General features: G+C 46.5%; 119 protein-coding genes, 1 pseudogene, 7 riboswitches and 1 other annotated feature (1 of these 128 cut by a window edge). Of the genes and pseudogenes, 35 read left to right on the top strand and 85 right to left on the bottom strand.

Annotated elements, in window-relative coordinates; translation table 11 throughout:
- Nucleotides 1-353, bottom strand: partial view of a LacI family DNA-binding transcriptional regulator gene (locus AC1RRX_RS05910; protein ID WP_015417354.1) — the 5' portion only. 613 nt of this gene lie to the left of the window's left edge; the window shows 353 of its 966 coding nt (coding positions 1-353); it begins with the start codon at nucleotides 351-353; its stop codon lies off the left edge, out of view.
- 98 nt (nucleotides 354-451) lie between these two features.
- Between AC1RRX_RS05910 and AC1RRX_RS05905 the strand changes: the two genes are divergently transcribed.
- Complete coding sequence (locus AC1RRX_RS05905) at nucleotides 452-577, top strand: hypothetical protein (RefSeq protein ID WP_255764256.1); 126 nt, start codon at nucleotides 452-454, stop codon at nucleotides 575-577.
- A gap of 57 nt (nucleotides 578-634) precedes the next feature.
- On the opposite strand, the gene AC1RRX_RS05900 is transcribed toward AC1RRX_RS05905, so the two are convergent.
- The 6 genes from AC1RRX_RS05900 to ykzS form a co-directional block, all read right to left on the bottom strand.
- On the bottom strand, nucleotides 635-1,729 hold the full coding sequence (locus AC1RRX_RS05900) for a M24 family metallopeptidase (protein ID WP_144463983.1): 1,095 nt from the start codon (nucleotides 1,727-1,729) through the stop codon (nucleotides 635-637).
- Between the two features lie 113 nt (nucleotides 1,730-1,842).
- On the bottom strand, nucleotides 1,843-3,756 hold the full coding sequence (locus AC1RRX_RS05895) for a heavy metal translocating P-type ATPase (protein WP_007409595.1): 1,914 nt from the start codon (nucleotides 3,754-3,756) through the stop codon (nucleotides 1,843-1,845).
- Between the two features lie 242 nt (nucleotides 3,757-3,998).
- On the bottom strand, nucleotides 3,999-4,493 hold the full coding sequence (stoA, locus tag AC1RRX_RS05890; RefSeq protein ID WP_007409594.1) for an endospore biogenesis thiol-disulfide oxidoreductase StoA: 495 nt from the start codon (nucleotides 4,491-4,493) through the stop codon (nucleotides 3,999-4,001).
- 62 nt (nucleotides 4,494-4,555) lie between these two features.
- Nucleotides 4,556-5,896 (bottom strand): polysaccharide biosynthesis protein, encoded by a 1,341-nt coding sequence (locus AC1RRX_RS05885; RefSeq protein WP_007409593.1) that lies wholly within the window; start codon nucleotides 5,894-5,896, stop codon nucleotides 4,556-4,558.
- A 115-nt stretch (nucleotides 5,897-6,011) separates the two neighbouring features.
- Entirely contained in the window at nucleotides 6,012-6,635 is a 624-nt protein-coding gene (locus tag AC1RRX_RS05880; protein WP_007409592.1) for a cell wall hydrolase, read from the bottom strand.
- A gap of 275 nt (nucleotides 6,636-6,910) precedes the next feature.
- Nucleotides 6,911-7,105 (bottom strand): protein YkzS, encoded by a 195-nt coding sequence (gene ykzS / locus AC1RRX_RS05875; protein ID WP_007409591.1) that lies wholly within the window; start codon nucleotides 7,103-7,105, stop codon nucleotides 6,911-6,913.
- A gap of 163 nt (nucleotides 7,106-7,268) precedes the next feature.
- Between ykzS and AC1RRX_RS05870 the strand changes: the two genes are divergently transcribed.
- Nucleotides 7,269-7,454, top strand: coding sequence for a YkvS family protein (locus AC1RRX_RS05870; RefSeq protein WP_003154669.1), 186 nt, complete (start codon nucleotides 7,269-7,271; stop codon nucleotides 7,452-7,454).
- A gap of 72 nt (nucleotides 7,455-7,526) precedes the next feature.
- On the opposite strand, the gene AC1RRX_RS05865 is transcribed toward AC1RRX_RS05870, so the two are convergent.
- The 6 genes and pseudogenes from AC1RRX_RS05865 to AC1RRX_RS05840 all read right to left on the bottom strand — a co-directional run bounded on the left by AC1RRX_RS05865 (nucleotide 7,527) and on the right by AC1RRX_RS05840 (nucleotide 12,082).
- Nucleotides 7,527-7,802: a DUF3219 family protein gene (locus AC1RRX_RS05865; RefSeq protein WP_007409590.1), complete on the bottom strand. Its 276-nt coding sequence runs from the start codon at nucleotides 7,800-7,802 to the stop codon at nucleotides 7,527-7,529.
- A 415-nt stretch (nucleotides 7,803-8,217) separates the two neighbouring features.
- On the bottom strand, nucleotides 8,218-9,153 hold the full coding sequence (locus AC1RRX_RS05860; RefSeq protein WP_020955733.1) for a glycosyl hydrolase family 18 protein: 936 nt from the start codon (nucleotides 9,151-9,153) through the stop codon (nucleotides 8,218-8,220).
- 96 nt (nucleotides 9,154-9,249) lie between these two features.
- Entirely contained in the window at nucleotides 9,250-9,477 is a 228-nt protein-coding gene (locus tag AC1RRX_RS05855; RefSeq protein ID WP_122503874.1) for a LysM peptidoglycan-binding domain-containing protein, read from the bottom strand.
- Between the two features lie 15 nt (nucleotides 9,478-9,492).
- Nucleotides 9,493-10,692: a spore protein YkvP gene (gene ykvP, locus AC1RRX_RS05850; protein ID WP_032871328.1), complete on the bottom strand. Its 1,200-nt coding sequence runs from the start codon at nucleotides 10,690-10,692 to the stop codon at nucleotides 9,493-9,495.
- A gap of 317 nt (nucleotides 10,693-11,009) precedes the next feature.
- Nucleotides 11,010-11,222, bottom strand: a pseudogene (locus AC1RRX_RS05845) (tunnelling fold family protein); the annotation flags it as partial.
- 113 nt (nucleotides 11,223-11,335) lie between these two features.
- Nucleotides 11,336-12,082 (bottom strand): SDR family NAD(P)-dependent oxidoreductase, encoded by a 747-nt coding sequence (locus AC1RRX_RS05840; protein ID WP_122503872.1) that lies wholly within the window; start codon nucleotides 12,080-12,082, stop codon nucleotides 11,336-11,338.
- A 168-nt stretch (nucleotides 12,083-12,250) separates the two neighbouring features.
- Here AC1RRX_RS05840 and AC1RRX_RS05835 point away from each other — a divergent pair, with 168 nt between their 5' ends.
- Complete coding sequence (locus tag AC1RRX_RS05835) at nucleotides 12,251-12,607, top strand: winged helix-turn-helix transcriptional regulator (RefSeq protein WP_015417346.1); 357 nt, start codon at nucleotides 12,251-12,253, stop codon at nucleotides 12,605-12,607.
- Nucleotides 12,604-12,846, top strand: coding sequence for a hypothetical protein (locus AC1RRX_RS05830; RefSeq protein WP_122503871.1), 243 nt, complete (start codon nucleotides 12,604-12,606; stop codon nucleotides 12,844-12,846). The genes AC1RRX_RS05835 and AC1RRX_RS05830 overlap by 4 nt, the downstream gene beginning before the upstream one ends.
- Before the next feature lie 188 nt (nucleotides 12,847-13,034).
- On the opposite strand, the gene queF is transcribed toward AC1RRX_RS05830, so the two are convergent.
- The 6 genes from queF to AC1RRX_RS05800 form a co-directional block, all read right to left on the bottom strand.
- The gene (queF, locus tag AC1RRX_RS05825; protein WP_003154673.1) at nucleotides 13,035-13,529 is read right to left on the bottom strand and encodes a preQ(1) synthase; all 495 of its coding nucleotides are present in this window, start codon (nucleotides 13,527-13,529) and stop codon (nucleotides 13,035-13,037) included.
- Nucleotides 13,530-13,546: 17 nt separating this feature from the next.
- A complete protein-coding gene (queE, locus tag AC1RRX_RS05820; protein WP_015239741.1) occupies nucleotides 13,547-14,278 on the bottom strand; it encodes a 7-carboxy-7-deazaguanine synthase QueE in 732 nt (243 codons plus the stop codon).
- Nucleotides 14,271-14,711, bottom strand: a complete 441-nt coding sequence (gene queD, locus AC1RRX_RS05815) for a 6-carboxytetrahydropterin synthase QueD (RefSeq protein WP_007611020.1) — start codon at nucleotides 14,709-14,711, stop codon at nucleotides 14,271-14,273. The genes queE and queD overlap by 8 nt, the downstream gene beginning before the upstream one ends.
- Nucleotides 14,712-15,371 (bottom strand): 7-cyano-7-deazaguanine synthase QueC, encoded by a 660-nt coding sequence (gene queC, locus AC1RRX_RS05810; RefSeq protein WP_003154679.1) that lies wholly within the window; start codon nucleotides 15,369-15,371, stop codon nucleotides 14,712-14,714.
- A 97-nt stretch (nucleotides 15,372-15,468) separates the two neighbouring features.
- A riboswitch (PreQ1 riboswitch) is annotated at nucleotides 15,469-15,513 on the bottom strand.
- 108 nt (nucleotides 15,514-15,621) lie between these two features.
- Nucleotides 15,622-16,743 carry a hypothetical protein gene (locus tag AC1RRX_RS05805; RefSeq protein ID WP_144463984.1) on the bottom strand — a complete coding sequence of 374 codons (1,122 nt, stop codon included), beginning with the start codon at nucleotides 16,741-16,743 and terminating at the stop codon, nucleotides 15,622-15,624.
- Nucleotides 16,744-16,840: 97 nt separating this feature from the next.
- Nucleotides 16,841-17,878 (bottom strand): YkvI family membrane protein, encoded by a 1,038-nt coding sequence (locus tag AC1RRX_RS05800; protein ID WP_020953988.1) that lies wholly within the window; start codon nucleotides 17,876-17,878, stop codon nucleotides 16,841-16,843.
- A 401-nt stretch (nucleotides 17,879-18,279) separates the two neighbouring features.
- Here AC1RRX_RS05800 and clpE point away from each other — a divergent pair, with 401 nt between their 5' ends.
- The 3 genes from clpE (at nucleotide 18,280) to motB (ending at nucleotide 22,118) form a co-directional block, all read left to right on the top strand.
- Nucleotides 18,280-20,376: an ATP-dependent protease ATP-binding subunit ClpE gene (gene clpE / locus AC1RRX_RS05795; protein WP_032866084.1), complete on the top strand. Its 2,097-nt coding sequence runs from the start codon at nucleotides 18,280-18,282 to the stop codon at nucleotides 20,374-20,376.
- Between the two features lie 169 nt (nucleotides 20,377-20,545).
- A complete protein-coding gene (gene motA, locus AC1RRX_RS05790; RefSeq protein ID WP_007408461.1) occupies nucleotides 20,546-21,361 on the top strand; it encodes a flagellar motor stator protein MotA in 816 nt (271 codons plus the stop codon).
- Entirely contained in the window at nucleotides 21,333-22,118 is a 786-nt protein-coding gene (gene motB, locus AC1RRX_RS05785) for a flagellar motor protein MotB (RefSeq protein WP_144463985.1), read from the top strand. Before motA ends, motB begins: the two co-directional genes overlap by 29 nt.
- Nucleotides 22,119-22,153: 35 nt before the next feature.
- On the opposite strand, the gene mhqR is transcribed toward motB, so the two are convergent.
- On the bottom strand, nucleotides 22,154-22,600 hold the full coding sequence (mhqR, locus tag AC1RRX_RS05780; protein WP_007408463.1) for a MarR family transcriptional regulator MhqR: 447 nt from the start codon (nucleotides 22,598-22,600) through the stop codon (nucleotides 22,154-22,156).
- Nucleotides 22,601-22,798: 198 nt separating this feature from the next.
- On the opposite strand from mhqR, the gene kinD reads away from it, so the two are divergent.
- The gene (kinD, locus tag AC1RRX_RS05775; protein ID WP_046559543.1) at nucleotides 22,799-24,316 is read left to right on the top strand and encodes a sporulation kinase KinD; all 1,518 of its coding nucleotides are present in this window, start codon (nucleotides 22,799-22,801) and stop codon (nucleotides 24,314-24,316) included.
- 209 nt (nucleotides 24,317-24,525) lie between these two features.
- On the opposite strand, the gene spo0E is transcribed toward kinD, so the two are convergent.
- The 6 genes from spo0E to AC1RRX_RS05745 form a co-directional block, all read right to left on the bottom strand.
- Nucleotides 24,526-24,786, bottom strand: coding sequence for an aspartyl-phosphate phosphatase Spo0E (gene spo0E / locus AC1RRX_RS05770; protein WP_007408464.1), 261 nt, complete (start codon nucleotides 24,784-24,786; stop codon nucleotides 24,526-24,528).
- 280 nt (nucleotides 24,787-25,066) lie between these two features.
- Nucleotides 25,067-25,603: a 1,2-dihydroxy-3-keto-5-methylthiopentene dioxygenase gene (locus AC1RRX_RS05765; protein WP_007408465.1), complete on the bottom strand. Its 537-nt coding sequence runs from the start codon at nucleotides 25,601-25,603 to the stop codon at nucleotides 25,067-25,069.
- 15 nt (nucleotides 25,604-25,618) lie between these two features.
- Nucleotides 25,619-26,248: a methylthioribulose 1-phosphate dehydratase gene (locus AC1RRX_RS05760; protein ID WP_012117414.1), complete on the bottom strand. Its 630-nt coding sequence runs from the start codon at nucleotides 26,246-26,248 to the stop codon at nucleotides 25,619-25,621.
- Nucleotides 26,206-26,910, bottom strand: a complete 705-nt coding sequence (gene mtnX, locus AC1RRX_RS05755; protein ID WP_007408467.1) for a 2-hydroxy-3-keto-5-methylthiopentenyl-1-phosphate phosphatase — start codon at nucleotides 26,908-26,910, stop codon at nucleotides 26,206-26,208. Before mtnX ends, AC1RRX_RS05760 begins: the two co-directional genes overlap by 43 nt.
- Nucleotides 26,907-28,121: a 2,3-diketo-5-methylthiopentyl-1-phosphate enolase gene (gene mtnW, locus AC1RRX_RS05750; RefSeq protein ID WP_015239734.1), complete on the bottom strand. Its 1,215-nt coding sequence runs from the start codon at nucleotides 28,119-28,121 to the stop codon at nucleotides 26,907-26,909. The genes mtnX and mtnW overlap by 4 nt, the downstream gene beginning before the upstream one ends.
- A gap of 81 nt (nucleotides 28,122-28,202) precedes the next feature.
- Nucleotides 28,203-28,302: riboswitch (SAM riboswitch) on the bottom strand.
- Between the two features lie 36 nt (nucleotides 28,303-28,338).
- Entirely contained in the window at nucleotides 28,339-29,535 is a 1,197-nt protein-coding gene (locus AC1RRX_RS05745; protein ID WP_032871316.1) for a pyridoxal phosphate-dependent aminotransferase, read from the bottom strand.
- A 91-nt stretch (nucleotides 29,536-29,626) separates the two neighbouring features.
- On the opposite strand from AC1RRX_RS05745, the gene AC1RRX_RS05740 reads away from it, so the two are divergent.
- The 3 genes from AC1RRX_RS05740 (at nucleotide 29,627) to mtnA (ending at nucleotide 33,016) form a co-directional block, all read left to right on the top strand.
- Complete coding sequence (locus tag AC1RRX_RS05740; RefSeq protein ID WP_144463986.1) at nucleotides 29,627-30,406, top strand: carbon-nitrogen family hydrolase; 780 nt, start codon at nucleotides 29,627-29,629, stop codon at nucleotides 30,404-30,406.
- A gap of 92 nt (nucleotides 30,407-30,498) precedes the next feature.
- Nucleotides 30,499-30,653: riboswitch (SAM riboswitch) on the top strand.
- Between the two features lie 110 nt (nucleotides 30,654-30,763).
- Nucleotides 30,764-31,948 carry an S-methyl-5-thioribose kinase gene (gene mtnK / locus AC1RRX_RS05735; protein WP_144463987.1) on the top strand — a complete coding sequence of 395 codons (1,185 nt, stop codon included), beginning with the start codon at nucleotides 30,764-30,766 and terminating at the stop codon, nucleotides 31,946-31,948.
- Between the two features lie 6 nt (nucleotides 31,949-31,954).
- On the top strand, nucleotides 31,955-33,016 hold the full coding sequence (gene mtnA, locus AC1RRX_RS05730; RefSeq protein WP_015239731.1) for an S-methyl-5-thioribose-1-phosphate isomerase: 1,062 nt from the start codon (nucleotides 31,955-31,957) through the stop codon (nucleotides 33,014-33,016).
- 241 nt (nucleotides 33,017-33,257) lie between these two features.
- Here the strand turns inward: mtnA and AC1RRX_RS05725 are convergent, their stop codons facing one another.
- Complete coding sequence (locus AC1RRX_RS05725; RefSeq protein WP_007408473.1) at nucleotides 33,258-33,755, bottom strand: methylated-DNA--[protein]-cysteine S-methyltransferase; 498 nt, start codon at nucleotides 33,753-33,755, stop codon at nucleotides 33,258-33,260.
- Nucleotides 33,752-35,971 (bottom strand): PAS domain-containing sensor histidine kinase, encoded by a 2,220-nt coding sequence (locus tag AC1RRX_RS05720; RefSeq protein WP_014417571.1) that lies wholly within the window; start codon nucleotides 35,969-35,971, stop codon nucleotides 33,752-33,754. The genes AC1RRX_RS05725 and AC1RRX_RS05720 overlap by 4 nt, the downstream gene beginning before the upstream one ends.
- A gap of 255 nt (nucleotides 35,972-36,226) precedes the next feature.
- Here AC1RRX_RS05720 and AC1RRX_RS05715 point away from each other — a divergent pair, with 255 nt between their 5' ends.
- On the top strand, nucleotides 36,227-37,249 hold the full coding sequence (locus tag AC1RRX_RS05715; protein WP_144463988.1) for an acyltransferase family protein: 1,023 nt from the start codon (nucleotides 36,227-36,229) through the stop codon (nucleotides 37,247-37,249).
- Between the two features lie 41 nt (nucleotides 37,250-37,290).
- Here AC1RRX_RS05715 and AC1RRX_RS05710 read toward each other — a convergent pair whose 3' ends face one another.
- The 4 genes from AC1RRX_RS05710 to htpX all read right to left on the bottom strand — a co-directional run bounded on the left by AC1RRX_RS05710 (nucleotide 37,291) and on the right by htpX (nucleotide 40,636).
- Nucleotides 37,291-37,461, bottom strand: a complete 171-nt coding sequence (locus tag AC1RRX_RS05710) for a protein YkzE (protein ID WP_007610936.1) — start codon at nucleotides 37,459-37,461, stop codon at nucleotides 37,291-37,293.
- A 1-nt stretch (nucleotide 37,462) separates the two neighbouring features.
- A complete protein-coding gene (locus AC1RRX_RS05705; protein WP_144463989.1) occupies nucleotides 37,463-38,137 on the bottom strand; it encodes a DUF421 domain-containing protein in 675 nt (224 codons plus the stop codon).
- 94 nt (nucleotides 38,138-38,231) lie between these two features.
- Nucleotides 38,232-39,584 (bottom strand): TrkH family potassium uptake protein, encoded by a 1,353-nt coding sequence (locus AC1RRX_RS05700; RefSeq protein WP_007408478.1) that lies wholly within the window; start codon nucleotides 39,582-39,584, stop codon nucleotides 38,232-38,234.
- Between the two features lie 158 nt (nucleotides 39,585-39,742).
- Nucleotides 39,743-40,636, bottom strand: coding sequence for a protease HtpX (gene htpX / locus AC1RRX_RS05695; protein ID WP_007407207.1), 894 nt, complete (start codon nucleotides 40,634-40,636; stop codon nucleotides 39,743-39,745).
- Between the two features lie 148 nt (nucleotides 40,637-40,784).
- On the opposite strand from htpX, the gene htpK reads away from it, so the two are divergent.
- Both htpK and AC1RRX_RS05685 read left to right on the top strand, forming a co-directional pair.
- Nucleotides 40,785-41,486, top strand: a complete 702-nt coding sequence (gene htpK / locus AC1RRX_RS05690; protein WP_007407208.1) for a transcriptional regulator HtpK — start codon at nucleotides 40,785-40,787, stop codon at nucleotides 41,484-41,486.
- 135 nt (nucleotides 41,487-41,621) lie between these two features.
- Nucleotides 41,622-41,816, top strand: coding sequence for an alpha/beta-type small acid-soluble spore protein (locus AC1RRX_RS05685; protein ID WP_003154717.1), 195 nt, complete (start codon nucleotides 41,622-41,624; stop codon nucleotides 41,814-41,816).
- A gap of 6 nt (nucleotides 41,817-41,822) precedes the next feature.
- Here the strand turns inward: AC1RRX_RS05685 and AC1RRX_RS05680 are convergent, their stop codons facing one another.
- The 4 genes from AC1RRX_RS05680 to AC1RRX_RS05665 form a co-directional block, all read right to left on the bottom strand.
- Nucleotides 41,823-42,992, bottom strand: a complete 1,170-nt coding sequence (locus tag AC1RRX_RS05680; protein ID WP_014417566.1) for an anti-sigma factor domain-containing protein — start codon at nucleotides 42,990-42,992, stop codon at nucleotides 41,823-41,825.
- Nucleotides 42,989-43,744 (bottom strand): RNA polymerase sigma factor SigI, encoded by a 756-nt coding sequence (gene sigI, locus AC1RRX_RS05675; protein WP_003154719.1) that lies wholly within the window; start codon nucleotides 43,742-43,744, stop codon nucleotides 42,989-42,991. The genes AC1RRX_RS05680 and sigI overlap by 4 nt, the downstream gene beginning before the upstream one ends.
- Before the next feature lie 276 nt (nucleotides 43,745-44,020).
- Complete coding sequence (locus tag AC1RRX_RS05670) at nucleotides 44,021-44,803, bottom strand: TerC family protein (protein WP_020955719.1); 783 nt, start codon at nucleotides 44,801-44,803, stop codon at nucleotides 44,021-44,023.
- Between the two features lie 245 nt (nucleotides 44,804-45,048).
- The gene (locus AC1RRX_RS05665) at nucleotides 45,049-45,684 is read right to left on the bottom strand and encodes a DedA family protein (protein ID WP_369878818.1); all 636 of its coding nucleotides are present in this window, start codon (nucleotides 45,682-45,684) and stop codon (nucleotides 45,049-45,051) included.
- A 533-nt stretch (nucleotides 45,685-46,217) separates the two neighbouring features.
- Between AC1RRX_RS05665 and ku the strand changes: the two genes are divergently transcribed.
- Nucleotides 46,218-47,099, top strand: coding sequence for a non-homologous end joining protein Ku (gene ku / locus AC1RRX_RS05660; RefSeq protein ID WP_042635143.1), 882 nt, complete (start codon nucleotides 46,218-46,220; stop codon nucleotides 47,097-47,099).
- 2 nt (nucleotides 47,100-47,101) lie between these two features.
- Nucleotides 47,102-48,937, top strand: a complete 1,836-nt coding sequence (locus AC1RRX_RS05655; RefSeq protein ID WP_144463990.1) for a DNA ligase D — start codon at nucleotides 47,102-47,104, stop codon at nucleotides 48,935-48,937.
- 9 nt (nucleotides 48,938-48,946) lie between these two features.
- On the opposite strand, the gene AC1RRX_RS05650 is transcribed toward AC1RRX_RS05655, so the two are convergent.
- The 4 genes from AC1RRX_RS05650 to AC1RRX_RS05635 all read right to left on the bottom strand — a co-directional run bounded on the left by AC1RRX_RS05650 (nucleotide 48,947) and on the right by AC1RRX_RS05635 (nucleotide 50,713).
- Nucleotides 48,947-49,501 (bottom strand): YkoP family protein, encoded by a 555-nt coding sequence (locus AC1RRX_RS05650; protein ID WP_015417328.1) that lies wholly within the window; start codon nucleotides 49,499-49,501, stop codon nucleotides 48,947-48,949.
- Nucleotides 49,502-49,680: 179 nt separating this feature from the next.
- A complete protein-coding gene (locus tag AC1RRX_RS05645) occupies nucleotides 49,681-50,145 on the bottom strand; it encodes a MarR family winged helix-turn-helix transcriptional regulator (RefSeq protein ID WP_007610911.1) in 465 nt (154 codons plus the stop codon).
- A gap of 141 nt (nucleotides 50,146-50,286) precedes the next feature.
- Nucleotides 50,287-50,469 carry a Fur-regulated basic protein FbpA gene (gene fbpA / locus AC1RRX_RS05640; protein ID WP_144463991.1) on the bottom strand — a complete coding sequence of 61 codons (183 nt, stop codon included), beginning with the start codon at nucleotides 50,467-50,469 and terminating at the stop codon, nucleotides 50,287-50,289.
- Between the two features lie 88 nt (nucleotides 50,470-50,557).
- A complete protein-coding gene (locus AC1RRX_RS05635) occupies nucleotides 50,558-50,713 on the bottom strand; it encodes a hypothetical protein (protein WP_003154733.1) in 156 nt (51 codons plus the stop codon).
- Between the two features lie 193 nt (nucleotides 50,714-50,906).
- Here AC1RRX_RS05635 and AC1RRX_RS05630 point away from each other — a divergent pair, with 193 nt between their 5' ends.
- Nucleotides 50,907-51,239 carry a MerR family transcriptional regulator gene (locus AC1RRX_RS05630; protein ID WP_003154734.1) on the top strand — a complete coding sequence of 111 codons (333 nt, stop codon included), beginning with the start codon at nucleotides 50,907-50,909 and terminating at the stop codon, nucleotides 51,237-51,239.
- A gap of 35 nt (nucleotides 51,240-51,274) precedes the next feature.
- Here AC1RRX_RS05630 and mgtE read toward each other — a convergent pair whose 3' ends face one another.
- The 3 genes from mgtE to AC1RRX_RS05615 all read right to left on the bottom strand — a co-directional run bounded on the left by mgtE (nucleotide 51,275) and on the right by AC1RRX_RS05615 (nucleotide 54,625).
- On the bottom strand, nucleotides 51,275-52,630 hold the full coding sequence (mgtE, locus tag AC1RRX_RS05625; protein WP_007407216.1) for a magnesium transporter: 1,356 nt from the start codon (nucleotides 52,628-52,630) through the stop codon (nucleotides 51,275-51,277).
- A gap of 234 nt (nucleotides 52,631-52,864) precedes the next feature.
- Nucleotides 52,865-53,030, bottom strand: a riboswitch (M-box (ykoK) riboswitch).
- A gap of 106 nt (nucleotides 53,031-53,136) precedes the next feature.
- Nucleotides 53,137-53,274 carry a transcriptional regulator SplA domain-containing protein gene (locus AC1RRX_RS05620; protein WP_003154740.1) on the bottom strand — a complete coding sequence of 46 codons (138 nt, stop codon included), beginning with the start codon at nucleotides 53,272-53,274 and terminating at the stop codon, nucleotides 53,137-53,139.
- Between the two features lie 88 nt (nucleotides 53,275-53,362).
- Nucleotides 53,363-54,625 carry a glycoside hydrolase family 18 protein gene (locus AC1RRX_RS05615; protein ID WP_007407217.1) on the bottom strand — a complete coding sequence of 421 codons (1,263 nt, stop codon included), beginning with the start codon at nucleotides 54,623-54,625 and terminating at the stop codon, nucleotides 53,363-53,365.
- Between the two features lie 148 nt (nucleotides 54,626-54,773).
- A riboswitch (TPP riboswitch) is annotated at nucleotides 54,774-54,887 on the top strand.
- A gap of 182 nt (nucleotides 54,888-55,069) precedes the next feature.
- On the opposite strand from AC1RRX_RS05615, the gene AC1RRX_RS05610 reads away from it, so the two are divergent.
- From AC1RRX_RS05610 to thiX, 3 genes are read left to right on the top strand one after another with little or no spacing between them, the layout of a single operon-like run.
- Nucleotides 55,070-55,669 (top strand): ECF transporter S component, encoded by a 600-nt coding sequence (locus AC1RRX_RS05610; RefSeq protein WP_007407218.1) that lies wholly within the window; start codon nucleotides 55,070-55,072, stop codon nucleotides 55,667-55,669.
- A complete protein-coding gene (locus AC1RRX_RS05605) occupies nucleotides 55,656-57,293 on the top strand; it encodes an ABC transporter ATP-binding protein (RefSeq protein ID WP_144463992.1) in 1,638 nt (545 codons plus the stop codon). Before AC1RRX_RS05610 ends, AC1RRX_RS05605 begins: the two co-directional genes overlap by 14 nt.
- Complete coding sequence (gene thiX, locus AC1RRX_RS05600) at nucleotides 57,268-58,029, top strand: HMP/thiamine ABC transporter permease ThiX (protein WP_136803335.1); 762 nt, start codon at nucleotides 57,268-57,270, stop codon at nucleotides 58,027-58,029. The genes AC1RRX_RS05605 and thiX overlap by 26 nt, the downstream gene beginning before the upstream one ends.
- Before the next feature lie 45 nt (nucleotides 58,030-58,074).
- Here the strand turns inward: thiX and AC1RRX_RS05595 are convergent, their stop codons facing one another.
- The gene (locus AC1RRX_RS05595; protein WP_007407221.1) at nucleotides 58,075-58,908 is read right to left on the bottom strand and encodes an STAS domain-containing protein; all 834 of its coding nucleotides are present in this window, start codon (nucleotides 58,906-58,908) and stop codon (nucleotides 58,075-58,077) included.
- 219 nt (nucleotides 58,909-59,127) lie between these two features.
- Here AC1RRX_RS05595 and AC1RRX_RS05590 point away from each other — a divergent pair, with 219 nt between their 5' ends.
- Together AC1RRX_RS05590 and metE are read left to right on the top strand one after the other, a co-directional pair.
- A complete protein-coding gene (locus AC1RRX_RS05590) occupies nucleotides 59,128-60,087 on the top strand; it encodes a S8 family peptidase (RefSeq protein ID WP_007407222.1) in 960 nt (319 codons plus the stop codon).
- 139 nt (nucleotides 60,088-60,226) lie between these two features.
- Nucleotides 60,227-60,381, top strand: a riboswitch (SAM riboswitch).
- Nucleotides 60,382-60,464: 83 nt separating this feature from the next.
- Nucleotides 60,465-62,753 carry a 5-methyltetrahydropteroyltriglutamate--homocysteine S-methyltransferase gene (gene metE, locus AC1RRX_RS05585; RefSeq protein ID WP_144463993.1) on the top strand — a complete coding sequence of 763 codons (2,289 nt, stop codon included), beginning with the start codon at nucleotides 60,465-60,467 and terminating at the stop codon, nucleotides 62,751-62,753.
- Nucleotides 62,754-62,801: 48 nt separating this feature from the next.
- Here metE and yeiL read toward each other — a convergent pair whose 3' ends face one another.
- Nucleotides 62,802-63,473 (bottom strand): transcriptional regulator YeiL, encoded by a 672-nt coding sequence (gene yeiL, locus AC1RRX_RS05580; protein WP_042635136.1) that lies wholly within the window; start codon nucleotides 63,471-63,473, stop codon nucleotides 62,802-62,804.
- Nucleotides 63,474-63,554: 81 nt separating this feature from the next.
- Between yeiL and AC1RRX_RS05575 the strand changes: the two genes are divergently transcribed.
- The gene (locus tag AC1RRX_RS05575) at nucleotides 63,555-64,739 is read left to right on the top strand and encodes an MFS transporter (RefSeq protein WP_144463994.1); all 1,185 of its coding nucleotides are present in this window, start codon (nucleotides 63,555-63,557) and stop codon (nucleotides 64,737-64,739) included.
- Nucleotides 64,740-65,010: 271 nt separating this feature from the next.
- Nucleotides 65,011-66,102, top strand: coding sequence for a BclA C-terminal domain-containing protein (locus tag AC1RRX_RS05570; RefSeq protein ID WP_144463995.1), 1,092 nt, complete (start codon nucleotides 65,011-65,013; stop codon nucleotides 66,100-66,102).
- A 20-nt stretch (nucleotides 66,103-66,122) separates the two neighbouring features.
- Here AC1RRX_RS05570 and AC1RRX_RS05565 read toward each other — a convergent pair whose 3' ends face one another.
- The 4 genes from AC1RRX_RS05565 to ohrB all read right to left on the bottom strand — a co-directional run bounded on the left by AC1RRX_RS05565 (nucleotide 66,123) and on the right by ohrB (nucleotide 68,872).
- Nucleotides 66,123-67,250, bottom strand: a complete 1,128-nt coding sequence (locus AC1RRX_RS05565) for a glycosyltransferase (protein WP_144463996.1) — start codon at nucleotides 67,248-67,250, stop codon at nucleotides 66,123-66,125.
- 4 nt (nucleotides 67,251-67,254) lie between these two features.
- On the bottom strand, nucleotides 67,255-67,716 hold the full coding sequence (locus AC1RRX_RS05560) for a hypothetical protein (RefSeq protein WP_080129844.1): 462 nt from the start codon (nucleotides 67,714-67,716) through the stop codon (nucleotides 67,255-67,257).
- Nucleotides 67,717-67,736: 20 nt separating this feature from the next.
- The gene (locus tag AC1RRX_RS05555) at nucleotides 67,737-68,321 is read right to left on the bottom strand and encodes an alpha-helical endospore appendage domain-containing protein (protein ID WP_032871298.1); all 585 of its coding nucleotides are present in this window, start codon (nucleotides 68,319-68,321) and stop codon (nucleotides 67,737-67,739) included.
- Between the two features lie 140 nt (nucleotides 68,322-68,461).
- A complete protein-coding gene (ohrB, locus tag AC1RRX_RS05550; protein WP_003154758.1) occupies nucleotides 68,462-68,872 on the bottom strand; it encodes an organic hydroperoxide resistance protein OhrB in 411 nt (136 codons plus the stop codon).
- 73 nt (nucleotides 68,873-68,945) lie between these two features.
- Between ohrB and AC1RRX_RS05545 the strand changes: the two genes are divergently transcribed.
- Nucleotides 68,946-69,455, top strand: a complete 510-nt coding sequence (locus tag AC1RRX_RS05545) for a MarR family winged helix-turn-helix transcriptional regulator (protein ID WP_012117386.1) — start codon at nucleotides 68,946-68,948, stop codon at nucleotides 69,453-69,455.
- A 27-nt stretch (nucleotides 69,456-69,482) separates the two neighbouring features.
- Here the strand turns inward: AC1RRX_RS05545 and AC1RRX_RS05540 are convergent, their stop codons facing one another.
- The 8 genes from AC1RRX_RS05540 to AC1RRX_RS05505 form a co-directional block, all read right to left on the bottom strand.
- On the bottom strand, nucleotides 69,483-69,908 hold the full coding sequence (locus AC1RRX_RS05540; protein ID WP_007610880.1) for an organic hydroperoxide resistance protein: 426 nt from the start codon (nucleotides 69,906-69,908) through the stop codon (nucleotides 69,483-69,485).
- Nucleotides 69,909-70,021: 113 nt separating this feature from the next.
- Nucleotides 70,022-71,269: a glutamate-5-semialdehyde dehydrogenase gene (gene proA / locus AC1RRX_RS05535; protein ID WP_012117384.1), complete on the bottom strand. Its 1,248-nt coding sequence runs from the start codon at nucleotides 71,267-71,269 to the stop codon at nucleotides 70,022-70,024.
- A complete protein-coding gene (gene proB / locus AC1RRX_RS05530; RefSeq protein ID WP_007407233.1) occupies nucleotides 71,266-72,378 on the bottom strand; it encodes a glutamate 5-kinase in 1,113 nt (370 codons plus the stop codon). The genes proA and proB overlap by 4 nt, the downstream gene beginning before the upstream one ends.
- 69 nt (nucleotides 72,379-72,447) lie before the next feature.
- Nucleotides 72,448-72,661: a binding site (T-box leader), on the bottom strand.
- A gap of 86 nt (nucleotides 72,662-72,747) precedes the next feature.
- The gene (gene purU / locus AC1RRX_RS05525) at nucleotides 72,748-73,650 is read right to left on the bottom strand and encodes a formyltetrahydrofolate deformylase (protein ID WP_007407234.1); all 903 of its coding nucleotides are present in this window, start codon (nucleotides 73,648-73,650) and stop codon (nucleotides 72,748-72,750) included.
- 74 nt (nucleotides 73,651-73,724) lie between these two features.
- On the bottom strand, nucleotides 73,725-74,039 hold the full coding sequence (locus AC1RRX_RS05520; RefSeq protein WP_007407235.1) for a DMT family transporter: 315 nt from the start codon (nucleotides 74,037-74,039) through the stop codon (nucleotides 73,725-73,727).
- Nucleotides 74,039-74,377, bottom strand: coding sequence for a DMT family transporter (locus tag AC1RRX_RS05515; protein ID WP_015239709.1), 339 nt, complete (start codon nucleotides 74,375-74,377; stop codon nucleotides 74,039-74,041). Before AC1RRX_RS05515 ends, AC1RRX_RS05520 begins: the two co-directional genes overlap by 1 nt.
- 66 nt (nucleotides 74,378-74,443) lie before the next feature.
- A riboswitch (guanidine-I (ykkC/yxkD leader) is annotated at nucleotides 74,444-74,552 on the bottom strand.
- A 12-nt stretch (nucleotides 74,553-74,564) separates the two neighbouring features.
- Entirely contained in the window at nucleotides 74,565-75,110 is a 546-nt protein-coding gene (locus tag AC1RRX_RS05510) for a GNAT family N-acetyltransferase (protein WP_021493807.1), read from the bottom strand.
- 99 nt (nucleotides 75,111-75,209) lie between these two features.
- Nucleotides 75,210-75,728, bottom strand: coding sequence for an acyl-CoA thioesterase (locus AC1RRX_RS05505; RefSeq protein ID WP_003154772.1), 519 nt, complete (start codon nucleotides 75,726-75,728; stop codon nucleotides 75,210-75,212).
- A gap of 189 nt (nucleotides 75,729-75,917) precedes the next feature.
- On the opposite strand from AC1RRX_RS05505, the gene AC1RRX_RS05500 reads away from it, so the two are divergent.
- Both AC1RRX_RS05500 and AC1RRX_RS05495 read left to right on the top strand, forming a co-directional pair.
- Nucleotides 75,918-76,778, top strand: a complete 861-nt coding sequence (locus AC1RRX_RS05500; protein WP_015239707.1) for a dimethylarginine dimethylaminohydrolase family protein — start codon at nucleotides 75,918-75,920, stop codon at nucleotides 76,776-76,778.
- 70 nt (nucleotides 76,779-76,848) lie between these two features.
- Nucleotides 76,849-77,898 carry a lactonase family protein gene (locus tag AC1RRX_RS05495; RefSeq protein WP_144463997.1) on the top strand — a complete coding sequence of 350 codons (1,050 nt, stop codon included), beginning with the start codon at nucleotides 76,849-76,851 and terminating at the stop codon, nucleotides 77,896-77,898.
- A 27-nt stretch (nucleotides 77,899-77,925) separates the two neighbouring features.
- Here the strand turns inward: AC1RRX_RS05495 and AC1RRX_RS05490 are convergent, their stop codons facing one another.
- The 10 genes from AC1RRX_RS05490 to AC1RRX_RS05445 form a co-directional block, all read right to left on the bottom strand.
- The gene (locus AC1RRX_RS05490) at nucleotides 77,926-78,897 is read right to left on the bottom strand and encodes an ABC transporter ATP-binding protein (protein WP_144463998.1); all 972 of its coding nucleotides are present in this window, start codon (nucleotides 78,895-78,897) and stop codon (nucleotides 77,926-77,928) included.
- 3 nt (nucleotides 78,898-78,900) lie between these two features.
- Nucleotides 78,901-79,800: a C40 family peptidase gene (locus tag AC1RRX_RS05485; protein WP_144463999.1), complete on the bottom strand. Its 900-nt coding sequence runs from the start codon at nucleotides 79,798-79,800 to the stop codon at nucleotides 78,901-78,903.
- The gene (locus AC1RRX_RS05480; protein ID WP_258566464.1) at nucleotides 79,797-80,864 is read right to left on the bottom strand and encodes a dipeptide epimerase; all 1,068 of its coding nucleotides are present in this window, start codon (nucleotides 80,862-80,864) and stop codon (nucleotides 79,797-79,799) included. The genes AC1RRX_RS05485 and AC1RRX_RS05480 overlap by 4 nt, the downstream gene beginning before the upstream one ends.
- 36 nt (nucleotides 80,865-80,900) lie before the next feature.
- Entirely contained in the window at nucleotides 80,901-81,836 is a 936-nt protein-coding gene (locus tag AC1RRX_RS05475; RefSeq protein WP_144464000.1) for a S66 peptidase family protein, read from the bottom strand.
- Nucleotides 81,837-81,923: 87 nt separating this feature from the next.
- Nucleotides 81,924-83,543, bottom strand: coding sequence for a peptide ABC transporter substrate-binding protein (locus AC1RRX_RS05470; RefSeq protein WP_144464001.1), 1,620 nt, complete (start codon nucleotides 83,541-83,543; stop codon nucleotides 81,924-81,926).
- Nucleotides 83,540-84,568, bottom strand: a complete 1,029-nt coding sequence (locus AC1RRX_RS05465; protein ID WP_144464002.1) for an ABC transporter ATP-binding protein — start codon at nucleotides 84,566-84,568, stop codon at nucleotides 83,540-83,542. Before AC1RRX_RS05465 ends, AC1RRX_RS05470 begins: the two co-directional genes overlap by 4 nt.
- A gap of 5 nt (nucleotides 84,569-84,573) precedes the next feature.
- Nucleotides 84,574-85,521 (bottom strand): ABC transporter permease, encoded by a 948-nt coding sequence (locus AC1RRX_RS05460; RefSeq protein ID WP_003154782.1) that lies wholly within the window; start codon nucleotides 85,519-85,521, stop codon nucleotides 84,574-84,576.
- Nucleotides 85,522-85,526: 5 nt separating this feature from the next.
- Complete coding sequence (locus AC1RRX_RS05455; protein ID WP_007610853.1) at nucleotides 85,527-86,453, bottom strand: ABC transporter permease; 927 nt, start codon at nucleotides 86,451-86,453, stop codon at nucleotides 85,527-85,529.
- Nucleotides 86,454-86,467: 14 nt separating this feature from the next.
- On the bottom strand, nucleotides 86,468-87,292 hold the full coding sequence (dppA, locus tag AC1RRX_RS05450) for a D-aminopeptidase DppA (RefSeq protein WP_007407248.1): 825 nt from the start codon (nucleotides 87,290-87,292) through the stop codon (nucleotides 86,468-86,470).
- 155 nt (nucleotides 87,293-87,447) lie between these two features.
- A complete protein-coding gene (locus AC1RRX_RS05445; protein ID WP_144464003.1) occupies nucleotides 87,448-89,007 on the bottom strand; it encodes an MFS transporter in 1,560 nt (519 codons plus the stop codon).
- Between the two features lie 286 nt (nucleotides 89,008-89,293).
- Here AC1RRX_RS05445 and htrA point away from each other — a divergent pair, with 286 nt between their 5' ends.
- Nucleotides 89,294-90,643, top strand: coding sequence for a serine protease HtrA (gene htrA, locus AC1RRX_RS05440; RefSeq protein WP_186302950.1), 1,350 nt, complete (start codon nucleotides 89,294-89,296; stop codon nucleotides 90,641-90,643).
- 99 nt (nucleotides 90,644-90,742) lie between these two features.
- Nucleotides 90,743-90,919: a hypothetical protein gene (locus AC1RRX_RS05435; RefSeq protein WP_014417532.1), complete on the top strand. Its 177-nt coding sequence runs from the start codon at nucleotides 90,743-90,745 to the stop codon at nucleotides 90,917-90,919.
- An 85-nt stretch (nucleotides 90,920-91,004) separates the two neighbouring features.
- On the opposite strand, the gene AC1RRX_RS05430 is transcribed toward AC1RRX_RS05435, so the two are convergent.
- From AC1RRX_RS05430 to AC1RRX_RS05420, 3 genes are all read right to left on the bottom strand, one after another.
- A complete protein-coding gene (locus tag AC1RRX_RS05430) occupies nucleotides 91,005-91,976 on the bottom strand; it encodes a glycosyltransferase family 2 protein (RefSeq protein WP_012117371.1) in 972 nt (323 codons plus the stop codon).
- A gap of 11 nt (nucleotides 91,977-91,987) precedes the next feature.
- Entirely contained in the window at nucleotides 91,988-94,120 is a 2,133-nt protein-coding gene (locus AC1RRX_RS05425; protein WP_144464005.1) for a glycosyltransferase family 39 protein, read from the bottom strand.
- A gap of 182 nt (nucleotides 94,121-94,302) precedes the next feature.
- The gene (locus tag AC1RRX_RS05420; RefSeq protein WP_144464006.1) at nucleotides 94,303-95,253 is read right to left on the bottom strand and encodes a ring-cleaving dioxygenase; all 951 of its coding nucleotides are present in this window, start codon (nucleotides 95,251-95,253) and stop codon (nucleotides 94,303-94,305) included.
- Between the two features lie 323 nt (nucleotides 95,254-95,576).
- Here AC1RRX_RS05420 and AC1RRX_RS05415 point away from each other — a divergent pair, with 323 nt between their 5' ends.
- From AC1RRX_RS05415 to AC1RRX_RS05390, 6 genes are all read left to right on the top strand, one after another.
- Complete coding sequence (locus AC1RRX_RS05415) at nucleotides 95,577-96,893, top strand: APC family permease (RefSeq protein ID WP_007407254.1); 1,317 nt, start codon at nucleotides 95,577-95,579, stop codon at nucleotides 96,891-96,893.
- Between the two features lie 285 nt (nucleotides 96,894-97,178).
- A complete protein-coding gene (locus tag AC1RRX_RS05410) occupies nucleotides 97,179-97,796 on the top strand; it encodes a DUF47 domain-containing protein (RefSeq protein ID WP_003154804.1) in 618 nt (205 codons plus the stop codon).
- A gap of 12 nt (nucleotides 97,797-97,808) precedes the next feature.
- Nucleotides 97,809-98,807 (top strand): inorganic phosphate transporter, encoded by a 999-nt coding sequence (locus AC1RRX_RS05405; protein ID WP_020955696.1) that lies wholly within the window; start codon nucleotides 97,809-97,811, stop codon nucleotides 98,805-98,807.
- A gap of 104 nt (nucleotides 98,808-98,911) precedes the next feature.
- Nucleotides 98,912-99,658 (top strand): type II toxin-antitoxin system SpoIISA family toxin, encoded by a 747-nt coding sequence (locus AC1RRX_RS05400; protein WP_094032372.1) that lies wholly within the window; start codon nucleotides 98,912-98,914, stop codon nucleotides 99,656-99,658.
- Complete coding sequence (locus AC1RRX_RS05395; protein WP_003154807.1) at nucleotides 99,659-99,829, top strand: type II toxin-antitoxin system SpoIISB family antitoxin; 171 nt, start codon at nucleotides 99,659-99,661, stop codon at nucleotides 99,827-99,829.
- A gap of 97 nt (nucleotides 99,830-99,926) precedes the next feature.
- The gene (locus tag AC1RRX_RS05390) at nucleotides 99,927-100,052 is read left to right on the top strand and encodes a hypothetical protein (RefSeq protein ID WP_023356844.1); all 126 of its coding nucleotides are present in this window, start codon (nucleotides 99,927-99,929) and stop codon (nucleotides 100,050-100,052) included.
- Nucleotides 100,053-100,085: 33 nt separating this feature from the next.
- On the opposite strand, the gene AC1RRX_RS05385 is transcribed toward AC1RRX_RS05390, so the two are convergent.
- From AC1RRX_RS05385 to AC1RRX_RS05315, 15 genes are all read right to left on the bottom strand, one after another.
- Nucleotides 100,086-100,964, bottom strand: a complete 879-nt coding sequence (locus tag AC1RRX_RS05385; protein WP_095352203.1) for an N-acetylmuramoyl-L-alanine amidase — start codon at nucleotides 100,962-100,964, stop codon at nucleotides 100,086-100,088.
- A 13-nt stretch (nucleotides 100,965-100,977) separates the two neighbouring features.
- A complete protein-coding gene (locus tag AC1RRX_RS05380; protein ID WP_144464007.1) occupies nucleotides 100,978-101,241 on the bottom strand; it encodes a phage holin in 264 nt (87 codons plus the stop codon).
- Nucleotides 101,242-101,254: 13 nt separating this feature from the next.
- On the bottom strand, nucleotides 101,255-101,518 hold the full coding sequence (locus AC1RRX_RS05375) for a hemolysin XhlA family protein (protein WP_031378810.1): 264 nt from the start codon (nucleotides 101,516-101,518) through the stop codon (nucleotides 101,255-101,257).
- 51 nt (nucleotides 101,519-101,569) lie between these two features.
- Complete coding sequence (locus AC1RRX_RS05370) at nucleotides 101,570-102,331, bottom strand: phage portal protein (RefSeq protein WP_144464008.1); 762 nt, start codon at nucleotides 102,329-102,331, stop codon at nucleotides 101,570-101,572.
- Nucleotides 102,332-102,387: 56 nt separating this feature from the next.
- Nucleotides 102,388-102,585, bottom strand: coding sequence for an XkdX family protein (locus AC1RRX_RS05365; RefSeq protein ID WP_007610833.1), 198 nt, complete (start codon nucleotides 102,583-102,585; stop codon nucleotides 102,388-102,390).
- A 4-nt stretch (nucleotides 102,586-102,589) separates the two neighbouring features.
- A complete protein-coding gene (locus AC1RRX_RS05360) occupies nucleotides 102,590-102,961 on the bottom strand; it encodes a YomQ N-terminal domain-containing protein (protein WP_007407260.1) in 372 nt (123 codons plus the stop codon).
- Nucleotides 102,962-102,973: 12 nt separating this feature from the next.
- A complete protein-coding gene (locus AC1RRX_RS05355; protein WP_144464009.1) occupies nucleotides 102,974-104,596 on the bottom strand; it encodes a pyocin knob domain-containing protein in 1,623 nt (540 codons plus the stop codon).
- 2 nt (nucleotides 104,597-104,598) lie between these two features.
- Nucleotides 104,599-104,871, bottom strand: coding sequence for a hypothetical protein (locus tag AC1RRX_RS05350; protein ID WP_003154822.1), 273 nt, complete (start codon nucleotides 104,869-104,871; stop codon nucleotides 104,599-104,601).
- Entirely contained in the window at nucleotides 104,868-105,446 is a 579-nt protein-coding gene (locus tag AC1RRX_RS05345; RefSeq protein ID WP_007407262.1) for a YmfQ family protein, read from the bottom strand. The genes AC1RRX_RS05350 and AC1RRX_RS05345 overlap by 4 nt, the downstream gene beginning before the upstream one ends.
- The gene (locus AC1RRX_RS05340; protein ID WP_032871285.1) at nucleotides 105,430-106,476 is read right to left on the bottom strand and encodes a baseplate J/gp47 family protein; all 1,047 of its coding nucleotides are present in this window, start codon (nucleotides 106,474-106,476) and stop codon (nucleotides 105,430-105,432) included. The genes AC1RRX_RS05345 and AC1RRX_RS05340 overlap by 17 nt, the downstream gene beginning before the upstream one ends.
- Nucleotides 106,469-106,894 (bottom strand): DUF2634 domain-containing protein, encoded by a 426-nt coding sequence (locus tag AC1RRX_RS05335; protein WP_020955689.1) that lies wholly within the window; start codon nucleotides 106,892-106,894, stop codon nucleotides 106,469-106,471. The genes AC1RRX_RS05340 and AC1RRX_RS05335 overlap by 8 nt, the downstream gene beginning before the upstream one ends.
- Before the next feature lie 103 nt (nucleotides 106,895-106,997).
- Complete coding sequence (locus AC1RRX_RS05330; RefSeq protein WP_007610818.1) at nucleotides 106,998-107,264, bottom strand: DUF2577 family protein; 267 nt, start codon at nucleotides 107,262-107,264, stop codon at nucleotides 106,998-107,000.
- The gene (locus AC1RRX_RS05325; RefSeq protein WP_144464010.1) at nucleotides 107,264-108,241 is read right to left on the bottom strand and encodes an XkdQ/YqbQ family protein; all 978 of its coding nucleotides are present in this window, start codon (nucleotides 108,239-108,241) and stop codon (nucleotides 107,264-107,266) included. The genes AC1RRX_RS05330 and AC1RRX_RS05325 overlap by 1 nt, the downstream gene beginning before the upstream one ends.
- Before the next feature lie 13 nt (nucleotides 108,242-108,254).
- Complete coding sequence (locus AC1RRX_RS05320; RefSeq protein WP_007407266.1) at nucleotides 108,255-108,914, bottom strand: LysM peptidoglycan-binding domain-containing protein; 660 nt, start codon at nucleotides 108,912-108,914, stop codon at nucleotides 108,255-108,257.
- Nucleotides 108,907-112,596: transglycosylase SLT domain-containing protein (locus tag AC1RRX_RS05315; protein WP_492870896.1), on the bottom strand; the 3,690-nt coding region annotated here is incomplete at its 5' end. The genes AC1RRX_RS05320 and AC1RRX_RS05315, both read right to left, overlap by 8 nt.

Raw genomic sequence — 112,596 nt, 5'->3', positions numbered from 1 at the left:
CCGTCCACTTGGCGCTCCTGTAACTGTGATAAGGCAAAACGTTCTTTTTGCTGCTGATAATCTGTCTGGTATAAAGAAAGATGCACGCCTGACGCTTCGGCAGCCTCGGCAATACCTGCAACAAGGTCTGCAAAATACGGAAGATTCACCGACGGAAGCACAACGCCGATCATATCGGAAAAACCTTTTGATAAATGCACAGCATGAATGTTGCGCGTATATCCGAGCGATTGCATCGCTTTTTTCACTCTTTCTCTTTTGTCCTTACTTACATAAGGATGATCGTTTAATACTCTTGATACCGTTGTAACGGAAACCCCGGCAGCGCCGGCAATGTCTCTGATCGTAGCCATGGCGTCCCCCTTTCTTTTTTTCCCTTGATCTGGAATGCGTTTCATACAGTAAGCTAGAAACAGAAACAGCCTATTCGTTTGAAAGGAGAAGAACAGCGATGGGGATTCTTTGCTTAATCGGTTTGTGTCTCGCCATACTCGGCGGCAGTTACCTTGCCATGCGGCCCCTGAATGAAAAGCATGACATCAAACCATTTCAGCATTTTGATGATTTTTTCATTTAAAAGGTGATAAAAAAGGACGCTGCGTTTCAGAACCGTCCTTTTTTATCACAAAGCTTTTTATTTCAGAATCGTTAATTCTTTCGGATACTGCGTTAATGCTTCGGCGCCGTCTTTTGTGACGAACACATCGTCTTCAATGCGCACGCCGCCGACATCCGGCACGTAAATCCCCGGTTCTATCGTGTACACCATGCCTTCTTTGAGGAGTGTGTCGTTCGCGCTGCTCATTGATGGATATTCGTGAACCGAAATCCCGAGTCCGTGGCCGAGGCGGTGCGGGAAATAGTCTCCGTATCCGGCTTTTTCAATAATGCCGCGGGCTTTTAAATCAAGATCGCTGATTCTGACGCCGGGTTTGCTTAATTGAAGCGCCGCCTGTTCAGCTTTAAGCACCGTTTCGTAAATCTCTTCCTGTTTCGGGCTGATTGATTGGTATGCGAATGTTCTCGTGATGTCTGAACAGTAGCCGTCAAGAATAACGCCCAGATCAAACAGAACGAAATCGCCTTTTTTCAACCGGTCTGCACCCGGATTCCCATGGGGCTGGCCTGATTTTTCCCCGAACAGCACCATCGTTGAAAATGACATGCCCTGCACGCCTTTTTTCTTCAGCTCAAACTCAATCTGCGCGAGTACTTCGGTTTCACTCACACCCTCTTTGAGCGCCGCGACACCGACTTGAACTCCGTAATCCGCAAGTTTTGCCGCTTCCCTGAGAATGCTGATTTCCTTCTCATCTTTCACGAGACGGAATTGGTTGAGCGTTTCTTCTGCCGAAACAAATGCCGCGCCCCCTGAAGCTTGTTTGAGCTGTTCTGAGCGGGAAAGAGAGATCGAATCCTTTTCAACCGCGATGGAATCAAGCGGCACATTTCGTTTTGTGAGCTCGGCTTTGATCAGCTCCCACGGGTCTTCGTGATCGCCGTAGCCGATAATACCATGCTTCCACCCGGCGCTGCGGGCTTGTCCGGCTTCCATTCCCGGACAAACGAAAAACGGCTCCTGTTCCTGAAACAGGAACAATCCCATTAACCGCTCATGCGGATCCGTGTAAAAATCAGTTAAATAAAATACGTTTTCCTTTGTATGTATAAACGCCGCATCATGCCCTTCTTTTTTCAGCCAAGATGAAACACGTTCTAATCTGTTCATTTTTTGCTTTTCCTCCTTACCAAAGTGACTCTTTATTCATTCTATCAGTTTTCCGGCGTTTATGCTGTGAACGAACATTTAAAAAACAGCCGCCCGATGTGCGGCTGTCATGTTTATTTTAATAATCTCAGTCCGTTCAGAATGACCAGAATCGTGCTCCCCTCATGCCCGATCACGCCAAACGGCAGTTCCATCACCTGCAGAAAGTTGGCGCAGATCAAAAGGCAGATGACCGAGAGCGAGAAAACAATATTCTGCTTAATAATCCGGTTCATTTTCCTTGAGAGTCTGCACATTTTCACAAGCTTGTGAAGATCATTTTTCATAAGGACTAAGTCAGCCGTTTCAAGGGCCACGTCCGTCCCCCCGCCCATCGCAATACCGACGTCAGCGGTTTTCAGAGCGGGCGCGTCATTAATGCCGTCCCCCACCATGGCGATTGTGCCGTACGTTTCTTTCAGCTTCTTCACTTCTTTTGCCTTTTGGTCCGGCAGACAATCGGCAACAACCGTCGTCATGCCCGCCTCTTTTGCAATGGCAGCCGCAGTTTCAGACTGATCGCCGGTGAGCATGGCTGTTTTAATGCCCAGTGATTCAAGCTCAGCCATCACGGCTTTGGCTTCAGGTCGGATTTGATCCTTTAAGGCAAAGCAGCCCGCAATCCGGTCATCTTTTTTAACAAAGACCAGTGTAAAACCTTTATCCTTTAATTCTTTTCCCGATGTTTGCAAAAAAGCATCTGCCGCATCTTCACCTGCAAACCCCGCTTTTCCGACCATCCATTTGACGCCTTCTATTTCAGCCTGAACACCGAATCCGGACGTCTCGTCAATCGATAGATGTCCTGCGGGCGCGGCGCCCCGGCTTTCGGCAAATTCAGCTATCGCTTTTGCAAGCGGGTGGCTTGATTGCTTTTCCATGGCATACACCGCCTGCATGATCTCATCTTCACTCACATGTTCCGCAGCTTGAAATGCCGCGACTGCCGGCTGTCCCTTAGTGACCGTGCCGGTTTTGTCAAATGCGATCATCCGTACGCTTCCCAGCTGCTCTAAAAACACACTTCCTTTAACCAATAATCCGTTGCGGGCCCCATTTGAGATAAGGGAAAGCGCAGCGGGCATAATAGAAGCGACAAGTGCGCACGGGGAGGCGACCACCATAAACACCATCGCCCTGTAAAAGGTTTCACTCCAGCTCCAGCCTAAAGCGAAATGAGGAATGAATAAAAGCAAAGCCACGGCTAACAGCACGCCTTTGACATAGACACTTTCGAACCGCTCAATAAATGCCTGAGCCGGTGACACGCTGTTTTGGGCTGATTCCACCAGCCGGATGATTTTTCTGAATAAAGACTGTTCATTTGTTTTCGTCACACGGACCGTTAAGGAGCCGTTTCCGTTTACCGTTCCTGTAAACACAGAATCTCCGGCTGTTTTTTCCGCCGGCATCGCTTCACCCGTAAGCGCCGATTCATCGAGGCTCGTCACGCCAGACTCAATGATCCCGTCTGCTGCTACGCGTTCGCCCGGCTTAATGACGATCATGTCACCGATCTTAAGTTCAGCAGCCGGCACCCGCTTTTCCCGTCCGTCCGCAAGCAGTGTCGCTTCCTCCGGTTCCAGTTTCATTAAAGATGTTAAATCACGGCTGCTTTTATTCATCGTATATGTTTCGAGCGCGCCGCTTAACGAAAAAATAAAGATAAGAACAGCGCCTTCAGCCCAATAACCGATCAGGGCGGAGCCGACAGCCGCAAAAATCATCAGCAGTTCCACATTTAACGCCTTCGTCTCAATGGTATCCTCAATTCCCTCTTTCGCTTTTGCAAATCCCCCGATCAGGAAGGCAAGGATATACAAAGTGACGGACAGGCCTTTTGTTTCGGTAAAAAACCAGGCCGCAAGAATAAGGACGCCGGATACGAGCGCCGCAATGAGTTCTGCATGCTGGAGCCACTTTTTTCCGGCCCGCTCTTCTTGTATGTGCTGTTGTGAATGGGTTTGTGTCATCACTTGTTCATTCATTATGAATTCTCCTCTCTAATTGAGAACGCAAATCATCTTCAATTCCCCGATAAAAGCAAAACAGCCGCCTGACAGGCAGCATTTTCACAGTGTTATCGCAGTGTTTTCTTTATTATAGCATGCCGGCGGAAGATTTCAATTATAATTGTTTTAATTTCTTTTTGATAATAATTATCATTAGCGTTTCTTCAGCTGTTCATTATATGCAAAAAAGGTGCGGGAGGAATTCCTCCCGCACCTTTTTATTTCTCTGACCATTCTTTTAATTGTGAGGCGGTCATCGGACCGACGATCTTTTTTTCGATTTCTCCTTTTTCATTCAGCAGAAATGACGTGGGAATCGTCATGACATCGTATTCCTTCATAAGCTCGCCTTTCGTGTCAAGAACAATCGGGAAAGTGAGATGGTGCTGACTGACAAAGTTTTGAACGGTATTTTTGTTTCGCTCGGCATTCATCAAATTTACCGTTACAAGGCTTACATCATCGGACTGATGCTGTTCATAATACGTTTGGAACTGAGGCAGTTCTTTTTTGCACGGCGGACACCACGATGTCCAAAAATGCAAAATCGTTTTCTGCCCTTTATTCGGAATCGATATCTCGTCTCCTTCAATCGTCTTCATCAGAAACACGGCGGGAACTGCCTGTTTTTCTGATGAGGCTTTTGCTTCAGGCATCCAGACGGCGGCAGCTATCAAAAGGACTGCACATACAATTAGGCGGTTTTTATGCATATGATCTTCCTTTCACGCGTTTCGGATAGCTTGCCCTTCCTTATTGAAATGTATCAGCCTTTTCAGCTTTCGATCCGGGGCGCTGTTCTTCCGCCGCCCGTCAAAAACACGGAGACACCGAGGTCTTTGCAGATCGTCGCGTAATGTAAACTTGTCAGAAGAATCATGCCGGTATTCATGCCGAGTATAATGCCGAGCATTTGCAATTCCGGCATAGAACCGAGCACATACATCATCGAAAGCCCCACAATGCTGCTCCATACGTTATGATAAAACGCCGTTTTCACGTGGCCGATACCGATCAGACAGGCCTGAAGCGGCATCACAAACAGATGAAAAAGAAAAAACGGCCACAAAAGCTGCAAATAATACTGCGCTTCCGGAGACTGAAAAAACAAATGGGTCAGCGGGCCCGCGAACTGAAACATGACCCAGACTGCCGGAATGCCGTAGCCGAATGTAATAAAAATCGCTTGTCTCAGCCGTTTCAGCACAATATCATATTGGGACAGCGCATACGCTTCTGAAATGCTGGGAATCATGACGACCATCAGCGAATGGGCGATAAATGCGGGAAACGAACCGATTGTCATCGCAACACCGGCAAGCATGCCGTATTGATCAATCGCGGCTGTCCCGGCTGCCCCGGACGCCAGCAGCGCTCCTTTCACTAAAAAGGGTTCAATGGCGTTCGTCACCGCATGAAATATACGAAGTCCCGTTGTCGGGATCGATACGGCCAGGAGGCGTTTCCGCACGTCTTTCCCGCGAAGATGAATGTGCTGATGGCCGGAAAGCGCCCTCCTCGCCAAAATAAACTGCGTATACAAGTAAACGAACACCACGACATCGCTTGCGACCAGCACAAATAATGAAATGAGCACGGCCATATCAATTTCAAAAGAGTACCATTGAAAAAAGATAAACAGACAAAGCACTTGAATGATTTTTTTCATGACATTCGCAACCGCGATTTTTCCCATTTGCTGCACACCCATAAAATAACCTCTGGCGATGGATGTAAAAGCGACGACTGGAATCAGCCCGATGACAATCCCTTTAATAAACGGGTGATACGTATCGAATACAGGAATGAACGGCAGCGCGATGCTTGCGGCCGCGGTTGAAAACGCGGTAAAAACGGCGGTCATTCTGAAGGCATGCCGGAGCATGCTTTCATGCAGCTTCTGATTGGATTCCGCGATGAATTTTGAAATGGAGATCGGAAGCTCCAGACTGGCGATGACGATAATTAAAAAAATGGTGGGCAGAATGCTCATGTAAAGTCCCATCCCATGCTCGCCAAGCTCCCGCGCCAGTATCATATTCACGACAAATTCCAGACATTCCGCGAAAAAGGCGGCGATGGATAAAAGAATGATCCCTTTCACAAATCGATTCATGGTGTCTCTCCTTGTCTCTCGTTCTTCCATCATCATATGAGACAAGTTCTGAAAATATTTTCGATTTCTCAAAATTGAAAAAAGCATAGCCGGGATATTTTTGATCCCGCTATGCTTACATCGCAAATACGTGTCTGCCGATCCGTTCGATAATTTTTCGGGAACGGATCCAGTGGTCAGATGCCGTTTTCGGATTGTAGAAAAACAACGCGTTCGTTTCTCTTCCCGGATGGTCAAGCGCCTCATTTGCGGCGGCGATGGAATCCTTATCCGGCTTTTGATTAATGCTTCCGTTTGCTACCGGTTCAAATGCATTCCTTTGATAGATCACGCCCCGAATGGTATCCGGGAAGCCGTTTTTTTCAGTGCGGTTCAGCACTACGCTGGCTACCGCAACCTTCCCTTTATAAGATTCACCTTTCGCTTCTGCGTGAACGAGACGTGACAGAAGTTGTCTGTCAGCGCGGGAATACGTTTTTTTCGGCGGCTGATAAGCCGTCTCTTCCGGTTTTGCCTTCTTCTCTTGGTGAGATGACAGCTTTATCGGTTGGATAGAATGCTTATGATCCGTTTTTGAAAGCTTCGGAACCGAGCTTTTTTTATTTAAATCAGCAACCAGTGTGCTGGGTTCTTGCTTTGGCTTCTTCGCAAAAGTAAACAGAGCTTCTGTATGTTCAATTTTTGATGCAGGCATAAAACATAGAAAAAAGACAGCCAAGGCAGCAAATTTTGTCGTCATACGATTTCCTCCTTAAATACTTCACTACCTTAACAAGAGCTGTGCGCAAATTCACGGTTAAAGATTTTCCAGTGCTCCCAATCAGCTTTTATGATGGAAGAAGTTCGTTAACAGCCTTGTTATTGGCAGGAAAACAGCCGTCATTTTCACAACATTAACCAAATAGCAGTAAAAGTATCCATCGGAGGGATTTTACATTTTGTTTACATCTGTTACAGCAAGATGAAATGAGAAACCAAAAAACAAAAAAAAGACTCCTCAAGTGCGAGGAGCCGTCAGCTTCTTGGCTGTTCTAAATACTGAAATACAACATCTCCGCCCTGCTGTGCAATACCGCGGAAATGCTTAAAATCTTCCTGCTTCGATAAAACTGCTCGAAATGCAAGAAAATGTTCTTTCTGCACCCTGAATTCTTTGATTTCCCCGGTGCGCATTTGGTTGATACATTCTGAAATTTCCTCAGGCAGCAACGAACACAGCCTCCTTTTCTCGGCTTTTTCCCGAAAAACAATATACCATCTTTCCCCCGCCGGGACAATGATTGAGCGGGCTGATACCCATATCGCTTTACTTCTTAAAGAAAATACTGCAAAATATTTTCAAACAGGATTTATGATAAAGGAGAGGAAGCTCGTGAAAATTGCTAAGGTTGGAAACGTCATTGAATTTAAAAACGGATTAACCGGTATTGTTGAAAAAGTAAATGAAAACTCCGTCATCGTTGATGTAACCATCATGGATAATTATCGTGACCTTGAATTAGATTCCCTCACTGTCGTCAACCATAAGAATTATAAAATCATCAGAGACTCCTATTAAACCCCCCGAACAATCCGAACCATTTACATATCCCGCACAAAAGCTGCCGCCCGGCAGCTTTTTCAAATGAATTCAGATCTCGGTCATTTCTACAAAAAAATCACCTGTCTCATCTTTATTGTAAAGATTAGTGACGGATGTATAGTAGTTGGTTATTTTACCGCGGAATTCAAGCCCGCGCTCGGGCGCCTTGATGTCAAATGTTTTTTCATACAAAAGGACGGCAATATCATGATACGTTTCAGAGGTCACCTTCAATATAAATGAAATCATGCGGCCGTTTTCACCCGCACTTTCTTTACAATCATACATTTTCAGTCTTACACCGTTTAACTCTAACGGCTCCATTACGAACACTCCTTCTTTTTACAGGACATGCTATCATGCTGACCATTCCTTTACAATTGATCCGCTCCGAATGAGAAAAAACAGCGCAGGCCTTTACAAACATACGTTCCCTATTTTATAATGAAACAGACGAGCTGCCATCCAGCATCCCGTCTTTTCATTAGAAAGCGGCGAGTGGAATTCCCCCCGGATTCGCTCGTCTTTTTTATGTAAAACCCCCTCATTTCTGAGGAGAAACTATATGGTCGATTATCAACAAGTCATGGTTCTCCACGTACCTTGGCGCCTTGAATTTCCCCATCCTTTAATGAGAGTGGTCAATCAATTCTCATCATGTTTTTTAGATAAACCAGCATCCATTCAGGATAGAGATTCATTGCAATTATCTTCGAATTTTGCTTTGAACTATAAATCATTATATATTTTTAAACACTGTATTCCAGACTGACGCATCCTCTTGTCCAAGACTCCAGCTGCCAAGACCTTTCAGATTATATTTTTGAGCGAGTTTTATTTTTGCTCTGAGTGACTGTTCATTTTCAAACCATAATGTATATGTTCCCGAAGGCAACAGCCCCTTGTTATCGTGATTGACAGTAAAAATAGCTTTTGGAGATTGACTCTTTGTGTCAAAAATAATTGTCCCGTTATGCCTTTTTACTAATGAGTCAACAAGGTAAAGGGGAATGGCTTGAGAGGCAGATTGGCCTTTCATCCAACAGCGGCCATAGAATGGCAATCCTAAAACTAGTTTTTTAGGAGAGATTTTTTGGGTCAGAGCATATTGAATGGACTTTTCCACCCATCCTACACTTGCAGTAGGTCCAGCAAGGTGGCTTTCATCGTAGGCCATAATCATAAGGTAATCTGCATATTTAGCTAAATACTCGTAATCATATGATCCGTGCCAGCCCTTCGTCCAGCCAAAAGGATTTGCCGCCACTGCAACTGATACTTCTTTATGTCTAGGAATACTTTCTCTTACCAATCTAACAAAATCTGTAAATAAATTCCGATCTTTTTCTGTAAGGTTTTCTATATCGATATTAACTCCGTCCAAATCCAGTTCTTCTATTGCATGAGAAATTTGTTTAGCTAAAAGAACTCGGTTCATTAATGAAAATCGTCCCAAATCCTGATCCCAATGATTGCTTAGAAAAGGAACTACTTTTAATTTTCTTCTATGAAGAGCTTTAATCACATCGGGATTAGCTGAACGGAGAAGTAATGATCCATCTTTTCTGATATAGAAAAAATCAGGAGACACAACATTTAATACTCCGTTCGTTTGATCAACGTGTTGAATAAAATCCCATCCTAATCCAGAATAGAAATAGCTCATTTGAAACATCTCATAACCCCTTCATCCCCAAAAATATCAAGTTCCCCACAAATAAAAAAATGAGGATTGTCATTTCAATTTGATTCGTTTCCGAAACCTCAAAGATTATCTTTCTCTTATCTTTATAATTTGTCCAGGATAAATTCTATCTGAAGAAAGCTTATTAAGATTCATAAGTTGTTGTACCGGGATATTGAAGGATTTAGAAAGCGTCCATAATGTATCGCCGGATTCCACATGATATACTTCGTATGTCACGGGAAATTCCATATAACGAGGCGTTCTTTTTACTTTATTCGCTTGATTTCTTATTTTAGGTATTTTCCCCTTCATTCATATTACTCTCCTTTAGAAAAATTTGTTATCAATATTTCTAAACAGTTTCTCTCTAATCTTAATGATTTGTCCAGCATATATTTGATCTGATTTGAAATGATTAAGCTCCATGAGTTGCTGCAGGGAAACATTATACTTCCTGGCAATTATTGATAATGTTTCACCGGGAGTAACATGATGGATCACGTATTTTTCTTTGAGAACATCTACATAATGAATGGTTTCCCCTAAGTTTCTTATAATTCCTCTGCTTTTTAGCACCTCAAGCATTCTCTCGGCTCTATGCAGATAGGAATCATTCTTTACAGCCTTTTTACCGTTTATCTGAATCTTTTTTCTCTCGCTATCATGATTCAAATAGTATTTAACCTTTTCCAATGTTTCTTTTGGGGAGGAAGAAACGATGAGATCGCGGCCAGGTTTGAATTTACCTCGAACTGCTGGTGTATCCGATGTCAATAAAACCCCCCCGGAACCAAGAATCTCATAGGTGCGTTGCGTAAGTTGGCTTTCACAGTTTTGCAAACCGATAACGACTTTTGCTGAACTGTAGACTTTATATGCTTCAGTATAATCAAGGTATCCATGGATCCAATTGCGGGGAATTTCTCTTCCTATATATTTACTCATTTTTTCCCAGTTTCTCCCCCAAAAATCAATGCGAATACCCTTCCGTATAAGAGGACGAATAAGCGTTTTTAAAGAGGACGAACGGAACACTTCCGGATGTTCTTCAAGAAAATTAGGGTAAGCATTAGCCACCACTGCTATATCACAACTGTATTTTGCTAATGGTTTAATCTGGTGATGTATACTTTCGTGAAATGCAAAGTCTAAGTGAGCTGCTTTAATCCCCATGCTTTCATAAGTTTTACACAGAGAAGGCGTAACCGTGAAAACAAAATCTGGTTTCACCTTTTTAATTAACGGGATAGTAAAGTTTTGAGTGTGCAGCGGGTCTTCAGTTGCCCAATAAACGAGAGGGATATTCACCTTTTTAGTAGCGTTGCGAATCCAGGCCTGCTTTTCCCTTGAATGCTCTGGTGTCCATCCCATAGATACTATTAGATCTGGTTTAAATTCGTCTATCATTTCAGTGATATTTTCCCGACTTACAGGACCGGAAATCATTACGGTATGTCCTGCTTCCCTAAACCCATTTGGTAAACCATAGAGCCACATGGGATGACTCTCGAGGAAAAGAATTTTCACACATTTTCGCCCTCTCTTTCACTTTTTAATGTCTACTTTATTGGTATGTAGAAGAGAAATAATTTGTCGCGGTACCAGTCTATAAAAAATGTTCAAGTGCAAGATAACGTGATTGGATATGGATGCCCCACAAAAAAAGAAAGCAATCTACAACATATTTTCCTTTGATTTTGTTAGCCTTTCTGCCAAAATACTTTCGTTAATAAATTGTTTTTGTGCTTAAAAGAAAAAGACGTACACATTTGTACGTCTTACATTACCTCTGCAATAGCAATTTATTTGCATAAAAAGTCATAATAGGCACGCTTTTATAGTGATTAACGATTATCAATCGTCTCCGGATACAAATCATGATTCATCATGCGGTACTCGGCCATTTTTTCATATTTTGTTCCCGGTTTGCCGTAGTTTGTATACGGGTCAATGGAGATTCCGCCTCTAGGCGTGAATTTGCCCCATACTTCAATGTAGCGGGGGTCCATTAATTCGATCAAATCATTCATGATGATGTTCATGCAGTCCTCGTGGAAGAAAAGGCAGGTCAAAGTCTTGTCCCATAAGTACTTGCTCTAGCATTAATCATGAAGTCACACCAATTTCACACCTTACCAAGGGGACTATTTGTAATCTCTGCGCAGTGAAATTATACCTGTGCTAGCCCGCCATCTACGAACAATTCAACACCCGTCAAGTAACTGCTTTCGTCTGAAGCAAGGAAAGATACAGCGTTTGCTACCTCTTCAGGTGTCCCAACTTTTCCAGCTGGAACAGTATTTCTGGCATTTTCCATTGCTCCTTCAAGTGCATCACCAAAAAGCTCATCGTATGCAGGTGTAAGAATAGCTCCTGGACTCACCACATTTACACGGATTTCAGTACCTTTTAGGTCAAGAATCCAGTTGCGAACCAGTGCTCTTAACGCTGCTTTAGATGCTCCATATACACTAAACGCTGGGTTGCCAATTGATCCAGCAGTAGAGCCCGTTACAATAATAGAACCTACTTTGTCCGGGAATAGTGATAACGCTTTTTGAACAGTAAAGATGGTTCCTTTAACGTTAATGTCGAACGTTCTATCAACCTGCTCTTCAGTAATTTCACCTAATGGAAGGAAGTTGCCGGTGCCTGCATTAGCAAAAAGAATGTCCAACTTACCTTTTTCCTGCTTTATCATGTCATATAGTTTGTCTAAGTCTTCTAGCTTAGAAATATCACCTTGAACACCGGTTACGTTCTTGCCAATTTGGTTAACAGCTTTATCAAGTTCGTTTTGTCTGCGTCCCGTGATATAAACATATGCACCTTCGTTTACAAATTTTTGTGCTGCAGCAAGACCAATCCCACTTGTTCCACCCGTTACAAGCGCTATTTTACCTTCAAATTTACCCATACTTAACACTCCTTTAGAATTGATTTTATTTTATGTCTAGTACCTTTAAGTACTTGAAGAACAACTTACAAGATATAGTATCCTTCAGTAAGCACATTATCGGAAGTACCCACTTTTTTGTGATATAGTAACTAAAAAGTAATAAATGCGGAATGGAGAGCTTTAGACATGAAAAAATTTAGCTGTGGGTTTGAAGTGACAAAGGAAGTGATTGGCGGAAAATGGAAAGGCCTTGTATTATACTTTTTAATGAATGGACCAAAGAGAACGAGTGAATTAAAGCGCATGATCCCAAATATAACTCAGAAAATGCTGATTCAAACACTTAGAGAGCTTGAAGCCAGTGGACTTGTGAGCAGAAAGATGTATAATCAAGTACCGCCGAAGGTTGAATATTCATCCACTGAACTTGGAGAATCTCTTAAACCTATCTTGCAGGAGCTCTGTCAATGGGGAAGCCATTATGCGGAGCAAGAGTATGCAGAAGGTGAATATGAAATTGTACAACCAGAACAACTAAAGTGAGGATTGATGTAGCTGCTGAAGTAAATGCTAAACAACTTCAATACCCTCACCTAACAGATGAAGAACAGTCAGAAATAAATGAGATATTCAATTTTGAAAGTGAAGTTCTAATAAGAAGTGTCACGGACTATATTCAGGAAAACTTTGATGAAATTCAAAAAAGAGCTGTTTCAAATGTTAAAGAGAAGGTTCAGAAACTTAGCCAAAAAATAAATGAAGATATTGATAATAATATTTAATGCCTATGATCTCTAGATAGGCATTTTTTCTTTCGGATAAAAAAGAAAAGACGTACAAATTGTACGCCTTAATCTGCTTCTGTACTATCAATTTTCCACTGCATAAAAGTCACAGTTCAGGTTGCACCTCAGGTCACACTTTTATTGAGCTTAGTGCGGGTCACACTCCGTATCACACAACGGAATAATTACCGATTATCAATCGTCTCCGGGTACATATCATGATTCATCATCCGATGTTCGGCCATTTTTTCATATTTTGTTCCCGGTCTGCCGTAGTTTGTATACGGGTCAATCGAGATTCCGCCTCTAGGCGTGAATTTGCCCCATACTTCGATGTAGCGGGGGTCCATTAATTCGATCAAATCATTCATGATGATGTTCATGCAGTCCTCGTGGAAATCTCCGTGGTTACGGAAGCTGAAAAGATACAGCTTCAGCGATTTGCTTTCCACCATTTTTTCGTCCGGAATATAGCTGATGTAGATGGTTGCAAAATCCGGCTGTCCCGTTTTGGGGCAAAGCGACGTAAATTCCGGGCAGTTGAATTTAACGAAATAATCACGGTTCACGTGTTTATTCGGAAATGATTCCAAAACCTCCGGCGCATATTCAAATAAATAGTTTGTCCCTTGATTCCCCAGGAGCGTAACTCCTTCTAATTCTGATTCTTTTCTTGTCATATAAATCTCCCTTTCTATTAAACTCCCCGTTTATTGCCCCAAAGCAATGTATGCAGCTGAGGCAGGACTCTGACGAGATTCAGATCCGAATCGGCTGAAACCTTATCAACGAGTGTTTCGTATTTTCCGAGCAGATGTGCGATCAATGCCCGGTCGTCCGTCGTATGGACGTTATCGTTTCCGACCTGAAGATAAAACGGGATATTCGGATACCGCTTGTGCACGGTTTTCGCGAATTGCAGATCTTCATCATTAAAAATGACGACCTTTAAGCTGACCGCGTTAAGCCTTTCTGCCGCATCAAGCGAAGACACAATGTGATCGAGCTTTGCAAAATCGGTTGTCATCCCCGAACTTGGCGGCTTCGGTGAAATCGTCAGGTCGTTAATCATTGTGAACCAATCCTGATAGACCGTTCCCTGCGTTTCTAAAGCGGCGCGCACCCCGTTCTCTTTCAGCAGCAGAATCAGCGCGTCAAGCTGCTTTAACAGCGCCGGGTTTCCTCCTGAGATGGTGACATGGGAAAAGGCGTCTCCGCCGATTTCTCTCAGCTCGCGGTAAATGTCTTCCGCCGTCATCCAGCGGATATCTTTTTTGGCAGAGCCGTCCCATGTAAAAGCGGAGTCGCACCAGCTGCAGGAGTAGTCGCAGCCCGCCGTGCGGACGAACATGGTTTTCTGGCCGATAACCATGCCCTCCCCTTGTATCGTCGGTCCGAAAATTTCTAATACCGGAATTCCTTTAGCCATTCCTATCACCTTTTTTCGGGCGGTATACGCAATAGCTTGTCGGGGTTTCCCTGACAAAAATCTGCACGCAGACCGGCTGATTCTCCAGTGTTTCGAGGTAGGACTGCACCTTATCGTAAATCGTTTTGGCCACGACCTCGGTCGTCGGCAGTGAATATCTGTCATCTTCAGAAAATTCGTCATGGTCATTCAGCAATGTATGGTCATAAGCGCCGTGCACCAATTTCTTCAGCACGCTGAAATTCACGAGAAAGCCTGAATCGTCCAGTTCATCCCCCGCAACTGTAATATTTACTGTATACGTGTGCCCGTGGACTCTGCTGCACGCTCCGGCGCTTTCGCGGGGAATAAAGTGCGCGGCTGAGATGTGCATGTCCTTATTCAACTCAAACGAATAAGGATGCTGAACCTGCGGGTATATTTGAGAAAGCAATTAGTTCCGCTCTCCTTTCATTTTCATATATTCATCATATCCTTTATTGCGGAGCAGGCATGCCGGGCATTCGCCGCATCCGTCCGCAATGATGCCGTTATAGCAAGTCAGTGTGTTATTCTTTACAAAATCAAGCGCGCCGAGCTCATCCGCAAGTTTCCACGTTTCCGCTTTGTTCAGCCACATAAGCGGCGTATGAATGACGAACGGCTTTTCCATCGCCAAGTTGACGGTGACATTGCAGGATTTGACAAACTCGTCACGGCAGTCCGGGTAGCCGCTGAAATCAGTCTCGCAAACACCGGTGATAATGTGGCGCGCGCCGATTTGATATGCAAGAATCGATGCAAAGGATAAAAATACAAGGTTGCGTCCCGGCACGAAGGTTGTCGGCAGTTCCCCGTCCTTCGCTTCAATTTCGATATCATCTCTTGTCAGCGCATTCGGCGCAAGCTGATTTAAAAGAGACATATCAAGCAAGTGATTTTTGACACCGAGCTTTTCGGCAATCGATTTTGCCACATCGATTTCTTCTTGGTGACGCTGATTATAATGGAATGTAACGGTTTCCACTTCTTCAAAGTTTTGCAAAGCCCATAATAAACAAGTCGTGCTGTCTTGGCCTCCGCTGAACACCACAACTGCTTTTTCTTTTTTCATGTCTTTCTCTCCCTTATCTATCATTCCATAAAAAAAGCGCCTTTTTCGGAGAAGGCGCCCTAAAAAACATAAAAAAAACCGTATCCAAGGATACAGCTCGTCCTTAGTTTTTTATAGAGGGTGTAGCTAGAACCTCTCCCGCATCAATACGGATTTTCTTCTTTTTTCACTTTTGCTATCATACCATAATGTTGTTTCCCGTGACAATAAAAAAACAGCCTGAACCCTGTGTCAGGCTGCAAAAGCGGGTTTAAGCCCTGCGTTTTTTCCCCGGAAATACCATCAGCGCAATCCCGATCAGAACAAATAAAGCAGGCCAGAAAACAGAAACCGGAATGATCGGCTGATTCGTCATCATAAAGCAAAGTGCTGTCAAGGTCAGCACCGCAACCAGGATGAGCAGCGCCTTCTGTTTCCCGCCGAACAGCCACAGCTCAAATAAACCGAATGCCGTTGCCAACAGGTAAACAGGCCATGTCACACCGGAGTAGGACCAATTGGTTGCCGTTTCAAAGACAAACAAGATCCCCGTAATCAATAATATGCCGCCCGGTACGAGAAGTCCCGCGTTTTTGACAGGTTTCGGGCCGAAAATCGGAATGTGAAAAGCGGCGCCCAGCAAAAGAATGAGAGCGGGCCAGCCGCGTTCGCTGATGGCTTCATTTGCATTGGTGAATATGCCGAAAATGCCCGCGGCGCACAGAACCGCCGCAGCAGTCAAAAGCCCTCTCTGCTTTCTGCCGAACAGCCAGGCTTCAAACAGACCGAACGCAACGGCAAAGAGGTAGACAGGCGATGTCACATTTGCGTAAGTCCAATCCGTCAGCGTTTCAAACCATAACAAGCAACCCGTCACAAGCAAAATGCCGCCCGGAATAAGAAGGCCCGATCTTTTTTTCGGCTGCATAAAGGCAGCGGCGTGAAACAAAAGCGCGGCTGCGATGATCAAAAACGGCCACAGCCCCGTCATCAGCATACCGGCAAAGCATAGTGCTCCCACGGCTGTCAGGATGAAAGCAGGAATCAATACACCTAACTTCCTCCCGCCGAAATACCACAGCTCAAACAGACCGAGAGCAGGCGCCCATATATAAACAGGCCACGTCACGCCTGAATACGTCCATCCCGTTGCCGTTTCAAAACAAAACAGGCAGCCCAGCACAAAAAACATACCGCCCGGAACGAGCAGTCCCGCCTGGTCAGGCGTTTTTTTCGCAAAAATAAATCCGGCGTGAAACCCTGCGGACATTATAATGAAAAGAAACGGCCACGCCGAACCTGCGGATATATGAATAACTCCCGCCCTCTGTAAAAAAAACGCAATGCCGATACAAATAAAAATAAATCCCAATAATACACGTCGAGCTTTCATCTCTTACTCCTCCCCATCATTTCCCAATTCATTATACAGAAATGTCAGGAAAAAAGAAGGGGAATTCCCAAAAAATACAGACATTTTCCTTATATCCTTATTTTTCTTTCGGGATTTTTTTGCAAATCAATGCGCCGATGAAAGCGAGGCTCACATACCCAAATACCGGATAAACGGTGGAAATCAGCTGTCCGTAGCCGATTTGGCTGATAATGAAAGCAAACGCCAAAATGCCGCCGTAAATATATGTACTTTTTATATGAAGAAAACTGTTTAATTGTTTTTCCAATCCGTATAAATTACCGATGACCGACGTAAACACTTCTCCGAAAATAATAAACAAATAAATGATATGAAGCGAACGCGAATACGAATAGACGACTTGAGCCATCGGAATGTCAAACTCCAGCACATCCGGCAGCACCGATAATGATAAAAAGCTCGCGGCAAGCACCAGTGTCAACAGAACGCCGCCAAAATAAGCCCCCCTTCTGATCACCTTCTCTGAAGACATTTCATTCGCAAGCGGCACAAGCACGGCTTGGGCGAGCGATAAATTTAACGCGCCGTAAGAGACGGCGGACAAAAGCCAATTCCACTTGTCAGGCCATACCCATTCGTCCGCGTTTCTCGTGCTTGTAAATACAAATGAATCTGCTGTCACGATAAAAGAGAAGGAAATTAAAAGCGGCACAACCAATATATTGACGCCGAACACACCTTTAACGCCGCTTGTCATGACGGCAAAGCTCAGTACGATCGTCAGAAGGATCCCCGCTTGTGCGGACCAGCCAAGCTGTTCATGAAACAGCGCTCCCGCTCCGGACAGCATGACAGAGGTCACTCCCAGCAATATAAACATCATAAACATGTTCACGGCGCGGCCGATGGACTGGCCGAATAAATATGTGTTCAATTCCTGATAAGATGCTGCATGAATCCGTTTGGAAATGATCATGATTTTGGCGCCTAAATATGTAAACATCAGACCGCTTACCACGATACCGAACAGACCGATCCAGCCAAACTTCAGAAAAAACTCAACGATTTCCCGTCCCGTGGCAAAACCGGCTCCTACAACCGTGCCTACGTATACAAATGCAAGCTGACTTGCAGAACCTTTTGTTTGTCCCATTTCACCCTCCGGCTAAGCGCAGATTTGTCCAGGCCTTTATATATGCTTATGAGACAAGTCGCCCGAAAAGACGAACAAATCGTTCTTCCCCGGAGAAAACAGATTCAGCTCTCTCCTCTAAGCAAAAATATTGAAAGAAAAAAAGGGCCGGCGTATACTCCTCATCAAGAAAGGTCAAAACATTTCATTTCCTTTCTGACTATATTGGTCAAAAACAATCAAACCTCACAAATATCACTTATCATGCTGTAAACATTTATTTTTCAGGGTTTGAAACAAAACACTTGAAAGTCAAAGAAGGTCAGAGTATACTATTAATCAAAGAAGGTCAAAGTTAAGACCTTATTTTCTAATCCATTTGGTCAAAGATGATCAAACATTTTTCGAGGAGGTTTTGGCAAATGCGTTGTCAACATTGTCAGAAAAACGAGGCGACGATTCGCCTGAACATGCAAGTCAATTCCATTCAAAAACAATTCGTTTTATGTGAAACATGTTATACAGAATTAACCCGAAAACCGTCTATGAGCATGGGGCCGCAATCATTCGGATTCCCGTTTGAGCAAGGTTTCGCTCCCAATCAAAATAAACAGCAGGCCGGCCCTGAAAAAGGCCTGCTCGACGAGCTCGCTCAAAACGTCACAAACGGCGCAAAAGCAGGTCTGATTGACCCTGTGATCGGCCGCGATCATGAAGTGGCGCGCGTAATTGAAATTTTGAACCGCCGGAATAAAAACAATCCGGTGCTGATCGGTGAGCCGGGCGTCGGTAAAACGGCTATTGCAGAAGGCCTCGCGCTTAAAATCGCTGAAGGCGATGTGCCGAACAAATTGAAAAACAAAGAGCTTTACCTGCTTGACGTCGCTTCTCTCGTCGCCAATACAGGGATCAGAGGCCAGTTTGAAGAAAGAATGAAACAATTAATGAACGAATTAAAAGAACGGAAAAACGTCATCTTGTTCATTGACGAGATTCACCTTCTTGTAGGCGCCGGCTCTGCCGAGGGATCAATGGATGCCGGGAACATCCTGAAACCGGCGCTTGCCAGAGGCGAGCTGCAGGTCATCGGGGCGACAACGCTGAAAGAGTACCGCCAGATTGAAAAAGATGCGGCGCTTGAAAGACGCTTCCAGCCTGTCATGGTTCACGAGCCTACAATAGAACAAGCCATCAGCATTCTGGAAGGCATTAAAGATAAATATGAGAAATACCACGGCGTCACATTCAGCAATGAAGCGATAAACGCCTGTGTTACGCTTTCATCCCGTTACATTCAGGACCGCCACCTGCCGGATAAAGCGATCGACTTATTAGATGAAGCCGGCTCTAAGGCGAACCTGGAGCTTGATACCGTAAATGAAGAAGATGCGGCTGAGAGACTCAAAGCAATTGACGCGGAGAAAACAAAAGCGCTTCATGAAGAAAATTATGAGCTTGCCGCGAAACTGCGTGATGAAGAAGCGGCGTTGGAAAAGCAGCTGGCGCATGAAACACCGGCCTCTTCACCTGAAATCGGGGCGGAGCATATTCAAGCCATCATTGAACAGAAAACAGGCATTCCGGTCGGAAAACTCCAGGCTGATGAACAAGTCAAAATGAAGGAACTTGAAGAGCATCTTCATCAGCGCGTCATCGGTCAGGAAAAAGCCGTGAAAAAAGTGGCGAAAGCGGTCAGACGAAGCCGCGCCGGCTTAAAATCCAAAAACAGACCTGTCGGCTCCTTCCTCTTTGTCGGACCGACCGGAGTCGGAAAAACCGAGTTATCAAAGACACTCGCAGATGAACTGTTCGGTACAAAAGATTCCATTATCCGTCTCGATATGAGTGAATACATGGAAAAACACGCCGTATCAAAAATTATCGGTTCACCGCCGGGATATGTCGGACACGATGAAGCCGGTCAATTAACGGAAAAAGTGCGCCGCAATCCGTACAGCATCGTGCTGCTCGATGAGATTGAAAAAGCCCACCCTGATGTCCAGCATATGTTTCTGCAGATTATGGAGGACGGCCGTCTGACAGACAGCCAGGGCAGAACGGTCAGCTTCAAAGATACCGTTTTGATTATGACAAGCAACGCTGGAACCGGCGAAAAACAGGTGAAAGTCGGATTCCAATCTGAAGAGAGCGTCCTGGAAGAACAAACGCTGATTGATTCACTGAGCGCGTTCTTCAAACCGGAGTTTTTAAACCGGTTTGACAGCATCATTGAATTCCAATCCCTGAAAAAAGAACATCTCGTGAAAATCGTCAGCCTGCTTCTCACAGAGCTTGAAGACACATTAAAAGAGCGCGGCATCAGCCTGAGCGTAACGGACGAAGCGAAAGAAAAAATCGCTGAAATCGGCTACCACCCAGCTTTCGGAGCACGCCCGCTCAGAAGAACCATCCAAGAATTGATCGAGGACGAAATGACAGATCTCTTATTGGATGACAACGAAATAAAAGCCTTCCATGTCGTAATGGAAGAGGACGGCATCAAAGTCCGGGCACAATAAGAAAAAAGCGGTTCCCTCCTCGCGGGGAGCCGCTTTTTTGTTTCTTTCTCCATGCCGAAAGGGAGAAACTGTGAAGAATTCGGGAACAATTTCTCAATCACCCTAAAGTTCCATGCACTGCCACCGATATTAACCATAGAAAGCTAGTATAAAGGATTTGGTGAAAACTATGGATAAAACATCGATTATCGGTATCATCCTCGCCTTGATTGCTTTAAGCGTGGGCATGGTGCTGAAAGGGGTCAGCTTAAGCGCACTCGCTAACCCGGCAGCTATTCTGATTATTTTGTTCGGTACGATTTCTGCGGTGATCATCGCATTCCCCGGAAAAGAAATCAAAAAAGTGCCTGCCCTTTTTAAAGTGCTGTTTAAAGAAAACAAACAGCTGACAATTGCGCAATTAATTCCTATGTTCTCTCAATGGGCGCAAATCGCCAGACGTGAAGGTCTGCTCGCATTGGAAGCAAGCATTGAAGACGTGGATGACGCATTTTTGAAAAACGGCCTGAGTATGGCGGTTGACGGACAAAGCGCAGAATTTATCAGAGATATTATGACTGAGGAAGTTGAAGCGATGGAAGACAGACACCAGGCCGGCGCAGCCATCTTTACACAAGCCGGCACATATGCGCCGACACTCGGCGTTTTGGGTGCGGTCATCGGCCTTATCGCGGCTCTTTCCAACATGAACAATACCGAGGCGCTCGGACATGCCATCAGTGCGGCTTTTGTCGCCACCCTTCTCGGGATTTTCACAGGATATGTACTATGGCATCCCTTCGCCAACAAACTGAAACGCAAATCAAAGCAGGAAGTCAAACTGCGTGAAATCATGATCGAAGGCGTTCTGTCAGTGCTTGAAGGACAGGCCCCGAAAGTGATCGAACAAAAACTTCTCATGTATCTTCCTGCGAATGAACGCGCAAAAGTCGCTGAACAAGAAGGAGAGGCAAACAATGGCGAGAAAAAAGAAGAAGAAGCATGATGACGAGCATGTGGATGAGTCTTGGCTGATCCCGTACGCGGATTTGCTCACCCTTCTTTTGGCTCTGTTCATTGTATTGTTCGCCATGAGCTCGGTCGATGCGGCGAAATTCCAAATGCTGTCTAAATCATTTAACGCCGTGTTTACCGGAGGCACGGGTGTTCTTGAATATTCAAGCGTCACCCCTCCTGAAAACGAAAAAGACGGCGTTGATCAGTTAAAAAAAGACAAGGAAAAAGATAAAGAACAGAAAAAGAAAGAAAGAGAAGCAGCCGACCGCGAAGAACTTGAAGGCGTGCAAAAGCAAGTCAATCAATTTATAAAAAATAAAAAGCTTAAAACTCAGCTGGAAACAAAGCTGACTAAAGAAGGACTCTTAATTACCATTAAAGACAGTATCTTTTTTGATTCCGGACGGGCGGATATCCGTCAGGAAGATATTCCGCTTGCCAAGGAAATCTCGAATCTCCTTGTGCTGAATCCGCCAAGGAACATTATTATCAGCGGACATACGGACAATGTACCGATTAAAAACTCACAATATCAATCTAACTGGCATTTAAGCGTCATGCGGGCCGTCAACTTCATGGCTATTCTCACGGAAAACCCGAAACTTGACGCAAAAGTATTCAGCGCCAAAGGTTTCGGAGAGTATAAACCGGCCGTGTCGAACAAAACCGCCGAAGGGCGCAGCAAAAACAGGCGCGTCGAGGTATTGATACAGCCTAGAAACGCCGCGACTGACCAAAATCAGTAATATAAAAAAGGAAGCCTTTCAAATGGCTTCCTTTTTTATTTCTGATGAAAATGTTTAGCGTTTAACCCCACTCTTTTCAGCATTTCCGTACACATTTCTATCTCTTCATCACTCAACACACTGATCATTTCTTTAATTTCGTCAGCATGATCAGGGAAAATATCGTCCAAAAGACGGATTCCCTTTTCGGAAATCTGTGCGAAAGTCACTCTTCTGTCAGTCGGCGAGGCTTTTCTGATGAGAAGTTCTTTTTTCTCTAATTTGTCAACAACGTATGTAATACTTCCGCTCGCTAATAAAATTTTGTCGCCGATCTGCTGAAGCGGCTGGTTGCCTTTGTGGTACAGCAGCTCAAGCACCGCAAATTCCGTCGGGTTCAGGCCGTGCTTATGAATATGTTTATTCATATGGTCGTTAATAGATCGGTACGCACGTGACAGTACAATAAATAATTTCAATGAGTTTTCTGTTTTATCCGTCATACATTCAATCATCCTTTTACAAAAGAAACCGTTACAGAGAAACATTAATAAACAAAATGAAAAATGTCAACAAAAATGTTTCCAAAATTTCTCTTCTTTTTGTCAGACCTTAATAAAATAATTTGTTTTTCTATCATTTTGGTTATTTTTTCTTATTAAAGAAGTATAAAAATGATATAATACCTCTATTCAAGTGTAATGTTGGAGCGATGCAGAGTGAATACATTTAAAGGTGCCCGGGGAAAGATCAAGCTTTATCTCATATTGGTGATCATCCCGGCACTTATTATCAGCTTTTTCATTTATGAAAAAGAAAAGCAGAAAATAGCCGATAAACACATACAGGAAGCCAGTATGATGCTCAACCTTCACCGCAATAAGCTCAATTATTTAATCGGTGAAACAAAAGCCCGGATGACAACACTTGCGATCGCTGTCGATAAGCCTGTCAATGAAGAAAAGATCATTGACATTCTCGATCAGGCTTTTGAAGATGAACCCAGATTCAGCGGACTGTATATGCTGAATTCCAAAGGTGATGTCATCGCAAGCACGACTGATCTGAAATCAAAGGTGAATTTGGCAGACAGACCGTATTTTACGAAGGCGAAAAAGACGAAAAAAACGGTCATCACAAATGACTACTCCAGCAGAATTACAGGCCAGCGCATCTTCACGATCTGCGTGCCGGTGTTAGACGCAAAACGGGAAGTCACGGATTATTTAGTAGCCGCCATACAAGTCGATTATTTGAGAAATATGATCAATATGCTGAGCCCTGACGTTTATGTCAAGGCAACCAATCAGAATAAAGTGATATTTGCCAGCGGACGGGCTGATCAATCAGAAGGTGTGAAACCGGTCAGCGGCTATCTGGATGATATTAATTGGAATATCAATGTTTATCCGAAACCGGTTGAGCTGAATGAGCTGACCAAAAGCGTGCTGCTGCCGATGTCCAGTATTGCCGTGCTGCTGAATATTCTGTTCATCCTCGTTCAATATTATTTGCTTAAGCGCAAGACCCAGCTGGAGCGCGCTCAAAATGAAGCGCAGAAATTGGAGCTGATCGGAACGCTTGCCGCCAGCACCGCCCATGAAATCCGCAACCCGCTTACAGGGATCAGCGGCTTTATTCAGCTTTTGCAGAAAAAATACAAATCGGAGGAAGATCAGCTGTATTTCTCAATTATTGAGCAGGAGATTAAACGGATCAATCAGATTGTCAGTGAGTTTTTAGTGCTTGGAAAACCCACTGCTGAACGGTTGGAAGTGAACTCGCTGCAGGATATTCTTGATGAGATTATGCCGATTATTTATTCTGAAGGGAATCTATACAATGTGGAAGTGAATGTGGAGATTCTCGTCAATCGGCCGCTCAAGGTCAACTGCACGAAAGACCATATTAAACAGGTGATTTTAAATGTCGCGAAAAACGCGCTGGAATCCATGCAGGAAGGCGGCCGGCTGTCCATCTATTTAGAAGCCCGCGATCATAAAGCAGTCATTAAGGTGGCTGACAACGGAATGGGCATTTCTGAAGATATGCTTGAGCACATTTTTCTTCCGTTTGTAACGTCAAAGGAAAAAGGCACCGGCCTCGGCCTTGTCGTATGTAAACGAATCATGCTGATGTACGGCGGTTCGATTGACATTCAAAGCGAAGTCGATAAGGGCACAGAGGTCACCATTACCCTCCCTGCCGCTTCTCGATGAAAAAAACACCCTGATCGGGGTGTTTTTTATTTAAAGAAGAGTATTTGTAAGAGGATATACCAGAGGAACGGCATCATAGCCGGCAGATAGTACGAGGCGCTTCGTGAGCCGTGCCAGCGGAAAAATGTGCTGACTGTACGCGGTCATCTTTCGGATGCGGCGCTTGATCAGGAAGCGCATTCAGTCTTCGTTATCTGTTTTATCATCCATCATTTGTTTGCTTCATATGCAGGCATGACGTCACCGCGGGAGAACAAGCCTATTTTCTTCACAAGGCCCTGTATTCCTTGGTGATGTGTACGATCACGGTTTACCAGCTGCTGATACGCGTTCATCAGACAGTCCAGTTCCTGGCTGTGCCTGATCGTGTCATATCCTGTAAACCCTTGCCTGTTAGCCGCATCTATCATCATTTTTCTTTTTTTATCAATAGATAGAAGCAATTTTTCTTGTTCAGAATAACTGCCCATTCACTTCACCCCTCACCGCTAAAAGAATAGGAAACAAGTTTGATTGGGTTATTGAGCATTATTACAGATTATACTTTATTTGTAAACATTTTTTTACTAAATAACTTATTTTTTCATTTCATATTGGAATCTTTAGCATGAATAAGAGAATAATACCCATTCGGGTAATGATATAAACAGAATGCGGCATATTCAAGAATTAAAAAACAGCCAAAGCTGACTTTATATTACAATAAAAAACCTCTCATGCCGGTGGGTGCATGAGAGGTTCGGGCGTCTATCAGTTTTGCACACTTTCATTTTCGTAAATCGGCACCCAGCCCTCAGTCGTCACGAAGATTCGGATTGCGACGACCCGGCGGTCTTCCTGAAGCGTAAAGTAGTGGCGGATGTTCTCCGGAACTGAAATCAAATCTCCCGGATTTAAACGGACGTCGAAAAATGTGCCGTCTTTGCCTTGAATGACGAAGATGCCGTGTCCGCTGACGATAAAGCGGACTTCATCATCCGTGTGGTGATGTTCTCTTTGGAAATTTTTTAATAATTCATCAAGATTCGGCGTGGTGTCTGATAAAGAAATGACATCCTGAGACTGATATCCGCGCCGGGCTGAAATGTCCTGAATCTCCGTGTCAAACGCCGCGAGAATCCGTTCTTTTTCATCTTCGGTTAGATCGTATTTTTCCGAAAGCTCAGACGGAAGTTTTTCAATGTTCCACTGCTCATAGATCACCTCTTGTTCGTCTAAGAAGCGCGCTACTTCTTCCTGATGTTCAATGAGCGTATTTTTTTCGTCATGAATTCTGATGGTCGCCATTTTCTATTCCTCCTTTTATTTTACCAGCTGCGGCCGAAGTGACAGAAGCTTGAGGTGACAGCTGAATAAAAATTCATAGGCTTCCAGCACCCTTTTCGCTTCAAATGCGGTCCGCCCCCATGCCGTAATGCCGTGATTGCGGATTAACACCGCGCCTGAGCCGGCGGCCGCATGGTGCGCGAAGTTTTCGGCCAATGCCGGGATGTGCGCCGGATTGTCAATGATCGGAACGGTCACGGACGCGTTTTCCTCCCATAATCCGAGCGCCTTAATCATCTCCTGCCCCTGAAAAGTGATTTGTTTTTCATCCCCGTAAAGCTCTGAGATGACATTATTATTGACGGTATGGACATGCAGACAGCAGCCGGCGTCTGTCTTTTGGTATAAGTAAGTATGGAGAAGCGTTTCCGCTGAAGGTTTTAAAGAATGGCCGGTCTCAGCGGGCTTCCCGTACTCATCGATTAAGAGAAAATCTTCGTCTGTTTCTTTTCGTTTGTCTTTTCCGCTCGCCGTAACGAGAAAAGTCAGCGGCCCGTCGGATACTTTGATGGAAAGATTCCCGCTCGTTGCCGGGAACCAGTCTCTTTCAGCCAGCTCGCGTTTTACCTCGGCAAGTTCGCGCCAGCGTTCTTCTTTTGCAGCCATGCCTGCACCTCCCCGATGTTTTCAATGCCTGTTTTCACCTCATGAAAATCTTGAAAAGGCAGATGCCGGAGGCCGAGTTCTTTGCATTCAGTCAAAAGATAATCTCTCGCAAAGCACATATCGGACAACTTTGCAGCCTCGACATCCGTGACCGAATCACCGATCATAATGAGAAATTTCTGCTGATCGGATAGCTTACGGATGACTGACGGTTTGCAGCAGCCGCATTGATTGGTACAGTCTCCGTCACAGGCGTGCGGCCAGTCTATATGAATATGCTCATTGTCAAAGGATGCATGATTGCAGAAAATCCGCTCCTTTTCTACGATCCCTTCCAAAAGCGGATGCACAAAAAAGTCCATTCCCCCGCTTACGATATAAAACGGGAGGCCGTTTGACCGGACAAACGAGACAAAATCCAAAAAGCCGTCCCGTATTTTCGCATCCTTCAGAATAAAGCCGGTCAGTTCTTCTTTTAAGCTGCTCGGCAGCAGTCCGAACATCCGGCCGACTCCTTCTTGGATTGATATGCTTTTAGACAGAACACCGTCTTTTAATTCAAGCCACTCAGGAGGCGCGAATTCTTTCATCATGCTGACAATGTTGTCGTTCATGGTGACCGTTCCGTCGAAATCACAAATAATCAGCGGTGTGCGGGTCATACGGCTTCCACCCTTCCCCATTTGTCTAATGCGAGCTGAAGATCTTTGCACGACGCGGCTTTTTCTTCAATCGGCTGCGCTTCAAGCACCGCATCAATGATGGCGCGGAACGCTTTTCCCCCGCCCTCGGCTCCTTTCGGATGGCCGTGAATGCCTCCGCCGGCATTGATGATGTGATCGATGCCGAAATCGCGCATCAATAATGGCACCATACCGGGGTGAATGCCTGCTGACGGGACGGCAAACGACGGATGAAAGACATCGTCTTTTACACATTCATCATGGATTGCAAGCGCGGACTCCTTCGGAAGAGCAACGGATCCGTAAGGTGACGGAAATAAACTGAAATCAGCGCCGCAATAGCGGTTCAGCTTGCCGAGCAAAAGCGCATGCGACAAGCCGTAAACGGGAGATGATGTGAACGCGCCGCTGACTGCCGGATGCGCCATGATCGGAAGCGGGATTTCCCTGTCCTCAGCAAGGCTCTGCATCACATCTAAACCGTAAGCAAACACATTCAATAAAAGCGCGTCCGCCCCGAGTTCTGCCGCGCGCCTCGCTTTATCCCGCAATTCAGCGGTCCTTCCCGTAAGGTTTACGGCATACAGCGTTTTATGCCCCGTTTCCTCCCGGGTTTCCTTCAGGACTTGTTTTCCTTCGATAATGCGGGTTTCAAACGGAGCCAGTTCATTTTCAAAGAAAATTTCGTCATCTTTAATAAGATCCACGCCGCCGAGCGCCTGCTGTCTGAGCTGTTCTTTAATGTCGGCGAGATCCCGTCCGATCACGCCTTTAAATATGCTCATCAGAAGCGGTCTTTCAAATTCGCCCAGCAGTTTGCGGATGCCGTATATACCGAATTTCGGCCCGGGAAGGGAGCGTTTAAACCCTTCGGAAAATTCAAGATCAGTCAATTTTATTTTTCCGTCCAGTGACAGCTTTCCGAATACCGTCGTCAGGACGGCCGGAATATCTCTTGAAAAATTCGCCTCGGGATAGGCGATGGTGATGACGGATTGTGTTTCGTTTTCTGAGGTTCCTTCTTTCTCCTCAACTTTTACGACCCGCCCTTTATGTTTTCTGAGCTGTTCCTGCTTCACCAGGGGCAGGTCAGTCCAGGAGCCTACCGTCAGCCCCGCCGCAATCTGTTCCGCCCGCTTTTCACTGTCCGTTGTGTCTGTCAGAAGATATGTTGCCAATACTTCGCTCATGCGTGAACGCCTCTCTTTCTTTCGCAAAACATAAAAAAACCTCTTCCGTTTGAGCAGAAAGAGGCTTCGTGTTATGTCCGAATCTTATCTCTCAGCTCCTGCTGCAAGAATTAGCACCGTGCTTTATCAGTCGGTTGCCGGGCTTCATCGGGCTCGTCCCTCTGCCTGCTCTTGATAAGAATAATGATTTTATAAAGTATTTTGAATTATCGCATTGTTATTCTGATATGTCAATGCTTTTTCGGGTGAAAAGATTCAGTTTCCCGATCCGTTCCGCAGCTTCTTTAAGTCTTTCTTCACTTGTCAGAAGACCGACTCTTATATAGCCTTCCCCCCATTTTCCGAACCCGTTTCCGGCAGCGACCGCGACATCCGCTTTCTCGAGCAGCAGATCTGAAAACGACTGTGACGTATAACCGTCAGGCACAGGGAGCCATGCAAAAAAGGAGCCCGCCGGAGCCGTCACATCCCAGCCGATATTGCGGCAGGCTTTAATCCATGCATTGCGTCTTGATTCATATCTGTCATTTTGCGCCGCGACGCATGCCTGATCCGCTAAAAGTGCGGCTGCCGCCGCCTGCTGCGCCGCGGGAAACAGGCTGACAAACATATGATCCTGATAAAGGTTGATCGCTTCGATGACAGAAGCGTTTCCGACGGCAAATCCGACCCGCCAGCCCGCCATATTATACGTTTTGGACAAGGTATAGATTTCGATTCCCGTCTCTTTTGCGCCTTCGGTCTGCAAAAAGCTCAGCGGTTTATGCCCGTCAAAGCCGACGGCTCCGTACGCGAAATCATGAACGACACAAATGCCGTTTTGCTCCGCAAAACCGACCGTCTCCTCGAAAAACGCCTCTGTCGCCACAGCGCCGGTCGGATTATTCGGATAATTGAGATACAGCAGCTTCGCCTCGCTCCGCACCTTTTCAGGAATTACGCTGTAATCAGGGAGAAACCCTCTTTCTTCCGTCAGCGGCATCATTTCCATTCTCGCTTTTGCAAGGGCGACGCCTGACCAGTAATCAGGATATCCGGGATCAGGCACCAGAATGGTATCTCCCGGGTTTAAAAGACATTGCGGAAGCTCAACAAGTCCCGCCTTGCCTCCGAACAGCACGGCGACTTCCGTTTCCGGATCAAGCGTGACCCCGTACTCCCTTTCATAAAATGCAGCGGCTGCTTCTTTGAAGCTGTAAGCGCCCCGGAATGATGAGTATTTATGATTTTCCGGCCTTTCGACGGCGCGCTTCATTTCTTCAACGATATGCTGAGGCGTCGGCTGATCAGGGTTTCCCTGCCCTAAATTGATGACGTCTCTGCCTTCTTTCAGCTTTTGATTCACTTTTTGCACCAATGATGCGAAAAATTGTTCCGGCAGCTGTTTGAGTACATCTGAGATTTCAAAGTTCATATTTTCACCTTCTAAAAATGTCTTGAAATGATAGTCCATCATCATATATGGTTAAATAAAAAAAGTAAAGAGAAACTTGAGGTGTTAAAAAATGAAATGGACCGTTTCCTGTTTGCAATTTGATATTTCATACGGAAATCCTTCAGAAAACTTTAAAAAAGCAGAATCTTTGATTGAGCAAGAAAGCCGCCATGCGGATGTAATCGTGCTTCCTGAGTTGTGGACGACCGGCTATGATCTCACACGGCTAGACCAGCTGGCGGATGAAAACGGCAAAGTTTCGGAACAATGGCTTAAAGAAACGGCAAAAACATACAACGTACACCTCGTTGCCGGATCTTTTGCGGTCAAAGAAGGCGAAAATGTCTATAACACCATGTACATCGCCGATAACAGCGGACAGATCGTGAAGCGGTATCAGAAAGCCCATCTGTTTCAGCTGATGGATGAACACCTTTACTTGTCAGCAGGAAACAGCGACGGTTCCTTTGAGCTTGACGGTGTCAAGTGCGCCGGACTGATCTGCTATGATATCCGTTTCCCCGAATGGATCAGAAAGCATACGTCCCGGGGCGCGAATGTCCTGTTTATCTCTGCGGAATGGCCTCTGCCCCGCCTTGATCATTGGCGAAGCCTGCTTATCGCCAGAGCAATTGAAAACCAATGTTTTGTCGCAGCCTCTAACTGCACGGGGTCCAATCCCGATAATGAATTTGCCGGCCACAGCCTGATTATTGACCCGTGGGGCCGGATTTTAGCCGAAGGAGACCGGACGGAAGGCGCAGTCCGGGCGGAAATCGATGTGTCAGAAAGCGCGGCCGTGCGGGGAACCATTCCGGTTTTTCAAGACTTGCGGCGTGAACTATATTAATTTTCAAAAAAACGTTGACAAGAATATCCGGCACCTGCTAATATTTTCATCAACTGATTAATCCGAATTGTGATACAAATCAATATATTTTTCTCTTATCGAGAGTTGGGCGAGGGATTGGCCTTTTGACCCCAACAGCAACCGACCGTAATTCCATTGTGAAATGGGGCGCGTACATTTTGCGCCGAGACGATTGTCTCATAAGGCACGGTGCTAATTCCATCAGATGTTATCTGAGAGATAAGAGGCGGACTGCACTGTTTCAGCCTCCTTCTCTTTCAGAGAAGGAGGCTTTTTTTTCGGGCGTATTCTCCGTCACGATCTCTTACTGCCACTACATAATTGGAGGGTAAATCCATGTCAGCAACTAAAACAAGTCTTTATGAACAATTAACAGAAAGCTCCGCCGCCGCGTTAGCCGTCAAGCTCGGCTTATTCCAAAACAAAAGCACTCTGACATGCCGTGAAATCGGCGACGGCAATTTAAATTACGTCTTTCATGTTTACGATAAAGAAAACAAAAAAGGACTGATTATCAAACAGGCGATTCCTTACGCGAAAGTCGTCGGTGAAAGCTGGCCGCTTACAATTGACAGGGCGAGAATCGAAAGCAGCGCCCTCATCCGCCAGGGCGAACACGTGCCGCACCTCGTTCCGGCCGTTTACTATTCCGATACTGAAATGGCCGTCACGGTAATGGAAGACCTCTCGCATTTGCGGATTTCAAGAAAAGGGCTGCTGGAAGGGAAGCATTATCCGAACTTATCCGCCCATATCGGTGAATTTTTAGGGAAAACGCTTTTTTACTCATCCGATTATGCGCTTGATGCGAAAGTAAAGCAGCAGCTCGCAAAGCAGTTTACAAATCCTGAGCTTTGCAATATTACGGAAAGGCTTGTGTTTACAGAACCGTTTCTCGACCATGAGACAAACGATTTTGAAGAGGAGCTGCGCCCATACGCAGAAAAAGTTTGGAACAATTCCCGGCTGAAAGAAGGTGCTGACGAATTGAAAGCCATCTTTCTGAATTCCGCGGAAACATTGGTTCACGGCGATCTGCACACGGGAAGCATTTTCGCCGATGAACATGAAACAAAGGTGATTGATCCCGAGTTTGCTTTCTTCGGACCGATCGGGTTTGACATCGGCCAATTTATCGCCAATCTGCTGTTAAACGCCCTCAGCCGCGACGGTGACGACAGACAGCCGTTATATGATCATACTGCCGCCGTATGGGATACATTTGTGAAAACATTCAGTGAAGCATGGGAGAAAGACTGCTTGCCTTCCCGCAGACACCTGCTGGAAGACACACTGAAAAACGCGTTTGAGGAAGCGGTCGGTTTTGCGGGATGCGAACTGATCCGGCGCACGATCGGACTCGCCCATGTGGCTGACTTAGATGAAATCACTCCGTTTGACAAACGAATCGAACGGAAGAAGCTCGCGCTTGACATCGGCGCCTGTTATATCGAAAACAGAAAAAAACTGAAGCATATCACCGAGGTTCTGGACCAATTTAAGCTCCGTGTAAAGGAATGATGCAGCATGACCAATGAATTTGCCATCCCCCGTTCTGTGGAATGGAAAGAAACCTACATCCGCATTTTAAATCAGCAAAAGCTTCCCGACGTCACTGAATATGTGGAACTTGAAACAAAGGAAGATGTATTCGACGCGATTGTCACGCTGAAAGTAAGGGGCGCCCCGGCCATCGGTATAACCGCGGCGTTCGGACTCGCGCTCTCCGCCAAGTCGTTTGAAGCCCGCGACCTTTCGGATTTCCGACGTCAGTTCGCGGATGTCAAAGCGTATTTAAACAGTTCGAGGCCCACTGCCGTCAACCTCGCGTGGGCGCTTGACAGACTGACGGATTCCATCAGGGATGCGATCTCAATCAATGAAGCGAAGACAACGCTCGTTCATGAAGCCATTCAAATTCAGATTGAGGATGAAGAAACATGCCGAATGATCGGCCAGAATGCGCTGCACCTTTTTAAAAAAGGCGACCAGATCATGACCATCTGCAATGCGGGCTCGATTGCCACAAGCCGATACGGTACGGCGCTTGCTCCCTTTTACTTAGCGAAACAAAAAGATCTCGGCCTTCATATCTACGCATGTGAAACAAGACCCGTTCTCCAAGGATCACGGCTGACGGCGTGGGAGCTGATGCAGGGCGGAATTGATGTCACGCTCATTACCGACAGCATGGCCGCCCATACAATGAAGGAAAAACATATTTCTGCAGTCATTGTCGGCGCTGACAGAATTGCAAAAAACGGTGATACGGCCAACAAAATCGGAACGTACGGCCTCGCTATTTTGGCAAACGCCTTTCAAATTCCGTTTTTTGTGGCCGCACCGCTTTCGACATTTGACTTGCAGATTGAAAACGGCTATCAGATTCCGATTGAAGAGAGAGATCCGGATGAAGTCAGACAGATCTCCGGCATACGCACCGCTCCCGAAGATGTGCCGGTCTTCAATCCGGCCTTTGACATCACACCGGGCAGCCTGATTTCCGGCATTATAACCGAGAAAGGAATTGTGACCGGCTCTTACACGGAAGAAATTGAACAATTATTCACTGACTGCCAGCTGAGCTGAAAAACCGCTGATGATATTGCCTCAGGCAATGTCAGCGGTTTTTTTGTCTGCACAATGTAATCACTTCATCTTTTTGGACGGCTGTAATGAGATGCATTTTAAAAAACAGCTCTGCATAACCGGCTATCTTTTGCGGACGGCTCATTTTCATCAGGCTTCGTCCTCCTTTTTCATCAGACCAACTTTTTTCACTTAATAAAATGATATGTCGGACGTGAAAAAACGGAACGTGCCATACGCTTTATTTTTCTTTATAGGATATTTGTTCGATGTTCAGCAGCACCGCTTTTACATCCGTCTTCGTGCCCGCGTATCCCGTTAAGGCGCTGTTTTTGCCGATTACCCGATGGCAAGGGATCAAAATCGGCAGCCGGTTTCGTTTATTGGCTTGTCCGATGGCGCGCACCGCTTTCGGTTTTCCGATCGCTTCAGCCATATCGCCGTAGCTTCGGGATTCCCCGTAAGGAATCATCGTCAGCGCGTTCCATACCCTTTCCTGAAAGGGTGTGCCTTTTTGTCTCAGAGGCAGAGAGAATTGCTTTCTTTCTCCTGAAAAATATGATGCCAGCTGCTGTTTCGCCTCCGACAGCAAAGCGGTTTCGCACGGCTTTACGCCGGGCGCGTCTTTCCGCCATTCCTCAAAATCTTCCCCGGTGAGAAACAGGCCGGTAATAAAGCTCTCTTCCTCTGTTATGATGACGGTTCCAAACGGCGCTCTCACACTTGTAAAACAGATCATTCCCCGCTCCTTCTTTCTTCGGTATTCTGCCGGATCGGAAGCGTCAAATGAAAAACGGTGCCCTTCCCTTCTTCACTTTCCACATGAATGCGTCCCTGATGTTCTTCGATGATTTTATAGCTGACCATGAGACCGAGGCCCGTTCCCCTGTCTTTTGTCGTGTAAAATGGTTCACCCAGACGTTTTAATTTGTCTTCGGAAATGCCTGTTCCTTCATCTTGAATAGAAATCAAAATGTGGTCTTGATCAGAAGACTGAATGGTCACGTAGATATTGCCGCCGCCCGGCATGACTTCAATGGCGTTTTTTAAAATATTGATAAACACCTGTTTTAATTGATTCGGTTCACAGTAAATCGGCGGGATGTTTCCGGTCAGGTTCAGATGGATCTGCACATTGACAAGATTGGCCTGGGCATTCAAAAGATCAGCCGTGTCTTTCATAATCTGCGTCACGTCTTTTTCTTCATATAATATCGCCTGGGGTTTCGCTAAAATTAAAAATTCAGTGATGATAGACTCGATGCGTTTTAATTCTGAGGTAATGACGTTAAAGTACAGAGAATATTCGCCTTCAATGCTTCCTTGAAGAAGCTGAATGAACCCTTTCAGCGCCGTCATCGGGTTTCTGATTTCGTGGGCGATGCCCGCCGCCAGCTCCCCTACAACATGAAGAGTGTCGGATTTCCGCAGCCTCTCTTCAAGCTCTTTGGCCTCTGTGACATCTTTAAAGATGGCCAGATTCATATTTTGAATGATATTTCTTTTGAAGGAGAATTCCAGTTTGCGGCTGTCGCTGCTGCTTAACAGGAAGGGGATTTCATTATCCATTCCTTCTAAATCAATCTTTCTGGCGGGAACACCCGCGTTTTCAATATCAAATAAAGAAAGAATATCCGGAACGGTGTACGCTCTCAGCTCCTCATCCGGCATACCGAGTATACGGCTTGCGAGAGGATTCGCGTCAATAATGCGGAATTGGTTGTCAAATAAGACCTTGCCGTCCATTGAGCCGTTGAATACTTTTCTGAATTTCAGCTCGCTTTCCCGCAATTCCTTTTCCATCCGCTTACGATCGCTGACATTTCTTAAAATGGTTAAATGCTGACCTTCAAGTATGGTTCGTTTTGATGTGAATTCCAGCTCTTTAAATTGGCCGTTTGCCATCTGAAACAGCATTTCTTCACGGATTTCCCCGTATTTTTCATATTTTTTCTTAATCTGTTTGTATTTTTTCTGCGGATCAACGATAAACGTACATAAATTCGTCTCCACCAGTTTATCCATCGGCAGTTCGAAAATGCGGCACGCCGATTCGTTTGCTTTGGCAATCTTTCCGTCATCAGACCAAATGACAATCGCGTCCATGGCGTTTTCAAAAATTTCGCGGAATCGCTCTTCGCTTTTGAAAAGTTTCAATTCCATCAACCGTTTCTCTGTTATGTCCCTCATAATGGACATGTAGAACCCGCTGATTAAGTTGGACGTAATCGTAAATTCAAACAGCTTCTCTTCGCCCGACCGAAGCTTGACGGGCAGTTCTCCTTTGGCGTTTCCTTTTCTGCGGAGGGTTTCCCAGATTTCTTTCAGATGCTTTTTGTTTTCTCCGTCGGTAAAATGGCGGAGCGACAGATGGGACAATTCATTCTGGCCGATCTCAAAGCTTTTGCAAAAAGAGAGGTTCGCATCAATAAACCCGCCGTCCTTATCAAACAGCACGATGCCGTCGACAGCCCTGTCAAACAAATCTTTAAACAGCTGCTCGTTCATGGAGAATTCGCGCTCTAATATTTTTTTAGAGGAGATGTCCCTCATCACCACAAAAAAATAATCCTCCCCAATTCCGTCTCTGGCGAGGAATTCAATGTATTTCGTCGCGCCGCTGTCAAGCTTAATCGGCACCTCTTTCCACAGATGGCCTTTTTTTAAAAACTTTTTCACGGCCTTATTCAGTTCTTCCTGAGGCACGGAATATAAAAAATCCAGGACGGAGCGGTTAATGAGGTTCTCTGCCTCAATCTGCATCATCCGGGCCGCAGCCTCGTTCGCCTGGACGATTTTCATTTCCTTACGGCATATAAAAATGGCATCAAGCGTGTTATTCATAATCACGTGATACCGGTTCAAATCACTCTTCAGGCGGTCATTTTCCTCTTTCATCCGCTTCAGCTGCTCTTTCAGCGACTCGTTTGTTTGCAAATCCAGAGTTTCAGCCATTCAGTACACTCCTTCTTCAAAAACCTATCCTTCAATATTTCTACAAAATACCTCATCTTCCTTCATTCGCCCTATACATTTCAGAAAATTTCAATGATATGACAAGTTAAAGTCTTTTTCTACGATCCTTACCTCCCCATTACATCATCCTAACAATCCCTTTTGTCCTCCTTCAATTTTTTGTTTTTTATTTTAAAATGAACACCAACAGGAAATAATCATGCAGTGGATGATTTTTGAAGAGAAGGTGATGCTATGACAAAATCGCGAGACAGTTACTTTGACAACGCCAAGTTTATCTTGATTTTTCTGGTGGTGTTCGGCCATATCCTCCGGTCATTTATTAACGGAAATGAGTTTATGCTCCACCTCTACAAATTCATTTATACTTTTCATATGCCGGCCTTTATCCTGGTTTCCGGCTATTTCGCAAAAAACTTTAAGCGGAAAGGTTATGTGAAGAAGCTGGCTGTGAAGCTGATTATTCCGTACCTGATTTTTCAGGGCATTTACTCAGTTTTTTACTATTTGATTCAGGATGAAAGCATGGCAAGCGTCAATCCGATTGATCCGCAGTGGTCTCTCTGGTTTTTAGTCAGCTTATTCTTTTGGAATCTGCTGCTTTACCCCTTTACGAAGCTGCCGAAAATGTGGGCGCTTGGGGCGAGCTGCTGGCTTGCCGTCATGATCGGGTATCTTGATTTTATCAGCAGCACGCTGAGTCTTTCACGGACGTTTGTTTTTCTACCGATGTTTCTCGTCGGGTTTTATTTAAAGAAACGGCACTTTGATTTGCTTCGGGCTAAAAGAGGCAGGCAGATTGCCGCGGGCGTACTGGGGATTGTTTTCCTCTTATGCTGGTGTATTGATTTTGATTACTCGTGGCTGTTCGGATCGGAGCCTTATTCTACATTCGGCACAGTGTCGCTGTTGAGCGGTCTGTCGCGCATCGGCTGGTATGTTTTGGCCTTTGCCGCCACTTTCAGCTTTTTGGCGCTCGTTCCGCAAAAGCGTTATTTCTTTACGAAATGGGGTACGAGAACGTTTTACGTGTATCTGCTGCATGGATTCATTATAAAAACGCTGCGGCAGATCGGGCTTGAAGATCACTTATCTGATTATCAGAATTTAGTCATGCTCTTAATTTTAACGGCCGCTCTTACGTCCATTCTCTCCAGCAATGCGGTGAAAACGGCCGCACAGCCGTTTATTGAGCTGCGGATCACCGGCTGGCTTGAAGCGGTGAAAGGAACAAGAAACAGTGCTTATTCGAAATAATGCAAAATACCTCTTAAGCGTTATCGCCTAAGAGGTATTTTTTATTGTTTGCCGTCTTCTTTTTTCTTTGGCTTCGTCTGTTCAAGCGTTTCAATCCATTTTCCGGCGTTATAATCACCGAGCTCGCTTGCAAACTCTTCTTCAAGCAATTTAGGGTCCATCGGCTTTTTATGGTTTTGCATGTCTTTGCTGTGGCGGTTTTTTTTCGTCATGTTACTCGCCTCCTTGTTTGCCGTGTTTTGATTTGCGGTTTGCGCCTCTCAGTCCGGGATCACCGTCATATTGTGTTTTATATGCATCTTTGTCCATGCTCTCAGTCGGTGTGTTGTTGTTCGTCAAAGCTTCATTCTTTGCTGCTTTGCGTTTCATTTGATTTCCTCCTTCTGTCAGCAAATCTGTTTTGAATTCATCAAGCATTTTTTTCAAGTCGCGCACTGTCACGTTTTTGGCCTCATCAAGGAGCTCATAGCCGATCTGTCCGTTCGGCTCAAGCAGCACATATTTAAAATCTTGAATGTCTCCGAGGCCTTCCTGCCTGATCCTCATTGACAGCTGAGATTCGGTAAAACGCATTTTTTTTAAGTTTTCCGGGATGACTTTTCCGTTTCTGACAACGGCGACGGTTTTTCCTGAAAATAAAAACTCAAAAAAGCTTGATTTGATTTCTAAATATTCCATCAGGATTAATACCGCAATAAAAATCGCCGCCGCGAAAATAGTTTCCCATAAATTATGTTCAATAAACGGCTGAATAATAATCGAGCCGATCGAAATCATGATGACTGTCTGGGTCACCGACAGCTGGCTGATTGATTTCCGTCCGGCAATCCGCAATAAAAAGGTACCGACCGCTATCATAACTACCGACTTCCAAAATACGGTAAACAATGACGTCACCTCTTTACAAGTAGAATCTCCAAAGAAACTGTTTCCACTCATCCATTTTACGGCAATAAAAAACACCGCTTTCTGAAAAGCGGTGTCAGCCGATAATCATTCTTTCCTTCGGATAGTGATAATTTGCTTCGATTTCTTTTCGGCCGATCAGATAAAGGAACGTCAAAATGCCGATCCGGCCGATAAACATGACAATCATGATGACGCATTTTCCGATGTCGCTTAAATGCGGAGTAATCCCAAGCGACAGGCCGGTCGTTCCGAATGCGGAACACACTTCAAAAAGCAGTCCGAGGAGCGTCTGATTTTTCTCGGTCACGGCCAGAATCAGCGTCGATCCGAACACGAGCAGAATCGCCATCATCGTAACGACCAGCGACTTCATGACATCAGCCTGGTGAAGCTCGCGTTTAAAGACCTTGACCGCTTTATTTCCCCGGGCAAAATGAAACAGGGCAAGAAGGTTAAGCGCAAACGTCGTCGTACGGATTCCGCCGCCGACCGAGCTCGGTGATGCGCCGATGAACATGAGGGCGCAGATGAAAAATAATGTCGGCGCCGACAGCTGGCTGATATCAATTGTCGCAAGCCCGCCGCTTCGCGTAGCGGTTGATTGAAAGAGACATAAAAATAAAACATCATGCCAGCTTTTCCCCTTCATGACATGGCTTGCTTCAAGCGCATAAATGCCCACGGCTCCGAACAAAACGAGCATTCCGAACGTAACGGTCGTAATTTTCGTAAACAGCGTGAATGAGTATCTGCGCTGTTTTGAAAACAAAAAGTCCTTTACTTCTACGAGCACCGGAAAACCGATCGCACCGAAAATAATCAGAAGCATCGTAATAAACTGCACGAAATAGTCATGTCTGAACGGGACGAGTGAATTTCCCGTAATATCAAAACCGCCGTTTGTCGTGGCGCTGACGCTCGCAAAGAATCCGTGCAAGTACGCCTGTTCAAACGAATCATAATACGTTAAAAAATATGTTCCTAAGATGATGCCGCCTAAAAACTCGATTAATAAAATCAAAAACAGCACTTGCTTCATCAGGTTGACGATACCGGAAAACTGCGATTGATTCTGATCCACCATGATGAGCTTCCGTTCCCGCAGACCGATCCGTTTGCCCATAATGAGCCAGACGAATGTTCCGAGCGTCATGATGCCGATTCCGCCGAATTGAAGCACGAAAGCCAAAATGACAATCCCGGCCGTGCTGAATGTATCAGCCGTGTTGACGACCGTTAAACCGGTGACACTGACTGAGCTGACAGCCGTAAACAGCGCGTCTATAAACGACCAGCTGGCCCCTTGTTTGTGGGCGGCCGGCAGACTTAGCAAAATAAATGCCACCGTCACAGCGAGAAAATAATATAATGCAATCAGCTGTGCAGGCGACAAGATCTGTATGAATTTCTTCAGTTTTAATTTCATAAGATAGTTCCTTCTGCCTCTCAAATGTAGTACGTAATTATTCTAATGATATTGGGAGAATTTTTAAAGGTCTTTTTAGAAAGATTTTTCATTACCTTATGTAATTTGCCGATCTTTAAACAAAAAACCTCTGAAACGATTGTCAGAGGTTTTGTTGATTATTTTGCTTCCAGCCTGCGGATGCGCTCATCGAGATCAGGGTGTGTGGAGAACAGTGACGAATGCTTTTTACCGTTAATTTTTAACGTCTGCACCGCCGTCTGGTCCTCTTCATTCACATGTCCTGTATAAGACTTCAGCGTACGCAGGGCGTGAATCATTTTATCCTTGCCGGCAAGGTCTGCACCGCCGCGGTCAGCGTGAAACTCTCTATGGCGCGAGTAGGCGAAGACGACAAGACTGCCGAGAATGGAAAAGATAATCTGAAACACGATCATCGCGATAAAATGAACGACCGGCGCGAGGTCTTCTTTGACAAAGCGGCTTGCAACCCATGCCGCGATTCGGGAAAGGAATACAACGAACGTATTGACGATTCCCTGCAGCAGCGTCATCGTGACCATATCACCGTTTGTGATGTGTGCGACTTCATGGGCAAGAACCCCTTCCACCGCAGCATCATCCATCTGCTGCAATAAACCTGAAGAAACCGCGACAAGCGAACGGCGCTTAGAAGGTCCGGTCGCAAAAGCATTGACCTCCGGGGAATGATAAATGCCGACTTCAGGCATTTTCGTCATCCCTGCGGCACGGGACAATCTGTGCACACGGTCAACCAATTGTTGTTCTTCATAGCTGAGCGACTGTTTCTTCGGATTTAACACCCGGACGCCCATCATCGTTTTGGCCATCCATCTGGACATTCCGAGAGAAATAAAAGAACCGACAAAACCGACGACAAGACTGAACACGAGCAATGCCATCAGATCAATGCGGCCATTTTGTATATACGAGCCGACACCGGTAACGCTTGTAATAATCGTAAGCACAATTCCGATTGTCGTAATGACCAAAAGGTTCGTTAAAATAAACAGAAATATTCTTTTCGCCATAATTACCTCCGTCTTTTTTAAGATCAAAAGAACTTATTTACTTAAATTATAAATGATCTGTTTGAAAATGCAACAATTTCGACGTATGATGTTAATGTAATTCTCAGTGATATTAAAAAGTGAACACGTAATCAATCAGAGGTGAACCATGAACACGTTTAAACTGACCCGAACTGATATGGTCCGGCTTCTTTACGCGCTAAAAGGCCAAGGAGACGCAACCCCTCTCCAAATCTTATTGCAATCAGCGGATATGACCTTGGATGAGGCGGAAAGCCGTCTGCATATCCCTGAATTTCTGACGAGATTCGAACGAAAAAAAGAGAAAAAGGAATACGGGCTTTCAACTAACGAGATTGTCGAGCTGGGAAATCTGTGCGAGCTGACGTCTTTAAAATCAACCGCCGTCCAAAACTGGGTGAAGCGCGATATTAAAGATTTAATCGGCCACCCCTTACTCGGCAAAAAATATACAATTGAACAAGCTGTCATCCTTCTCATTGTACGTGATTTAAAATCAATTTATGACTTCGAACATATACGCGGCATATTAAAAATCGCTTTTAACACGATCACAGACAGATCAGACGACGTCATCAGCCCGATCAGCTACTATGAAAGCTGCGCCCAAGTGATTGATTATCTTCATCATAAGGCAAACCCGCCGATGAAGGAAACGAGCCTGCAGGAGCTCGTCGAAGAGCAGACGGACAAGCTCAAAGGCTGCTTTAAAGAACTCGGAAGCGGACAATGGAACAATATCAGATCCATAATCGCCGTCACGGTGCTCTCCGTTTTGACTTTCCATATTCAAGCCTCAGCCTACAAAATGACCAGCCATTTATTATAATTCATAATGCTTCTTCGCCCCGGTGTCTGCGCCGGGTTTTTTTTGCTGTACAACAATTGCCAGCATAATCAATACCGTTCCGTTTGAAACTAAAACGCGAAAACACATCTTGCCAGAGAAAAGGAGATGAAAAAGATGGCGAGCAGAAATAAACTCTTAGTTCCAGGGGCTGAGCAGGCACTTGACCAATTTAAATACGAAGTGGCTCAAGAATTCGGCGTGAACCTTAGCTCTGATACAGCAGCACGCGCAAACGGCTCTGTAGGCGGGGAAATGACAAAACGTCTTGTACAGCAGGCTCAATCACAATTAAACGGGAAAAATCAATAATGCAGCTTATTCGCCGGGGCTTCTCGGCGAATTTTGATATTTATCGGCATTCTCCTTTCCGTGCCGGTAGCCGTTCGGATTCCTTCGGTCTGACGAATCTTCATGATGCCGATAGGATTCCCAATGTTCATTGCGATCATGATTCCAGTAATGATTGTAATACTTTTGCTTAGGCTCTTTGTCATTTCCGTTTTCCTGAGGATTTTGTGTTGGGGGCTGCTCTGTTTCCCCATCTTGTTCCTTCTGTGTGTTTTCCTCTGATCCGGAAGCTGCATTTTTTTCGGTTTGCTGATTGCCGTCCTGACTGTCCGGCTTCGCTTCTTCCGTACCGGGCGTTGTTTCATTGTTTCCCGGCTTCTCTGCTGCCTTTTCTTCATCAGGAGCTGTCTTTTCATCAGCCGCCGGCTTGTCTGTGTCCGGCTGCTCGCTTTGATCAGCGTCTGTTTCGGTATCTTTTTGATCTGTTTCATTGCCGTCGGTTTGCTTTTCAGGCTGTTTTTCTTCTGTTTTCTTTTCGTTTCTTCTTATGTAGCTGCCTGTTGACATCCCTTCCTGTTTTGCTTTTTCTCTTGTTTCCATATCAGATTCAAGCGATTGGACCTGGTAGGTGCCCTTATATTTTTCAGTCATGTCAGCCAGCTGTTTTTTAACGCCTTTTTTATATGTATTGTCATCTGTATTTTCATAAACCGTGGAAATTAAAATCTCTTTTGATTCCTTTACATATCCATGCTTGCTGCAATCGGTAATAATATTACTGATGACTTCCTTAAAATCGCTGCTTTTCCAATCTCCGATGTCACTGATGACCTGTTTGGCGTCATGGTTCAGCGGTGTCAGTTCAATGACTTCATATTTGCTGTTTAAAGCCATTTCAATGCTGGGATTAATGTCAAGCGTCATATACGCGTAAGCTTTGTTATCAGAAAAAACCGGGAGCAAAATTAAAATAAACAAAATAATAGCAGTCATCGTAAACACTCCCAATTTAAAAGGGCGCAGTTTCAGAAAATCAAAAAAGCTGGCCCTTCTTCCCATACGCGTTTCGCCTTCGAACGTAATTTCCTCTCCGATTTCACAAGTGCGGTGATCATTTTTTGTTTTTAAAAATTGTCCGTCAGGGGTTAGCAACGTGACGAATTTTTTATTTTTCTCTACTATGATCCCTCTTCTCATGAGTGCAACACCCCTTTAAGATAATCTTTTAAATAAATATAATCACCGGTAATAATAATACTCATGGCGATGATATATTTTCGGTTCCGTTCGATCGTTTTTCTGCTGACCGACACGAGCTGCTCCAGCTGTTTGACAGGAAGCTGTTTTTTCTGGTGCAAAATGGACGCCAGCTCTTCATTTTCAACAAGCGTGTAGGCAACCTTAATCGCATTCTGCCTCGCATCTGTATGCTTCGGCGATTGTTCCAGCAGCTCTTTAAAAGACAGGCCGTATTCTTTCAGCTGCTTCTGAAAAAAAAGAATTTCTTCCCGGCGCTGTTCCTGTTCTATCTGTTTGCGGTATTCATCAATGGAAAGCTCCGCTTCGATAAGGCTCTGCGAAGATTCCTGGTCGTCGCCTTCCTGCACATCCATATTGATATGCTGAGCGGTTCTTGCTTCTTTTCTGATATAGTCTATCACTTTTCTTTTTATAATCAGCTCTGCAAATGCAAGCAGCGAATTACCTTTTTCAGCCGAATATTTTTCAATGGCTTCGTTAAACGCGATCAGCCCGATGCTGAATTCGTCGTCTTTTTCATCTATATATCGTTTACAAACGGATGAAACCGTCTTCGCGATAAAAGGCTTATATTGCTGTATTAAATCGTTCTGCAGATCTTTGTCGCCTTTTTGTATTTTTTCAACAGATGTTTCAAGCGTTTGCTTCTTTTTTCCCAATTTAAACAAAAGGCTAAGCACTGGTTTCACCTCAGTTCCTCCCTATAACTACTCATAATCATAGCTAATTTAGTAGGGATTCGCAAAGGAAGAAAAAGAGAAATCGATTTCATTTGTCTCAATTATGACAAGCCAATAAGACGTACTATACATGATTTCGTGCCCCCATGCAGAATTAAGGGGGTTTTCTCTGTGTTTTTTGTAACAATGCTGTTATAAAATTGTTATCATATGTCTTAAATGTAAGCGTTTCAAACAAAAAAGGGAACCTGCTTTTTAAAAAGCCAGACTCCCTTTTTGATCATTTTACGCGTGTTCTCTTTTTTCCGATTCCGCGCCGGACTCTATTTGTTTTGCTCCTGACATAAACCATCCGCAAACCGCAATGGCAGCCAGAACCGCCCAGAAAATGATTTTCCAGGCCGCCGAATGGATGATATCTGCCGGAATTATACCGAGTTCCTCATGGGCCAATGTATAAAGAGCGAGCTTCACGCCTACCCATCCGACAATCACAAATGCCGCCGTTTCAAGGCCCGGCCTGGTTTTCAGTAAGGATACGAACATTGATGCCGCAAAACGCATAATGATTAAACCAATTACGCCGCCGGCTAAAATAACGAGAAACTGACCGCCGTCCAAGCCGCCGATGGCAGGAAGCTGAGTTCCCGGGAGCGTTACGGCAAGCGCGACCGCCGCTAAAATGGAATCAACGGCAAAAGCGATGTCCGCGAGCTCCACTTTCAAGACAGTCTGCCAAAACCCGCTTTCTTTCTGCGTTTTCTGACCGGCGTTATCTTTAAATACATACCGCTTCAGCAAATGGCTGACCGCAATGTAAAACAGATATAAAGCGCCGACGGCCTGGACCTGCCAAACATTCACCAGAAAAGAAATGGCGAACAGCGACCCGAAACGCAAAATAAATGCGCCCGCCAATCCGTAAAATAAAGCCTTCTTCCTTTGTTTTTCAGGAAGATGCTTCACCATCACAGCCATCACCAGCGCGTTATCCGCCGCCAAAATCCCTTCCAGCCCGATTAAAACGAGAAGAACCCATCCATACTCCAATAATAATGCAAAGTCCAATCCATTCCCTCCGTTTCTTTTTTCTATCATCCGAGCTTATACCGGCGGTTTTTTACGCAAAAAAGACCTTTGCCGATATAAGGCAAAGGTCTTGCTAGACATGAATGATTGGCATGCCAACAAAGCCGATGGATATGATCCATGAATTGACGACTTTGTTTCCGGAATATCCGGACGCTACTCCCCTTTGGGATTTCAAGAAATATTTGTTTATACGCTCATGATAAAGCCTGTTTCATCATTTGTCAACGCTTAACTTTTTTAACAAATTGAGAAATTTTTTCTGTTTTGGCCCGCTGTTTTCTTCTCTTTAAAAACATCCAAAGAATGAGAAGCAACACAATGAATATACCGAGCGGCAGCATATATTGATCGAGAATGGAACCGACGCTTTTCCAATTTTCCCCGAGTTTCATTCCGAGGTATACGTAAGCAAATGTAATCGGCAGCATCGCTGCATATGTATATAGAGAGAAGACCCAGACATTCATCTTCGCAATGCCGCACGGCAAAGAAATCAGCGTCCTGACCCCCGGTATAAAACGGCCGCTGAACGCGACCAAACCTCCGTGCTTCTGAAAGAAATCATCTGATTTCTGCAGGGATTCGGGTTTTATCCATATATACTTTCCATATTTCAGCAAAAACGGCCGACCGCCCAGCCTGCCGATTCCATATAAGACAAGCGGACCTGAAACACCGCCGAGCGAACCGGCAAACACGGTCCCGGCAAGCGTCATATCCCCTTTTGAGACCCAATAGCCCGCAAGCGGAAGAACAATTTCCGCCGGGATGAATTCTATACTGAGCGCCAAAAAAATTCCGGCATAAGATAAGCTTTTAAACGCCTCTATTATTGATATGATGAAATCTTCGATGATCTATCACTCCCGGCTTACGTCTATATTCCGAAACTTAAGAATGATTTTAACACAAAACCTTGAGGCTGAAATATCTTTTAGACATGCCCGTTATAAATGTGAGTCGTTTCAGATCGGTATAGCGGGAGGGAATGACATGCGCAATACAACGTCCCGCCTGTCTCCTGATTGCTTGTCTGGCGGCGTTTACATCACTTAAGATCTCCCGAAAAGTAAGCGGCGGCTGACCGCGGATTCAGTTCATATGGGAGCGGGAAATTTTCTCAGTCACCACATGGGAATGCGTGGGCATTTCCCGGGGAATGATTTTGTATAATCTTTTTGATTACCGCTGATGATTTTCAGGGACTTCAGCGCTTTAAAGAACTTACCGATTCACTGATTGTAAATAAAGAATTCATTTCCTTTTCAGCCGACCATTTCCGCCTGAGGAAATGGAACAGCCGCTCCATGAAGCGCCGCAACACCCATAAGTTGCTACACATGGAACGGACCCGTTTATCCACAATAAAGACAAAAAGGAGTTTTTATTCATGCACACGATGTGGAAGGGTTCGATCAGTTTCGGCCTCGTCAATATCCCGGTCAAGCTCTTTGCGGCCACTGAAGATAAAGATATAAAATTCCGCAGTCTTCATAAAGAAGACCATGCGCCGATTAAATACGAGAAAATCTGCACCGGATGTGAAAAAAGTCTGGAACCTGATGAAATCGTGAAAGGCTATGAGTATGTAAAAGGGAAATACGTCATTATGACAGACGAAGACTTGAAAGACGTAAAACAGGAACATGAAGAAAAAGCGGTTGAGATTGTTGACTTTGTCCAGCTGCAGGAAATTGATCCGATTTATTTTAACCGGTCATATTATGTCGGGCCGGGAGATAACGGCACAAAAGCCTATACACTTCTGCGGGAAGCGCTGAGGACGACGGGTAAAATCGGGATTGCCTCCATTACGATCCGCTCTAAACAGCAGCTTGCGATTCTTCGCGTGTATGACAACTGCATCGTGATGGAATCCATTCATTATCCGGATGAAGTCAGAAATGCCGGACATGTGCCGGGCGTTCCCGAGCAGACAGCCGTTAATGAAAAAGAGCTGCAGACGGCGATTACGTTAATTAATGAGCTGACAACCGAGTTTGACCCGGAACAATACGAAGATACGTACCGGAAAGCCCTTCTCGCTAAAATTAACGATAAGCTCGAACATGAAAAAGCGGGCGTGACACCGGCTGCTGCCGGCCCGCGCGAAGATGTCATCGATCTTGTCAGCGCGCTTCAGGCAAGCATTGACCGGACGAAGCGGCCGGATCGCGAACAGGCTGCACCGGCGCGGACAAAAGACGCCGCGTCAGCAGGCGGCGGAGGCAAAAAGCAGAAGACGACCAGACAAAAAGCCGGAACGTCTTAATCATGGTGCTGACGATGCAGCCGATTTTGACCTCTGTACCGCCTGAAGGCAGTGAGTGGCGCTATGAGGTAAAGTATGACGGATTCCGCTGTCTTCTCCGCATAGACGAAAGCGGCGTTACATTAACCAGCAGAAACGGACAGACGCTGACGAATCAATTTCCGGAAATCACGGCTTTTGCGGCTCGGTGTTTTCAGCACATGAAAGACAGGTTCCCCATTACGCTTGACGGAGAGCTTGTCTATTTAATCAATCCGTACAGAGCGGACTTTGAGCATCTTCAAATCCGCGGACGTTTAAAACGGACGGAAGCAATTGAAAGCACCGCTGATAGACGGCCGTGCCGCTTTCTGGCATTTGATCTCCTCGTTCTGGAAGGCGCGGGCACCGTTTCATTACCGTATGTGAAACGGAAGCGCGCCCTTTCCAAACTGTTTAAAGAAGCAAATCTTCCCGCCTGCCCTCATCACTTAGCGGAAGAAGCGATTCAATACATTCCGGAACACACTGACTTTGATGCGCTTTGGGAGAAGGTCGTCCGCCATGACGGAGAAGGTATCGTAGCAAAAAGGGCTTCCAGCGGCTGGGCGGAAAATAAACGGTCTCCCGACTGGCAAAAGTATAAACATATGAAAACGGCACATGTGCTATTAACCGGGTTTAATCCGAAAAACGGGTATGTAACGGCCTCTGTTTTAAAAGACGGCATCGCCGTCCCGATCGCGTCCGTTTCCCACGGCATGCAGGCGGAAGAAAAAAACGCCGTCAGAACCATTATGGAGACCCACGGAAAAAAACAAAAAAGCGGCGAGTATACACTTGAGCCTTCTATCTGCATGACCGTGCAGTATTTAACCATATTGCAGGACACGCTGCGTGAAGTATCTTTTGTGTCTTTTCAGTTTGAAATGGATTGGACGGAATGCACGTATCAACAGCTTATCCTTCACTCTAAAACGCTGCCGCCGAAGCTGCAGTTCACAAGTCTGGATAAGATTGTTTTTAAAAAACGTGAAAAAACGAAAGCAGATTTCCTTAGTTATATGGTGAAAATGAGCGATTTTCTGATGCCCTTTCTTAAAGATCGGGCCGTCACGGTGATCCGTTATCCGCACGGCGCGCCTGGCGAATCTTTTTTTCAAAAAAACAAACCGGACTACACGCCGGACTTTGTCTCAAGCGTGTTTGACGGGAGCCACGAGCACATCGTATGCAGCAGCATACCGTCACTTTTATGGCTGGCTAATCAGCTGGCGCTTGAATTTCACGTTCCGTTTCAGACAGTGCATTCTGAAAGGCCCGCAGAGATTGTCATTGATCTTGATCCTCCGTCAAGGAATGATTTTCCTATGGCAGTGGAGGCTGCGCATGTGCTGAAACAGCTGTTTGACTCATTCAGCATTACGTCATTCCCGAAGCTCTCCGGAAATAAAGGCATTCAGCTCTACATCCCGCTTTCACCGGAAGCATTCACCTATGAAGAAACCCGTGCGTTCACAATGCTCATCGCCGATTATTGCGTCAGGACGCGGCCGGATCTTTTTACGACAGAGCGGTTTATCAAAAACCGAAACGGCAGACTCTACCTAGATTATTTGCAGCATGCCGAAGGGAAAACCATTATCGCCCCCTATTCGACCCGGGGCAACGAATTGGGAACGGTTGCGGCTCCCCTTTATTGGAGCGAAGTCAACTCCTCTTTAACACCTGATGATTATACGATCGATACAGTAGTGAACCGCGTCAGGACAGAGGGAGATCCGTTTTATGATTTTTACCGGAACCCGCAGGACGGCCCGCTTTCAATCGTGCTTGAGCAAATCAAGAGAAAGAGCTGACGCTTTTTGTCAGCTCTTTTCAGTCTGATACGTGCACATCAATTTTTCTTTGGAAATAAATAAATAGCAGGAGTAAGGAATGTTTTTGAGGGTGAGCTGTTTTGCAGTAAAGTATAAAATCGGAATATGGGCCGCTTTCTTAAACAGCCTGTAGCAGCCGCTGGACGGTTTTATCACATCAAAACCGAGTCTCGCAGCTCCTTTATGAAGCATTGTAATGCCGACGACTCCCTTAATCTCGTCTTTCCGTTTATGCTGGTTAATATAATCCGCTAAATGAGGCATGGATTGATATACCTTCTGATATAGCATAATCCCCCTTCTGACCGCGCTTTCAATAGGCTGCAGCTCTTTCAGGAGTTTGACATTATGAAGATGAATCTTAACTAACACGTCGTTTTTTTTAATTCTGGTTCCGTCGCTCAGGATGACATCTTTTCCTTTATATCTAGTCAAACGGACGCGGAATACATTCGATTGCCGTTTATCAATCAGCGTCAGCCGGGTAAAGAAGAAATAAAGCGGATCAAGTAAGTACCATATAGACAGCAGACAGCTTCTCACATGTTCACCTTCTTTATAATCAAAGCACCCTCATATTTTGGCATGGGGCGTGTCACATTATGATTGGTAAATAATGATGCCGACCTGTATCAGCTTATGCAAAAACCGCTTCAGGCTCTACTGTCCGGAACAGAAAAAAAACACTCTTCGTGAAGAAGAGTGTTTGTATCCGCTTTCTTTTAACGGAAAAGCAAATGCTGGCTGTGAATTCCTGCTTTTTTCAGTAAGGCTATCAGCTGTTCCTGTTCCTCAGGCATAAGTCCTGAAAACGCTCTCGCAATTCTCAATGAATGAATCGGATAAATTTTATCCAAATACTCGTTTCCTTTATCAGTTAAATGGGCGTAAACAGACCGTTTGTCCTTAGGGTCTTGTTCTCTGACCAAAAACCCGTTTCTTTCAAGCTTGTCGATGACATAGGTGACATTCCCGCTGACAAGCAAAAGACGCGACCCGATTTGCTGAAGCTTTTGCGGTCCTCTCGTATAGAGCAGCTCCAAAACGGCAAATTCAGTCGGATTAAAACCGTGTTCTTTACTGTCGCGGATGCTGTGTTCAGACACACTCTTGAAAGCCCTTGCAAAAACTTTGTACAAATTCATCGAACGCATCACTTCTTCTTCGTTAAATGATAATCTCATCATATCTACCCCGTATTTAAGATTTTTATAAAAAAATAATGTAAACCCTTACAATTCATAAGAGTCGTTCTTTGTTTATATTCTATTCGTGCCGTTTTTCAGAATTCCTTCTTTTTTATATAAAAAAATACCCTTATACATCATTTAATTTGTATAAGGGTTCCGTTCTTTATAGGGAATGTTCCGAAAAAAATACGCGTATTCCTTTCTCAGCTCCGTAATTGTCATGGAATTGAGTATTTCTTTCGTATAGACTCCGATCTGCAGAAGCTTTTTGGAATAATGGTTTCTCTCTTTGTCCAATGCATTTTGAAGCAAAAGACTCATAGCGGCCTCCTTTGTTTTCCGTTATTCTATGATCAGAATAACGCTTTTATATCAAAGACGTATAAAGCCATTGTAAAACTTCTGTAGATTATGATGTTTTTCGGTAAAGTCCGTTCTGGACGGCTCTGAGCAGCGGAAAAGCGTGTTCCCCGGCAAGCTGCATGAACGCCTCCAGCATTTCATCGCGTTTCATATCTAATTCAATGATTTCTTTTGCCAGCGAAACCGCTTTTTCTTTCTCCATTCCTATCCTTCCTCCTCATTGTGTCTGTACAGTAAGCATAAAACGGGGCACAGAACCATGCATTAACCTTGTCAATTTTTCTGCCGCTTTTTTTCTAAAATTTTCTATTCCGCGTCAGAAAACCTGACAAGCGTCAGGTTTTTTCTCTTTTTTTCTTATATAATATGAGTAAAAGACATCCAGGGGTGGAAAAATGACGACAGACGAACAATCTTACAAAGATAAAAAAGTAATCTCGATCGGCATTGTAAGCGAATTAACCGGATTGTCAGTCAGACAGATCAGATACTATGAAGAACGGAAATTAATCTATCCGCAGCGTTCATCACGGGGAACGAGAAAGTATTCCTTCGCGGACGTTGAGCGGCTGATGGATATTGCCAACAAGCGGGAAGACGGCGTGCAGACGGCTGAAATTTTAAAAGACATGCGAAAAAAAGAACAGGCTCTCAAAAACGACCCGCAGCTCCGCAAAAAAATGCTGGAAGGACAGCTTAATGCTCATTTTAAGTATAAAAACCGCTGATCAAAAAAGTCCGCCTCCTGTGAGACGGACTTTTTTTATAAAGCATGAAGAAATGCAGTTGCAATGCCGAAATAAATTAATAAGGACAAAATATCGTTCAGCGTCGTAATCAGCGGTCCTGATGCAATCGCCGGGTCAATGTTCAGTTTATGAAGAATAATAGGGACGATCGTTCCGGCCATCGTACCGATAATCAACGTTGCAAGCAGCGATGAACCGACGACAAAACCGAGCGTTAAGTCTTTCTGCCAGACGGTTGCGACAATCGTAATCGCGATCGCACAGACGATGCCGATGTAGATACCGGTTCTTAATTCACGGAAAATCAGTTTAAAGATGGTTTTTTTATTCATTTCTTCTTTAGCCAGTCCTCTGATGACGACGGCGAGTGACTGTGTGCCTGTATTACCCGTCGTTCCCGCGATCATCGGCATGAAAAACGCGAGGGCGACTACTTTTTGCAATGTATCTTCAAAATAATTCAGAATGCTTCCGGAAATCAATCCGATAAACAAAAGCAGAATGAGCCACGGCAAACGGCGGTACGCCGCAACGTACGCTTTCGTATCAAATGTAATCGCCTTACCGGAGGCTGCGAATTTTTCGTAATCTTCATCGGCTTCTTTAATCACGACGTCAATAATATCATCGACAGTGACAATACCGACAAGCACATGATTTTCTTCCACGATCGGAATGGCTAAAAAGTCATACCGCTGGATCAGCCTGGCGACTTCTTCCTGGTCTTGGAGCACCCCGGCCGAGATGACACGTGTAAACATGAGATCCTGCACTTTATCGTCAGGCTCGCCGAGAATTAAATCTCTGTATGAGAGCACTCCGACAAGCTGCTTGCTGTCATTAATCACGTACAAATAATTTATTGATTCTGCGATTTCTGCAAAGCTTTTCAGCTTCACGACCGCATCTTTTACTGTATAATGCTGCGGAATCCAGACGAAGCGGTTCGTCATCATCCGTCCCGCCGATTCTTGCGGATAGTTCATCAAAAGCTGCACGGCCTTTGATTCCTCAGCCTCCATGCTGGATAAAAGCTGTTCTTTCAGTTCTTCATCCATCTCTTCCAGCAATGCGGCGAGATCGTCGTTATCCATTTTATTCATTGCGAGAGTGGCTTTCGTTTTACCGACTTTATGCAAAACGGCAAGCTGAAATTCCCGCTCCAGCTCTCCGATCATGTCGGTGATGTCATCAACCGTCATATATGACAGATAACGGGCCCGGTGCTTTTCCGGCATTTCTTTAAACAAAAATGCCATGTCATAGGGCTGAAGCTCATCTATCATGTTTCGGAATTCTTTTATTTTTCCGTCCCGCAATAAAATGATAATGCGTAATATGAGTTCGTCATAGGTCATGTTTTGGACCATCGGGACTCGTACCTCCTTTACGGAGACGCGCCGTCCGTCAAGGGAAGTGCGGCGGTTTGTCTCCTCATCATGTCGTCACTGGTTATCTGGCTGTATATGGGTACTTCTTCTGACATACTCGAATGGGGAGAATCCATACTCCGCACCTCCTTATCATGCTCAGTCGTGTACGTTTTGAGGCATAAAAAAAACCTTCTGATATGAAGGCGAAAACAAGCACGGCAAATAAACGTGCGGGGCCTCCAATCGTAGAGCTTTAGCACTGTATGGCATAGGACAGCCATCCAGCTGCGTTAAGAATCACCTTATGTCGATGATTCCTGTTGACCCATTGGCGTCTTTGGACATTTTTGGGCAGCAGCGTATCTCCATACAGGAGCCTCACCTAACGAAGTTCTTATTTGAATTGACACACTGAGATTACAGAAAAAAAAGGAATGTGTCAACCTTAAATTTGTGATTTCAGCACATACCTATAAAATAAACGGAATAAAGGCATAAAGCCCTTATTCCGGCAAATCGCTTTCATCCTCTTCTGAAAGGAAATGATAGGATTCATGCAGCATGAGCGCGTACTCCCCTTCTTTTGTCGGATGCGGTACATACTCAGCCTCGTTGATATACTGCTCTTCCCTTTTCTTCATATGACAGACCTCCTGTTCAATTTTAGATTGTCCAAAAGAAGACCCGTTATCATAGGAAAAAAAATTACTTGCGTAGCGGGACATGCAGCTATATTTTTCGGATCGTGAAAAAGTTCCTAAGCAGCCACGGGCCCGGTTTGAAACCGAGCGTTAATTGCCACGCGCCGATCGCCTGCAGTCCGAACTCCCGGACGAGAACCATTTTTTCACTCATGCTCCGCACATCCTCAAACCACACTTCATGCGTTCTTCCATTTTCATCAGTATACCGGAAGTAAGGGGAACGCTCCTGCTGGGAATAACGGATCACTGATTGGTGCTTCATGGCCGTTTCCATGGCGCGCTGATTGGAGATGGCGGATCCGATCGTTCCGGGACGGTACGGAATCACCCAATCATACCCGTATAGCGGAACACCGAGAATCACTTTTCTTCTCGGCACCCTGCTGATGGCAAAATTGATCGTTTGCCTGACCTCTGTCAAAGGCGCCACGGGTCCCGGCTCACTGCCGGCGTGGTGCCAGTCGTACGCCATAATGAACATATAATCGACCACGGCTCCGATTCCGCCGTAATCATATCCCCTCAGCCACGGCACTGCATCACTTGTTTTCGCCGGAACCGATATCGTTAACGCGAGCTGATGCTCTGAAAGCCGGGTTTTTAACTGCCGGAGAAATCCTGTGAAGAGGTCCCTGTCAGCTTCTCTGACCCGTTCAAAATCAATATTTACACCGCCGTATCCCTTTCTTACGGTTAAGGAGACGATATTGTTGACGAGATTCGTTCTTGCCGTCGGATTTTGCAGCACTTGATGGGCTAATTCCGGACTGAATCCCCCTTCTGTCAGATTCGTAATGACGGCAAGCGGACGCACTCTGTTCTGCCATGTGGTTTCTATTGCGGTTCTGTCGTTTAAATCGTTAATGATATCTCCATTCGGGCCAAAATGATATTCAAACAAAGAAATCGCCGAAGAATACGGCGCAAAATCATTAATTAGCTCTCTATCCGCTTCAGGCGTCCGAATGACATAAAATTGCAGGGTTCCCGCAAGATAGTTAGAGATATCAGGAATCTTCACTTTCATACCCGCCCGCAGCCGGTTCGGCGGAATATCCGGGTTTGCCTGCATCAGCTGCATCTGCGGCACATAAGCCTTACCTGCGATAACGGCATACGTATCATTCGGCTGAACCGTATATTCATTAAGAGGGATTAAAAGCGCCTGCCCCGGAACGATATTCGTTTCCTCAAGCCCGTTGACGCTTCTGATGCTGTCAACAGGGTATCCGTACTTTCTGCTGATGGAAAATAACGAGTCACCAGACTGCACTGTATGAACAAACATAGATGTCCTCCGTTTCCTTTTGATCAAAAGGGCTCTACTTATCTTTATGAATGATCATCCGGTCCGATTCCAAACTCTGTTTGAAGAAAGGCTGTTTACAAATCAGACATGATCAACTATGATGATGTCATCATAAAAAACTGTATAGGAAACGCACTAGGGGTGCTGTTATCGGCTGAGATAAAACATGCGGCAGGCATGTTTTGATCCCTTATAACCCGATCTGGATAATACCAGCGTGGGGAAGTGCAGATTGACCGGAGCGCAGGGTTTTTCCCCATGCGTTTTCGTTCTGCTGCTGCATATTCCCTCGGATATGCAGTTTTTTATTTTTCATTAAAAAACGGGGGAGGACACCGCAATATGAAACTTACGATCAATCGTCTTTCGTAAAATCAACTCTTTCATACAAACAACTATCCGATAAGAAAGCAGGAGATCACAATGAAAAATTGGAAAATGAGAGAAATTGTCGTCATGTCCGTCATCAGTGTTGTATTTGCTGTCATTTATTTAGTATCAACTCATGCAAGCAATATAGCGGCAGGGTTTTTCGGCCGGATGAGCTATGAACCGATTTACGGTATCTGGTTTATCGTCTCGGTAATTGCCGCGTACATTATTCAAAAACCGGGAGCGGCTCTCGTTTCTGAAATCATCGCCGCTTTTGTGGAGTGCTTACTCGGAAATCCGTCAGGACCGATGGTGATTCTGATCGGGATCGCACAGGGAATCGGTGCGGAAGCGGTCTTTTTTGCGACACGCTGGCGGGTGTATACCCTGCCCGTGCTTCTTTTATCCGGTATGGGGTCTTCTGTGACGAGCTTCATTTATGACTTGTTCGTTTCCGGATACTCTGTTTTGAATCCGGGTTTATTAGCCGTCATGCTTCTCATCCGTCTGATCTCAGGTGCGCTTCTTGCCGGCCTTCTCGGCAAAGCAATCAGTGATGCGCTGGCTTACACAGGGGTGCTGAACGGCATGGCGCTCGGAAAACAATTCAAGAAGAAAAAGAAACAGGTGAACCAAGATGCAGGCATCTGAGCCCCTTCTATCGGCCGGCCGTCTTACCTTTTCTTATGATCAGGATGAAAAGCCGATTCTTCAAAACGTGTCCTTTCAGCTCCGGAAAGGAGAGCGGGCTTTATTGCTCGGGCCGAGCGGATGCGGCAAAAGCTCGCTCGCTCTCTGTTTAAACGGTCTGTACCCGGAAGCATGCGATGGGGTTCAATCGGGAACCGTTTCTTTATACGGAACACCTCTTTCACATCTGACAGAACCCGCCGCCAGATCCATCGGCGTCGTGTTTCAAGATCCGGACCAGCAGTTTTGCATGCTGACGGTTGAAGATGAAATCGCCTTCGGCCTGGAAAATTTGCAATATACAAAAGAAGATATGGACGCAATCATCGATGACGTTTTGGCAAAATTAGAGATCACTCATTTGAAAACGCGAACGATCGCTTCGCTGTCAGGCGGTTCAAAACAAAAAGTGGCGCTTGCCTGTATCATTGCGATGGAACCGGAACTCATTATTTTGGACGAACCGACGGCACAGCTTGATCCATATTCCGCACGTGAATTGGCGCGGCTGATCAAAGATCTTCAAGCAAAAAAAGGCTTCGGCCTTCTCGTTATCGAACATCAGCTTGATCATTGGGCGCCGTGGATGGACAGGACGATTGTTCTTGACGAAACGGGTCAGAAGGTGATGGACGGAGAGACGGACGTTATCTTTGAAACAAAGATTGAAGAGCTGATGCAGCTCGGCATTCCGATTCCGCGTGTGATCTCATTGCAGGAGCACGTCAGCATTCCTTTTACATTGTGTAAAGAAAAGCTGTTTCAAGAATCTGTACCGTCTCTGCCCGAACCCCGGCCCGCCGCGCTTTCGGCAGAAGACGCGCTGAGCGTTCACGAGCTGTCATTCTCAAGAGGGACAGACGTCATTTTTCAGGATGTGAGCTTTTCCGTAAAAAAAGGTTCAATCACCGCGATTGCCGGCCCTAACGGAACAGGAAAATCCACGCTCCTTTCTGCCGCGGCCAAGCTCATCCGTCCGCTGGGCGGAGACATCAAAATAGACGGCAGACCGATTGATTCCTATTCTGAAAAAGAGCTGCGGCGGCTGATCGGATATGTTTTCCAAAATCCTGAACACCAATTTGTCACAGATTCCGCCATTCAAGAGCTGATGTTCGGTTTTGAAAGCAGCAGAGCCGCAAAGGAGAAAGCTCTTCAGCTGTTAACCCGATTCGGCCTGAGACGCCATGCCTCACAGCATCCGTTTTCTTTAAGCCAAGGACAAAAACGCCGGCTCAGCGTCGCAACGATGCTTATGCACAATGTGAACGTTTTGATGCTTGATGAACCGACTTTCGGACAGGATGCCAAAACGGCGCGGGAGTGTATGCAAATGCTCCGTGAGATTCAAAAGGAAGGAACGGCTGTTTTGATGGTGACACACGATATGGAACTCGTCTCAGATTATGCCGACACGATCCTTGTGCTCTGCGGCACGAAACTGGTATTCCGGGGAACTCCCGACGCTTTATTTTCTGATAACACCGGGATCGCCGAGCAGGCGCATTTGGCTTTACCGCTGCGGTATGAATGGATGAAACACGACAGGAGGCGGAGAAATGAACTTGCGGCTGGAGGCTGTTAACCCGTCAATAAAGGCGGCGGCTGTATTGTTATGCGTCATTATGCTGTCGTTTATTTATAATCCGTACACCCCTGCTTTGTTTTATATCATCATTGCGGGAGGCGTCCTCTCGGCGGGGCGTGTGCCGCTGAAAAAATGGCTGCTGTTCACGATTCCGTTTGTCATTCTGGCCTTCGGTTCTTTATGGACAGCCGCCGTATTCGGAAACGTCCCGACAACCGGAAGCAACCTGCTGTTTAAGCTCGGGCCGATTGCCGTCAACATTGATAACGCGGCGCTCGGGATTTCTATCGCGTTTCGTATTTTATGTTTTTCCGCTTTGTCGATGATGTTTCTTTTCACAACCGATCCGATTCTGTTCATGCTCAGTCTGATTCAGCAGTGTAAGCTGCCGCCCAAGCTTGCATACGGCGTTATCGCGGGGTTCCGGTTTCTCCCTCTTCTGAAAGATGAAATCCTGATCATCCGGCAGGCGCACAGAATCAGGGGCGCGGGGTCTGATTCCGGGCTGAAAGGAAAGCTCTCCGCCTTCAGGCGCTTCACCATTCCGCTATTGGCAGGCGCAATCAGAAAGGCGGAACGCACGGCGATCGCGATGGAATCTAAAGGCTTTACGGGGAGCCGAAACCGCACGTTTTACAGAACTGTTACCGTGCGCCGCGCCGACTGGTGCTTTTTCCTGCTCGTGCTTCTGTTATTCGGCGCAAGCTGGCTCATTTCATTGTTGTTTGTATAAAAACAGGCCGCCGGAGTGATTCGGCAGCCTGTTTTGTTATGTATGTTATTGATGATAATTGAGAGCCTGAGCGAGATTGGACTTGATCGTAATATCTGAGAAATTAATGCCGAGCTGTACGGCGGTTTGAGCGATTTCCGGCCTGATTCCGGATAAAGTGGACGTGACGCCGATCAATTTCAGCGCCTCAACTAATTTAAAAATCTGATGCGCCACCATCGTATCGACAACCACTACACCCGACAGGTCAATTAACAGATGTTCAATCAGCCGTTTTGCACATGTGCTCAGCGTATTTTCAAGAATGAATTTGGCGCGCTCCGTGTCAATATCGCCGACAAGCGGCAGCAGCGCCGTCCGTTTGCTCAGCGTGATAACCGGCGAGCTTAACTCCAAAATCATTTCTCTTTGCGCATTCAGCTGCATTTTTGAGTTATGCTCGGCATGATCGACAAACGTGTAAATCGTAAAATCAAATACTTGTACAATTAAATTCTCCCATTTCTTCCTTTCTCCCTGTGCAAACGAAGATTCATGTTTATCGGCAAACGCATCATAATAACTGATGTATAGTCTCCGGTTTCTCATGAATTCACGGACCACATACTGTACGGGAGTATCCAGATGCTTCTGGTCTTTCGCAAGCTCAATCACCCACTGCTCGAACTCTTCTAAAAATTCTTTTTTCGGCATGATATACATTTTATTAATATGCCGGTAAAATTCTTTATCCTGCTCCGTCAGTTCTTCTGTGATGACGGGATTTGTCAAAGAATAAATCGAATTCGGATCCGAATCTTCCATCGTTTCGATCCACTCTTTCGCAATTTGATCCACTTGTTCTGAAAAATAGTTGTATAATGCTTCACTTATCTTCATATCTCTTCTCCTTTCCCATTTCCAATTATACCGTCAGCGGATCATGAATGAAAATAAAAGCTGTTAAACTATCCATTTATTTGAAATTTTTTAGTGCGATAGATTACGCCTTTTTTATGAAAATGCTTCAAATGACTCTTTCCGGCCGGCATGCTCTGCCATAAAATAGTAGCAACACCCTTGTATCCACTCGCAAGCATAAAAAAGGAGGGCTTTTTTATGAATGGTGAAATGCATTTGATTCCTTATGTCACGGATGAACAGATCATGGAGGTGAACGAGCTTCCAGAGGGGATTAAAGTGATTAAGGCGCCAGAGTTGTGGGCAAAAGGGTTTAAAGGCAAGGATATTAAAATCGCGGTGCTTGACACAGGCTGCGACATCAATCATCCTGATTTGAAAGACCGGATTGTCGGCGGGAAAAACTTCACCGATGATGACGGAGGCAAAGAAGACGCGATTTCCGATTATAACGGACACGGGACACACGTTTCCGGAACGATTGCCGCCAATGATTCAAACGGCGGAATTTCGGGTGTCGCGCCGGAAGCAAGCCTTTTAATCGTTAAAGTTCTCGGCGGTCAAAACGGCAGCGGCAAATACGAATGGATCATTAACGGCATCAACTACGCCGTTGAACAAAAGGCCGATATTATTTCCATGTCACTCGGCGGGCCAAGCGATGTGCCTGAATTGAAAGAAGCCGTCACAAATGCGGTAAAAAGCGGTGTTCTGGTCGTTTGCGCGGCAGGAAACGAAGGCGACGGAGACGAACGTACAGAGGAACTGTCGTATCCAGCCGCTTACAACGAGGTGATCGCAGTCGGATCAGTCTCAATCGCCCGTAAATCGTCTGAATTTTCAAACGCCAATAAAGAGATTGACCTGGTGGCTCCGGGAGAAAATATTCTCTCCACCCTTCCCAACCATAAATACGGGAAACTGACGGGCACTTCAATGGCCGCCCCGCATGTGAGCGGAGCGCTTGCCTTAATAAAAGGGCTTGAACAGGACGCGTTTCAGCGGACGCTTTCTGAGGCTGAAGTCTACGCCCAGCTCGTGCGGCGGACCCTTCCTTTGGACATCGCCAAAACATTGGCCGGGAACGGATTCCTGTATTTAGACGCGCCTGAAGTGCTGATGGAAAGAGCCGAACAGGCACAGCTGCTGTCTTTCTGATATTTTTCTCATATAATGATTGATCAGCTTGTCACATCACCAATTTTTAAAATGTGAGATTTTCTATTGACAGTGATCTGAATAAACTGATAAGATAACCAACAAATGATGTAACTTTTCAAAAAAATTGAAATATTTTCTCTTATCGAGAGTTGGGCGAGGGATTGGCCTTTTGACCCCAACAGCAACCGACCGTAATTCCATTGTGAAATGGGGCGCGTGATTTTTGCGCCGAGACGACTGTCTCATAAGGCACGGTGCTAATTCCATCAGACGTGATCTGAGAGATAAGAGAGGCTTGCATTTTGAAGTTAAAGCCTCTTTCTCTCATGAGAAAGAGGCTTTTTTGTTACATCTCACTTAAAGGAGGAAACTTAATGACAACAATCAAAACTTCGAACCTCGGTTTTCCGAGAATCGGCTTGAACAGAGAATGGAAAAAAGCGCTTGAGGCTTATTGGAAAGGAAACACTGACAAAGAAACGTTTCTTAAAGAACTTGACGGTTTATTCTTATCAGCTGTCAAAACACAGCTTGACCAACATATCGATATCGTGCCGGTCTCTGATTTCACCCATTATGACCATGTGCTTGATACCGCCGTCAGCTTTAACTGGATTCCGGAAAGATTCCGCAGCATCACGGATCCCGTTGATACATACTTTGCGATTGCCCGCGGTGTAAAAGACGCCGTTTCCAGTGAAATGACGAAATGGTTTAATACCAACTACCATTACATCGTCCCTGAATATGACGAAAGCATTGAATTCCGTCTGACGAGAAACAAACAGCTTGACGACTACCGCCGGATCAAAGAAGAATTCGGAGCGGAAACAAAACCTGTCATCGTCGGTCCGTACACATTCGTCACACTTGCGAAAGGATACGAAGAATCAGAAGCGAAAGCGATTCAAAAACGCCTTGTTCCTCTTTATGTTCAGCTGCTGAAAGAACTTGAAGCTGAAGGCGTAAAATGGGTTCAGATCGATGAGCCGGCCCTTGTGACAGCTTCTTCTGAAGACGTCCGTGCCGCAAAAGAACTCTATGAAGCGATCACAAAAGAGCTTTCAGGACTGAATGTCCTTCTGCAGACATACTTCGATTCGGTTGATGCATATGAAGAACTCGTTTCTTATCCCGTACAGGGAATCGGGCTTGACTTCGTGCATGATAAAGGCAGAAACCTTGATCAGCTGAAAAAGCACGGCTTCCCGAAAGATAAAGTGCTGGCAGCCGGTGTGGTCGACGGCCGCAACATTTGGAAAATCGATGTTGAAGAACGCCTTGATGCAGCTCTGGATATCCTCAGCCACGCTGATGTTGAGGAGTTATGGATTCAGCCTTCAAGCAGCCTTCTGCACGTGCCGGTGGCGAAACACCCTGACGAGCATCTTGAAAAGGATTTGCTGAACGGCCTGTCATACGCTAAAGAAAAACTGGCGGAACTCGGCGTCTTAAAAGAAGGGCTTCTGTCCGGCAAAGCGGCCGTCAGTGAGCAGATCGAAGAATCAAAAACGGCACTTAAGGCTTTAAAAGCATTCGCAACAGGAGCGAACTCAGCTCAAAAAGAAGAGCTGAATCAGCTGACGGAAAAAGATTTCTCCCGGCCGGCAAGCTTTGAAGAACGATTGGCGCTGCAGAATGAATCACTCGGTCTTCCCCTTCTGCCGACGACGACAATCGGAAGCTTCCCTCAATCTGCAGAGGTGCGGAGCGCACGGCAAAAATGGCGGAAAAAAGATTGGACGGATGAACAGTACCAAGCCTTTATTAATGCGGAAACGAAGCGCTGGGTTGACATTCAGGAAGAAATCGGCTTAGACGTGCTCGTTCACGGAGAATTCGAGCGGACGGACATGGTCGAATACTTCGGTGAAAAACTGGCCGGATTCGCCTTTACGAAATATGCATGGGTGCAGTCTTACGGTTCACGCTGCGTACGTCCGCCTGTCATTTTCGGAGATGTCGAATTTATCGAACCGATGACGGTAAAAGATACGGTCTACGCCCAATCGCTGACGGAAAAACACATGAAAGGCATGCTGACGGGACCTGTCACCATCTTAAACTGGTCATTCCCGCGTGTGGATATTTCAAGAAAAGAAATCGCCTTCCAGATCGGGCTTGCCCTCAGAAAAGAAGTAAAAGCGCTTGAAGATGCCGGTATTCAGATTATCCAAGTGGATGAACCCGCGCTCCGCGAAGGACTGCCGTTAAAAACGCAGGATTGGGATGAATATTTAACTTGGGCCGCAGAAGCATTCCGGTTAACGACGTCTTCTGTGCAAAATGAGACGCAGATTCATACGCATATGTGTTACAGCAACTTTGAAGATATCGTAGATACGATCAATGATCTTGACGCGGATGTCATTACAATTGAACACAGCAGAAGCCACGGAGGATTTTTAGAATACTTGAAAGAACATCCTTACGTGAAAGGCCTCGGACTCGGTGTATACGACATTCACAGCCCGCGTGTGCCGGCAACTGAAGAAATCTATCAAATTATTGATGACGCGCTTGAAGTGTGTCCGACTGACCGCTTCTGGGTAAACCCGGACTGCGGACTGAAAACAAGACAGCAGGAAGAAACCGTTGCTGCATTAAAAAATATGGTCGACGCCGCGAAACAGGCACGAAAAAAACAAGCTCAGCTTGTATAATGAAAACAGCCATCCGTAACTTACGGGTGGCTGTTTTTTCTGGGCGTGCTACTTATTCTTCAGCGCCTTCGCAAGTTCACTTAGTGAATCATGCTGCTTAATTTGATAGCCCCGCCCTTCTTTTTGCAAATACCCTTTTTGGCAGAATTGCGTCAGCACATGCAAGAGATGACGGTAAGATACACCCAAATAATCACAGACCGTTACGTGCTTCTCTTTATAACCCCCTTTATAAGCCGTCTGCAAAATAAAATCGGCCAGCCGGTTTTCAAGCGGGAACGCCAGACTTTGTGAATATTTCGAAGCCATAAGCGTTGCCTTAGCACTTAAAAACTTAGCCAATTCACGCAGGAATTTCGCATCCTGCAGCAATTGCGCGCGGCAGCGGTAAATAGGCAGAGCAAAACAAACAGTCTTCGTTGAGGCTTGAATTCCTTTTGTGTAATACACTTCATGTAATAGTTCCATCTCTCCGATGTAATCATCTTTGTTGATAAAATTAATTAAAGAAACTTTCCCGTTTTGGTGGGTTACATATATTTTCGCTTTTCCTTCAAGCACGTAAAACAGGAAGTCAGGCCTCCTGCCCTCTTGAATAATCCATTCGTCCCGCTCATATTCGCGCACTTCCATAAACTCTTCAGCGGGGAAAGAGAATAAATGCGCGATTGAGTGTTTTTTTAACTGATGCCGCTTTTTCTCGCCTTTATAAATTTCCATCGTCCACCCCAAAAATATGAGATATCTCATATTGTCTTTATGTCTTTACATGATAACATGCCAATTAAAGGAGGAACGGGAATGAAAGCATATCGCTGGATGAGTCTGCATTTTTTTAGTTTTTTTATGACATGGGGTGTTTTTCTGCCCTATTGGACGGGATGGATGGTGCATATAAAAGGGGTTTCCGTATCCGAAGCCAGTTTCATTATGAGCCTGGGCTTGGCGGCAAGAGGGATTTCCACATTATTTTTCTTCCCTTATTTATCAGGAAAATTCAGCAGCAAAGCCTTATTAAACGGCGCCAGAACCGGGACGCTTCTCGCACTTTTATGTTATATTCCCGCTGATTCTTTTCAATGCCTGCTTCTTGTCACATTAGTGCTGCATGTGTTTTACCCTGCTTTAATGCCTGCTTTAGACAGCGCTTGCGGCGTCCTTGTACAGCATAACGAATTAAAGGCCTATGGGACAAGCCGACAGTGGGGGTCCGCGGGTTTTGTTTCAGCCGGCGTCATCCTGTCCGTCTTTACAGGTATATTCGGAGATCAAGCGATTTTATGGGCACTGCTTTTGGGCACCCTGATATTCGCATGCCTCAGCTTTATGCATGCGCCAGCTGTTCTTTCAAAACGGCCGGAAACAGACCGCGCAAGAAAAGAGGGCATGTTTGCCTTATTCCGCATCAAATATTTCGGTCTGGTGCTCGCAATCGTTATCTTACTGCAGGCGGCACACGCGTCTTATTACAATTACGGTTATCTCTTTTTGCAGGAAATCGATGCCCCCGCATATGCCATCGGAATCATTATCAACATCGCCGTTATCGCGGAGATTATCTTCTTTGCAATCGCTGACCGATACTTTCATCAATTTACGGCAGGCTCTTTGCTCGCCTTGGCGGCGCTTGGTGCTACCGTACGCTGGATACTCGTATTTGCCTTTCCTCATGTCATCATTTTCTGTATTGCGCAGACGCTGCATGCCTGTTCATTCGCGATGGGACACTATGCATTTATGAAATACTTAATTAAAAATATTTCACCCGCGCAAATCCCGAAAGCCCAAGGCATATATTCAGCGCTTGCTCTCAGCTGGAGCACTGCGGTATTTACTATTTTCGGAGGTTTTTTATATGAAATTGAACCCCGGTATGCCTTTATCGGAATGATTGTTTGTACGATCCCATCCATGCTTCTCGCCCTTTTATACAGAAAACTTGAAATGAAAAAGAGAGTTTTTGCAGGAAACGCACAAGATATATAGCCATCGCTTTATAGACGATCACATGTCCCGCTGTCATTTTGACCGATTTGCGAATGCTGTGCGATGTATTTTCTCTATATTTAAAGTATTTCCTTCATATATGATGAAATCAAAAACAGCGGTATAACCCGCTCAATTGGTTAATGAAGGGAATCCATTCAGAAACTTGGACAGAATCAGTGAATATACTGATACAGTACTGCTTACGCTCATTTCGGGGAACTTTGTTCGTAATAAAATGATTTTCAGCCAACTCATAAGGAGGGACATTGTGTCACAGCCTAATTTGCCCAATATCACCCCTGTCGTTACACTTTCCAGAGACGATACCATTAACCTTCTTCTTTCGTCAATTGCTATGGAAGAGCTGGGAATGGCACATATTCTGAATGCGGAAGGGGAAAAAATCCAATACGCGCTCGGAACGATTCCCGGATTAACAGGGCCCCCGTCAAGTCTTGCGGATATTCTTAACCTGAATGAGAGCGTCCGGGATACGCTTGACAGCTTAATGAAACAGGAGCTTCTTCTCGGTTCAAAATTGGACAGTATCTCAAATATCCCTACATTGGCGGGACCGACTGGTGCTACGGGGCCGACGGGACCAGCCGGCGGGCCCGCAGGACCTACGGGAGCAATCGGACCGACCGGACCGACGGGGGTCACCGGTACGGGTCTTCAAGGGATTGTCGCTTTTAATCCGCTGATTGCCCCTACTTATACACCCGGACAGGTTGTCTTGTATAACGGAAGCTCCTATGTCGTGAACGTAAACAGCCCGGCGGGAACCCCTGGAGCCTCAGCTGACTATACTCTTTTAGCTGCGGCGGGAATCACCGGCGCTACTGGAGTTACCGGACCGACCGGAATCACCGGCGTTACTGGCGACACCGGACCGACTGGAAGCACCGGCGCTACTGGCGGCACGGGACCGACCGGAAGCACCGGAACAAGTCTGACAGCAACTTCCGGCTATGCGAGCAATACGGGCGGCGGTGTTGTCGCAGTTATTGTCGGCGGCACGGCCATTTCCTTACCGAATGAACAAAACCTTTCGGCAGATATTACGGCTAATGCCGCAAATACCATATTTACCGTTGCTCCGGCAGGACGGTACTATATTTCCTACCATATTAATTTAACGGCCGGCTTGCTTGTAAGTTCGCGTATTTTAATCAACGGCACTCCTCCTGCAAGTTCGATTATCGCCCCGGTCGCGTCTTTGGCAAACTTTAATAACTCCTTTATTGTGACTTTGCCAGCAGGCAGCACCATCCAGCTTCAGCTGTTCGGATTATTGGGTGCGGCCACATTGCTTGGAGGAAGCGTCGGTGCAGCTTTAAACATTATTCGATTATCTTAATGGAACATGCAAAAAAAGGATCAGGCGTTTGTCCGCTGATCCTTTTTTAATTGAGACAGAAGTTCTTTCGCGGGTTTAAATTGAGGATTGAACTTCACGGATTTTTTGGCGTAAGCGATGGCCGTCATATCATGGTTTAATGCAGCATGGCATTTCGCCATATAATAAAAGGCTCTGAAATCGGCGGCACCTTTTAAAATGAAGTGATCAGCATTTTCTCCTTCAACCTGCGTTCCGTTTTCAAATGCTTTGATTGCCGCTCTGTACTTTTCCAAATGATATAATACAAGGCCTTTATAATAATGAAGATTGCTGTAATCAGGATATAGCTTGAGCACTTTTTCAATCCCTTGTTCGGCTTCTTCATACCGTTTGAGCTCAAGCAATATTGTATATTTCAAATAATACAGGAGAGACGGAGGCATTCGTTTTTCGCTTAAAAATTGAAAAATTGAGCCGTTGACAAGATGTAATGCTTTTTCATAGTCTTTGATTCTGTAGCATTCACTTGCCAAATGATAGACAAGCCACGGATCAGGATTTTCCTCTGAAAGCTCTTCATTTAAAATGCTGATATTCCGTTTATGTTTTTGCTTGATCTTTTCTTCCTGCTCCAAGTAGCCGTAGTGATGAATCACACATGGGAGCGTGAAAAAAGCATTGTTTTCTTCCTCATTGGAAGCCGAGATATTCTCGTGAATTCTGCCTTGATACAGAAGGCCTTTATGATTGCGGAACAGTCTCGGCTGCATGCTTTCAAACGCTTCGTTTTCATCGAGCTGCTTCCCCGTATAATTGATGATTTTCAAAAGGCCCCGGCTCGGTAATCCGTCATGAAGCAGCGAAGTTAAAAAACGGCCCGTCTCCTGATCGAGCTCTTCATCCGCGTCAAGCACTAAAATCCAATCTCCTTCGGCATGCTGCAGGGCGTAATTTCTGGCCTTTGCGAAATCATTCTCCCATTCGAAATCAAACACTCTTGCCTGAAAGCTTTTGCAGATATCTTTTGTATTATCTTGTGATCCGGTGTCTGCGATGACGATCTCATCAACGATGTCTTGTACACTTGATAAACAACGGGAGATGTATCTCTCCTCGTTTTTCACAATCATGCAAAGAGTCAGTTTACATTCAGCATTTCCGCTCATTTTCTCACCTTTCCCGATGTTGGAGTTGTTGATTGAACCAAGGCCGTTCAGGAGTGCCGTTCATCGTGATGATGACAGGCCGCACCCATCTGACGGCAGGTTCGGCAGTTTCCGTATTCCATTCCTGAAGCTGCCTGACAGCCCGCTTCGTAATCGGATGCGCCCGGAATTCGCGCGGGCTTTCAGAAATGAATTTTTTCGTTCGTTCCGTAACTGTCTTCATTTCAAGAAAGTGCCGCTCATACATCTGCTTCTGCTCTTCTTCCAAGCTGATCATTAAAAACAGACGGCCGCCTGTTTCCATCTGCCAGCGGCACAATGCGGAGAACAGCCTGATTTCTTCTTTGTAATTTGAACCCCTTCTTTTATCCACGGTCACAGATAATATATGTAACAGCGCCATCGTGAGACAATGCAAGGCTTCAAAAGATGCCTGTTTCGCTTTTGAGATGCTTGGATACGGCATATGCTTCACCCGTCTCTTTTTTATGAACGCTCCCCGCCTTTTTTCTTCCAACCGCAGTCCTCACAATCCCCGCACTCACAGCAGCCAATGCGGCCGTAAAACAGGCCGTCACACGGATCTTCCGGATCACTGGGATCGTCTGGATTCCACGGGTCATCAGGATCGCCCGGATCACTCGGATTGCTCGGGTCGTCCGGATTCCACGGGTCATCAGGATCGCCCGGATCACTCGGATTGCTCGGGTCGTCCGGATTCCACGGGTCATCAGGATCGCCCGGATTACTCGGATTGCTTGGGTCGTCCGGGTCCATACAGACTTCAGAATCCTGTAAGAAGATAATGTCCTCAAGCTTCGTCTGCAAAAGGAGTTGTGATTTCATGACGGTGCGCAGGAGCCGTTCAGTGCTTCTATTGATTGATGACAATTCCTCCAAGGAGGGATCACCGGAAGCGCCGAGAAACATTTGAATCCTTTCCGCTTCCGCCTGCAGAATATGGGATAGTCCGATTTCTTCCATAGCCACGGATGAAAGAAGGAGGTTCAGGGTCTCACATCTGGAGAGTGTAATGTCGGGGGTGATGTTCGGTATGTTTGGAAGAGACATCGATTTCTCCCTCTTTTCTCTTGGTGTCATTATGCAAAAGTGCTATATCGTATTCTTATTCCGGGAGAGAAGAGATCATTACTGATGTTTTCGTTAATAAAATATCCCGGATATAAAATCCGGGATATTCGTTCGTTGATTTATTTTAATTCAAGTTTGACGTCTACATTTCCTCTTGTTGCTTTTGAATACGGACAGAACTCGTGAGCGGCGTGCACTAGCTTCTCCGCCGTTTCTTTGTCAAGATCTTTTGTATCAATGACGAGCGTTACGCCGATTTTGTAACCTCCGTCACTCTCATCTTTTAAAAGGCTGACCTGTCCTTCAATTTCAGAGGTCATGTCGATTTTTTGTTTTTGGGCGGCGAGCTCAAGCGCTCCCCCGAAGCAGGCAGCATATCCTGCCGCAAAGAGCTGTTCAGGGTTTGTGCCGGTTTCTCCGTCTTTTTTTGCATTCGGCATGATGATGTCAAAATCCAGCACCCCGTCTTCGGATTTAATATGTCCTGCTCGTCCGCCGACTGCGGTCGCTTTTGAAGTAAATAATGCCATTATTATCAGCCTCCTCATTGTACTTACTGTATATATTGCCCCTGCTCATATTTTTAAACATGAGGAATAGGAAATGGACTGTTTTTCGGCTACAATAGGGGTAACGTTAACAAACAAAGAGTTGGTGAAAGAAGTAATGGCAGAAAAAGATTTTGAACATATGAAACTGGAGAATCAGCTTTGTTTTTTGCTGTACGCAAGCTCAAGGGAAATGACGAAACGGTACAAACCGCTGCTTGATAAGCTCAATGTAACTTATCCCCAATATTTGGCGCTGCTTTTATTATGGGAGCACGAAGAACTGAATGTGAAACGGATGGGTGAGCTTTTGTACCTGGATTCCGGAACGCTGACACCGATGCTGAAACGGATGGAGCAGCACGGAATCATCATGAGAAAGCGGTCGGCTGAAGACGAGCGATCCGTGACGATCAGGCTCACAGATGAAGGACGGGCCTTGCAGAAAACAGCGGCGGATATTCCCATTGCCATGCTGGAACAGACGGGACGGTCAAAAGAGGAATTAAAGCAGTTAAAGCAGTCGCTTTATGAGGTTTTGAATACGCTGCACGGCAAAAAATAAGGATGCCCCGAATGGGCATCCTTATTTTTATTCTGCTGCCAGAAGCTTCACTTCAATATTTCCCGCTGTCGCTTTTGAATACGGGCAGACACCGTGCGCTTTTTGGATAAGGGCTTCAAGCTCCTGTTTATCAATGCCGGATGCTTTGACCTCAAGCGTAACGCCTAGTTTATATCCTTGGTCTGCTTCATCTTTCAGCAGACTGACATGCGCAGTGACCTCTGTTTCAATACTCAGACGCTCTTTTCTCGCTACGAGCTGAAGAGCGCTGTCAAAGCAGGCTGAATATCCTGCGGCAAACAGCTGTTCAGGGTTTGTAGCATGTTCGAGCTTTTTTGCTCTTGGCGTTCCCGGCATGGCAACATCAAGATTCAGCACTCCGTCAGAAGACGTGACTTTCCCTTCACGTCCGCCGGCGGCTGATACGGTTGCAGTAAATAATGGTTTTGTCATGTGAATTCACCTCTATTATATTGTGTACAATTTAATTTTACACAATATAATAGAAACCGTCAATCTTTCCGCATAAAAAAAGCCTACCCTTTTTGAAGGATAAGCTTAAAAGATTATACGCGGATTTGTCCGTTTCCTTTGATGATGATTTTTGTAGATGTTAACGCCGGAAGCCCCATCGGCCCTCTCGCGTGAAGCTTTTGCGTGCTGATGCCGATTTCGGCTCCGTATCCGAATTCAAAACCGTCCGTAAACCGGGTTGAAGCATTATGATACACGGCGGCGGCGTCAACGGCGGTCTGGAAGTAAGCCGCATGCTCGGCGTTCTCCGTCAGAATGGCTTCTGAATGGTTTGTGCCGTACTGCTGAATGTGGCGGACCGCCTCCTGTACGTCCTGCACCGTTTTCACACTGAGAATCGGCGCCAGATACTCCGCTCCCCAATCGGCTTCTTCTGCTTGTTTCGCTTGAGGCTCCAGTCTGCAAATCACCTGGTCTCCTCGGAGCTCCACCCCTTTTTCTGTCAGCTGATTCAGCAGCTTTCGTCCGTGTTCTTCGGCCCATTTTTCATGAATCAAAAGAGATTCAATCGCGTTGCAGACCGAAGGACGCTGTGTTTTGGCATTGATGACGACCTCGCTTGCCATTTGAGGATCTGCTGACTCATCTATGTACACGTGGCAATTGCCCGCTCCGGTTTCTAAAACGGGTACGGTTGATTCCCTGACCACAAGATCAATTAAATTTTTACCGCCGCGCGGGATCAATACATCCAGCCCGTCATTTAATGTAAAGAGCTGTTTGGCGGTTTCTTTGCTTGTATCTTCTATGAGCTGAACGGCATCAATCGGAAGCTTTGACAGCCCCAGTGCGCGTTTCATCACACTGACAAGCGCTATGTTGCTGTGGATGGCGGAAGAACTTCCTCTGAGCACAACCGCGTTTCCGGTTTTCAGGCAGAGTGTGGCCGCGTCTACGGTAACGTTCGGTCTGGCCTCATAGATCATGCCCACTACTCCAAGGGGCACGCGGATTTTTTCAATGGATAATCCATTCTCTTTTTGAATGGTCTCCAGCGATTCACCGACGGGATCTTCAAGACCGATCAGCAGTTCCACGGCGTCCGCGATATCGAGCAGGCGTTTTTCATCAAGAGTCAGCCTGTCAATAATGTCAGGTGTCAGTCCTCTGTTCCGTCCCGCTTCAATATCTTTCTGATTCTCTGTTAAAATCAGCCGGCGTTCGTTTCTGAGTCCGTCTGCAATACATTGGAGCGCTTCGTTTTTTTCAGCCGTCGTTTTCATGACCATTTCGGCAGCCGCTTCTTTTGCCAAGGCTGCTTTTTGCAATACTTCACTCATTTGTGTTCCCCCTCGTCAAATAAATTCACCCAATCATCTCTGTGAATCACTTCCACCTGCTTCGTTCCTGAAAGCTGGTCGCTCCGCTTCCCTTTGGCTTCTAAAATTTCATCGGATGAGTACTGCGTCTGCCCTTTGCCGATAATGCCGCCGGGCCCTTTGACTTCCACTACGGCCCCTTTCGGAAAACTGCCGCAGACATCGGCGACGCCGGCCGGGAGGAGACTTGACCCGTTATGAATCATCGCCTGCTCCGCTCCCCCATCAATGATGATTTCCCCTGATATCGGAGAATGAAACATGATCCATTGCCGTGTATTATTTACTGAGGACAGGTCTTTATCGCCGATATAAGTGCCGTCGCCTTTTCCGTCTAAAATTCCCATCAGTTTTTCCCGTCCGGAGCCGGTTCCGATAAATACCTTCACCCCGAGCGACAATGCGGTCTGGGCGGCGAGAAGTTTTGACTTCATGCCTCCGGTGCCGACCTTTGAGCCTGCTGATCCGGCATATCCGAGCAATTCTGGTGTGATGTCATTCAGATAGTCGAACCGCTTTGCGTCCGGGTTTTCATTCGGATTGGCATCGTACAGCCCGTTAATGTCTGTGAGAATCATTAATTGGTCTGCATGAATCAAACCGCTTACAAGCGCCGACAGCATGTCGTTATCACCGAACGTCAGCTCTTCGACTGATGTGGAATCATTTTCATTAATAATCGGCACGACTCCCCGCTCCAAAAGTTCCATTACAGTGGCATAGGCATTTCTGTACCGCTCTCTTTTTGAGAAATCATTTCTTGTTAATAAAATTTGTGCCGGCGTCAGACCGTATCTTTTTAAATGGTCCATATATTGCTGCATTAAAAGTGTCTGGCCGACTGCGGCAGCTGCCTGCTTTCCTTTTATCGTAACGGGTCGCGACGGATAGCCGAGAGCGGAAAAACCCGCTGCCACCGCGCCTGAGGTAATGAGGATCACTTCATGCCCGTTTTCTTTTAATAAAGAAATGGCTTCCGTATGTTCCTTGATTTTTGCTTCATCAATACTTCCGTTACTGTTGGTGAGCGAGCTGCTCCCGATTTTCACAACAATTCTTTGTTTTTTCATCGTTTCTCCTCCGTGGCAATCAATCCAAACCGGCTCTCGTCAATAAAAAAAGCCCATTCCGTCCTGAAAAATAAGGACGAAATGGGCTTTCCGTGGTACCACCTTGTTTGAACGCGTTTTTCACGCGTCCCGCTTTCCTGTAACGCCAGGTTATCGCGCCTGAGTTTTCCCCTCAGGACTCCAAGGCAGGTTCGGCAGGTTTCATGCGGCAAAATGTTTCAGCGGGCCATTTTGCTCTCTGTCACAGAAAGTTCTGCGTACTGATCCTCTTCAACGCTCAATGATTTTTTTATATTATGCAAAGAAAACAGGTTCTTGTCAAGACATTTTCATCCATAAAAAACAGTCCGCCTCCCCGGCGGACCGTCATTAATTAAATACGATCGTTTTGTTTCCGTGAACGATGACGCGGTCTTCCAGATGCCATTTTACGGCTCTTGCCAACACGCTCCGCTCAATCGTTCTGCCGATATTCTTCAGATCCTCTGCGTGATCTCTGTGATCGACGCGTTCAATATCCTGTTCAATAATAGGCCCTTCATCAAGATCGTCCGTCACATAGTGAGAGGTCGCGCCGATTAATTTCACTCCGCGCTCATAAGCCCGTTTATACGGATTAGCGCCGATAAAGGCCGGCAGAAATGAATGGTGGATGTTAATAATCCGATTCGGATGGGCAGATACAAAATCAGACGTCAAAATCTGCATGTAGCGGGCAAGAACGATCACATCAATCTTATACCGCTCCAGCAGCTCAAGCTGGCGCCGCTCCACTTCGGCGCGGATGTCTTTGTTAGCTTTCATGTAATGGAACGGAATATTCAGCGGTTCAACCACTTCTTTGGCCTCTTCGTGGTTGCTGATAACGACCGCAATTTCGGCCATCATATTGCCGCTTTGCCATTCCCAAATCAGTTCATGAAGGCAGTGCAGCTCCTTCGATACAAAGATCGCCACCCGCTTCAGCTCACTTGCCAGAGACAGGCTCCATGTCATGCCGAATGTCTGGGCGATTGAGGCGAACGCCTGCTGTAAGTCCTCTTTTTTCTCACGAATGCCCTTGCAGTCGAATTCGATCCTAAGAAAAAACCGTCCGCCTTCAGGGTCAGTCGTGTATTGATTTGATTCAATAATGTTTGCGCCATGTTCAAACAAAAACGCCGACACGGCCGATACAATTCCCGGCTGGTCGGGGCAGCTGACAAGCAGGCGCCCTTTTTCCTCATTCCCGCGGCGGTATTCTTTCAGCCGCTGTGTCATATATGAATTCATCTGTTTTAATCCCTCGTATCTTCATAATTCGTAACTTACTAATAGATTATACTGAAGATTTGATAAAAATCAATTTACGAAAGAATTTTCAGCCCTACGGCAGCGCATAAAATAAGCGCAATGAAAAAGATGCGCTTCGCATCCTTCTGCTCGCCGTAGAAAAGAATGCCGGCTAATGCGCCGCCCGCCGTGCCGATACCGGTCCAGATCGCATAGGCCGTGCCCATCGCGATCGTCTCCATCGCATAAGAAAGCAGGGAAAAAGAAGCCGCAAATCCGGCGATAATGAAAAGAATCCATTTGACTTTCTTTTCTTTTTGAAATTGATTCATTAAAATGACCCCGAGCATTTCACAAAGACCCGCGGCTATCAGGCTGATCCAATGCATTACGCCTTCTCCTCCTTCGTCTCAGGCTTATCCTGTGTGACCAGCTTTAATCCGATGACACCGATCAGCAAAACGCCGATCAGCACGATTTTCACCGGATCGGCCTGCTCTTTGAAAAGCAGGATTTCACTGAGCACGGTGCCCGCTGTCCCGAGTCCGGTAAAGACCGCATATACCGTTCCTACGGGCAGGCTGTCTGTCGCCTTGATTAATAGATAAAAACTGATGATGATTCCCACAATCGTGCCGCTCCACGCCAGTGCCGAATCAGCATGTTTCAGGCCGGTGACCCATACCACTTCAAATACGGCCGCTATGACCACTAAACCCCATTTCATGTTCTTCACCCTTTCTGTATCCGGACAATACAAAAAAGCCCGGATAGTCGTCTCACATGAGATTGACTCTCCCGGGCTTTTTTCCCTCCGTGTGCATATGCGGGATATGTCCGCATATGTGTTTTCTCTCGGACCAGGCCATGTATAAACATGCGGAACCCTAGAAAACATGTCTGTTCGTATCATACTACATTTCGCCGAAACGTTCAACGTCAGATGTGATGTCAAAAACCGTCAGCTGCCTCTCCCATTTGGTAACGGTCTCACCGGGCACCATACCGATTTTTTCCGCGACACGGACGGAGGCAGCGTTTTCCGGATCAATCAGCGCCGCTATGCGTCCGTATTGCTGCGTATGAAAACCGTAGTCCAGACAGGCGTTCGCCGCCTCTGTCGCATAGCCGCAGCCCCAGCGGCGGCGGGCAAACATATAGCCGATTTCCATCAAAGTGTTTCCGTTTACCGTCTGCGGAACGATTCCGCATTGACCGAGAAATGCGCCCGTCTCTTTATCCTCTGCGATCCAAAGACTGACGCCGTATCCTTTGGCCAATCGTTTGTTCCAGGCAATCCATTCCTTCGTTTCCCGTCTGCTTTTAAGAGAAGGATAATATTTCATGACCTCTCTGTCGGTAAACAGCCCGTACAAATTTTCTTCATCGTCATCCCGCATAGTCCGCAGACGGATACGCCCGGTTGTCAGGATGGTGCCGGAAGACTTATGTTTCATCATGCACGCCACGTCTCCTTTCCCTGTAATAGATTATGGATCCGGCAGGAAAAGTCCTTTCTCAGCATAAAAAAACCGCTTTTTAAAAAAGCGGTTTGATGATTACCAAGGTTTATCTGTTCCGAGCGCCTCGGCCAGGGCCTTGCTGTGTTTTAAGCGGTTTTTTCGTTCTCCGGCGCGCTGAACGGCCGTATTGTGAAGCATGATTTCTTCCTCGGTTTCCGGCACGATCCGCGGAACGGGTACCGATTTCCCGTTTGAATCAAGCGCGACAAAGGTCAGAAACGACGTTGCCGCAAGCTCGCGTTCGCCCGTCATCAGATGTTCTTTAATGACTTTGACAAACACCTCCATAGACGATGTGCCGACCCATGTGACGTAAGATTCAAGGCATACGGAATCCTGTTGGCCGATGGGGCGCAAAAAATCTACAGAATCCATTGAGGCCGTGACTGTTTCACACCGGCAGTGGCGGGCCGCGGAAATTGAAGCGATATCATCAATGTAGCTCATCAGCTTTCCGCCAAACAGCGTATTGTGATTATTCGTATCAAGCGGAAAAACCCTGCTTGTTTTAACAACCCTTGTTTCTTTGCAAAATCTTGATTCTGGCAACTTCATATTATTTAAACTCCCCTTTGGTGTCTGGTCGTTTTGACTCATTCATCTGTACCCTATTAAACAATACTTTGACCGTTTTGTCTAAAATTTTTAATATTAAGTTGGTTAGATATTCTCTCATAAATGTTTCATTATTCATCACATCCGGGAATAATAAACGCACATTGAATACCGATAGGAGGATATCACATGGACGTATCCATTCCCAAATCCACGCGGAAACCGGCTTGCCGCAGTGAGTTTGATGCTTTGCAGACAGTCATCTTATGCCGGCCGGAACACATGGCCATCAAGGATATTATTAACGGAACGCAGAAACATTTCAAACAAGAAAATATTAACATACCCGTTGCCCTCAAACAGCATAGTGAGTTTATTGACATTTTAAGATCTCATCAGATTGAAGTCGTCCTGCTGCCTGCCGATCCCGCATTGCCTGAGCAGGTATTCACCCGGGATATCGGATTTGTCTTAGGCGAGACGGCGTTTATTTCAAACATGGCGGCTTCAGTCCGGCAGGGAGAAGAAAAAGTGTTTCAAAACCTGCTTGACAATAAGAAAATCCCCTATACGCGACTGAAAAAAGCGAACATTGAAGGCGGCGACATCTTGATCGCAGACGGCACCGTTTACGCCGGGCTGAGCGAGCGCACGGATAAAGCGGCTGTCCGGGAGCTGCGGGAGGCGCTGCCGGAGATGACGGTTGTGCCGATCCCTCTCAAGGAAGATTTCTTACATTTGGACTGTGTATTTAATATGATCTCGGAAACGGAGGCGCTATACTGCAAAAATGGCTTGCGGCAGGAAGAAATTGATCTTCTCGCCGAACGTTTTGAGATGATAGAAGTGCCTGAAGAAGAGCAATTCACGCTCGGTCCTAATATCCTGTCAATCGGCAATCAGACAATTATCAGCCTGCCGCAGCACCGTCATACGAACCGCGAGCTCAGAAAAAGAGGTTATACAGTCATTGAAACCGAGTTTTCCGAAATTATTAAATCAGGCGGTTCCTTCCGCTGCTGCACCTTGCCGCTTGTCAGAACATCTTAAACATTTACAAGGCAGTTTCCTTCAAGATACGTTAATATAGAGAAGACAAGACTCTAAAGGGGGAAACCGAATGGCTAAGTACATAGGATACGCGGGAACATATACAAAAGGCGGAAGCGAAGGCATTTATTGTTTTGAACTTGATACAGAAGCGAAACGGCTCAACCGTCCGAAGCTGGCAGCAAAGCTCGGCAACCCGACATACGTCACTCCGAATTCTGATAACAGCATGCTGTATTCCATTGAAAAGGCAGACGGAAAAGGCGGCGTCGCAGCCTATCAGATTCATCAGAACAGCGGGGAATTAACTTTTGTGAACCACCAGCTGATTGAAGGCCCGTCTCCATGCCACGTCAGCACTGATGATAAACATGAATATGTGTTAACCGCTAATTACCACAGCGGAAAAGTGCACGCCTTTCCCGTCAATGAAGACGGAAGTCTGCGGGAGCCGGCTGCCGAAGCCGCTCATACGGGAACAGGTCCTCATGAAAGACAAGAGAAACCGCATACCCATTTCGCAGGCTATACACCTGAGCATAACTACATTGCAGCCGTCGATTTAGGGACGGATACGCTTTATACTTACCAAATGAAAAACGGTTCGCTCACAGAGGTGAAAACTCACTCTTTCGCACCGGGTTCAGGGCCGCGCCACATCGTTTTCCATCCGGCGGAAAAATACGCCTATGTCATGACGGAAATCAGTAATGAAGTCATCGCGCTTGAATACAACCCGACCTTAGGTGAATTCAGAGAGCTGCAGGTCATTTCCGCTTTGCCTGAAGGCTTTACGGACAAATCGCAAGGCAGCGCGATCCGCATATCTAAAGACGGCAGATTTCTTTATGCCGCCAACCGCGGACATGACAGCATCGCCATCTATAAGATCAACCAATATTCCGGCGAATTGTCTCTTCTTGAATGGGTGCCGACAGAAGGAAACTGGCCGCGTGATTTCGCGTTTGACCCTTCCGAGACATTCCTTGTCGCGTCAAACGAAGAAACGGGAAATCTGGTTTTGTTTGAACGCGACCCGGAAACAGGCAAATTGACTCTGCTTCAATCTGACATTCCGGTTCCGTATCCGGTCTGCGTGTCATTTCTGCATCAGGTTTAATTAAAAAAGAAAGCTGACTTTATATTGTCAGCTTTCTTTTTTGTATAAATGGCAGGCGACAAAACGCCCCGCCTTCACTTCTTCAAGCTCAGGCGTTATCTTACCGCAGAGCTCCATCGCTTCAGGACACCGCGTCCTGAATACACAGCCGCTCGGCGGGTTAAGGGGGCTCGGCAGCTCCCCTTTCAGAATAATCCGTTCACGCTTGTCCTCAAGAAGCGGATCAGGAATCGGGATTGAGGATAAAAGCGCCTTCGTATAAGGGTGAAGCGGTTCCCGGTAAAGCGCAGCGCTTTCTGTAATTTCCATCATGCGGCCCAAATACATCACGCCGATCCGGTCGCTGATATGCTTGACCATTGATAAATCGTGAGCGATAAATAAAAATGTCAGCCCTTTCTCTTTCTGAAGCCTTTTTAAAAGGTTGACGACCTGAGCCTGTACCGACACATCCAGCGCGGAAATCGGCTCATCCGCCACGATAAATTCGGGATGCAGAGAGAGCGCTCTGGCAATCCCGATTCTCTGCCTCTGTCCGCCGCTGAATTCGTGGGGATACCGGCTGCCGAAATCCGGATGGAGCCCGACAGCTTCAAGCAGTTCATCCGCCATCATCAGACGGGCTTTTCTTGTATTGTAAAGATGGTGTATTTCCATCGGCTCCATAATAATTTCCCTTACGGTCAGGCGCGGATTTAACGAGGCGTAAGGGTCTTGGAAAATCATCTGCAGCTTGCGGAAGAAGACCGACCGCTGTTCTGCCGCGGCACGGTGTATATCCGTCCCTTCATATGATACCGAACCGGACGTCGGGTCATACAGACGGAGAATAACCCTTCCGAGCGTCGATTTACCGCATCCCGATTCTCCGACAAGTCCGAATGTTTCCCCTCTGTTAATGTGAAAGCTGACACCGTCGACTGCTTTTACGGCTTTCTTTCTTCCTGCGTCAAAATGCATTTTCAGCCCGCTGACTTCAAGGAGCGGAGATGCCGTCATTTTCTATTCCCCCTTTTCGCTTATACAGCGGCGTACGGTGCATAATTCTTTTTCATAGACGGTTCCTTCCAAAGACAGCACTTCGATTGTTTTTCCCGTTTTCGGGGAGTGCAGCATTCGGCCGTCTCCCAGCGCCAAACCGACATGGTGGATCGCGCCTTTTCCTTCTTCATAGGCGAAAAACAAAAGGTCAGCCGGCAGGATATCGTTTACCGCCGCGCCGCATCCGGCTTTTGCTTGGTCCGTTGCATCACGGGGAAGGGTATAGCCGCTTGCTTTAAATATCGAATACATAAACCCGGAACAGTCAAACCCGAAACCGCTCAGTCCTCCCCATAAATACGGAAGCCCGAGAAACATCATGCCCGTTTCGATGACATCGGCCGCCCGTCCTTCCGTATGCCGGCACTCGTCTGCGTCAGCTTCATTTACGAACCTTTCTCCGAGCGGCGTCACCACCCGGAAAAAGCCTTTCTCACGTCCTGATGCCGGAAGACGCGTTAAGAAACTTACTTCCAAGTCCGGTTTGCCGTTTGTGTGATATAAAAAAGCTGTCGGTTTGGTAATCCATACGGCGGGGGAAGATGCATGAAAGCCGTCTTTTGAAAGCTGGCTTTTTTTCATCCACCCCGGATATCCGCGCACATCCTTGTTTGAAGGCTGGCCGGGAACGGCGACAAAAGCCCATTCCCCTTCCTCTTTGAGAATGATCACCTCTTCCCCGAAAAGCGCTTGCGTTTGGACAAGATTGTCTGTGCATAATTGCAGCCGCTCTTCATATCCCATAGACGCTAACCATTTTCTGATCTGCGGCGGGTTTTCAAGCATCGGCGCATCATACGAACGGGGAGATGACGGCAGCGTCCATACGTTGGCTGCCGCCGCTGTAACGGCTGCTCTCATCTTTTCGCCCCCTCTTGTATCGACACACCGGTAATGCCGAGACCCGGTTCGTCGGGAATCGTAATCTGACTGCCGCTGTATGTGATGCCGCCTTGAATCAAATCATCTTTCAGCATAAGCGGCGCATCAAAATCAAACCTCGTCACATTCCGTTTGCCCGCGGCAAAATGGGCCGCGGCGGTGATGCCGAGCTTGGTCTCAATCATGCTGCCGACCATGCATTCCACGCCGCACGTTTCCGCCATCGCATTGATTGTTTCCGCCTGCTTTATGCCGCCCGCTTTCATCAGCTTAATATTAATTAAATCGGCGCTTCTCGTCTGCAGCACGTGAAATGCCTGACGGGGGGTAAAGACGCTCTCATCCGCCATAATCGGCGTGTCTACGGCATCTGTGACCTGCTTCAGCCCGGCGATATCGTCTTTGTGAACAGGCTGCTCGACCAGCTCAATGCCGAGGCCTGCGTCTTCCATCTTTCGGATCGCAGTCACGGCTTCTTTCGGCGTCCAGCCTTGATTCGCGTCCAATCTCAGTTTGACGTTTCCGCCGACACGTGATCTGATCGCCTGAATCCGCGCAACATCGTCCGATATGTCACCTATGCCGACTTTTACCTTTAAAATATGAAATCCTTTGTTCACATAACGGTCTGCATCCCCCGCCATCTCCTCAGGAGAATTGACGCTGACGGTAAAATCTGTTTCCAGTGTATTCCGATAGCCGCCGAGAAGCCGGTAAAGCGGCTGTCCGTGCATTTGCGCCCATCCGTCATATACAGCCATATCCACCGCGGCTTTTGCGCTTTGATTTCTTTCCAACAGCCGGCTAATATCAAACAAAACGGCTTCCATGCCGGAAAGGCCCCGCCCCAAGAGAGCCGGCTTCAGCACATCGCGGACGGCGCTTTCAATACCGGCCGCGCTGTCGCCTGTAATGACAACCGTCGGCGGCGCCTCGCCCCAGCCGGTCAGACCGTTGTCAAAAGTAAGCTTCACAATGACCGATTCAGCATTGTAAACCGTGCGTAAAGCGGTCTTAAACGGCTTTTTCAGCGGCACGGACATCCGTCCCGTTTGAATATCTGTAATCCTCACGCCTGATCACTCCCTTCCGGAAACCCCCGATTCAATCGTTACCGCTTTGGCCGCCGCATCCATAACCGCGCGGGCTCCGATCGGAACGGCGAAGCTCGGTGAACAATGGCCGATTTTAAAGCCTTTGAGCGCGGGCTTCCCTGATTTGACAATGTAATCGTTCAGCACTTGCTCTAAAGTAAGCGACTTTTCTTTATGCTTCGGTTCGCATTGGTGAAAATCACAGACCAGGATTCCGGCTGCGTCTGACAGTTTTCCGGCCATCTTTAATTGATTCAGCATTCTGTCGATTTGATACGGCTCCTCATCAATATCCTCGATAAACAGCAATTTGTCTTTTGTATCAATTTCAAACGGCGTGCCGAGTGTGGACGTAATGAGCGACAAGTTGCCGCCTGCAAGCTCTCCCTCGGCCCTTCCGCCTGTCAGCACCTCTAAGGGAGAAATGTCCTCCGTATAGGTAAATTCCGTTTCTGTAAAAAGCTGATGATACGACGCTTTTGTCAGGGGATCAGCATTTTCAAGCCCGACATCTGTGCTCAGCATCGGACCGTGAAATGTGACGAGCCCCGTATTTTGATGAATGGCGGTATGTAAAAACGTGATATCACTGTATCCCCAGAAAATTTTCGGATTGCGGCGGATTAATCCGAAATCGATGTCGGCGGCAATACGGCCAGTGCCGAATCCTCCGCACGCGCATATCACCGCTTTGACATTCTGATCACTAAACATGTCATGGAGATCATCGAGACGCGCCCGGTCTTCTCCCGCCAAATAGCCGTGACGGGTCTTCAGCGCCCGGCCGAGTTTCACTTGAAGGCCAAGCTCATTCTCTAAAAACAGCAGCGCGGTTTGCAGCGTCCCGCTCTCAGGCGGGCTTGCGGGCGCAATCACACCGACCGTGTCGCCTTTTTGCAGTGCTTTCGGTTTATGGTTCATGACTTTTTCAATCTCCTTTCCGGATTGAAAAGTGAAACACGCCGCTCCTTTATCGGCAAAAGAGCGGCATATGTTTCCGCTGTAAGATCAGGACTTTTCCGCCCACTTCAGATCAATGTAACCGACGGGGTGCCGGACAATGCCCTTCACGCCGCTGTTCTGCAGATGCACCTGATTGTAAAAGTAAATCGGAATGATCGGAGCCTCGTTCATGAGCAGTTTTTCCGCTTTATGCATGAGCGCAAAACGTTTTTTGGCATCGGCTTCCTGTTTTGCCTGCTTGATGCAGCCGTCGTATGCCGCGCTGCCCCAGCCGGTGCGGTTCATGGAATTATCCGTCTGGAAAGCCTCAAGAAAACTGATCGGATCTGCGTAATCCGGTAAAAATGAGCTTTGAGAGAACTGGAACTTCAGTCCTTTCTGCTCTTCTAAAAAGACGTTCCATTCCATATTGGCGAGCTTAACGTCTATACCGAGCACACTTTTGAGCTTCTGCTGAATCGCTTCCGCTATTTTCTTATGCTCCGGTTTTGTGCTGTATGTCAATGTAACGGCGGGCAGCTTGTCATAATGCTCTTCTGCCATGCCTTTTTCCAGCAGTTTTTTGGCTTCTGAATCATCCGGATTTAATAAACTGCCGCCCGCTTCGCGGAAATCTTTCCCGTCAGGCTGAGTAAATCCTGGGGATACAAAGGCATGTGCCGGCTTTTCACTGTTTTTGGTCACATAATCCGTGATTTCTTTCTGATCAATCGCTGCCGCGAACGCTTTTCTGATCTTTTCATTTTGAAACGGCTCCATTTTTACGTTAAAACGATAGAAATAGAGTCCGGCCTGATCCCACGTGCGGACATTTTTTCCTCCCATCAGCTGCTCGCTCAGCTCTGCCGGCACAAAGGCGGTATCCAAATCCCCCGACTGGAACATCTGATAGTCGGTATTCCGGTCACTGACCATCGCCCATGTGACTTTATCCAGTTTCACTGTCTTTTTATCCCAATATGTCTCGTTTTTGACCATCGTCATGCTGTCGTCATGCTTCCATTCCGTCAGTTTGAACGGCCCGTTGCCGACAAAAGTTTTTGCTTCAGTGAACCATTTCGGATCAGCCTTGGCGACCTTCTCATTAATCGGGAAATACGCCGGATTGGACACGACGCTCAGAAAATAATCCTGCGGTGCCGCCAATGTGACGACAAGCGTTTTTTTATCTTTTGCCGTGACTTTCACGTCTTCTTGTTTGCCTTTTCCGCTGTTAAATTCTTCCCCGCCTTTGATCATGTAGCCGAGAAAAGCGGAAGATGCGCCCGTTTTCGGATCGAGCATCCGTTTCCAGGCGTACACGAAGTCTTCCGCCGTAACGGGATCGCCATTTGTCCATTCGGCGTTATCCCGGATATTGAAGGTATATGTCAGCTTATCAGCGGACACCTTCCAGCTTTCCGCCATGGCCGGTTCGGGCTTATTATCTTTTCCGAGCCTCGTCAATCCTTCCATGATGTTATTCAGCGGCTGCCAGGAAACATTATTAAATCCGATCGGCGGATCAAGTGAGGTCGGCTCATTTTCGTTATTGAGCCGCAGCACCGTTTCACCCCCCTGTTCTTTTGCTTTGCCGGGTTCTGTCCCCGCCTGTTCATTGGCTGTACAGCCCATCAGAGCAAACGAAACAACAGCAATCACACCGATCGCCCATCTCTTTTTCATTTCAATCCCCCTTTTTCCTCTGCTGCCGTCAGCTGCTGCTTCAGCCGCTCTGCACGGTGATCCTGAAGCCAGCAGTTGACGATATGGCTTTTGGATTTCACGGTTGTTGCCGGGTATACCTTTTCACAGACGATCATCCTGTCCGGGCAGCGGGCGGCAAACGGGCAGCCCGGCGGCGGATCGAATAAATCAGGCGGCGTCCCGTCAATCGGCGACAGCTCACTATCCTCCATATCCAGCCGCGGCACTGAACGAAGCAGCCCCTTTGTGTATGGATGAGCCGGACGGTAAAAAAGATCATGCCTCGTGCCGATTTCGGCGATTTTCCCCGCATACATGACGGCGACTCTGTCGGCGGTCTGAGCGACGACGCCGAGATCGTGTGTGATCAGAATAATAGACACGCCTGTTTTTCTTTGAATCTTCTTAAATAATTCAAGGATTTGTGCTTGAATCGTCACATCAAGAGCCGTTGTCGGTTCATCGGCGATCATAATTTCCGGCTCGCAGATCAGAGCCATCGCAATCACGATCCGCTGCCGCATGCCCCCGCTTAATTGGTGGGGGTACTGCTTCAGGCGGGATTTCGAGTCCGGGATACCGACCAGATCCAGCATGGCGAGAACTTCGGATTCAGCTTGTTTTCTTGCCATGGCGCGGTGTTCCAACAGCGCTTCTGAGAGCTGATCCCCTATGGTCAAAGTCGGATTGAGCGCCGTCATCGGGTCCTGAAAGATCATAGAAATATCGCGCCCCCGGATTGCCCGCATTTCCCGATCCGACATTTGGCAAAGGTCTTTCTGTTTAAATTGTATGCTTCCGGATTCAATCTTTGCCGAATGTTTCGGAAGAAGACCCATCACGGCTTGTGACGTCACGCTTTTTCCGCAGCCCGATTCACCGACGATCGCAAACGTTTCACCTTTATATAAATCGAAGCTGACGCCTCTGACGGCTTTTACAGTGCCTCCGTATGTTGAAAAAGTAACATGCAGATTTTGAACAGAAAGAACTTGCTGCGCCATTTTTCCTACCTCCTCAGTTTCGGGTCTAACGCGTCCTGCAAGCCGTCTCCAAGTACGTTAAACGCGTACATCGTCAAGGAAATGAAAAAAGCGGGGAAAAACAGCCGCCACCAATGGCCTGATAAAATCGCCGGCAGCCCGTCGTTTGCCATGACTCCCCAGCTTGCAAACGGCGCCTGAATGCCGAGTCCGAGAAAACTTAAAAATGATTCCGCAAAAATCGCCGCCGGCACCGTAAGCGTCATTTGGACAATAATGGCTCCCATCGTATTCGGCAGCAGATTTTTCTTAATGATCCGAAATGTTTTCGCTCCAAACGTTTTCGAAGCCAATACGTGTTCATCATGCTTCATCCTCAGCACCTGCCCTCTGACAATCCGCGCCATGCCGACCCATCCCGTCACGGTCAGAGCGACGATAATGGAACTGAGCCCCGGCCCCATCAGCACCATTAACAAAATGACAACGAGCAGATACGGCAACCCGTAGAGAACCTCGATGATTCTCATCATGGCGCTGTCTGTCCGGCCCCCTTTGTATCCGGCGACGCCTCCGTAGATGACGCCGATCAAAAAGTCGATCAGCGCCGCCATCACACCGACAAATAAAGAGATCCTCGCTCCGTACCACGTTCTTGTAAACACGTCCCGGCCAAGTTCATCGGTTCCGAACCAGTGTGAAAAAGACGGCGGAAGATTCTGCTCGGCGAGCGTCTGCCTTGTCACGCTGTGCGGTGATATCAGCGGACCGAACACAGCCGATAGAAACAGGCAGCATAATATCACAAGGCCGGCCATCGCCAATTTGTTCTTTTTAAGCCGCCGCCACGCATCCTGACTGTAAGACAGGCTCGGACGCTTGACCGACTCGGTTTCACCCTTTCTTTCCGCGCCCGGCTGAAACCAGTCATCAGGCACTTCTGTGTGTTTTACCGTTTCTTGCGGGAGATTCATCAGGATCACCCTTTCTTATGAAGTTTTATGCGCGGGTCTAACAGGCCGTATGCCAAATCAACCAGAAACAGCAGGACGATCAGAATCACACTGTAAAATACGGTCGTTCCCATGATGACCGGGTAATCTCGCTGATTGATGCTTTCTACGAAATATTTGCCCATTCCCGGTATGGCAAAAATTTTCTCGATGACGAAACTGCCCGTTAAAATACTTGCAGCAAGCGTCCCGAGTACTGTCACAACAGGCATAAGAGCATTTTTCAATGCGTGTTTGATCACAATTTTGACGGGAGAAAGCCCCTTTGCTTTTGCCGTGCGGATGTAATCCTGAGTCAGCACTTCGGCCATGCTTGATCTTGTCAGCCTCGCGATAATGGCCATGGGACCAACGGCAAGCGCAACAGTCGGCAGGACCATGTGGACGGGACTCGTCCAGGTAGCTGCCGGAAACCATTTCAGATGAACCGCAAATTGCTGAATCAGCAGCGTAGCCATAATAAAATTCGGAATGGAAATCCCGAGCACCGCAAGGCTCATGGCCGCATAGTCGAGAAAGCCGCCGCGCCTGAGAGCGGCCATTATGCCGAGCGCGAGTCCGGAAATAACAGCGATGATGATCGCCGTTATCCCAAGCTCAAATGAGACCGGAAACCCGCGTTCAAGCATAGCGTTTACACTGTCTGACGGTTTTTTAATTGAAGGACCGAAATCAAAGGTAAGAATGGATTTTAGATAGATGGCGTATTGAGTGATAAGAGGTTCGTTCAGATGGTAGTAGGATTCGAGATTTCGCTGGACCGCTTCGTTTGTGCCCCGCTCTTCGTTAAAAGGCGAGCCGGGTATCACTTTCATCATGACAAATGTCAGAGTGGTGATGACGAGGACGGTCATAATCATGGCGATAAAACGTTTGATAAAATACCGCAGCAATGCCGTTCACCCCTTTAACAGAATGTTGTTCTCATGGCGAGTTCTGTCATGACGAGCATGGCCTGATAGGCTTCCGGCATGTCTTTTGCCTGAAATTGAACGATTGTCGTTCCCGGGATGATTTCTGTGCCCGGCATTAAATGGGCCCATTCAGCCTGTCCGTAGTTGGCAAATTCAATGCCTAATACAGGTCTTTCAGGCGGAGTCAGCGGTTTGACCTTATCTTTATTTTTGAGCGCATAGGCTGTTTTTTCCGTCAGGAGCCGTCCGGCTTTTTGAGGGGACAGGCATTTGACCGCGGTTCTTGAAATGGTTTGTTTGACGGCGGCAGTCGTCACATTCGGGATCAGCTCCTCCGCTTCTTTTGCGGCGCAATCATCTCCGGCAGCCATGATGACCGGGACATCGTAAAATCCGGCGAGATAGGCATTTAACCCCAGTTCACCGACCGGCTTATCATTTATGTAAAAGTGGCGGACGCCGAATATCATGCTGTGCGACATAACGCCCGGCATCGACGCTCTCGCATGATAGCCGATAAACATTACGCCCGAATACGATTCATCAAGCCCCTGCATCATGGAAAACGGCTTGACATCCCCCGTAATCAGCTCTGCCTCAGGGTGAAGTTTTTCCGCGAGCAGATTATTCATCTTTGAGTGGCTGTCATTCACGGTCACTTCCGTGCATCCGTTATTAAACGCTTCTGCGATGCACCAGTTTGCTTCTTCGGTCATCAGAACCCTGCCGCGCTCATAATTGTGCATGCGGGAATTGACAAATGTTTCATCAGGCAGTCCGGAAATCCCTTCCATATCCACAGATAGATACAGTTTCATGTAATGCCTCCTTTTTTACTTAAAATTTCGATATTAAATTATGAATATTCTAACAAATTATATTAAAAAAGGATGAAACATGCAATATACCATTCTGCCATTATGGGAAAAAACAAACCCTTTTCACCGGGAAAAGGGTTTGCTGATAGAAATAGTTACATACTGTTTTTGCTTATATGATGACGCTGAAACTGTCTGACCGCACTTCTGTATTCATGATCGGGAATGACCTGATGCCTGATCGGTTCAGGAGCCTGCGGCGAAGGCTGTTCAGCAGCCTGCTTACGGACGGCATGCGGTTTATGCGCCAGCTTATGTCCCATGCCGGTCGCATTCATGACAAATGATAAACACACTAAAAGCAAGCTTAAGATGAAAGCAATAAGAAACAAATCGCTGTATGTCCCCATCAGCAGCTCATGCGGTGATTGTGTGCCGCGCGCGCCCCGAAGCGTGCCGGAAGCATCTCTTTTCGTAAAATACCCTATTAAAACAGGTGCGCCCATATAAATGAAAAGCCTCAAAAACTGAACTGCCGTCATGCGTTTCACCAGTTCCGGAAGCGGTCCGCCCAACGCGGCTCCCATCAGTCCGGCTGCCACAATAAGCCCTGTCCCGGCCGCCAGCATCACGAAAAGCCCCGCAAATAGAATAAGCGGTATATGATGATCCGCCGTCATCCATTGGAAATTCACGAACACCAGTATAACAGAGCCTGTTATGCCGAGCATGCCCGGACCGACTTTATCATATGCTAATGCACTGATGACAGCGGCGATGGCCACGCCTCCCAAAAGGCTCGCATAAAGGAATATCAGTTGAGTTTGTGACATATGATATGCGGTCTGAAGCTCCCCGTGAAATGCAGAAAGACTGACCGCTATGGAAATACTGCCCGCAGCGATCATGAAAACACCCAGAATCGGCTTTGGAATGAGCATAAGTTTAATCGAAATCAGCGCATGTTCGTTTCTGTACTGCATGGTCAGCAAGATCAGAAGAATGACAATGCTTCCTCCAAATCCCGCCAATATCTGCCATGATGAAAAGCCCCATTTCGGCAGATGAATAAATGTATAGGCGGCCAGCACGGCTGATACACCCGCTAACAGAAAACCCATGCCGTCAAATGGAGATTTTTCAGCATTTTTATGAGCGTCATCCCGCAGCCACATATAACTGAAAATGAGGCCGAAAAAAGACAGCAGGCCAAAAATGCCGAACAGCCAGTGCCAATAGCCGGCGCTTGCCGCCGCCGTGCCTAAAACGGTCCCCATAATGACGGACCCGTAAAATCCGCCGATTAACACAAATAATGCGTAATTCCGGCGCTCAATCGGAAACGAAAGCACCAGCATCGGAATCATAATCATCAGCATAGTGCCCGCCGCAGCTCCCTGTAAAAAACGGCCCGCGGCGAGCGGATAAATATCATTTGTCACAGCAGCAAGGAGCGCTCCGATGACACCCGCGGCCATCGAAATCATATAGACAGGCCGGGAGCCGAATCTTTTTCTTAAATACGGCCCCGCCGGCACGAATAAGGCAAATGCCATATTACCGATAATAATCGGATGAAAAGAGTCAAAGTTTTCCCCGCCGACCGTCTGCCGGACAAGGCTTTGGACAGCCGAAAGAGCGGTATTCGACATCAGCCCCGGCCCGACAGCCAGCACAGCAAGCAGAGAAATGATCCAGTGATGTTTTTCTTTCATGTGACAGCTCCTTTCTTACTATTTGACAAAGTGAAAAAGCTAACAGATTTCCCCCATTAGCTTGACAGAATTTTTCATATCTTTTCATGTGAAGGATTGAACATAATATCTCATTATTATTTCAAATCCGATGGAAATTGTCAATATAAAGCGCCGCCGTCCGATTTCGTCTTTTTCACAATTTCCCACAATCTTTTCATTATTATCCCACACTTTTTGTTTAAGATGGAGTCAGTAATAATAGGCAAATCATGCTATGATGAAATAGAGAAACGGAGTGAACATGATGGATAACTATCGTGATGAAAATCGGACAGACCACAAAGAACAGGAAGTCCTTTTAGTAAAAGAAAACCTGCAGCCGGCCGGATATTCCGCGCCTGACGAGGACAAGAAAAAACGAAGCTTCGGCTGGTTCAGACCGCTTCTCGGCGGAGTGATCGGCGGAGGGCTCGCCCTCGGCATCTATACATTTACGCCGCTTGGAGACCATCAGACTCAAGATACTTCCAATCCGGCTCCCGCTCAGGAAACGTCATCGGTAACCGCCAAGCAGACATCTTCTGAATCAGACAGCGGCAAATCGGCAAACAGCTCATCGGCAAATTCAAGCAGCATTTCGAATATGGTGGAAGACATTTCACCGGCGATCGTCGGAATCACCAATCTGCAGAAGCAGCAAAGCAGTTCCGATTTATTCGGATTCGGATCAAGCTCAGATTCAAACTCTAATGCATCGGGTGATGATGCGGAAACGGGATCGGGTTCAGGCGTTATTTTTAAGAAAGCAAACGGCAAAGCGTATATCATTACGAATAACCACGTGGTCGAAGGCGCCTCTTCCCTTAAAGTGTCATTATATGACGGCACCGATGTAACAGCTAAACTCGTCGGCAGCGACTCTCTGACAGACTTGGCCGTTTTAGAAATCAGTGATAAACACGTAACAAAAACGGCAAACTTCGGCAGCTCATCCGCTCTCAGAACGGGTGAATCCGTCATCGCCATCGGTGATCCGCTCGGAAAAGACCTTTCCCGCACCGTCACACAGGGCATCGTGAGCGGCTTAAACAGAACCGTCTCGATCTCTACGTCAGCCGGTGAGTCAAGCATCAACGTCATCCAAACCGATGCCGCCATCAATCCCGGAAACAGCGGCGGACCGCTCTTGAATACAGACGGCAAAATCATCGGCATCAACAGCATGAAAATCAGTGAAAATGATGTAGAAGGCATCGGCTTTGCGATTCCGAGCAACGATGTAAAACCGATTGCCGAAGAGCTTCTCACGAAAGGACAGGTGGAGCGCCCTTATATCGGCGTGAGCATGATCGACTTGGAACAAGTGCCCCAAAACTATCAGGAAGGCACACTCGGGCTTTTCGGCAAACAGCTGAATAAAGGCGTTTATATTCGCGAAGTGGCGCAGGGCTCACCTGCTGCCAAAGCCGGATTAAAAGCAGAAGACATCATTATCAGCTTAAAAGGGAAAGAAACCGGCACGGGCAGCGAACTTCGCAATATTCTCTACAAGAATACGAAAGTCGGCAGCACCGTTGACGTGAAGATTATCAGAGACGGCAAGGAAATGACGAAAAAAATGAAACTGACTCAAAAAGAAGAAACATCTTCTTAACAAAAATCCAAGGCAGCCGCCTTGGATTTTTTATATACAGCTGAAACTTCAGGCCTGGATCAGCCGTATGACTTAGTGTACAAAGGAGGATACATACACATGAAACAAACCGGACTTTTGCTGGTCGTTACCGGCCTGATCTTGCTGCAGCTGAGCATTCAGCTTCCTCAGCAAAACGCTGCTTGGGGAATGACGCTGGGTGCAAGCATTTTACTGAACCTTTCGGGAACCGGACTGATCATGCGCTCTCTGCACACGCAGACCGGCCGCAGATGAATGAAAAAAGCCGCGGGACATTCTGTCATCCCGCGGCTTTTATTTCACATAAAAGCACCCGGTCTGGCCGGACAGGGTGTTTCGGTTAAGACATATGCTGGTCCCGATAAATCTTTTCGTTTTTCATGCCGTACGCTTTTTGCACGATATAGAGCGGACGGTCTTTTGCTTCGTCATAAATCCTTCCGATATATTCGCCGATCATTCCGAGCATTAATAGAACGATGCCGCTGAATAACAGCTGTATCACAATCAGAGAGGACCAGCCCGTAATGGTGCTGTTCGTAAACAGCTTCATGTATAAAACGATAAACATATAGAGAAAACCCGCTCCGGACATGATCATTCCCGCATAGCTTGCCGCCTTGAGCGGTTTATGAGAGAACGTTGTGATCCCGTCCATGGAAAGCTTCAGCATTTTTTTAAGCGGGTATTTCGTTTCCCCCGCAAGCCGCTCATCTCGTTCATATTCTACAGCAGTCTGCTTAAAGCCGACCCAGCTGACGAGTCCTCTGACAAAAGGATTTTTTTCTTTTAATCTTTTCATCTCATCACAGACTTTTCTGTCCAGCAGGCGGAAATCTCCGGTGTCGAGCGGAATATCAATATCAGTCACGCTCCGCAGCAGCCGGTAAAACATAGAGGCCGTCTGTTTCTTGAAAAAGGTTTCTCCCTTTCGTTTCGTTCTGACGGCGTACACCACATCGTAGCCTTCTTTCCACTGCTCAATCATATCAAGGATTAATTCAGGAGGGTCCTGCAAATCGGCGTCAATGACGGCGATTGCATTCCCCTCTGCATAATCCATACCCGCTGTGATCGCGATCTGATGTCCGAAGTTTCTGGAAAAATCAATAATTTTCACTCTCGGATCAATCAGACTGTGCTCTCTTAAAATCTCAATACTGCGGTCTTTGCTTCCATCATTGACAAAGATCAATTCATAATGCTCTTTTGTTTGATCCATGACTTCTTTCAGGCGCTGATAGGTTGTCTGAATGACAAGTTCCTCGTTATAAACCGGGACGACTATTGAATATTGAATATGTCTGCTCATGTTTTTTCCTCCTATTCATCAGATTGAAGTTCGTATAGCGAAGCTGACTGATTCATTCCGCCCGGCCCGCCGCTCATTCGGCTGTTTTTACCCGCGGCCTTGCTGCTTTTTGTATCAGCTGGATCACTATTTTTCGTTTTCTGATCTGTGCTTGATTGCCATTTATCTGAAGATACTTTCTTTCCGTTTTTCTCAACCCACTGCACAATATCGTTATTTCCGCCTTTGCCCATTCCGGATGTTAAGAAGTATTTTACTTTCCCTTCTTTTACGAGCTTTTTAAATTGAGTCAGCGTAATGGCCGGGTCAGACCCGCTGAATCCGCCGATCGCCATGACCGCTTTTTTCGTTTTAATAATGTAAGGCGCCGCCGTGTTGGAATCGGTTGCAGCAAATAGATAGTCCGCTCCGGCGTTATGTTTCTCTAAATAGTTGATCAGTTTTGTATTGACAGATGCGTTATCCATTCCCATGCCTTTTCCGCTTGTTGAAGCGAGCTGAGGGCCTGTTTCAGGCAATGAGCTGTTGCCTCCGTACAGAAGCGGTGTGCTCGCCCAATAAATCGGCATGACCATCAAGACGAGAAGGGCTGCAAGTGAAACATAATAACTTAGCGGTTTTTGGCGCTGTTTGAATACGAACAGGGCGATTGCTGCCACTGCGCCGAGAACGCCTGCTCCGATGCTCCAGCCTGCGCCGATTTGATCATTGTAGTTTCTGAGGATAAACAGCTCAAATCCGGTTGTCACAAGAATAGCGGCCGGCAATAGCCAAGTTTTCCATCCCGCCTGCTTGCGGTACAGATGAACGAGGGCGACCCATCCCGCACCGACAAGTGCCGCGATCGGAGGCGCCAGCATAATGAGATAATAATGGTGGAAAAATTCCGCCACACTGAAGAATCCGGCAATCGGCACAAGCCACGCTGTCCAAAAGATCGTTTCCTTCTGTTCTGCTGATAATCGTCTTCTTTCTCTCGCCCCGGCGATCAATAAACCGGCCATTCCAAAAATCGCAAACGGCAGGAGCCAGCTGATCTGATCAGATAATTCCGTTTGGAAAAGGCGCAGCGGACCAGGGGTTCCCGTTCCGAACATTCCTGAACCTGATTGCATTTTCGAGCCGGTGCCTGTACCGCTTTTTCCTCCGCCTCCGCCGCCATCTCCGCCGCTTGGAGGGCCTCCTTGACCGCCGCTTGGCATTTGGCCGTTAGATGGAGGTGCCGTCATACTGCCGGTTTGTGATTTGTCTCCGCTTGCTGACTGGCCAGGCGGTTTTTGCATTTGTGAAGAACCGCCGGAAGAAGACATCTCTTTCGATGCGTTTCCGTCCGGTCCGCCCTGGCCGCCGCCGGAACTTTGCCCTGTCAGCCGCTGAATCCCGTTATATCCGAAAGCCAATTCCAATACGGAGTTTGTCTGGCTGCTTCCGACATATGGCCTTTTGCCGGCAGGAATATTATCAACAATGAGCGGCCATGACAATGAAACGGCTGCTAAAACGGCTAACGCGCTTACCAATGAAATGATTTTTTTCTTAATCGTGGTGTTTGCCGCAATCATATAGAACAGCAAGAAGGCCGGCAAAATCATATAAGCCTGAAGCATTTTTGTGTTAAAGCCTGCTCCGACGACAAAAAATGCCGCCAAAAGCCAGATCAGTCTGCCTTTTCTGATCGCTTTAAAGAGAAGCCATGTGGCGAACAAGAGGAAAAAGACCAGTAAAGCATCGACATTGTTCGTCCGCGCGACCGCTACTGCGATCGGTGTACACGCCATGACAAATGAGGCGATGCGCGCCGCCGTTTTTCCGAACGTCGGCTTTATTAATAAGTACATGAATAGAACTGAACCTACACCCGCCAATGCCTGAGGCAGGATAACGCTCCACCCGTGCATACCGAATATCAGCGCGCTGATCGTTTGAATCTGGTATGTAACAGGCGGTTTATCTACCGTGATAAAACCGGCTGCGTCAAATGAAGCGTAAAAGAAATTATGAAAGCTTTGAAGCATACTCGTTACCGCTGCAGTGTAATAAGGATTCACCGTATCATCATTCCAGATGTTGTACATATTCAAGAATGCGGAAGCGAGTAAAATGAGAATGAAGACTGCGTCTATCTCGCGTTTTTTCATTTTCACCTGTGTTTTCACTCCTTTTGTTTAACTTTGAACAAGTGTAACAACCAAATGTGAAAAATTTATTAATAAACAAAGACAATTATTTTGCCGTTTACAAATAGGTAAAAAGAATGACAAAACGGGTAAAAAAGCAAAAAAAGATGCCCCCGTCAAGCCGGGAGGCATCTGTCATGATTTCTGATTTACTGTATCGGTTTCAGCCGTGCTTCTATTTCAGAACGGCGGTGTTCGAGATAAGGCGGGAGCGCAACCGTTTTGCCTAGCTCTTCAGGTTTTTCATCAACCATAAATCCCGGACCGTCCGTTGACAATTCAAACAGAATTCCGTTCGGCTCCCGGAAGTACAGCGCTTTGAAATAATAACGCTCTACAATGCCTGAGTTGCTGAAACCTTCTTTCGTAATGATGCGGTGCCATAAAGCAAGCTCCTCTTCATTCTGAACGCGGAAGGCCACATGGTGCACGCTGCCTTTTCCAGGACGCTCGCGCGGAAGATCGTTTCTTTCAATGAGATGGACTTCTGTACGCGCGCCTCCGTTTCCGGATTCGAGCACCGTAACCGTGCCCCGGTCTTCATGCGTTTCTTTCCCGATTTCAGTGAAGCCCAGCACATCGGTTAACACACGCAGCGTCGGTTCTGCATACGGGACGGTCAATTCAACGGGACCAAGACCGCGGAAAGAATATTCTTCCGGTATGCCGCTTTGCTTCACCGCTTCACCGATGTCTTTTCCTTTTTCGTCAGCTGTCAGCACAAGCCGCTGTCCTTCATGATCCCAAAAAGCGAGTGTCTCTCTGCCCGCTATTGTCATGATGTCGCCATGAGCGACCTGATGCTCTTCGAATCGTTTTTTCCAATATTGTAGCGCTTGTGCTTCCGGGACACGCAGGCCGATTGAAGAAATACTGTTTGTTCCCGCATGAAACGGCGCGATCCGCGGAATCTCGAAAAACGTCAATTCCGATCCCGGATTGGCTGATTCATCACCGTAAAATAAGTGATACATCGTCGGTTCATCCTGGTTTACCGATTTTTTCACAAGCTTCAGCCCCAGGATATTTCGATAAAAATCTAAATTTTTCTGCGCATCAGCCGTCAATGCTGATACATGGTGTATTCCATTAACTTTCATTATGTTATCCTCCAGTCAATTATCTCGATTTCGAGATATTTTATATATACAATTTATGTTATCCAGATCGTAAAGTCAACCCATCTGCTTCACAGACGGTCTGCAGACTGCCGTTCTCAAAATAACGAACTTTTGATATTAAAAAAACCATTAACGTTCGCTTTTAAAACGGTATTTTTTCCTTCTCAAAAGCATAAACCTTTATCTTTTAGGCAAAACACCAAAATCAGAAAATTTATTTTATTCGCGTTTCAGCAATTAGGGTTTACAATATGGAAAATAGTTTTTTCAGCATAACGATTTTACATCTGGAGGGAAAGGATATGCAGATTGAAGAGAACGGACTTAAAAAAGAGATCGGCCTTACCATCGCCCTCTCACTTGTTATCGGCACCATCATCGGTTCCGGCGTATTTATGAAACCAGGCGCCGTGCTTGCCTACTCCGGTGATGCGAAAACCGCGCTTATCGCGTGGCTGTTAGGAGGCATTTTGACGCTTGCCGGCGGCTTGACCGTTGCGGAAATCGGCACTCAGATTCCGAAAACGGGCGGACTTTATACATATCTAGAAGAAGTGTACGGCGAATTTTGGGGCTTTTTGTGCGGATGGGTTCAAATTATCATTTACGGCCCCGCCATTATCGGAGCAATCGGCTTGTATTTCGGCTCCTTGATGGCGCACTTGTTCAATTGGGATTCCGGCTGGTCTAAATTGATCGGGATTTCAGCCGTTTTGTTTTTAAGCATCATTAACATTATCGGAACGAAATATGGCGGCATCGTCCAGGGAATTACGACTGTCGGCAAATTGATTCCGATTATCTGCATGATCGTGTTCGGCCTTTGGAAAGGCGATCAGCATATTTTCACAGCCGTCACAAGCAGCATGTCGGACATGAATTTCGGCGCTGCCATACTGGCCACCTTGTTTGCTTATGACGGATGGATTCTGCTTGCGGCACTCGGCGGCGAAATGAAAAATCCGGAAAAGCTGCTCCCGAGAGCGATGACGGGCGGACTGCTGGTCGTCACCGCCATTTATCTTTTCATTAACTTTGCGCTGCTGCACATTCTTCCTGCGACCGACATCGTCAAACTCGGTGAAAATGCGACCGGCACCGCTGCCGGAATGCTGTTTGGCGACATCGGAGGAAAATTGATCAGCGTCGGAATCATCGTCAGCATCTTCGGCTGTTTAAACGGAAAGATTCTCGCTTTTCCGCGTGTCTCGTTTGCGATGGCGGAACGGAAACAGCTGCCGTTTGCCGGGCAGATTTCGCGGGTGCATCCGACGTTCCGCACCCCGTGGATTGCCGTGTCATTTCAGATCGCGCTGGCCATTATTTTTATGATCGCCAGCAATCCCGATAAGCTGTCTGAAATCTCTATTTTCATGATTTATATTTTTTACGTCATGGCCTTTTTCGCCGTGTTTATCCTCAGAAAAAAAAGCGGCGGAAAACCGCGCGCCTACAGCGTGCCTTTGTATCCGATCATTCCTGTTTTGGCCATCGCGGGTTCACTGTTTGTGCTGATCAGCACGATCATTACAGATACACTGAGCTGCGTGCTGTCCCTCTTGATCGGCCTCGCCGGGCTGCCGCTTTATTTTTGGCTGAAAAACGGCAGAAAAAACTGACAAAAACGGTTCCTTTTACGGGAGCCGTTTTTTTTCTGGCAAAATCACGTGCAAAAGTTGACAGCAAATTCACATCTTTTGTTATACTTTTTAAGCAAGATGTCTGAATTCGAAGTATGTTACGTTTTTTTGGCGAAGTGGGTAACATAAGAAAAACAGGATGAGACACGTTTTTACGAAAAAATCAAGAGGCGTTTTTTTCGACTTTATCTGTTTTTTTTCGACAAAAGGCTATATAATAATTTGATGTGTGCATTGTCTCATTCAAACAATGGAGGGTTTTTAATGATAAAAAGAAAAAAAGATAAGTTCTCACTCCTTTTAACAGAAATCGCAAAAAACATAGACGAAACCGCAGAATATTTTGTCAACTTTAAAGTGACGAACCAGACGACTTTAAAGGAATTTGCCGATACGTTAAAAGAGTTTGAAACAAAAGGAGATAATCATGTTCATGTCATGATTAAAGAGCTGAACAAAGCTTTTATCACTCCCATTGAACGTGAAGACATCCTTGAGCTGACAAACAGCCTCGATGACGTGCTTGACGGAATCGAACATTTTTCAGCAATGATGGAGATTTTCTCGATCACTTCTTCCGATGAGCATATCGATAAGTTCAGCGGATACATCAGAGAGTGCGCGAAGGAAATTTTAATCACGATTGAGCTGCTTGCAGAAAACCGATTGAAGGACATTCACCCTCACGCCATTAAAATTAAGGAATACGAGCACAGCTGTGATAACCTGCACCGTAAATCATTAAAAAATCTGTTCGGCACAGAAACCGATCCGATTAAAGTGATTCAGTACCGCGAGATTTACGAAACGCTTGAGGAAATTGCCGACTCTTGTCAAAGCGTTGCCAATAACCTTGAAACCATTATTATGAAAAACGCGTAACGAGGGGTTATAATGGATACTCTATTACTTTTAACGATATTAATTGTCATATGCGCTTTGGTATTTGACTTCATTAACGGATTTCACGATACCGCAAACGCAATCGCCACCTCAGTTTCGACAAAAGCGCTGAAGCCGCGGCACGCAATCGTCATGGCCGCCATCATGAACTTTCTCGGAGCGATGACATTTACCGGTGTGGCGAAAACCATTACAAAGGACATTGTGAATCCTTATACATTAGACAACGGGTCAGTTGTCATTCTGGCGGCTCTACTCGCCGCAATCGCCTGGAACTTGATCACATGGTATTTCGGCATTCCGAGCAGCTCTTCACATGCGATTATCGGAGCGATCGCCGGAGCGGCCATTGCAGCGTCAGGTTTTGCAACGCTTAATTATAAAGGGTTCATTAAGATTCTCGAAGCACTTATTTTATCACCGATCATCGCCTTTGTTCTCGGCTTTATCGTATATTCGATCGTGAAGCTGATTTTTAAAGACAGCAATCTGGCGAAAACAAATAAACGTTTCCGCAGAGTGCAGATTTTGACGGCTGCCATTCAGTCCTATACACACGGAACGAACGACGCGCAAAAAGCGATGGGTATCATTACGATGGCGCTTATGACGGCCAATTTACATAAAAGTGATGCCATTCCTTTTTGGGTGCAGCTCTCTTGTGCCCTGGCAATGGGTCTCGGCACATCCATCGGCGGCTGGAAAATCATTAAAACCGTCGGCGGAAAAATTATGAAAATCCGTCCGGTAAACGGCGTATCTGCCGACTTAACCGGCGCAGCCATTATTTTCGGGGCCACGTTTATTCATCTCCCTGTCAGCACGACGCACGTCATTTCGTCTTCCATTCTCGGTGTGGGCGCTTCCCACCGCGTAAAAGGCGTAAACTGGGGAACGGCTAAACGGATGCTCATTACATGGGTCATCACCCTGCCGATTGCAGGTACACTCGGCGCCATCGCCTTTTTCATCTTAGATCTGTTTTTCTGATGACATCCGCTTCTTTACAGAAGCGGTTTTTTTTGTGACAGGAAAATGATGTCATGACATAGAATGAACATAGCAGACCATTTTTCAAATTGTGAGGGATGCTCATGCTTTTGTTTTTTCAGATTATGGTGTGGACGATGGCTGCCGCACTCATTTTATATGTGTACGCATCCTGGCGGTATGAGGCAAAGGTAAAAGAAAAAATGTTTGCCATCCGTAAAACGTGGTATTTACTATTTGTACTGGGCTCCATGGTCTATTGGACATATGATCCTGAATCGCTCTTTGCCGCATGGAGACAATATTTGATTGTTGCCGTCTGCTTTGCCCTTATTGATGCGTTTATCTTTTTGAGCGCGTATATCAAAAAGCTCGCCGGCAATGAATTAGAGACGGATACGCGGGAAATTTTAGAAGAAAATAACGAAATGCTTCACTCCTATCTTGAAAAACTGAAAACCTATCAATATCTGTTGAAAAATGAACCGATCCATGTATATTATGGAAGTACAGAAGCTTATGCGGAAGGCATCAGCAGACTGCTGGCCGCTTATGCCGAAAAAATGAATGTCACGGCTTCCTTGTGCGACTATTCCGCACAAGCGGATAAGGACCGCTTGACGGAGCATATGCCTGATGCGGCGGACGTTCAGTCCCGTCTTAACCGTAAAGACGTCTACTATGATCAAAAAGGCAGGCTTGTGCTTATTCCGTTTACAGTCCAGAACCGCCATTACGTGATCAAACTCACGTCGGAAAACCTGTTGACGGAATTCGATTATTTGCTTTTCACATCGCTAACGAGCATTTATGATTTAATGCTGCCAATAGAAGAGGAAGGTGACGGTTAAATGGAGCAGGCATTTCAAAACGGGCAGCCGGAACAAAGAGCGAAACCGTTCAAAATGTTTAAAAAACGTTCAATGACAAGTATCGCAAGTTACCAGGTCAGCCCTCATACCGCCAGAATTTTCAAAGAAAACGAGCGGCTGATTGACAAGTATAAACAAAAAAAAGCTTGATTACACTAAGGACAGGAGACACGGCTCTTGTCCTTATTCCTTTTTTTCCTTATCTTTCATATAATAAAACCAACAAAGAGATGCGACAGGTGATGATGTGAAGAAAATTGTCAGGCGCGTAAAGTTTGTGGATTACGGACGCTTCGGGCTTTCCGCTTATTCGCTGAGGATGCGGGCGAGGAATCTCAGGCTATTGAACCGGTTAAAAAAGAAAAAAGGCTGAATCCCGCAATGTGAACGGGACTCAGCTTTTTTGTTAAAGCTGCATCAGAATTTTCGCTTTTACAGCGGGACCGTAGACGCCGTCAGACGTCAGTCCGTTTACAGATTGGAAGCGGGCCACGGCATCTGCGGTTTTCGGACCGTAGATACCGTCAATTCCGTTATTGACAGCTCCTTTTTCAGGATAGAAATAAAGCGCGGCGAGCGCGTTTTGCACCTGGTATACCTTTTCGCCGGACGTGTACGGCTCTGTCAGCTGAATCACCTCGTCCGGAAGAGAATACAGTGCTTCAACCGGCGGGCTGACGATCAGTACTTGTCCGACTTTAATCAGGTTCGGGTCAGCGATGTTATTCCATTTCTGCAGATCGGCCACGCTGACGCCGAATTTCCGCGCGATCGCTGACAGCGTATCTCCTTTTTGGACGGAATACGTCTGTCTTTCCCCAGAACCGATTCCCGCTTTAAACTCATCCCATGTATCCAACAGTCTTCTCGGACAAAGCTTTCCTGACCAATGCTTGTGCGCAACGACGTTTGCAAGCGGAATGCCGTGCGAGGTCATTAATGTGCGGATGAGCCATTGGGCGTTTGCCACGGCCTGTGAAAAGTTGCCGTCTGCGTTTTCACAAATTTCAATACCGATGGATTTACGGTTGCCGTCCCCGTTTCCGTCACCGGCATGCCAGCCGTTTTCGTTCAGCGGAAGATGCTGATAAATTTCCGTATCATCGACTGTGAAATGCCAGCTTGTCGGTGTATCAGGATTTTTCACATAGCTTGCGTGACTTTTGGCATTAGCTCCGACTGCGGTATTGGCTGTATTGTGCACCGTAATGTAAATCGGTGTCATTGCATAGCCTGGGCGGTTATTGTTTCCTGCCGGGATAAAATCCTGTGTGATTTTTACCATATTCTCATCTCTCCTATTTCGATAAATTGTTTATTTTTAATAAACCCTGCTGTTTTTTCCCTTTTGCTGTAACGTAATTGTTTTTAAACCAGGCGGCGGCAGTCGTTATGATTGTAAAAACGGCCGACCCGGCGGCATACAGCGTATCTGCAAGCTGGCTGACCTGGTCCTCCTGAATATTCAGCGGCGATTTGCCGAACATCAGCAAAGTTTGATTCAATAAAGCAAGCAAAAGAAGCACCGTCCTGACGACCGTGCCTTTGTCCGCGAATTTCATATCGGTTTCCCCCTTACTTTTGCAGCAGATTGTACATGATGGCGATGGCTCCGCCAATGACGCCCGTGCAGATTGCTGTCACGATCGCTCCTGTAATGGTCCGCTTAATCCATGTTGTGTTTTCGTCAATTTTGTTCAGTTTTTCGTTCAGCGTCATGATTTGCTGATCCTGCCGGTCGGATACCCGCTCTAATACGGCCACCCGCTGTTCAAGCACCTTTTGTTCACCTTTGATGCCTGCGAATTCTTTTTGCACCGCTTGTTCATCCAGAAGCACTTCAGCTCCCCCCTCTTACATTGTTCTCACCTCCCTTCGGAAGCTTCATTCTTACGAAAATGCCGTGCCTTTGATAGAAAGGCTCCCGCCGGAAATGCTTTTGATTTCCATGACGATTTCCTTAAAGCCGGCAATATCAAATGACCACACTTCTTCTGTGCCTGACGTACCGGCGGCTGATGTCCCGTCATCAGACTTGATTCCTCTGATCGGCACGTTTTTTCCCGAGATGGATCTCCCCCAAAACGCGACATGGCCCGACTCAGCCGTGCCGGTGATTTCGACGAGAAGTTTTTTCCAAGCGCCCGCCGAGAAGATGCTTCCCTCGCCCGCCTCTGCTGCATTTTCATGAAAAATCACGTCTGTATATGAAAACGCCATATCACCGCCCGAACCGACAGATTGGTATAAAACAAATTCGGACTGCTTTTGATTTCCGTTTTCAAAACGGAACCGGTAATATCGTTTTGTCAGGCAGACCCACCCCGAAGCGGTCAGCACTCCGCCTTTTACTGCGACAGAATGTGAAGCTGTCCACGAATTGTTATCCTCGCTCTCTTCGATAAAAAGAGTTCCGCTGCGGTCCGAATAAGCCCACCCCTGTGCTCTGTTTATTAAGACGGCTCCTAAACGGTCTTGTCCGAATTGGCTGTAAACTTCAATCGCTTCTAGCGGCGTATTGGTAAGAAGCTCTGCCATTCCGGACAAATCAGCAACCGGTGTGACATAATCGTTTTTGTTACCGCGATAAGCTTTTACTGCGCCGGGTCTGCCAAGTTGATCGGCGGGAAATTCAAATGAATGCTTTTTCATCGGCCGTCCTCCTTTTCTCATTTACTAAAAATGACAAATAAAAAAAGCCGTTTGGCTTATGACACAGCATTTTTATAATTTTCGTATGTTTCACCCGTTATTTCTTGAAATTCCTCAGGCGTGATATACTTCGCGGCCACACCTTCAGCCAGATCTTCGGCAGAGCAGTCATCATAGCCCATAGCTTGTTTTACCATTTCTATTGAGGCCCACTTATAAAACAAAGCGTAAACCCAAAAGTTAAGTCTCTTCATTTTTTCATTCTCCTTTTACGTTTAATAATTCTAATTTTAAAGACGCTAATTGCCTGCCGAGTGACTGCTGCGCTTGTTCGGCTGCTTTTCTGGCCAATTTCTCATTCGCCAGCTGTCCGCCGAGGCCTGCAAGCTGGTTTGAATCGGGAGCCGTATCTTTTTTTAAGCTGTCTTTATATGCTTCGTCAGCCGTTTCCACCCATTCTTGTTTCTCTTCATCAAAAAATGGGCGCCACATGCCTTCGCCGTTTATTTCCGGCGGAAAGTCCGCAGCGTTAGGAGGCATCATATAATCTCCTGTCTCAGAATCCGGATAAAGCTCAACCGGAGTGCCTGTATAAATGTTGTCATTGTCATACGGAAATATTAATTTCATATTCTCGCTCCTTTACGTGAGTGCCAAAACAAGGTCAATATAATAACCGTTCACGTTATTTTCTATATTGGCCATAATTCCCGTCAGCTTCATATCTCCATTAGAATAAATAATAAATTTGCTGTAACCGGTGGTGCCGCTGGCTGCAACCATCGTCACAACGCCTTTGGCCGGCGCACAAGAGGATGGCACACTCCCGAATACCACTTCTCTGTCCGTAAGAACGTGTCCGTTCAGGTGAAGGGTGTTTCCCACTTTGCGGTATTGAAGCGGCCTGTCTCCTGATTTAGCGCCATTTTTATAAGGAACATTGATCCAAGGTACATTCTCAGTATCAAGTTCAGTAACGAGGCGCCGCCAGCCCTGCCAGCCCAAGTTCAAATCCAAATAGTTCGTGAACATATTATTTTTATAATCGACGGCAATGACATACCCAAACGTTCCCTTTCCCTCACTGTCAAGAGAGGTAAAATGAAACATGCCGCGGGTCGAAGCGTTGCTCGGACTGTTTGCCGCTTTGCCGGTTGAATAAAAGGTGCCGAACGCCCTGCCGTTTTTAACGATTTTTTCAAGAAAGTTATCATCATCACCAATTGTAAGAAGATAGCCGCCGTTATCGTTTGTTATTTTCGAAAGCTGTGCGCCGTTCCAGATATTTTTATCCGCCTGTGTGACATGGATGTCTTTTTTATTGGCGTGAGCGTCTACTTTTGCTTGAGAGCCTGCATCTGTTTCTCTTTGGCTCCATTCCGACCATACGCCTTTAGTGCTGAAACTTCGGACGTATATGGGATTTCCGGCGGTCACTGTGTCTATAAACATTTGGACAAACGTCGGTGATGCTCCGCGGGTTCTTTGCATTACAATTAATTGTCCGTATTCCGCAGGCTTATTTTCCGTATGCTGAACTGATATATAGTAGATACCGGACGTTTTTATATTGTCTAAGTTTGTTTCCGTTACCGTTTTAGCATTCCCGTCATTGTCAGTCAGATTGAATAACTGCCCTGCATTCCATTTGTCTTTGTCAGACTTGGTTACATGAAGATCTGTTTTGTCGGCATGCTCATTTACTTTTGCTTGTGCTCCGGCAGCTGTTTCAAATGGCATCCATTCCGTCCAGATGCCGTTTTTCAGCGTTTTTCTCCAAAATCCCCCGTCATCTGAGAAAGCGGCCGCCTCTCCGTTATTCTTTGAAGAATAAAGGTATATACCCTCTGACGGTTTAGGCGGGGTATTTACTCCAGTTGCAGCCGCTGAGAAAGTAAAGGTCTTATTCTGGCTGGCAGCGGTCTGATGAAAATCCTGTCCGTCAGAGATATCAATAAAAGCGGAGCCATTATCTTTTGTCATTTTAGACAATTGCCCGTTATTCCACTTCTGGCGCTCTTCCTTCGTCACATGCCGGTCCAGATCTTGATTGTGCTGATCAAAATCTTTCTTTGCTGCCTGCTGGACATTGTCTACGTTTCCGAGACCGATTTGCGCCTTTGTCGTTTTGTGCGGGTTGTTCATGTCGTTTTTATGGGCCGCCAGATCCGTGTGTGCGTCATTTATGCCTTTTTCCCAGCGGTTGACGTCATCTTCGTTAATCGGATCGTCCGGAAGCCAGTCTGTTTTTTCTTCGTAAGCCATCGTTACACCACCTCAAAGGTAAATCTTAAATCAAGCGTTCTGTTATTACTGAGATCTAAATTTGTTTTTCGTTCTGTGATGACGCTTCCTGTTTCGTCAAGCATCTGCACGGTTTCAATGTGTTTGACGTCTTCTTCCCTGCGTGTGAGAACGGTGACTGCGGCATCTTTTACGGAAATGTCCGCAATTGGAGTTTCTTTTCCGTTTAACAGCACTTTTGTGATCCTGTTTTTCAGATCGGCTGCGGCACGCTGTCTGTAAGCGGCTGATATCATGGTAAGACCACCTCGTTATTGTTGAGTGTGACGGAATAACCGACCTTCAGTTCACTGACTTTTCGGTATCTCCGATTGTTGAGAATGACCCGGTCTTTGATTTCCAGTGTTTCGTTTAATGCGGCTCTCAGTGTATACGCCAAATGAGCGGGTTTGATTTTTTCAAGCGTTTCAATCAGCTCGTTCATGTGCTGCAGGTCATCAAGCCCGATATCGGCATAAAAACGATACTGCCCCGGAAACATCCGAACGTAAGCTGACGGATGTTTTAAAAAACGGTTTAGCGCCTGCTCGATCGCTTGATGTGTGATGGGCGGAATATTCGACATCTTTGAAATCAGCCTGAGCCGTCTCATATCCTCCGTGTCACCTGATTCCCGCGGTATTTTTAATATTTTTTCCCAGCGGTCAAGCCCCCACGTCGCCGTCGTGATAAAGAGCTGATCTGTCAAATCGAAAATATCGTTATTCTGCCGCTCAAACTCAGGAGCTTCCGCCTCAAGCAGTTGTGCCATCTCCTTTAATCGGGTTAAAAACGGCGGGAGGTACGCCGTCATCTCATCGAGTCTGCTCAAGGATTATCACCTCTTTGAGTTTAGGAATTTCCACGTCACTGAGCACGAGGTTTTCCGCCGCACCGTTCATTTTGATATCGGCGTAGTCACTGACGGATGCCGAGTTATAAACGATGTTGTTTATTTGTGATAAACGGACGGTGTTTTCTTCGAAGGCCATTTTCTTAAATAAATTCAGGACGCCTTTTTCAATCTCCGCTTTCACGTCATCGATCGAGCTGTTCAGCTCAGGCAGCACGGAAGCGGAGATTTCGATTTCCTTCCATACGGCGCTTTCCACCGTTACTGCCGCTCCGATCGGCGCCTGTCCTTCTCCCTGCCCTTCGTCCGGATCAATATAATCCTTTACTTTCTTGATCAGAATATCTGATGCCGGTTCCAAATTCGCATTTGTGATGACAACCTTCACCGTTCCGGCTCCGTTCCAAAGCGGAAAGATTTTCGCCCTGCCGACGCCGTCAACCTCTTCGGCCCATTGTTTATAATGCTGTTTATTTGCGCTGACTGCCTCCCGGCGGACACGGGTAAAATAGCGCGTCCTTAAGCTGCTGTCATCTTCTTCTTCACGGCCGGGAATTAATATATCGCCCATGACCGCTTTCTCAAGCCCGGGAATCGTATCAAGCGGCAGCAGATTTTGACCTGTAATGCCGGCATTGCCCGCTTCTCCGGCCGTTTCACACTCGAGCGTTCCATCCTCCGTATATTGAAAATACAGGTTATCAACGAAGAAACGGGAGCCTGGCGGAATGGTGATGCCCGCTGTGAATTCTCCGGCTCTGACCGCTTTTGTGGCAGGTGTTCGTTCAATTCCCGCTTCAGCAGCCCGCCTGTCCAGAAATTCTCCCTGAGCCGTATCGGAAAACACGAGCTCCAGCACGGTATCAAGCCAAATATAAGACTTTGCGAGCTCAGCGGCCGCAGGCGCGAGCGCATTGTAAATGACGCTGCCTTCTCTCGTATCAATATCTGCCGTAATGCGCGCCAGCATTCTGTCCATAATGTCGTCAAACGTCTGAGCTTCAAACATCCTCACCCAGCACCTCCTCTATCTCAAGCATGCCCTCATCAGTTTCAACGGTAAAAGAGACGGTGAAGGCATCATCTTTTTTCTCAATCTCAAAATTGGTAACAGCCAAAATACGGTCATCATACAGCAAGGCTTCTTCTATCAGTCTTGGAATCTCCATTTTTTTATAAGCATCCGTCGTGTTCTGATCTGAAAGCACTTCCTGAAGTTCGTTTCCAATATCATGGCTGAAAACCGAATATGAATACCGTTCTGTGTGAAGAGCGATATAGACGAATTGTCTGATTGCGTCCAGTCCGTTTATCAGTTCATTGGTAATCCGGTTGTTTTCAAAATCAATTCGGTAGGTTTGTGAAGTCTCAACGGCCTCACTCGCATCCTCCAAATCTTCAAATTCGATTTCCGGTGTCAGGGCCATTGCACCCGCTCCTTTTAGATTTGATCATGTAAAAAAGCCCTCTTCGGATGATGAAGCGGCTTTAATAGGCTGATATTCTGGTACAGTTCCGTCCGAATGCCGGTTAAATTTTGTCCAGTACAAAGAAAGACTGTCCTCCTGTTAAAGCGGCGGTCATCACCCGATCTCCCGCCTGGAGCTGATCATCTTCTCCGGATCTCAGCCGCTTCGGTACAATGAGTGCATCAGACGGAATCAAAAGTTTGTCGTGATCTTTCAGTTTCAGCTCGAGCGGCGAAACGGAGGTCACTTCGGCCGGCATCAGCTCCACCGGCGCTTCGGCGTCAACCGCTCCGACGGCTAAATGTTTAATGGCATCACTTAATCTCATCAGGATGTCCCCTCCGGAAGTGAATTTTTCTCCGTGACGTCAATCGTCATGGTATGTTTTGTTCCTTGGAATTCATGGCGGTCCGTATCTACATAATAGGTTTTCTTCAGCCCGATTTCCGGAATTGAGATATAGACAGGCAATCCGCTTTCCAACCCAGGAATACCGATCGCCTGTATATTTTTCAGCTCTTTCTTAACGCCTTTTTTCTCAGCCTGCTTCACTTTTGCGCGCTGTTTCAGCTGGGCTTCATTAATGTCGTCAGAAACCGTTTCGGTATACTGCAAAACGCCGAATGTTTTCATGCCCGCGCTGTCTGCGGCGGAAGCCTTCACGGTTTTATTGTCTTTTTGCAGCCGCATGACGACACGGGTTGCGGTGTCATCAATTGAGGTGCTGTATTGATACCCTGTGATATTAACTCCTGTTTCCAGCACCCATATGTCAGACGGCTCCGGCCATTCACGCAAGCCGAGCCTGCCTTTTTCTGAATAGAGCTGATAATTGCGCCCCGTCTGGCTTTTTGTCTGCTTTAACGCTTTTAGCATCATATCGTAAAGGCTTGTATCATTTTTAAAAACGAGTGATTTAATGGTATGGCCTGTGTTGGCAATGGATGTGACGGGAATTTGAAAATCGCTGGCGATCCTTTTCAATATTTGATCGGCGCGCTTGTTGGAAAACACGTAAACGTCCTGGTTTTTCACAAGGTATTGAAGCATATCGTATGCGGTGAAGGCGATGGTTTGCTCATCGGGCGTTCTTGCAAAGACAATGCCGCGGAATAGTTCTTTTCCGTTCCATTTGAACAAAACCGTATCCCCCTCTGATACACCGTAATACGTCTGGCTGCCCTGCTTTACGACAATCGTCGCTTCGATGGAGCGGGGCGCCTGATATCTGTGTCCTTCCAGCGTTACGCTTTCTGTGACAAGCTCGAGCCACTCCGTTTCTTTTATGACAAATAGTTCAATCATCTTTTCACCCGTTTCATTGCGGTATCTTCAGCTTCTGCCCCGGGAAGATCCAATGCCCCGGCTGCCGGATATTCCTTTTGCTGCGCTTAATCATGGCGGTTTTATTCGCGTTCCAGATTTTCCGCCACTCCGTGTGTTTTCCGTAAAACTTACCGGCGATGTCCCAAAGCGTATCCCCTTTTTTGACGGTATATGTTTTGGGTGAAACTTTGGACGGGCGCTTCACTTTCGTTTTTTTCTTTTGTTTGATTTTTCTTGGCGAAGCGGTTTTATATTCTTTTAGTACGATATCAAAATTCCGGTCGCCGATTTCATTGTCACCTTCGCTGTAATTGAAGCTTTCAATGCTGCATGTGACATTAACTTTTGTTCCTGTAATCAAAAACTGAACGGGTTTTTTCGCTTTCATCCATGCTTCAATGGCTGAAATGGCTTTTTCCGGCGAAGGGATGCTTTGATATTCGGCAATCGGGCTGTACCGTTTCGGAAAAAAAGAAGAGAACGAAATTTCTTTCGCTCCCAGTTCTTCGATAAACGTCACCTCTCCAAGTCCGGTGACTTTCACGGAATCATTCTGCACGCTGTTTGCGATATCAATCGCTTCAGGGAGAACGGGAAGCCGGAGCTTGTCCTTCCCCTGAGACAGCCAAAATTCGTAAACAGATTTAGTCAAAAGCAACGGCCCCCTTTGCTCCGGTATAAATGTCTTTTTGCAGTTCATCAATCAGCGCCTGTTTGATTTTGGCGGCGAGGCTGTCGGCGTCCTGTCCGTTATGGAAATGCTGATCGCCGCTGAATTCGATTTTAATTTCTTTTGTTCCCATTTTTTGAACGGTTTGTCCGCCGCCTTTAACGGCTGCGGAAACCGTGCCGGCTGAAAGCGCCGCCGGTTCCGTCTGGGACGGATCGGACACTTCCATGCCGAGCGCTTGAGCGGCTTGTTGCAGCAGATAACGGCCGCGGATGCCCCGCTCTTCAGGGATGATCCACTCCCGTTTGTTCCCTTCGCCGACACGGGCGATCTGCTCCTTGGTAATCAGACCCCCATTGGCATAACCGACGTAAGGGCCTCCATGAGCCATACTTTTAATCCCGGGGACATTGCTGATCGAGCCGTATCGGCTTTTAATATAGCCGATAGCGGCAGCGGCGTTGTGAATTGGATTTCTGATATCATTCATGCCCGGCGCTTTGTGATCTTCAAAGGTGCTCGGAATCGTCTGCATAAGCCCCTGTGATGGGTGTCCGGCTTTGGCGTTGCTGTCCCATAGATTAATGGAATTAGGGTTGCCGCCTGACTCATGCTGTGCGATCGTCATTAATCCCGGAAGCCAGCTGATCGGCGTATTGGTTGCTTTCATTGCGGCCAAAAGCCACTCTTTGACGCTTCCTCCCGCTGCACCCATGCCGGAAAAGGCTGCTGCAAGCGAGCCTGCCTGTTTTTCGGCGTATTTTTTCACGTCAACTGAGCCGAGCCCTTTGACGACGCCGACTGAAGCAAAGCGCCCGAGGCTCATCATGACACGGGAAGGAGAGTGAATATCAAGCTCTTCCCTGAATGCGTCCTCGACTTTTTTGGCCATATCTTTGGCCGCCTGTTTGACTTCGCTTCCTTTTGCAGTCATCCCTGATACGAAGTGTCCGATCAGGCCTGACCCCCAGCCGTTCGCGGAATCTCTTGATTGCACAAACGGTTTATTGATATGTGTGCTTACGTATTGCGACGTTCCCGTATCTTTTGCATTCTGTCCGGCCGAATATCCTTTCACCGTTGCGGCGCCCCATGATGACGATTGATTAACCGCCGATTGATAAGGTGTTTTCACCTTCGTTTTTAAAAATGAATCGGTGCCCGTCGGTGAAGTATTCTGACCTTTGGCATAGCCCGCAACGACTTGCTTTCCGTAACCGGATGAAGACGAAATGAGGGTATTGAACGGCGCTCCGATGTTTTTTTCCTTCCAGCCGTCCATATCCACCGCTTTTTTGCTGATTCCGCTGTCAAAGCCTTCAGTAAACTGTTTGCCGAGTGATGAAGCCGTCCCGGCAAATCCGGAAGAATCCACAGACGCTGCGGCCGATACAGATGCAGAAGAAGAAACACCGCCCGCTCCCGCCGGTGCAGCGGAAGACTGGGCCGAAGCCGCGCCCATATCATCGACAACACGCATGCCGAGCTTAGACGCAGCTTGTGAAAGCAGCATCTTTCCGCGTCCGCGATTGTTGTCAACGGGAATGACAAATTCTTTACCGGCTTCACCGATCCAGGAAATGGTCGGCTTTGTAATGTAGCCGCCCGTGGCGTTTTTGTCCGTTTTCTTTTTATCTCCGCCGCCTCCTGTGACAAAGTTCATTATGCCTGAAATCATTTTGCCGCCGGTTTTATCCCAAATCTTTTTCACCCAGTCGAATGCTGCAGAAAAAGCATCTGATATGGCTGTTCCCACTTTTACAAGAGGTTCTTTTATATGTTTCTCAAACCATCCGCTTAACCCTTTCCATATATCCTTTACCGTATCTAAAGCAGTCTGGAAAGCATCTGATATTCCTTTACCGACATTTTTCACCATGTCTTTCACCGGATTCCAGACAGTATCCATGAACCAGCCGGAAACCGTACTGAAAACAGATTTAATTTTATCCCAAGCTCCTGTGATTTTACTCCAAATGGACGTCGCCACTCCGACGACAGCCGATTTTACGGGCCCCCACACCGTGCTCATAAACCAGCCGGATACGGTGCTGAAGACACCTTGAATCGTCGTCCACGCATTCACGATATTTGACCAGATGCTTGTCGCCACTCCGACGACAGCCGATGAAACCGGCGTCCATACATTTTCCATGAACCAGGATGAAACGCTTCCCCAAGTATCTTGTATTGTTGTCCAAGCACTTTGCGCCGCTTTGGAAATATCATTCCACGTGTCTTTCAAAGCTCCTGAATCAAAGGCCTCTCCCAAGCTGGAACCGCCTAAACTGCCGGCGATGCCGCCTACCGCGCCGCCGATTAATGTGCCTACTCCGGGAACAACGCTGCCGATTGCCGCTCCGGCCGCGGCTCCGGCAAGACCGCCGCCTGCTGAGCCGACCTTCTCTCCTGCATTATCTTTATTGATGCCGGCTAAATCAGTAAGTGATAACAATTCACCTATGCCGGGAATTCCTTTAGCGGCACCTTTTAACCCTTTCATACCGCCTTTTAGCGCCTTTGAATCTCCCAAGCCTTTCAAAAGCGCGCCGATGCCTTTACCTGCCCCTTTTGTTTTCGGCGTGTTTACGGATGCCTGTTTGCTTTCCTTTACGGAGGAACCTCTTTTCGAGGATTTATTTCGCCCTTCGACTGTACTGCTATTGCCCCTCGTCACTCCGGTACAGCAGCAGCAGCCCCCCAAAGCCCCGCCGGTTTTTTTGGCTGACTTTCCTGAAGATTTTGGCGCTGTTACCGTGCGCTGTGAACCCTTTGCCAGATCAGGACGCTTCGGGCCGTTGGAGCCGCCGGCAGTAAGGCCGCCCTTACTCTTTTCTTTTTTCGTGCCGCCTCCTAATAATCCGCCGATATTGAGTTTGCCTAATTTTTCAGCGATTCCTGAAAATATTTTTTCTATTAATTCCCCGGCTTTTTCGATGATTTTGTCCGGGCTGAATTTCTCAAATTTCTTGGCAATCTTGCTGACAATTTTATCAACAAATGCCTCAGCTTTTTCGATGATCGCATCAGGACTGAATTTGCCGAACTTTTTATCAATGCCTCCGAACAGTGAGGATGTAAACTGCTCCACTTTTTCCAAAATCTTATCCGGATTGAGAAAATCGAATTTCTCAGAAATTCGGTCAATCGTGTCATTTACAAATTGTTCGGCGCGGTCGATTAGCTTATCAGGACTGAATTTACCGACAACGTCGTCGACTTTCTTCATAAACGAATCAGTAAAATGATCCAGCTCTTTCAATATGGTCTCCGGACTGAATTTGCTGACAACGTCATCTATCTTTTTCATAAATGAATCAGTGAATTTATCCAGTTCTTTCAATATGGTCTCCGGACTGAATTTACTCACAACCCCGTCTACCTTTTTCATAAATGAATCAGCGAATCTATCCAGCTCTGCTAAAATCGTCTCCGGGCTGAATTTGCTTGCGATTTCGTTCACTTTCCCCATGAATGAGGTCGTGAATTTATCCAGTTCTGCCAAAATCGTTGCCGGGCTGAATTTGCTCGCGATTTCGTCTACTTTTCCCATGAATGAGCTCGTGAACTTGTCCAATTCTGCTAAAATCGTCTCCGGGCTGAATTTGCTTGCGATCTCGTCCACTTTTCCCATGAATGACGTTGTGAACTTATCCAGTTCGGT

Source organism: Bacillus sp. GW821-FHT11D08 (assembly GCF_058808515.1).
This window is presented reverse-complemented; position numbering and strand designations above follow the sequence as displayed.

Bases quoted from the DNA above. Each gene is read 5' to 3' on its own strand.
- AC1RRX_RS05905 (WP_255764256.1), top strand. From the start codon at position 452: ATGGGGATTCTTTGCTTAATCGGTTTGTGTCTCGCCATACTCGGCGGC.
- AC1RRX_RS05900 (WP_144463983.1), bottom strand. From the start codon at position 1,729: ATGAACAGATTAGAACGTGTTTCATCTTGGCTGAAAAAAGAAGGGCAT.
- AC1RRX_RS05895 (WP_007409595.1), bottom strand. From the start codon at position 3,756: ATGAATGAACAAGTGATGACACAAACCCATTCACAACAGCACATACAA.
- stoA (WP_007409594.1), bottom strand. From the start codon at position 4,493: ATGCATAAAAACCGCCTAATTGTATGTGCAGTCCTTTTGATAGCTGCC.
- AC1RRX_RS05885 (WP_007409593.1), bottom strand. From the start codon at position 5,896: ATGAATCGATTTGTGAAAGGGATCATTCTTTTATCCATCGCCGCCTTT.
- AC1RRX_RS05880 (WP_007409592.1), bottom strand. From the start codon at position 6,635: ATGACGACAAAATTTGCTGCCTTGGCTGTCTTTTTTCTATGTTTTATG.
- AC1RRX_RS05865 (WP_007409590.1), bottom strand. From the start codon at position 7,802: ATGGAGCCGTTAGAGTTAAACGGTGTAAGACTGAAAATGTATGATTGT.
- AC1RRX_RS05860 (WP_020955733.1), bottom strand. From the start codon at position 9,153: ATGTTTCAAATGAGCTATTTCTATTCTGGATTAGGATGGGATTTTATT.
- AC1RRX_RS05855 (WP_122503874.1), bottom strand. From the start codon at position 9,477: ATGAAGGGGAAAATACCTAAAATAAGAAATCAAGCGAATAAAGTAAAA.
- AC1RRX_RS05840 (WP_122503872.1), bottom strand. From the start codon at position 12,082: ATGGGTAAATTTGAAGGTAAAATAGCGCTTGTAACGGGTGGAACAAGT.
- AC1RRX_RS05835 (WP_015417346.1), top strand. From the start codon at position 12,251: ATGAAAAAATTTAGCTGTGGGTTTGAAGTGACAAAGGAAGTGATTGGC.
- queF (WP_003154673.1), bottom strand. From the start codon at position 13,529: ATGACAAGAAAAGAATCAGAATTAGAAGGAGTTACGCTCCTGGGGAAT.
- queE (WP_015239741.1), bottom strand. From the start codon at position 14,278: ATGGCTAAAGGAATTCCGGTATTAGAAATTTTCGGACCGACGATACAA.
- queC (WP_003154679.1), bottom strand. From the start codon at position 15,371: ATGAAAAAAGAAAAAGCAGTTGTGGTGTTCAGCGGAGGCCAAGACAGC.
- AC1RRX_RS05805 (WP_144463984.1), bottom strand. From the start codon at position 16,743: ATGAAAGCTCGACGTGTATTATTGGGATTTATTTTTATTTGTATCGGC.
- AC1RRX_RS05800 (WP_020953988.1), bottom strand. From the start codon at position 17,878: ATGGGACAAACAAAAGGTTCTGCAAGTCAGCTTGCATTTGTATACGTA.
- clpE (WP_032866084.1), top strand. From the start codon at position 18,280: ATGCGTTGTCAACATTGTCAGAAAAACGAGGCGACGATTCGCCTGAAC.
- motA (WP_007408461.1), top strand. From the start codon at position 20,546: ATGGATAAAACATCGATTATCGGTATCATCCTCGCCTTGATTGCTTTA.
- motB (WP_144463985.1), top strand. From the start codon at position 21,333: ATGGCGAGAAAAAAGAAGAAGAAGCATGATGACGAGCATGTGGATGAG.
- mhqR (WP_007408463.1), bottom strand. From the start codon at position 22,600: ATGACGGATAAAACAGAAAACTCATTGAAATTATTTATTGTACTGTCA.
- kinD (WP_046559543.1), top strand. From the start codon at position 22,799: ATGTTGGAGCGATGCAGAGTGAATACATTTAAAGGTGCCCGGGGAAAG.
- spo0E (WP_007408464.1), bottom strand. From the start codon at position 24,786: ATGGGCAGTTATTCTGAACAAGAAAAATTGCTTCTATCTATTGATAAA.
- AC1RRX_RS05765 (WP_007408465.1), bottom strand. From the start codon at position 25,603: ATGGCGACCATCAGAATTCATGACGAAAAAAATACGCTCATTGAACAT.
- AC1RRX_RS05760 (WP_012117414.1), bottom strand. From the start codon at position 26,248: ATGGCTGCAAAAGAAGAACGCTGGCGCGAACTTGCCGAGGTAAAACGC.
- mtnX (WP_007408467.1), bottom strand. From the start codon at position 26,910: ATGACCCGCACACCGCTGATTATTTGTGATTTCGACGGAACGGTCACC.
- mtnW (WP_015239734.1), bottom strand. From the start codon at position 28,121: ATGAGCGAAGTATTGGCAACATATCTTCTGACAGACACAACGGACAGT.
- AC1RRX_RS05745 (WP_032871316.1), bottom strand. From the start codon at position 29,535: ATGAACTTTGAAATCTCAGATGTACTCAAACAGCTGCCGGAACAATTT.
- AC1RRX_RS05740 (WP_144463986.1), top strand. From the start codon at position 29,627: ATGAAATGGACCGTTTCCTGTTTGCAATTTGATATTTCATACGGAAAT.
- mtnK (WP_144463987.1), top strand. From the start codon at position 30,764: ATGTCAGCAACTAAAACAAGTCTTTATGAACAATTAACAGAAAGCTCC.
- mtnA (WP_015239731.1), top strand. From the start codon at position 31,955: ATGACCAATGAATTTGCCATCCCCCGTTCTGTGGAATGGAAAGAAACC.
- AC1RRX_RS05725 (WP_007408473.1), bottom strand. From the start codon at position 33,755: ATGATCTGTTTTACAAGTGTGAGAGCGCCGTTTGGAACCGTCATCATA.
- AC1RRX_RS05720 (WP_014417571.1), bottom strand. From the start codon at position 35,971: ATGGCTGAAACTCTGGATTTGCAAACAAACGAGTCGCTGAAAGAGCAG.
- AC1RRX_RS05715 (WP_144463988.1), top strand. From the start codon at position 36,227: ATGACAAAATCGCGAGACAGTTACTTTGACAACGCCAAGTTTATCTTG.
- AC1RRX_RS05710 (WP_007610936.1), bottom strand. From the start codon at position 37,461: ATGACGAAAAAAAACCGCCACAGCAAAGACATGCAAAACCATAAAAAG.
- AC1RRX_RS05700 (WP_007408478.1), bottom strand. From the start codon at position 39,584: ATGAAATTAAAACTGAAGAAATTCATACAGATCTTGTCGCCTGCACAG.
- htpX (WP_007407207.1), bottom strand. From the start codon at position 40,636: ATGGCGAAAAGAATATTTCTGTTTATTTTAACGAACCTTTTGGTCATT.
- htpK (WP_007407208.1), top strand. From the start codon at position 40,785: ATGAACACGTTTAAACTGACCCGAACTGATATGGTCCGGCTTCTTTAC.
- AC1RRX_RS05685 (WP_003154717.1), top strand. From the start codon at position 41,622: ATGGCGAGCAGAAATAAACTCTTAGTTCCAGGGGCTGAGCAGGCACTT.
- AC1RRX_RS05680 (WP_014417566.1), bottom strand. From the start codon at position 42,992: ATGAGAAGAGGGATCATAGTAGAGAAAAATAAAAAATTCGTCACGTTG.
- ku (WP_042635143.1), top strand. From the start codon at position 46,218: ATGCACACGATGTGGAAGGGTTCGATCAGTTTCGGCCTCGTCAATATC.
- AC1RRX_RS05655 (WP_144463990.1), top strand. From the start codon at position 47,102: ATGGTGCTGACGATGCAGCCGATTTTGACCTCTGTACCGCCTGAAGGC.
- AC1RRX_RS05645 (WP_007610911.1), bottom strand. From the start codon at position 50,145: ATGATGAGATTATCATTTAACGAAGAAGAAGTGATGCGTTCGATGAAT.
- fbpA (WP_144463991.1), bottom strand. From the start codon at position 50,469: ATGAGTCTTTTGCTTCAAAATGCATTGGACAAAGAGAGAAACCATTAT.
- AC1RRX_RS05635 (WP_003154733.1), bottom strand. From the start codon at position 50,713: ATGGAGAAAGAAAAAGCGGTTTCGCTGGCAAAAGAAATCATTGAATTA.
- AC1RRX_RS05630 (WP_003154734.1), top strand. From the start codon at position 50,907: ATGACGACAGACGAACAATCTTACAAAGATAAAAAAGTAATCTCGATC.
- mgtE (WP_007407216.1), bottom strand. From the start codon at position 52,630: ATGGTCCAAAACATGACCTATGACGAACTCATATTACGCATTATCATT.
- AC1RRX_RS05620 (WP_003154740.1), bottom strand. From the start codon at position 53,274: ATGAAGAAAAGGGAAGAGCAGTATATCAACGAGGCTGAGTATGTACCG.
- AC1RRX_RS05615 (WP_007407217.1), bottom strand. From the start codon at position 54,625: ATGTTTGTTCATACAGTGCAGTCTGGTGACTCGTTATTTTCCATCAGC.
- AC1RRX_RS05610 (WP_007407218.1), top strand. From the start codon at position 55,070: ATGAAAAATTGGAAAATGAGAGAAATTGTCGTCATGTCCGTCATCAGT.
- AC1RRX_RS05605 (WP_144463992.1), top strand. From the start codon at position 55,656: ATGCAGGCATCTGAGCCCCTTCTATCGGCCGGCCGTCTTACCTTTTCT.
- thiX (WP_136803335.1), top strand. From the start codon at position 57,268: ATGAACTTGCGGCTGGAGGCTGTTAACCCGTCAATAAAGGCGGCGGCT.
- AC1RRX_RS05595 (WP_007407221.1), bottom strand. From the start codon at position 58,908: ATGAAGATAAGTGAAGCATTATACAACTATTTTTCAGAACAAGTGGAT.
- AC1RRX_RS05590 (WP_007407222.1), top strand. From the start codon at position 59,128: ATGAATGGTGAAATGCATTTGATTCCTTATGTCACGGATGAACAGATC.
- metE (WP_144463993.1), top strand. From the start codon at position 60,465: ATGACAACAATCAAAACTTCGAACCTCGGTTTTCCGAGAATCGGCTTG.
- yeiL (WP_042635136.1), bottom strand. From the start codon at position 63,473: ATGGAAATTTATAAAGGCGAGAAAAAGCGGCATCAGTTAAAAAAACAC.
- AC1RRX_RS05575 (WP_144463994.1), top strand. From the start codon at position 63,555: ATGAAAGCATATCGCTGGATGAGTCTGCATTTTTTTAGTTTTTTTATG.
- AC1RRX_RS05565 (WP_144463996.1), bottom strand. From the start codon at position 67,250: ATGAGCGGAAATGCTGAATGTAAACTGACTCTTTGCATGATTGTGAAA.
- AC1RRX_RS05560 (WP_080129844.1), bottom strand. From the start codon at position 67,716: ATGCCGTATCCAAGCATCTCAAAAGCGAAACAGGCATCTTTTGAAGCC.
- AC1RRX_RS05555 (WP_032871298.1), bottom strand. From the start codon at position 68,321: ATGTCTCTTCCAAACATACCGAACATCACCCCCGACATTACACTCTCC.
- ohrB (WP_003154758.1), bottom strand. From the start codon at position 68,872: ATGGCATTATTTACTTCAAAAGCGACCGCAGTCGGCGGACGAGCAGGA.
- AC1RRX_RS05545 (WP_012117386.1), top strand. From the start codon at position 68,946: ATGGACTGTTTTTCGGCTACAATAGGGGTAACGTTAACAAACAAAGAG.
- AC1RRX_RS05540 (WP_007610880.1), bottom strand. From the start codon at position 69,908: ATGACAAAACCATTATTTACTGCAACCGTATCAGCCGCCGGCGGACGT.
- proA (WP_012117384.1), bottom strand. From the start codon at position 71,269: ATGAGTGAAGTATTGCAAAAAGCAGCCTTGGCAAAAGAAGCGGCTGCC.
- proB (WP_007407233.1), bottom strand. From the start codon at position 72,378: ATGAAAAAACAAAGAATTGTTGTGAAAATCGGGAGCAGCTCGCTCACC.
- purU (WP_007407234.1), bottom strand. From the start codon at position 73,650: ATGAATTCATATATGACACAGCGGCTGAAAGAATACCGCCGCGGGAAT.
- AC1RRX_RS05520 (WP_007407235.1), bottom strand. From the start codon at position 74,039: ATGCATTGGATCAGCCTGATAGCCGCGGGTCTTTGTGAAATGCTCGGG.
- AC1RRX_RS05515 (WP_015239709.1), bottom strand. From the start codon at position 74,377: ATGAAATGGGGTTTAGTGGTCATAGCGGCCGTATTTGAAGTGGTATGG.
- AC1RRX_RS05510 (WP_021493807.1), bottom strand. From the start codon at position 75,110: ATGATGAAACATAAGTCTTCCGGCACCATCCTGACAACCGGGCGTATC.
- AC1RRX_RS05505 (WP_003154772.1), bottom strand. From the start codon at position 75,728: ATGAAGTTGCCAGAATCAAGATTTTGCAAAGAAACAAGGGTTGTTAAA.
- AC1RRX_RS05500 (WP_015239707.1), top strand. From the start codon at position 75,918: ATGGACGTATCCATTCCCAAATCCACGCGGAAACCGGCTTGCCGCAGT.
- AC1RRX_RS05495 (WP_144463997.1), top strand. From the start codon at position 76,849: ATGGCTAAGTACATAGGATACGCGGGAACATATACAAAAGGCGGAAGC.
- AC1RRX_RS05490 (WP_144463998.1), bottom strand. From the start codon at position 78,897: ATGACGGCATCTCCGCTCCTTGAAGTCAGCGGGCTGAAAATGCATTTT.
- AC1RRX_RS05485 (WP_144463999.1), bottom strand. From the start codon at position 79,800: ATGAGAGCAGCCGTTACAGCGGCGGCAGCCAACGTATGGACGCTGCCG.
- AC1RRX_RS05480 (WP_258566464.1), bottom strand. From the start codon at position 80,864: ATGTCCGTGCCGCTGAAAAAGCCGTTTAAGACCGCTTTACGCACGGTT.
- AC1RRX_RS05475 (WP_144464000.1), bottom strand. From the start codon at position 81,836: ATGAACCATAAACCGAAAGCACTGCAAAAAGGCGACACGGTCGGTGTG.
- AC1RRX_RS05470 (WP_144464001.1), bottom strand. From the start codon at position 83,543: ATGAAAAAGAGATGGGCGATCGGTGTGATTGCTGTTGTTTCGTTTGCT.
- AC1RRX_RS05465 (WP_144464002.1), bottom strand. From the start codon at position 84,568: ATGGCGCAGCAAGTTCTTTCTGTTCAAAATCTGCATGTTACTTTTTCA.
- AC1RRX_RS05460 (WP_003154782.1), bottom strand. From the start codon at position 85,521: ATGAATCTCCCGCAAGAAACGGTAAAACACACAGAAGTGCCTGATGAC.
- dppA (WP_007407248.1), bottom strand. From the start codon at position 87,292: ATGAAACTGTATCTATCTGTGGATATGGAAGGGATTTCCGGACTGCCT.
- AC1RRX_RS05445 (WP_144464003.1), bottom strand. From the start codon at position 89,007: ATGAAAGAAAAACATCACTGGATCATTTCTCTGCTTGCTGTGCTGGCT.
- htrA (WP_186302950.1), top strand. From the start codon at position 89,294: ATGGATAACTATCGTGATGAAAATCGGACAGACCACAAAGAACAGGAA.
- AC1RRX_RS05435 (WP_014417532.1), top strand. From the start codon at position 90,743: ATGAAACAAACCGGACTTTTGCTGGTCGTTACCGGCCTGATCTTGCTG.
- AC1RRX_RS05430 (WP_012117371.1), bottom strand. From the start codon at position 91,976: ATGAGCAGACATATTCAATATTCAATAGTCGTCCCGGTTTATAACGAG.
- AC1RRX_RS05420 (WP_144464006.1), bottom strand. From the start codon at position 95,253: ATGAAAGTTAATGGAATACACCATGTATCAGCATTGACGGCTGATGCG.
- AC1RRX_RS05415 (WP_007407254.1), top strand. From the start codon at position 95,577: ATGCAGATTGAAGAGAACGGACTTAAAAAAGAGATCGGCCTTACCATC.
- AC1RRX_RS05410 (WP_003154804.1), top strand. From the start codon at position 97,179: ATGATAAAAAGAAAAAAAGATAAGTTCTCACTCCTTTTAACAGAAATC.
- AC1RRX_RS05405 (WP_020955696.1), top strand. From the start codon at position 97,809: ATGGATACTCTATTACTTTTAACGATATTAATTGTCATATGCGCTTTG.
- AC1RRX_RS05400 (WP_094032372.1), top strand. From the start codon at position 98,912: ATGCTTTTGTTTTTTCAGATTATGGTGTGGACGATGGCTGCCGCACTC.
- AC1RRX_RS05395 (WP_003154807.1), top strand. From the start codon at position 99,659: ATGGAGCAGGCATTTCAAAACGGGCAGCCGGAACAAAGAGCGAAACCG.
- AC1RRX_RS05385 (WP_095352203.1), bottom strand. From the start codon at position 100,964: ATGGTAAAAATCACACAGGATTTTATCCCGGCAGGAAACAATAACCGC.
- AC1RRX_RS05380 (WP_144464007.1), bottom strand. From the start codon at position 101,241: ATGAAATTCGCGGACAAAGGCACGGTCGTCAGGACGGTGCTTCTTTTG.
- AC1RRX_RS05370 (WP_144464008.1), bottom strand. From the start codon at position 102,331: ATGAAAAAGCATTCATTTGAATTTCCCGCCGATCAACTTGGCAGACCC.
- AC1RRX_RS05365 (WP_007610833.1), bottom strand. From the start codon at position 102,585: ATGAAGAGACTTAACTTTTGGGTTTACGCTTTGTTTTATAAGTGGGCC.
- AC1RRX_RS05360 (WP_007407260.1), bottom strand. From the start codon at position 102,961: ATGAAATTAATATTTCCGTATGACAATGACAACATTTATACAGGCACT.
- AC1RRX_RS05355 (WP_144464009.1), bottom strand. From the start codon at position 104,596: ATGGCTTACGAAGAAAAAACAGACTGGCTTCCGGACGATCCGATTAAC.
- AC1RRX_RS05350 (WP_003154822.1), bottom strand. From the start codon at position 104,871: ATGATATCAGCCGCTTACAGACAGCGTGCCGCAGCCGATCTGAAAAAC.
- AC1RRX_RS05340 (WP_032871285.1), bottom strand. From the start codon at position 106,476: ATGTTTGAAGCTCAGACGTTTGACGACATTATGGACAGAATGCTGGCG.
- AC1RRX_RS05335 (WP_020955689.1), bottom strand. From the start codon at position 106,894: ATGGCCCTGACACCGGAAATCGAATTTGAAGATTTGGAGGATGCGAGT.
- AC1RRX_RS05330 (WP_007610818.1), bottom strand. From the start codon at position 107,264: ATGAGATTAAGTGATGCCATTAAACATTTAGCCGTCGGAGCGGTTGAC.
- AC1RRX_RS05325 (WP_144464010.1), bottom strand. From the start codon at position 108,241: ATGATTGAACTATTTGTCATAAAAGAAACGGAGTGGCTCGAGCTTGTC.